General features: G+C 64.7%; 100 protein-coding genes and 1 pseudogene (2 of these 101 cut by a window edge). 53 read left to right on the forward strand and 48 right to left on the reverse strand.

Annotated features, from left to right (window positions below; translation table 11 throughout):
* The 5 genes from ACE04A_RS17815 to garD all read right to left on the reverse strand — a co-directional run.
* On the reverse strand, positions 1-1,045 hold the 5' portion of the coding sequence (locus tag ACE04A_RS17815; protein ID WP_448718924.1) for a Crp/Fnr family transcriptional regulator. The gene continues 86 nt to the left of window position 1, outside the view; 1,045 of the gene's 1,131 nt are visible here — the first part of the coding sequence; it begins with the start codon at positions 1,043-1,045; its stop codon lies off the left edge, out of view.
* Between the two features lie 184 nt (positions 1,046-1,229).
* A complete protein-coding gene (locus tag ACE04A_RS17820; protein ID WP_448718925.1) occupies positions 1,230-2,195 on the reverse strand; it encodes a helix-turn-helix transcriptional regulator in 966 nt (321 codons plus the stop codon).
* Between the two features lie 679 nt (positions 2,196-2,874).
* A complete protein-coding gene (locus ACE04A_RS17825) occupies positions 2,875-3,879 on the reverse strand; it encodes a Bug family tripartite tricarboxylate transporter substrate binding protein (protein WP_100855644.1) in 1,005 nt (334 codons plus the stop codon).
* A 77-nt stretch (positions 3,880-3,956) separates the two neighbouring features.
* Positions 3,957-5,006 (reverse strand): SMP-30/gluconolactonase/LRE family protein, encoded by a 1,050-nt coding sequence (locus ACE04A_RS17830; protein WP_448718926.1) that lies wholly within the window; start codon positions 5,004-5,006, stop codon positions 3,957-3,959.
* Between the two features lie 117 nt (positions 5,007-5,123).
* Positions 5,124-6,698 (reverse strand): galactarate dehydratase, encoded by a 1,575-nt coding sequence (garD, locus tag ACE04A_RS17835; RefSeq protein WP_485820359.1) that lies wholly within the window; start codon positions 6,696-6,698, stop codon positions 5,124-5,126.
* A gap of 260 nt (positions 6,699-6,958) precedes the next feature.
* On the opposite strand from garD, the gene ACE04A_RS17840 reads away from it, so the two are divergent.
* The 4 genes from ACE04A_RS17840 to ACE04A_RS17855 all read left to right on the forward strand — a co-directional run bounded on the left by ACE04A_RS17840 (position 6,959) and on the right by ACE04A_RS17855 (position 12,836).
* A complete protein-coding gene (locus tag ACE04A_RS17840) occupies positions 6,959-8,542 on the forward strand; it encodes an aldehyde dehydrogenase (NADP(+)) (RefSeq protein ID WP_485820360.1) in 1,584 nt (527 codons plus the stop codon).
* 166 nt (positions 8,543-8,708) lie between these two features.
* Complete coding sequence (locus ACE04A_RS17845; protein WP_448719080.1) at positions 8,709-9,287, forward strand: sigma-70 family RNA polymerase sigma factor; 579 nt, start codon at positions 8,709-8,711, stop codon at positions 9,285-9,287.
* Entirely contained in the window at positions 9,284-10,276 is a 993-nt protein-coding gene (locus tag ACE04A_RS17850; RefSeq protein WP_448718928.1) for a FecR family protein, read from the forward strand. The genes ACE04A_RS17845 and ACE04A_RS17850 overlap by 4 nt, the downstream gene beginning before the upstream one ends.
* Before the next feature lie 157 nt (positions 10,277-10,433).
* Positions 10,434-12,836, forward strand: coding sequence for a TonB-dependent siderophore receptor (locus ACE04A_RS17855; protein ID WP_485820361.1), 2,403 nt, complete (start codon positions 10,434-10,436; stop codon positions 12,834-12,836).
* 6 nt (positions 12,837-12,842) lie between these two features.
* Here ACE04A_RS17855 and ACE04A_RS17860 read toward each other — a convergent pair whose 3' ends face one another.
* The 5 genes from ACE04A_RS17860 to ACE04A_RS17880 all read right to left on the reverse strand — a co-directional run bounded on the left by ACE04A_RS17860 (position 12,843) and on the right by ACE04A_RS17880 (position 20,121).
* The gene (locus ACE04A_RS17860) at positions 12,843-13,970 is read right to left on the reverse strand and encodes a hybrid sensor histidine kinase/response regulator (protein WP_447989232.1); all 1,128 of its coding nucleotides are present in this window, start codon (positions 13,968-13,970) and stop codon (positions 12,843-12,845) included.
* Positions 13,971-13,990: 20 nt separating this feature from the next.
* Entirely contained in the window at positions 13,991-14,620 is a 630-nt protein-coding gene (locus ACE04A_RS17865; RefSeq protein WP_447989235.1) for a chemotaxis protein CheB, read from the reverse strand.
* Positions 14,617-15,456 carry a CheR family methyltransferase gene (locus tag ACE04A_RS17870; protein ID WP_279997079.1) on the reverse strand — a complete coding sequence of 280 codons (840 nt, stop codon included), beginning with the start codon at positions 15,454-15,456 and terminating at the stop codon, positions 14,617-14,619. Before ACE04A_RS17870 ends, ACE04A_RS17865 begins: the two co-directional genes overlap by 4 nt.
* 36 nt (positions 15,457-15,492) lie before the next feature.
* Complete coding sequence (locus ACE04A_RS17875) at positions 15,493-18,948, reverse strand: response regulator (protein WP_448718930.1); 3,456 nt, start codon at positions 18,946-18,948, stop codon at positions 15,493-15,495.
* Between the two features lie 189 nt (positions 18,949-19,137).
* Positions 19,138-20,121, reverse strand: a complete 984-nt coding sequence (locus tag ACE04A_RS17880) for a Bug family tripartite tricarboxylate transporter substrate binding protein (RefSeq protein WP_485820362.1) — start codon at positions 20,119-20,121, stop codon at positions 19,138-19,140.
* A 289-nt stretch (positions 20,122-20,410) separates the two neighbouring features.
* On the opposite strand from ACE04A_RS17880, the gene kdgD reads away from it, so the two are divergent.
* The 10 genes from kdgD (at position 20,411) to ACE04A_RS17930 (ending at position 32,680) form a co-directional block, all read left to right on the forward strand.
* Entirely contained in the window at positions 20,411-21,325 is a 915-nt protein-coding gene (gene kdgD, locus ACE04A_RS17885; RefSeq protein ID WP_100855632.1) for a 5-dehydro-4-deoxyglucarate dehydratase, read from the forward strand.
* Between the two features lie 311 nt (positions 21,326-21,636).
* On the forward strand, positions 21,637-22,365 hold the full coding sequence (locus tag ACE04A_RS17890) for a FadR/GntR family transcriptional regulator (RefSeq protein ID WP_259247323.1): 729 nt from the start codon (positions 21,637-21,639) through the stop codon (positions 22,363-22,365).
* Positions 22,366-22,807: 442 nt separating this feature from the next.
* On the forward strand, positions 22,808-23,824 hold the full coding sequence (locus ACE04A_RS17895) for an amino acid ABC transporter substrate-binding protein (RefSeq protein ID WP_050444902.1): 1,017 nt from the start codon (positions 22,808-22,810) through the stop codon (positions 23,822-23,824).
* A 106-nt stretch (positions 23,825-23,930) separates the two neighbouring features.
* On the forward strand, positions 23,931-25,139 hold the full coding sequence (locus tag ACE04A_RS17900; protein WP_100855629.1) for an aminotransferase class I/II-fold pyridoxal phosphate-dependent enzyme: 1,209 nt from the start codon (positions 23,931-23,933) through the stop codon (positions 25,137-25,139).
* A 3-nt stretch (positions 25,140-25,142) separates the two neighbouring features.
* Positions 25,143-26,333 carry an amino acid ABC transporter permease gene (locus tag ACE04A_RS17905; RefSeq protein ID WP_485820363.1) on the forward strand — a complete coding sequence of 397 codons (1,191 nt, stop codon included), beginning with the start codon at positions 25,143-25,145 and terminating at the stop codon, positions 26,331-26,333.
* 1 nt (position 26,334) lies between these two features.
* Positions 26,335-27,438 (forward strand): amino acid ABC transporter permease, encoded by a 1,104-nt coding sequence (locus tag ACE04A_RS17910; protein WP_448718935.1) that lies wholly within the window; start codon positions 26,335-26,337, stop codon positions 27,436-27,438.
* A gap of 41 nt (positions 27,439-27,479) precedes the next feature.
* Entirely contained in the window at positions 27,480-28,220 is a 741-nt protein-coding gene (locus tag ACE04A_RS17915; protein WP_050444906.1) for an amino acid ABC transporter ATP-binding protein, read from the forward strand.
* A gap of 268 nt (positions 28,221-28,488) precedes the next feature.
* Entirely contained in the window at positions 28,489-31,206 is a 2,718-nt protein-coding gene (locus tag ACE04A_RS17920; RefSeq protein ID WP_485820364.1) for a T6SS effector BTH_I2691 family protein, read from the forward strand.
* Entirely contained in the window at positions 31,206-32,324 is a 1,119-nt protein-coding gene (locus ACE04A_RS17925; RefSeq protein ID WP_448718938.1) for a hypothetical protein, read from the forward strand. The genes ACE04A_RS17920 and ACE04A_RS17925 overlap by 1 nt, the downstream gene beginning before the upstream one ends.
* A 98-nt stretch (positions 32,325-32,422) precedes the next feature.
* Complete coding sequence (locus ACE04A_RS17930) at positions 32,423-32,680, forward strand: PAAR domain-containing protein (RefSeq protein WP_279997075.1); 258 nt, start codon at positions 32,423-32,425, stop codon at positions 32,678-32,680.
* A gap of 7 nt (positions 32,681-32,687) precedes the next feature.
* Here ACE04A_RS17930 and ACE04A_RS17935 read toward each other — a convergent pair whose 3' ends face one another.
* Together ACE04A_RS17935 and ACE04A_RS17940 are read right to left on the reverse strand one after the other, a co-directional pair.
* Complete coding sequence (locus ACE04A_RS17935) at positions 32,688-33,776, reverse strand: porin (RefSeq protein WP_485820365.1); 1,089 nt, start codon at positions 33,774-33,776, stop codon at positions 32,688-32,690.
* 8 nt (positions 33,777-33,784) lie between these two features.
* Entirely contained in the window at positions 33,785-34,954 is a 1,170-nt protein-coding gene (locus ACE04A_RS17940) for an acetyltransferase domain-containing protein (RefSeq protein WP_448718940.1), read from the reverse strand.
* A gap of 260 nt (positions 34,955-35,214) precedes the next feature.
* Between ACE04A_RS17940 and ACE04A_RS17945 the strand changes: the two genes are divergently transcribed.
* Positions 35,215-36,147, forward strand: a complete 933-nt coding sequence (locus ACE04A_RS17945; RefSeq protein WP_448718941.1) for a hypothetical protein — start codon at positions 35,215-35,217, stop codon at positions 36,145-36,147.
* Positions 36,148-36,160: 13 nt separating this feature from the next.
* On the opposite strand, the gene ilvA is transcribed toward ACE04A_RS17945, so the two are convergent.
* Both ilvA and ACE04A_RS17955 read right to left on the reverse strand, forming a co-directional pair.
* Entirely contained in the window at positions 36,161-37,726 is a 1,566-nt protein-coding gene (gene ilvA / locus ACE04A_RS17950) for a threonine ammonia-lyase, biosynthetic (protein WP_259247301.1), read from the reverse strand.
* 96 nt (positions 37,727-37,822) lie between these two features.
* The gene (locus tag ACE04A_RS17955; RefSeq protein WP_279997071.1) at positions 37,823-37,957 is read right to left on the reverse strand and encodes a hypothetical protein; all 135 of its coding nucleotides are present in this window, start codon (positions 37,955-37,957) and stop codon (positions 37,823-37,825) included.
* Between the two features lie 313 nt (positions 37,958-38,270).
* Between ACE04A_RS17955 and ACE04A_RS17960 the strand changes: the two genes are divergently transcribed.
* Positions 38,271-40,499, forward strand: a complete 2,229-nt coding sequence (locus ACE04A_RS17960) for an NADP-dependent isocitrate dehydrogenase (protein WP_448718944.1) — start codon at positions 38,271-38,273, stop codon at positions 40,497-40,499.
* A 151-nt stretch (positions 40,500-40,650) separates the two neighbouring features.
* On the opposite strand, the gene ACE04A_RS17965 is transcribed toward ACE04A_RS17960, so the two are convergent.
* The 4 genes from ACE04A_RS17965 to ACE04A_RS17980 form a co-directional block, all read right to left on the reverse strand.
* Positions 40,651-42,210 carry an ArnT family glycosyltransferase gene (locus ACE04A_RS17965; RefSeq protein ID WP_448718946.1) on the reverse strand — a complete coding sequence of 520 codons (1,560 nt, stop codon included), beginning with the start codon at positions 42,208-42,210 and terminating at the stop codon, positions 40,651-40,653.
* A 122-nt stretch (positions 42,211-42,332) separates the two neighbouring features.
* Positions 42,333-43,085, reverse strand: coding sequence for an amino acid ABC transporter ATP-binding protein (locus tag ACE04A_RS17970; protein WP_279997111.1), 753 nt, complete (start codon positions 43,083-43,085; stop codon positions 42,333-42,335).
* 40 nt (positions 43,086-43,125) lie between these two features.
* Positions 43,126-43,779, reverse strand: a complete 654-nt coding sequence (locus tag ACE04A_RS17975; RefSeq protein ID WP_006219374.1) for an amino acid ABC transporter permease — start codon at positions 43,777-43,779, stop codon at positions 43,126-43,128.
* 21 nt (positions 43,780-43,800) lie between these two features.
* Positions 43,801-44,595: an amino acid ABC transporter substrate-binding protein gene (locus ACE04A_RS17980; protein ID WP_448718947.1), complete on the reverse strand. Its 795-nt coding sequence runs from the start codon at positions 44,593-44,595 to the stop codon at positions 43,801-43,803.
* Between the two features lie 101 nt (positions 44,596-44,696).
* Here ACE04A_RS17980 and ACE04A_RS17985 point away from each other — a divergent pair, with 101 nt between their 5' ends.
* The gene (locus ACE04A_RS17985; RefSeq protein ID WP_448718948.1) at positions 44,697-44,849 is read left to right on the forward strand and encodes a hypothetical protein; all 153 of its coding nucleotides are present in this window, start codon (positions 44,697-44,699) and stop codon (positions 44,847-44,849) included.
* Positions 44,846-45,667 carry a redoxin family protein gene (locus tag ACE04A_RS17990; protein ID WP_448718949.1) on the forward strand — a complete coding sequence of 274 codons (822 nt, stop codon included), beginning with the start codon at positions 44,846-44,848 and terminating at the stop codon, positions 45,665-45,667. Before ACE04A_RS17985 ends, ACE04A_RS17990 begins: the two co-directional genes overlap by 4 nt.
* A 34-nt stretch (positions 45,668-45,701) precedes the next feature.
* Here the strand turns inward: ACE04A_RS17990 and ACE04A_RS17995 are convergent, their stop codons facing one another.
* The 4 genes and pseudogenes from ACE04A_RS17995 to ACE04A_RS18010 form a co-directional block, all read right to left on the reverse strand.
* Complete coding sequence (locus ACE04A_RS17995; protein ID WP_448718950.1) at positions 45,702-46,163, reverse strand: zinc ribbon domain-containing protein; 462 nt, start codon at positions 46,161-46,163, stop codon at positions 45,702-45,704.
* Positions 46,160-47,332 (reverse strand): thiolase family protein, encoded by a 1,173-nt coding sequence (locus ACE04A_RS18000; RefSeq protein ID WP_485820366.1) that lies wholly within the window; start codon positions 47,330-47,332, stop codon positions 46,160-46,162. Before ACE04A_RS18000 ends, ACE04A_RS17995 begins: the two co-directional genes overlap by 4 nt.
* Complete coding sequence (locus ACE04A_RS18005; RefSeq protein WP_279997064.1) at positions 47,329-48,642, reverse strand: MFS transporter; 1,314 nt, start codon at positions 48,640-48,642, stop codon at positions 47,329-47,331. Before ACE04A_RS18005 ends, ACE04A_RS18000 begins: the two co-directional genes overlap by 4 nt.
* 36 nt (positions 48,643-48,678) lie before the next feature.
* A pseudogene (locus ACE04A_RS18010) lies at positions 48,679-50,292 on the reverse strand (ATP-dependent acyl-CoA ligase); the annotation flags it as partial.
* Between the two features lie 127 nt (positions 50,293-50,419).
* On the opposite strand from ACE04A_RS18010, the gene ACE04A_RS18015 reads away from it, so the two are divergent.
* Complete coding sequence (locus ACE04A_RS18015) at positions 50,420-51,325, forward strand: LysR family transcriptional regulator (protein WP_259247271.1); 906 nt, start codon at positions 50,420-50,422, stop codon at positions 51,323-51,325.
* 103 nt (positions 51,326-51,428) lie between these two features.
* On the forward strand, positions 51,429-52,322 hold the full coding sequence (locus tag ACE04A_RS18020) for an MBL fold metallo-hydrolase (RefSeq protein ID WP_279997061.1): 894 nt from the start codon (positions 51,429-51,431) through the stop codon (positions 52,320-52,322).
* A 102-nt stretch (positions 52,323-52,424) separates the two neighbouring features.
* Here ACE04A_RS18020 and argC read toward each other — a convergent pair whose 3' ends face one another.
* The gene (argC, locus tag ACE04A_RS18025; protein ID WP_259247267.1) at positions 52,425-53,357 is read right to left on the reverse strand and encodes an N-acetyl-gamma-glutamyl-phosphate reductase; all 933 of its coding nucleotides are present in this window, start codon (positions 53,355-53,357) and stop codon (positions 52,425-52,427) included.
* 162 nt (positions 53,358-53,519) lie between these two features.
* Between argC and ACE04A_RS18030 the strand changes: the two genes are divergently transcribed.
* The 8 genes from ACE04A_RS18030 (at position 53,520) to ACE04A_RS18065 (ending at position 61,748) form a co-directional block, all read left to right on the forward strand.
* Positions 53,520-54,413, forward strand: a complete 894-nt coding sequence (locus ACE04A_RS18030) for a LysR family transcriptional regulator (protein ID WP_259247262.1) — start codon at positions 53,520-53,522, stop codon at positions 54,411-54,413.
* Positions 54,414-54,533: 120 nt separating this feature from the next.
* The gene (locus ACE04A_RS18035) at positions 54,534-54,980 is read left to right on the forward strand and encodes a MarR family winged helix-turn-helix transcriptional regulator (protein WP_485820367.1); all 447 of its coding nucleotides are present in this window, start codon (positions 54,534-54,536) and stop codon (positions 54,978-54,980) included.
* A 93-nt stretch (positions 54,981-55,073) separates the two neighbouring features.
* A complete protein-coding gene (locus ACE04A_RS18040) occupies positions 55,074-56,261 on the forward strand; it encodes an HPP family protein (RefSeq protein WP_485820368.1) in 1,188 nt (395 codons plus the stop codon).
* Between the two features lie 57 nt (positions 56,262-56,318).
* The gene (locus tag ACE04A_RS18045) at positions 56,319-57,755 is read left to right on the forward strand and encodes a sensor histidine kinase (protein ID WP_448718955.1); all 1,437 of its coding nucleotides are present in this window, start codon (positions 56,319-56,321) and stop codon (positions 57,753-57,755) included.
* Positions 57,752-58,381 carry a response regulator transcription factor gene (locus ACE04A_RS18050; protein ID WP_485820369.1) on the forward strand — a complete coding sequence of 210 codons (630 nt, stop codon included), beginning with the start codon at positions 57,752-57,754 and terminating at the stop codon, positions 58,379-58,381. The genes ACE04A_RS18045 and ACE04A_RS18050 overlap by 4 nt, the downstream gene beginning before the upstream one ends.
* Before the next feature lie 120 nt (positions 58,382-58,501).
* Complete coding sequence (locus ACE04A_RS18055; protein WP_438859474.1) at positions 58,502-59,002, forward strand: GlcG/HbpS family heme-binding protein; 501 nt, start codon at positions 58,502-58,504, stop codon at positions 59,000-59,002.
* 97 nt (positions 59,003-59,099) lie between these two features.
* The gene (locus ACE04A_RS18060; RefSeq protein ID WP_448718957.1) at positions 59,100-60,524 is read left to right on the forward strand and encodes a 3-deoxy-D-arabino-heptulosonate 7-phosphate synthase; all 1,425 of its coding nucleotides are present in this window, start codon (positions 59,100-59,102) and stop codon (positions 60,522-60,524) included.
* 75 nt (positions 60,525-60,599) lie between these two features.
* Positions 60,600-61,748 carry a GGDEF domain-containing protein gene (locus ACE04A_RS18065; protein ID WP_485820370.1) on the forward strand — a complete coding sequence of 383 codons (1,149 nt, stop codon included), beginning with the start codon at positions 60,600-60,602 and terminating at the stop codon, positions 61,746-61,748.
* Between the two features lie 103 nt (positions 61,749-61,851).
* Here ACE04A_RS18065 and ACE04A_RS18070 read toward each other — a convergent pair whose 3' ends face one another.
* Positions 61,852-64,062, reverse strand: coding sequence for a rhodanese-like domain-containing protein (locus ACE04A_RS18070; RefSeq protein ID WP_448718959.1), 2,211 nt, complete (start codon positions 64,060-64,062; stop codon positions 61,852-61,854).
* A gap of 195 nt (positions 64,063-64,257) precedes the next feature.
* On the opposite strand from ACE04A_RS18070, the gene ACE04A_RS18075 reads away from it, so the two are divergent.
* From ACE04A_RS18075 to ACE04A_RS18110, 8 genes are all read left to right on the forward strand, one after another.
* Positions 64,258-64,404, forward strand: coding sequence for a hypothetical protein (locus ACE04A_RS18075; RefSeq protein ID WP_279997051.1), 147 nt, complete (start codon positions 64,258-64,260; stop codon positions 64,402-64,404).
* Positions 64,405-64,497: 93 nt separating this feature from the next.
* On the forward strand, positions 64,498-66,312 hold the full coding sequence (locus ACE04A_RS18080) for a Tle4 family T6SS lipase effector (RefSeq protein ID WP_448718960.1): 1,815 nt from the start codon (positions 64,498-64,500) through the stop codon (positions 66,310-66,312).
* Positions 66,309-67,550, forward strand: coding sequence for a T6SS immunity protein Tli4 family protein (locus tag ACE04A_RS18085; RefSeq protein WP_448718961.1), 1,242 nt, complete (start codon positions 66,309-66,311; stop codon positions 67,548-67,550). The genes ACE04A_RS18080 and ACE04A_RS18085 overlap by 4 nt, the downstream gene beginning before the upstream one ends.
* Positions 67,551-67,699: 149 nt before the next feature.
* Entirely contained in the window at positions 67,700-68,578 is an 879-nt protein-coding gene (locus ACE04A_RS18090; protein ID WP_448718962.1) for a type VI secretion system Vgr family protein, read from the forward strand.
* The gene (locus tag ACE04A_RS18095) at positions 68,529-70,340 is read left to right on the forward strand and encodes a type VI secretion system Vgr family protein (RefSeq protein WP_448719081.1); all 1,812 of its coding nucleotides are present in this window, start codon (positions 68,529-68,531) and stop codon (positions 70,338-70,340) included. The genes ACE04A_RS18090 and ACE04A_RS18095 overlap by 50 nt, the downstream gene beginning before the upstream one ends.
* The gene (locus ACE04A_RS18100) at positions 70,340-71,173 is read left to right on the forward strand and encodes a VRR-NUC domain-containing protein (protein ID WP_448718963.1); all 834 of its coding nucleotides are present in this window, start codon (positions 70,340-70,342) and stop codon (positions 71,171-71,173) included. The genes ACE04A_RS18095 and ACE04A_RS18100 overlap by 1 nt, the downstream gene beginning before the upstream one ends.
* Positions 71,170-72,744, forward strand: a complete 1,575-nt coding sequence (locus tag ACE04A_RS18105) for a type VI immunity family protein (RefSeq protein WP_448718964.1) — start codon at positions 71,170-71,172, stop codon at positions 72,742-72,744. The genes ACE04A_RS18100 and ACE04A_RS18105 overlap by 4 nt, the downstream gene beginning before the upstream one ends.
* A gap of 112 nt (positions 72,745-72,856) precedes the next feature.
* Positions 72,857-74,050 (forward strand): type VI immunity family protein, encoded by a 1,194-nt coding sequence (locus tag ACE04A_RS18110; protein ID WP_485820371.1) that lies wholly within the window; start codon positions 72,857-72,859, stop codon positions 74,048-74,050.
* A 71-nt stretch (positions 74,051-74,121) separates the two neighbouring features.
* Here the strand turns inward: ACE04A_RS18110 and ACE04A_RS18115 are convergent, their stop codons facing one another.
* The 13 genes from ACE04A_RS18115 to ACE04A_RS18175 form a co-directional block, all read right to left on the reverse strand.
* Complete coding sequence (locus ACE04A_RS18115) at positions 74,122-75,051, reverse strand: CysB family HTH-type transcriptional regulator (RefSeq protein ID WP_259247226.1); 930 nt, start codon at positions 75,049-75,051, stop codon at positions 74,122-74,124.
* Between the two features lie 9 nt (positions 75,052-75,060).
* Positions 75,061-75,411 (reverse strand): VOC family protein, encoded by a 351-nt coding sequence (locus tag ACE04A_RS18120; protein WP_448718966.1) that lies wholly within the window; start codon positions 75,409-75,411, stop codon positions 75,061-75,063.
* 122 nt (positions 75,412-75,533) lie between these two features.
* A complete protein-coding gene (gene metC, locus ACE04A_RS18125) occupies positions 75,534-76,748 on the reverse strand; it encodes a cystathionine beta-lyase (RefSeq protein WP_448718967.1) in 1,215 nt (404 codons plus the stop codon).
* Positions 76,745-77,581 carry an amino acid ABC transporter ATP-binding protein gene (locus tag ACE04A_RS18130; RefSeq protein WP_448718968.1) on the reverse strand — a complete coding sequence of 279 codons (837 nt, stop codon included), beginning with the start codon at positions 77,579-77,581 and terminating at the stop codon, positions 76,745-76,747. Before ACE04A_RS18130 ends, metC begins: the two co-directional genes overlap by 4 nt.
* A complete protein-coding gene (locus ACE04A_RS18135; protein ID WP_259247218.1) occupies positions 77,568-78,386 on the reverse strand; it encodes an amino acid ABC transporter permease in 819 nt (272 codons plus the stop codon). The genes ACE04A_RS18130 and ACE04A_RS18135 overlap by 14 nt, the downstream gene beginning before the upstream one ends.
* Complete coding sequence (locus tag ACE04A_RS18140; RefSeq protein WP_448718969.1) at positions 78,376-79,113, reverse strand: amino acid ABC transporter permease; 738 nt, start codon at positions 79,111-79,113, stop codon at positions 78,376-78,378. The genes ACE04A_RS18135 and ACE04A_RS18140 overlap by 11 nt, the downstream gene beginning before the upstream one ends.
* Entirely contained in the window at positions 79,110-80,360 is a 1,251-nt protein-coding gene (locus ACE04A_RS18145; protein WP_448718970.1) for an aminotransferase class I/II-fold pyridoxal phosphate-dependent enzyme, read from the reverse strand. Before ACE04A_RS18145 ends, ACE04A_RS18140 begins: the two co-directional genes overlap by 4 nt.
* Positions 80,357-81,232: a transporter substrate-binding domain-containing protein gene (locus tag ACE04A_RS18150; protein ID WP_485820372.1), complete on the reverse strand. Its 876-nt coding sequence runs from the start codon at positions 81,230-81,232 to the stop codon at positions 80,357-80,359. The genes ACE04A_RS18145 and ACE04A_RS18150 overlap by 4 nt, the downstream gene beginning before the upstream one ends.
* Positions 81,233-81,262: 30 nt before the next feature.
* Positions 81,263-82,099 carry a transporter substrate-binding domain-containing protein gene (locus ACE04A_RS18155; RefSeq protein ID WP_485820373.1) on the reverse strand — a complete coding sequence of 279 codons (837 nt, stop codon included), beginning with the start codon at positions 82,097-82,099 and terminating at the stop codon, positions 81,263-81,265.
* A 105-nt stretch (positions 82,100-82,204) separates the two neighbouring features.
* The gene (locus ACE04A_RS18160; RefSeq protein WP_448718973.1) at positions 82,205-83,227 is read right to left on the reverse strand and encodes a Bug family tripartite tricarboxylate transporter substrate binding protein; all 1,023 of its coding nucleotides are present in this window, start codon (positions 83,225-83,227) and stop codon (positions 82,205-82,207) included.
* 156 nt (positions 83,228-83,383) lie between these two features.
* On the reverse strand, positions 83,384-84,061 hold the full coding sequence (locus tag ACE04A_RS18165; RefSeq protein ID WP_279997327.1) for a hypothetical protein: 678 nt from the start codon (positions 84,059-84,061) through the stop codon (positions 83,384-83,386).
* 34 nt (positions 84,062-84,095) lie between these two features.
* Positions 84,096-84,974, reverse strand: coding sequence for a hypothetical protein (locus tag ACE04A_RS18170; RefSeq protein WP_279997326.1), 879 nt, complete (start codon positions 84,972-84,974; stop codon positions 84,096-84,098).
* Positions 84,975-85,063: 89 nt separating this feature from the next.
* Positions 85,064-86,248 (reverse strand): alpha-hydroxy acid oxidase, encoded by a 1,185-nt coding sequence (locus tag ACE04A_RS18175; protein WP_448718974.1) that lies wholly within the window; start codon positions 86,246-86,248, stop codon positions 85,064-85,066.
* A 152-nt stretch (positions 86,249-86,400) separates the two neighbouring features.
* On the opposite strand from ACE04A_RS18175, the gene ACE04A_RS18180 reads away from it, so the two are divergent.
* The 3 genes from ACE04A_RS18180 (at position 86,401) to ACE04A_RS18190 (ending at position 89,552) form a co-directional block, all read left to right on the forward strand.
* Positions 86,401-87,300, forward strand: coding sequence for a LysR family transcriptional regulator (locus ACE04A_RS18180; protein WP_259247196.1), 900 nt, complete (start codon positions 86,401-86,403; stop codon positions 87,298-87,300).
* A 121-nt stretch (positions 87,301-87,421) separates the two neighbouring features.
* On the forward strand, positions 87,422-88,474 hold the full coding sequence (locus tag ACE04A_RS18185; protein ID WP_448718975.1) for a hydroxyacid dehydrogenase: 1,053 nt from the start codon (positions 87,422-87,424) through the stop codon (positions 88,472-88,474).
* Between the two features lie 76 nt (positions 88,475-88,550).
* A complete protein-coding gene (locus tag ACE04A_RS18190) occupies positions 88,551-89,552 on the forward strand; it encodes a Bug family tripartite tricarboxylate transporter substrate binding protein (RefSeq protein ID WP_448718976.1) in 1,002 nt (333 codons plus the stop codon).
* A 78-nt stretch (positions 89,553-89,630) separates the two neighbouring features.
* On the opposite strand, the gene ACE04A_RS18195 is transcribed toward ACE04A_RS18190, so the two are convergent.
* Positions 89,631-90,464, reverse strand: a complete 834-nt coding sequence (locus ACE04A_RS18195; protein ID WP_448718977.1) for a DUF4189 domain-containing protein — start codon at positions 90,462-90,464, stop codon at positions 89,631-89,633.
* 398 nt (positions 90,465-90,862) lie between these two features.
* Between ACE04A_RS18195 and ACE04A_RS18200 the strand changes: the two genes are divergently transcribed.
* The gene (locus tag ACE04A_RS18200; RefSeq protein ID WP_259247191.1) at positions 90,863-91,432 is read left to right on the forward strand and encodes a hypothetical protein; all 570 of its coding nucleotides are present in this window, start codon (positions 90,863-90,865) and stop codon (positions 91,430-91,432) included.
* Between the two features lie 63 nt (positions 91,433-91,495).
* Here the strand turns inward: ACE04A_RS18200 and ACE04A_RS18205 are convergent, their stop codons facing one another.
* Positions 91,496-91,894, reverse strand: coding sequence for a RidA family protein (locus ACE04A_RS18205; protein ID WP_259247189.1), 399 nt, complete (start codon positions 91,892-91,894; stop codon positions 91,496-91,498).
* A gap of 154 nt (positions 91,895-92,048) precedes the next feature.
* On the opposite strand from ACE04A_RS18205, the gene ACE04A_RS18210 reads away from it, so the two are divergent.
* Entirely contained in the window at positions 92,049-92,984 is a 936-nt protein-coding gene (locus ACE04A_RS18210; protein ID WP_448718979.1) for a LysR family transcriptional regulator, read from the forward strand.
* Between the two features lie 25 nt (positions 92,985-93,009).
* Here the strand turns inward: ACE04A_RS18210 and ACE04A_RS18215 are convergent, their stop codons facing one another.
* The gene (locus tag ACE04A_RS18215) at positions 93,010-93,984 is read right to left on the reverse strand and encodes a Bug family tripartite tricarboxylate transporter substrate binding protein (RefSeq protein ID WP_259247185.1); all 975 of its coding nucleotides are present in this window, start codon (positions 93,982-93,984) and stop codon (positions 93,010-93,012) included.
* 38 nt (positions 93,985-94,022) lie between these two features.
* A complete protein-coding gene (locus ACE04A_RS18220; RefSeq protein ID WP_485820374.1) occupies positions 94,023-95,354 on the reverse strand; it encodes an arylsulfatase in 1,332 nt (443 codons plus the stop codon).
* Between the two features lie 97 nt (positions 95,355-95,451).
* On the opposite strand from ACE04A_RS18220, the gene ACE04A_RS18225 reads away from it, so the two are divergent.
* The 6 genes from ACE04A_RS18225 to ACE04A_RS18250 all read left to right on the forward strand — a co-directional run bounded on the left by ACE04A_RS18225 (position 95,452) and on the right by ACE04A_RS18250 (position 102,335).
* On the forward strand, positions 95,452-96,342 hold the full coding sequence (locus tag ACE04A_RS18225) for a LysR family transcriptional regulator (protein WP_448718982.1): 891 nt from the start codon (positions 95,452-95,454) through the stop codon (positions 96,340-96,342).
* Between the two features lie 108 nt (positions 96,343-96,450).
* Positions 96,451-97,416 carry a hypothetical protein gene (locus ACE04A_RS18230; protein WP_448718983.1) on the forward strand — a complete coding sequence of 322 codons (966 nt, stop codon included), beginning with the start codon at positions 96,451-96,453 and terminating at the stop codon, positions 97,414-97,416.
* A gap of 139 nt (positions 97,417-97,555) precedes the next feature.
* Positions 97,556-98,755, forward strand: a complete 1,200-nt coding sequence (locus ACE04A_RS18235) for a TGL-type protein-glutamine gamma-glutamyltransferase (protein ID WP_485820375.1) — start codon at positions 97,556-97,558, stop codon at positions 98,753-98,755.
* Positions 98,756-99,022: 267 nt separating this feature from the next.
* Positions 99,023-100,585 carry a GGDEF domain-containing protein gene (locus tag ACE04A_RS18240; protein WP_485820397.1) on the forward strand — a complete coding sequence of 521 codons (1,563 nt, stop codon included), beginning with the start codon at positions 99,023-99,025 and terminating at the stop codon, positions 100,583-100,585.
* A complete protein-coding gene (locus tag ACE04A_RS18245; protein WP_448718985.1) occupies positions 100,582-101,370 on the forward strand; it encodes a bestrophin-like domain in 789 nt (262 codons plus the stop codon). Before ACE04A_RS18240 ends, ACE04A_RS18245 begins: the two co-directional genes overlap by 4 nt.
* The gene (locus ACE04A_RS18250; RefSeq protein WP_448718986.1) at positions 101,367-102,335 is read left to right on the forward strand and encodes a hypothetical protein; all 969 of its coding nucleotides are present in this window, start codon (positions 101,367-101,369) and stop codon (positions 102,333-102,335) included. The genes ACE04A_RS18245 and ACE04A_RS18250 overlap by 4 nt, the downstream gene beginning before the upstream one ends.
* Positions 102,336-102,341: 6 nt before the next feature.
* On the opposite strand, the gene ACE04A_RS18255 is transcribed toward ACE04A_RS18250, so the two are convergent.
* Complete coding sequence (locus ACE04A_RS18255; protein WP_448718987.1) at positions 102,342-103,241, reverse strand: LysR family transcriptional regulator; 900 nt, start codon at positions 103,239-103,241, stop codon at positions 102,342-102,344.
* Between the two features lie 108 nt (positions 103,242-103,349).
* On the opposite strand from ACE04A_RS18255, the gene ACE04A_RS18260 reads away from it, so the two are divergent.
* Complete coding sequence (locus ACE04A_RS18260; protein WP_279997313.1) at positions 103,350-104,474, forward strand: muconate/chloromuconate family cycloisomerase; 1,125 nt, start codon at positions 103,350-103,352, stop codon at positions 104,472-104,474.
* 153 nt (positions 104,475-104,627) lie between these two features.
* On the forward strand, positions 104,628-105,614 hold the full coding sequence (locus tag ACE04A_RS18265) for a Bug family tripartite tricarboxylate transporter substrate binding protein (protein WP_485820376.1): 987 nt from the start codon (positions 104,628-104,630) through the stop codon (positions 105,612-105,614).
* A gap of 89 nt (positions 105,615-105,703) precedes the next feature.
* On the opposite strand, the gene ACE04A_RS18270 is transcribed toward ACE04A_RS18265, so the two are convergent.
* The 3 genes from ACE04A_RS18270 to araD all read right to left on the reverse strand — a co-directional run bounded on the left by ACE04A_RS18270 (position 105,704) and on the right by araD (position 109,263).
* Positions 105,704-106,690 (reverse strand): Bug family tripartite tricarboxylate transporter substrate binding protein, encoded by a 987-nt coding sequence (locus ACE04A_RS18270; protein WP_448718989.1) that lies wholly within the window; start codon positions 106,688-106,690, stop codon positions 105,704-105,706.
* Between the two features lie 69 nt (positions 106,691-106,759).
* Complete coding sequence (locus ACE04A_RS18275) at positions 106,760-107,470, reverse strand: ribonuclease activity regulator RraA (RefSeq protein WP_100855579.1); 711 nt, start codon at positions 107,468-107,470, stop codon at positions 106,760-106,762.
* Between the two features lie 62 nt (positions 107,471-107,532).
* Entirely contained in the window at positions 107,533-109,263 is a 1,731-nt protein-coding gene (gene araD, locus ACE04A_RS18280) for an L-arabinonate dehydratase (protein ID WP_448718990.1), read from the reverse strand.
* 132 nt (positions 109,264-109,395) lie between these two features.
* Between araD and ACE04A_RS18285 the strand changes: the two genes are divergently transcribed.
* Positions 109,396-110,085 (forward strand): GntR family transcriptional regulator, encoded by a 690-nt coding sequence (locus ACE04A_RS18285; protein ID WP_100855577.1) that lies wholly within the window; start codon positions 109,396-109,398, stop codon positions 110,083-110,085.
* A 60-nt stretch (positions 110,086-110,145) separates the two neighbouring features.
* Here ACE04A_RS18285 and nhaR read toward each other — a convergent pair whose 3' ends face one another.
* On the reverse strand, positions 110,146-111,066 hold the full coding sequence (nhaR, locus tag ACE04A_RS18290; RefSeq protein WP_448718991.1) for a transcriptional activator NhaR: 921 nt from the start codon (positions 111,064-111,066) through the stop codon (positions 110,146-110,148).
* 99 nt (positions 111,067-111,165) lie between these two features.
* Here nhaR and ACE04A_RS18295 point away from each other — a divergent pair, with 99 nt between their 5' ends.
* Positions 111,166-112,173 carry a TerC family protein gene (locus ACE04A_RS18295; RefSeq protein ID WP_448718992.1) on the forward strand — a complete coding sequence of 336 codons (1,008 nt, stop codon included), beginning with the start codon at positions 111,166-111,168 and terminating at the stop codon, positions 112,171-112,173.
* The gene (locus tag ACE04A_RS18300) at positions 112,170-112,589 is read left to right on the forward strand and encodes a universal stress protein (RefSeq protein WP_259247155.1); all 420 of its coding nucleotides are present in this window, start codon (positions 112,170-112,172) and stop codon (positions 112,587-112,589) included. The genes ACE04A_RS18295 and ACE04A_RS18300 overlap by 4 nt, the downstream gene beginning before the upstream one ends.
* An 82-nt stretch (positions 112,590-112,671) precedes the next feature.
* On the opposite strand, the gene ACE04A_RS18305 is transcribed toward ACE04A_RS18300, so the two are convergent.
* Positions 112,672-113,994, reverse strand: coding sequence for a hypothetical protein (locus ACE04A_RS18305; RefSeq protein ID WP_448718993.1), 1,323 nt, complete (start codon positions 113,992-113,994; stop codon positions 112,672-112,674).
* Positions 113,995-114,140: 146 nt separating this feature from the next.
* Here ACE04A_RS18305 and ACE04A_RS18310 point away from each other — a divergent pair, with 146 nt between their 5' ends.
* Positions 114,141-114,599: a surface-adhesin E family protein gene (locus ACE04A_RS18310; protein ID WP_448718994.1), complete on the forward strand. Its 459-nt coding sequence runs from the start codon at positions 114,141-114,143 to the stop codon at positions 114,597-114,599.
* A gap of 6 nt (positions 114,600-114,605) precedes the next feature.
* Here ACE04A_RS18310 and ACE04A_RS18315 read toward each other — a convergent pair whose 3' ends face one another.
* A protein-coding gene (locus tag ACE04A_RS18315; protein ID WP_279997307.1) for an O-acetylhomoserine aminocarboxypropyltransferase/cysteine synthase family protein crosses the window boundary here: on the reverse strand, positions 114,606-115,343 show its 3' portion. 558 nt of this gene lie beyond the right edge of the window; the window shows 738 of its 1,296 coding nt (coding positions 559-1,296); its start codon lies off the right edge, out of view; it ends in the stop codon at positions 114,606-114,608.

Here is a 115,343-nt window from a genome sequence, read left to right on the forward strand (position 1 = left end):
ATCCGGCGCGCACCGCGCCCACCGCGAACACGCCGGGCTGCGAGCTTTCATAGGCGCGCGCCTGCATGGACCCGGCTGCCGCCCGGCCCGTCAGGATGCAGCCCAGGTCATCGGTGTCCAGGCAGCCGTCCAACCACGCCGTGTTGCCCTCGCCGGAGCGGTCTTCCACCAGCCCGGTCGCCACGATCAAGCTGCGCGCCTCGATCATCTGGCCGTCATCAAGCCACACGCGATACGGGTACGAAGTGCTGTCGAATGCCGTGGCCACGCGCACGGGCATCACATGCGAACCGAAGCGACGGCTTTGCGTTTCGGCGCGGCGCAGCAGGCCGCCATCGCACAGGCCGGTGATGGTGCCGGGAAAGCCGGGCAAGGCCTGCGTCCCTGGCGCCTCGGCGCCGCATAAAGAGCCGCCCACCAGCAGGGTGTGCAAGCCTTCAGACGCGGCATAGGCCGCCGCCGCCAGTCCCGCCGGCCCGCCGCCGATCACGGCCAGGTCCAGCACCGGGTCGGCCTGCCCCGCCGCCGCGCCCGAGCGTGGGACAGCACTGCCATCGGCCATGGCACCCCCACGCGAAATGGCGCCGCCATAGGGCCGGCGACGCAAATAGCCAATGCGGCGCAGCATGAAAGCGCGCAGCACAATGTCTGCCAACATAGGCTCGGCAAGCAGCAACTGAGCCAGCCCCGCGCGCGACAGGCACAGCAGCCGGCTGTCGGAATCGGCGCGTGCTGTGACTGCGTTGGGGCGGTCGGTGAACAGGTCCAGGCTGCCGGTGAATTCGCCGTCGCGATGCATCAGCAGGCTGTGCTGGGTGCCGTCGGCTTCGCTTTCCAGCACTTCCACGTACCCATCCAGCACGATATAGAACGCGGCCTCTTCGCTGCCGCTTTGCAGCAGGATGGTGCCGGCCGACGCCCGCACTTCCTCGCCGTAGGGCGCGGCCAGGCGGATCTGGTCGGGGCTCAGCATGGGAAACGCTTGCGCATGCAAGGCCGGCAATTCAGGCGGTTGGCAAGCGGCGTCAACGGGGGGGCGATTCATGGGATTCACTTCCGGGGCAACCGAAGAAAGCGGCAAGGTACAGCGCTAGGCTAGCTTCGGGCTGCCGGACGGTCTTGCGTACTTGGGTGCTGCTTTGTCTGAAAGAGCAGTGATCGTACACCGCGGCTTAAACCCGGGCTTAAACCCCGGTTTAGCCCCCCCGGCTGACACCGCCCCATGCACGCTACGCGTTGACCTTGCGCCAGGCCCCGGGCGATGCGCCCACCACGCTGGTGAACACCCGCGTCAGATGCGCCTGGTCGGCAAAGCCGCACAACAGCGCGATGTCGGTAATGGACCGGCCCGGCATGCGCAGCAGGTCTTGCGCTTTTTGCACGCGCTGCTCCAGCAGCCAACGGTGCGGCGTGGTGCCCACCGTCTGCCGGAACGCCTTGATGAAATAGCTGCGCGACAAGTTGCAGGCCTCGGCGATGTCTGCAATGGACGTGTCCGCGCGCTGGGACGACAGCAGCATGTCCTTGGCCCGGGCTTCCAGCTTGCGCGACAGCACGCGGCTCCCGCCCGAGTCCGTCCAGCCGCTGGTGGCGCCCGCGCCATAGTGCGACAGCAAGTGCGCGCCAAGCGCCAGGCTCAGGTGTTCCACGAACAGGCCGCCCTGCTGCTCCGGCTGCGCCAACACGCTGGCCAGCACGTGAGACATATGTGCCAGCACCGGGTCGCCCTGCCCCGCGCGCGGCAGCAGACTGCTGACGCGCGGGCCGCCGTTCTCGTCGTTGATGCGTTCGATGAAGGCGCGCGACAGCTCGATCAACACGAAGTCGAAACCGCCGTGCAGGTCGGCGCGGTAGTCTTCGTTGAAATCGCGGATATAGACCGACCCGGTGTCGAAATCATGGGTCGATGCATGGTTGCCTTGCAGGATGCGGCGTCGGTGTCCGCCCTGCATGGCCACGCCCACCAGATAGCCCCGGTCGGACGCGGGCGTGGCGACGTGGCCGAAATGTTTGTTGTCGGTGCTTTTGCGATAGAACGTCAGCCCGCCGCCTTCGAAATGCTGGTTCGTGATGAGCTTGCTGGCGGCGCATCCAAGCGCGTCGGTCGCCGCGGCAGGCTTGGGCGGTGGGGCAGGCAATACCGCTGTCTCGGACTCCTGGGCGGGCACTGTCGCTAGGCGTGGGCGGGCAGGCATGTTGATGGATTCCCCAAAATCACGATAGAAGCGGTACGGCCGGAAGATAGCAAACGATGTTGCCTTGCAACAAGCGTCGTCACGGTTTTTTTCAATGCCGTGACCTGCATTGCAGCCGCCCAGCATGTCACGCACATTTCACTGCCGCATGTCACGCACATTTCACTACCGCAATTCCCGCACCTAACGCGGTAACGCCGGCCCCGGCGTCAGCGGTCCCAAGGGCTGCCCACGCTGTGGCATCGGCGGCAGCTTCGGTTGCGCCGGGCCGCTCCACGGCGGCGGGGCGCGGTTTACATTCGCGCCCGATCCCGGCTCCGGGTAGCGCGCGCCACCGCAGGACGTGCCCAGGCAAGGCTGCCCGCTCCGGCCGGGGTCCACCTTCCTGGAACATGATGTCCCCAGGCAGGTATCCGGCAAGGTGCGCGCGGACGCGGGCGGCTCTGGCACGCCGCCGGGCACGCTGTCCCGCGCCAGCGTGGGCCCGGCGAACAGCGCGGCGGAAACAGCCAGCCCGATGGGGGTGACCAGCCCAATGCATCGGGCCAGCCCAAAGGACGCAGCCACCCTCAGGGGGCCAGCCAGGATCAGGGCTTTCATCGCGGCTCCAAGGCAAGACGAACCAGGCACGAGTGTGCGCCCATCGTCCATGCCTCGCAACACGCGCGCCCTGGCCCCGTCAGTCCAGCTTGATGTTGGTGCTTTCCACCACCTTGGCCCAGCGCGCGCGTTCGCTGGCGAAGAACTGCGCCAGTTCGGCCGGGTTGCGCGTCACGATTTCGGCGCCCTGCTCGTTCAATTGCGCCGTCACGTCCGGCTGGGTGACGATCTGCGCCATCAGCATCGCCAGGCGTTGGGCCACCGGGTCGGTCATGGTCGCCGGCGCCATCACGCCCTGCCACGTGCCCGACTCAAAGCCCTTCACGCCTTGTTCCGAAATGGTCGGAATATCCGGCACCAGCTTCATGCGCTCGCCCTTCGAAATCGCCACCGCGCGCAGCTTGCCGGACTTGATGTGCGGCAAGGTCGCCAGCAGCCCGTTCATGATGATCTGGGTCTGCCCGCCGATCGTGTCCGTCACCGCTTGCGAGCCGCCCTTGTACGGCACGTATTCCCATTGCGCGCCCGTGGCCTGCTGCACCGCCACCGCCGCCAGGTGCGGCGCGCTGCCGATTGCCGTCACGGCAAAATTCAGCCGTTCTTTTTTCGACAGCGCCACCAGATCCTGCAAGGTCTTGGCCGGCACGTCGGGGTGCACCGCCAGCACGTGCGGTGAATAGGCCAGCATGCCGACGGCGCGCAAGTCCTTGGACGGATCGAACGACAGCTTGGTGTAAACGGACGGGCTGATCGCCAGGGCGCCCACGTCGCACAGCAGCACGGTATGGCCCTCGGCCGCCTGCTGCACGACCAGCCCCGCGCCCAGGTTGCCGTTGGCGCCGGGCTTGTTCTCGACCACCACGGTCTGCTTGAGCACATCGGACAGGCGCGGGGCCAGGATGCGCGCGATGATGTCCGACGAGCCCCCGGGCGGATACGGCACAACGATGCGCACGGGCCGCGTCGGCCAGTTCGCCGCGCCGCCGCTTGCGCCGGCCCCTGCTTGCTGCGCCCAGGCGGGCACCAAGGGCGACAGGCATAGCGCCGCGGCGCCGCCCAGGAAATGTCTCTTGCTTACGTTCATGCTGTCTCCACACGGGTTGATGTTGTTTTGAGATAAAACCGGCGCGGCGCCCTGCAACGCCTTGCCGCTTGCAAACGTCACACGGCGCCGCGCGTTTCCACGTACAGCGCGTATAGCGAATGGCTGCTGGCCATGAACAGGCGGTTGCGCTTGGCCCCGCCAAAGCACAGGTTGGCGCAACGTTCGGGCAGACGGATATGGCCGATGGGCTTGCCCGCCGGGTTGAACACCATCACACCGTCCAGCTCTTCGGGTTTCGCGCCGGCCGAGCCGTTGCTGCCCCAGCCGCACCACAGGTTGCCGTCTTCATCGCACTTGATGCCGTCGATGGCGCCGGGGCCTTGCGCGTCGATATGCAGGCGCTTGCCCGATAGCGCGCCGTCCGCGCCCACGTCGTAAGCCCACACCACGCGGTTGGGCTGATGGCGCGACTCGACCACATAAAGAATCTTTTCGTCCGGCGAAAAGCACAGGCCGTTGGCCCCGGCCAAGTCACCCAGCGCCTGCGTCACGCGGCCGTCCGACGGGTCGATGCGGTAAACGCCGTGCGGCAGTTCCGGCTTGGCCTTGTCGCCTTCCCAATGCCCGCCGATGCCGAATGGCGGATCGGTGAACCAGATGGCGCCGTTGCGCTGGCAGATGATGTCGTTGGGCGAATTGAAGCGCTTGCCGTCATAGCGGTCGGCCAGCACCGTGATTGAGCCGTCGTATTCGGTGCGCGTGACGCGCCGCGTCAGATGCTCGCAGGTCAGCAGCCGGCCCTGCCGGTCGCGGGCCAGGCCGTTGCTGAAGTTGGCGGGCTTGCGGAACTCGCTGATTTCACCGGTGGTTTCGTCCCAGCGCAGGATGCGGTCGTTGGGAATGTCGGACACCAGCAGATAGCGGCCGTCACCCACCCAGACCGGCCCTTCCAGCCAACGGAAACCCGTGGCCAGTTGCTCGACGGTGCTGCTGTAGATGCGGTACTTGGAAAACTCGGGCTCCAGGATGCGCACGGACGAATCCGGGTAGCGCTGCTGCGGCGTAAAGCTGAACGACTGGGCCTGTGCCAACGTGGCCGGTCCCAGCGCCAATGCGGCGCCCAGCAGTCGGCGGCGGCCGGGCTGGGCCAAGGGGGCATGCTCCATCGGTGTCTCCTCTTGTCGGTGTAATGCGATGGCAATGCGGTCAAGCGGAAGCGCGGCTAGCGGCGGCCCTTGGTAGGCGACGCCCTCCGGCCCTTCGTGGGCGGCGCCCTCGGGCGCTCAGGTCACGGGCCCGGGGTTGAACAGCGCCAGGGCGTTGTGCAGCTTGAGCTTTTCCGCACAGGTCTGCTGGCGGCCGCTGGCCACGTCCAGCATCAGGCGAAACAGCTCCCAACCCACGTCTTCAATAGATGCCTGGCCGGTGGCGATGCGGCCTGCGTTCACGTCCATCAGGTCATGCCAGCGGCGCGCCAGGCTGTCGCGCGTGGCCACCTTGATGACCGGCACCTGCGCCAGACCGTAGGGCGTGCCCCGGCCGGTGGTGAAGATATGCAGGTTCATGCCGGCCGCCAGTTGCAACGTGCCGCAGATGAAATCACTGGCGGGCGTGGCGGCAAAGATCAAGCCCTTTTGCGTGAGGCGGTTACCGGGCGACAGCACGCCATGAATGGGCGACGAGCCCGACTTCACGATCGACCCCATCGCCTTTTCCACAATGTTCGACAAGCCGCCCTTCTTGTTGCCGGGGCTGGTGTTGGCGCTGCGGTCGGCCATGCCGCGTTGCAGGTAATCGTCGTACCAGGCCATTTCGCGGATCAGCGCGTCGGCCACTTCCGGCGTGGCGGCGCGCGCCGTCAACTGATCGATGCCGTCGCGCACTTCGGTATTCTCGGAGAACATCACGGTGCCGCCGGCACGCACCAGCAGGTCGGTGGCGAAGCCCACGGCAGGGTTGGCCGTCACGCCGGAAAAGGCGTCGCTGCCGCCGCATTGCACCCCTACCGTCAGGTCGGACACCGGGCAGGTTTCGCGGCGGCGCGCATTCAGCTTTTGCAGATGGCGTTCGGCCGTGCGCATGATCAGGTCGATCATCGACTGAAAGCCCACGTTTTCTTCGTCTTGCAGCACGATGGTGTCCACCCCTTCGCCGTCTGCGCCCATGCCCTCGCCCGCGCGGATTGGTATGGCGCCCGGCGCCAGCAGCCGTTCCGGTTGCAGCTTTTCGCAACCCAGGCTGACCACCATGGACGTGCCGCCAAAGTTCGGGTTGCGGGCGATGTTGTGCAAGGTGCGGATGGGAATCGCCGCGCCGGGGGCATCAATGGCCACGCCGCAGCCGTAGGTGTGTTCGATGCCAACCACGTCGTCCACGTTGGGATAGCGCGGCAACAGTTCCTGGCGGATGCGCGCCACGGCGTGTTCGACCACGCCCTGCACGCATTGCACCGTGGTGCTGATGGCCAGGATATTGCGCGTGCCCACGGTGCCGTCGGCGTTGCGGTAACCCTCGAACGTGTAGCCTTCCAGCGGCGGCAGCGGCGTGATGCGCGTGCCCACGGGCAGGTCTTCCAAGGTGCGCGCGGTGGGCATGGTGGTGACGCGCTCGTTGATCCAGCTTCCGCGCGGCAGATCCTTGGCGGCAAAGCCGACCACCACGTTGTAGCGCACCACCGGGTCGCCGTCGGCCAGGTCTTGCAAGGCCACCTTGTGCCCTTGCGGCACGGCGTCCACCAATTGCAGGCCATCGGGCAACACCGTGCCGGCGGGCAGCCCCCCTTCATTGGCCACGATCGCCACATTGTCTTGCGGGTGAATCTTGATAAGCACCGGCGTTTGGTCTGCCGCAACCTGCATGAAAAATCCTTTTGCCTTGGGGAGATACGCAGCGATGCACGCGAATCCGCGCATCCGATACGTTATCGTACAACCATGAGAATATCCGCGAAATAGGGGATGAATAAATTTGGGGTTTCCCCTTGTCTACAAGTACATACATAGAGCAATCACCTTGAAATCGAGGTGTTTCGTGTTGTACGATGACTTACATTCAACGCGGCATCTACCGTGCACCTACGCCCCAGACAAGGGGCTGTCTTTTTTTCGGAGAATTCATCATGACCCTGACCGGCCAAATGCTGATCGGCAAAAGCGCCGTCCTGGGCTCGGGCGCGGCGCAACACGCCATCAACCCCGCCACCGGCGAACGCCTGGAGCCCGCCTTCCCCGCAGGCTCGGCGGACGACGTCGCGCGCGCCGCCGAGCTGGCTCGCGCCGCCTTTGACCCCTATCGCGCCGCGCCGCTGGAAACCCGCGCGCAGTTCCTGGAAAGCATCGCCGAGGGCATCCTGGCGCTGGGTGACGCGCTGATTGAACGCACGCACCTGGAAACCGGCCTGCCCGTCGCGCGCCTGCAAGGCGAACGTGGCCGCACCGTGGGCCAGTTGCGCCTGTTCGCCCGCGTGGTGCGCGACGGCTACTTCCTGGACGCCACCATCGACCCCGCGCAACCGGAACGCCAACCGCTGCCGCGCGCCGACCTGCGCCTGGCCAACGTGCCGTTGGGCCCTGTGGCGGTGTTCGGCGCCAGCAACTTCCCGCTGGCCTTCTCGGTGGCGGGCGGTGACACCGCGTCGGCGCTGGCCGCCGGTTGCCCCGTCATCGTCAAGGCGCATAACGCGCACCCGGGCGCCTCTGAAATGGTGGGCCGGGTGATCCAGGCCGCCGTCGCCAAGCACGGTTTGCCCGAAGGCACGTTCTCGTTGCTGTTTGGCGCGGGCAGCGAAATCGGCACCGCCCTGGTGTCGGCTCCGGCCATTGCCGCCGTCGGCTTCACGGGCTCGCGCCGGGGTGGCCTGGCGCTGGTTGCCGCCGCCAATGCCCGCCCGGTGCCGATTCCCGTCTACGCCGAAATGTCCAGCATCAACCCGGTGTTCCTGATGCCGGCCGCCCTGGACGCGCGCGCCGAAGCCATCGCCCGTGGGTTTGTGGATTCGCTGGCCATGGGCGTGGGCCAGTTCTGCACCAACCCCGGCCTGGTCATCGGCTTGGAAGGCCCGGCGCTGGACCGCTTCCGTGAAGCAGCCGCCGAAGCCGTCAAGGCCAAGGGCGCGGCCACCATGCTGACCCCCGGCATCTTTGCCGCCTACCAGGACGGCGCCGACGCGCTGGCCAAGCACGCCAGCGTGGCCACGCTGGGCCGTGGCGAAGCATCCAAGCCGGAAGCCAACGCCGCCGGCGCGGTTGTGTTCGGCACGCAGGCCGACCGCTTCCTGGCGTCGCACGAACTGGAAGCCGAAGTGTTCGGCCCCGCCTCGCTGGGGGGGGCCTGCCGCGACGGGGCCCAGATGACGGCCGTGGCCGAGCACCTGGAAGGCCAGTTGACGGCCACCCTGTTCGTGGACGAGGCCGACGTGGCGCAAGCCCAAGCGCTGCTGCCCGTGCTGGAGCGCAAGGCCGGCCGCATCCTGGCCAACGGCTACCCGACCGGCGTGGAAGTCAGCCACGCCATGGTGCACGGCGGCCCCTTCCCGGCCACGTCGAACCCGGCGTCCACGTCGGTGGGCGCTACCGCGATCCGCCGCTTCCTGCGCCCGGTCTGCTATCAGGACCTGCCCGACGCGCTGCTGCCCGACGGCGTCAAGCGCGCCAACCCGCTGTCGCTCATGCGCATGGTCGATGGGGTGATGACGCCGGCCTGACGCCCCCGCGCCACACTGGTCTTATCCCGGGTTGCCAAGCCCGCGCGCGCCAAGCCATAATCTGCGCTCGTTAAATAATTGATAAGTGTTCGCATTAGCATTAATGCCAGTGCATGGATGCGGACACTTATCGCGAGCGGGCGGGATCTTGAGCGCTGCACCCCCTTTGTCCCAGGACTTTGAACACCTGTACGGCAACCATCACCATTGGTTGCTGGCCTGGGTGAACTGGCGCCTGGGCAACGCGGCCGACGCGGCCGACCTGGCGCACGATGCTTTCGTGCGGCTGCTCACCCGCCCCTGCCACTTCGACACTCCGCAGCAGGCGCGCAGCTATTTGCGCAAGATGGCCAACGGCATGTGCGCGGACCTATGGCGCCGCCGCAGCCTGGAGCAAGCCTGGCTGGACACGCTGGCCAAGCAGCCCGAACCCACCGTGTCGTCCGCCGAGGACCAGGCCATCGTGCTTGAAGCACTGGGCGAAATCGACACCATGCTGCGTGAACTGCCGCCCAAGGTCGCGCATGCATTCGTCATGGCGGTGGCCTGCGAAATGACCGATCAGGAAGTGGCCGACACGCTGAACGTATCCGCCCGCATGGTGCGCAAGTACGTGGCGCGCGCCATGCTGTGCTGCATGAAGCTGGAAGCCAGGCTGGCCGCTGGCTTGAGCGACGACACGACCGACGGCCTGCGCGACCGCCTGGCCGACGACACGACCTCCCCCTCCCCCGCCACGCCATGAGCACCCTGGCCGCGTCCGAACCCGCGCACGACGTCATGGAAGAAGCCGCCGAGTGGTACGCCTTGCTGCGCAGCGGCCAGGCATCCGCCGCCGAGCGGCAGCAATGGCGGCAATGGCTGGACCGGGGCGCCGAGCAGCGGCAGGCCTGGAGCTACGTGGAACGCATCGACCGCCGCTTCACCCCCTTGCAGACCAGCCCCGACCGCAATGCCGCCGTGTCGGCGTTTCACCAATCGATCAGCGCCGCGCCGCGCCGTCGGCGCCAGGTGCTGCTAGGGCTGGGCGCGGCCTTCGGCCTGTCGTGCTTGGGCTGGACCGCATGGCGCCAGACGCCGCTGTCCACGCTGGCCACGCTCTGGGGCACGGACTACCGCGCCGGCGTGGGCGAAACGCGGCAAGTCACGCTGGCCGACGGCACCCGCGTCTGGATCAACGCGCTCAGCGCTTTCAATGTGGCGTACAGCGGCACCCAGCGCCGGCTGCAACTGGTAGCGGGCGAAATCCTGGTGGATACCGGCAAGGATCCGCTGCGCCCCTTTTTCGTGGACACCGGACAAGGCGAGCTGCAAGCCCTGGGCACGCGTTTTTCGGTCAGCGAGGCCGACGCGGACACGCTGGTCACCGTCTATGACGGCGCGGTCCGCGTGACCGCCTTGCGCTCGGGCGCCAGCGAAGTCGTCTCGGCGGGCCGGCAGGCGCGCTTCACCCGCGACACCTTGCAGCCCCTGATGCCGGCCGACCCCGCGCGGGAAAGCTGGCGCCAAGGCTTGCTGCTGGCCGACGGCACGCCCCTGTCGGAAGTCGTCTCCGCGCTACGCCGCTACCATGCCGGGCACCTGGGCCTGGCGCCGCAACTGCGGGATCTGCCCGTGTTTGGCAGCTATCCGCTGAACGACGTGGACCGCGCGCTGAACATGCTGGCCTCGGTGCTGCCCATCCGCCTGCAGCGCACCTTGCCCTGGTGGATCAGTCTTGAACCGCGTGCATAGACAAGAAATTCAAAAAAATCCAAAAATAATCAAAGAAAAATCCGCGCGGCGGTTCCGGGTTTTGAATCCAGGTTCGATTTAGGAAAGTGAGAGCTCCTGCAACGCAGGACATTGCCAACTTCCTTTTCCTTTTTCGCAAGCGCGCACAGGTTCCGTCATGTCCCCTCGTTTTTCCCCCGCCCCCACGCTGGCGCTGGCCCTCGCCCTGTCGGCGATCTGGGCACCGGCCCTGCATGCCCAGCCTGCGGCGGCGGGCGCCGGCCAGGCCAGCGAACTGCTGACGTTCGACATTCCCGCTGCCCCCGTGGGCCAGGTGCTGACCCGCCTGGCCAATGAAACCGGCATCTTGCTGGCCGCGCCGCCTCAACTGCTGGCCGGTCGCCAAAGCAGCGGCGTGCGCGGACGCTATTCCCGCGCCGACGCCCTGAGCCAGGCCCTGGCCGGCACCGGCCTGCGCGCCACGCGCGAGGCGCCCAACCAGTTCCGCCTGTCCGCCATTCCCGACGCGGGCACCGCCACGCTGGCACCCGTCACCGTGACAGCCAGCGCGTTGGGTAGCGGCCTGCCCCCCGCCTACGCGGGCGGCCAGGTGGCCACGGGCGGCCGGGTCGGGCTGCTGGGCAATATGAGCGACATGGACACGCCCTTCAGCGCCACGCAATACACCGCCAAGCTGATCGAAGACCAACAGGCGCAGAACATCGGCGACGTACTGGTCAACGACCCTTCGGTGCGCAACACCTATTCACGCGGCGCGGGGCGTGACGAGTTCAACATCCGCGGCTTCACGCTGTTCAACTACGACGTGTCGTTCAACGGCCTGTACGGCGTGTCGCCGCGCAACGCCAGTTCGCTGATCGGGGTCGAGCGCGTGGAAGTACTGCGTGGCCCCAACGCGCTGCTCAATGGCATGGCGCCTTACGGCTCGGTGGGCGGGGCGATCAACCTGGTGCCCAAGCGCGCCGGTGCCGAACCGCTTAACCGCTACACGCTGAGCTACATCGGCGACTCGCAATTCGGCGCCCACGCCGACCTGGCGCGCCGCTACGGCGACAGCCAGGAATGGGGCGTGCGCCTGAACGTGGCCGGCAGCGGCGGCGACCTGCCCCAGGACGGCGCCAAGGAAACCCTGGGCGCGGTAGCGCTGGGCCTGGACTACCAAGGCGAACGCTTCCGGGTGGAGGGCGACATCAATTATCAAAACCGCAACACCGACGCACGCAGCGGCTTGTTGTTCGCGCCGGCCCCGGGCGTGGACATCGGTTCCGCGCCGGACGCACGCCGCAATTTCTTCCCGTCGTGGACCTACTGGAAAACCAAGGAATGGTCGGGCGCGCTGCGCGCCGAATACGACCTGACGCCGGATTGGACGGTGTATGGCGCAATCGGCGCGCGCAAGCACGACTTTGAAAGCCTGCAAACCAGTTGGCTGATGCTGGACACCAATGGCGACATCGGCGCCGTGCCCGCCCGCCTGAATGAATCGCTGCTGAGCAAGACGGGCGAAGTCGGCCTGCGTGGCCGCTTCAACACGGGCCCGGTCAAGCATGAGCCCTCGATCAGCGCCAGCGCGCTGGACATCGACTATTCGTCGGCGCGCATCCGTTCCAGCACCATCTTTTCAAACCTGTACGACCCGGCCGACCTGCCCAAGCCGAACATCGCGCGGCCGGGCGACCTACCCCGCACCAGCGAGTCGCGTCTGTACAGCGTGGCGCTGGCGGACAAGCTGTCGTTTGCCGATGACCGCGTCCAGATCATTGCGGGCTTCCGCCATCAGCGCATCGAATCGACCAACTTCGATGCCGCCACGGGCCGCACCTCGTCGGAATACAAGAAGTCCGCCGTCACGCCCGCCTTTGCCTTGACGGTGCGCCCCACGCAACGCCTGTCGCTGTACGGCAACTACATCGAAGGGCTGAGCCAGGGCGCCACCGCGCCCGAAGGCGCCGTCAACGCGGGCGAGATGTTCGCCCCGGAAATCGCCAAACAGATCGAAGTGGGCGGCAAGTACGATTTTGGCGACTTCTCCACCACGCTCAGCGCGTTCCAGATCGAAAAGCCCAGCAGCTATCTGGACCCCGCCTCGCTGCGCTACGTGTCCAACGGCCAGCAGCGCAATCGCGGCCTGGAATGGTTGGTGCAAGGCGACGCCGCGCCCGGCGTGCGGCTGCTGGGCGGCGTGGCCTACACCGACGCGCGCCTGACGCGCACGGAAGGCGGCGCCAACGACGGCAACCACGCACCGGCCGTGCCGCGCTTTCAATTCAACGCGGCGGCGGAATGGGACACGCCCTTCCTGCAAGGCCTGACCCTGACCGCGCGCATGCTGCGCACCACCCAGCAGTATGTGGACGTGGGCAACACGCAGACGATCCCGGGGTGGACGCGCTTCGACCTGGGCGCGCGCTATGCGTTCAACGCCAACGGCACGCCGATGGTGGTGCGCGCCACGGTGGAAAACGTGTTCAACAAGAACTACTGGCAGTCCGCCGCGCGCGAAGGCTTGACCGTCGGCGCGCCCCGGACGGTGCTGCTGTCGGTGTCGGCGGAGTTCTGATAACCCCTACGCGGCAACCCCGCGCGGCAGCTCCACGCGAAAGCGCGTGATGCCGTCGCGGGATTCCACGTTGATACGCCCGCCATGGCTCAGCACGATCTGCTGCGCGATGAATAGCCCCAGGCCCAGCCCGTTGTGGCTGTCGGCCCGGCGCTCGCCGCTGCGAAATGGGTTGAACAGGTGCGGCAGCAAGGCCGGGGCGATCGTGCCGCCATTGCTGACGGTCACGGTTACCCGGTCCGCCGCCGCGCCATCGGCCTGCACATGTACGGGCACATCGCGCTCGCCGTGGTGCAAGGCATTGCCGATCAGATTGGCAAACACCTGGCACAGGCGTTCGCCGTCCCACACGCCCGCCATATCGCCCACGCAATCGCAATCAATCTGGCGATCGGGAAAGCCCGTCTGCGCTTCATCCACCGTGCGGCGCACCAGCGTATCCATGCGTTGCTGGGCCGACGCCAGCGTCAGGCCGCCTGTTTGGCGAATGCGCGTCACGTCCAGCAGGTCTTCAATCAGCCGCGCCATGCGCTCACTGCTTTGCAGCATGCGCTGGGCCAGGCCGGCCACGCGCGTCGGGTCGTTCTGCCGCTGCAACAGGGACGCGCCCATGACGATGGACTGCAAGGGCGTGCGCAGGTCATGGCTAAGCACCGCCATGAACATCTCGTTGATGCGCAGGGCTTCGGTGCGCTCTTCCAGCTGCTGCGCCAGCGCGCGCTTGCGCTCGTGCAGTTCAAAGAACACGTTGGCCTTCATGCGCAGCATGTGCGGGTCGATGGGCTTGTACAGAAAGTCCACGGCGCCGCTCTCATAGCCACGGAACTGCCAGTTCTGCTCGCGCGAGCCGGCCGTGATGAAGATCAGCGGAATGTGGCGAGTGCGCTCGCTGCCCCGGATCAGTTCGGCCAGTTCGAAGCCGTTCATGTCGGGCATTTGCACGTCCAGCAGGGCCAGGGCGACGTCGCCATTTTCCAGCAGCAGTTCAAGCGCTTCCGGGCCGGACTGCGCCTTCAGCACCTGGACCCGGCTGCTATCCAGCAGCGCTTCCAGCGCCACCAGGTTTTCGGGCACGTCGTCGACCAGCAGGCATTTGATTCGTTCTTCTTGTGGTTTGGCGGATGTCAGGAACATGGTGTCAAGGCAGTGTTGGGTTACAGCACAGGCTGCGTTGGCAGTTGGGACAGCATGGCGGCGATCTCATCGGGCGTCAGGGCATCGTCCACGGCAAGGCGCGCCAATGCCGCGTTCGGCATGGTGGGCATGGCGGCCGACGACGGCGCTTGCACCACGGTGCGGCCTCCGGCGGCTTGAATCGCCGCCAAGCCTTGCGCGCCGTCCTCGTTCGCGCCGGATAGCAAGATGCCCATCAACCTGTCGCCATAGCAGTCGGCGGCGGATTCAAACAAGACGTCAATCGATGGCCGCGAAAAATACACGGGCGCGCCCACCGACAAGGCCAATCTCGGCCCCTGGTCCACCAGCAAGTGGTAGTCCGGCGGCGCGAAGTACAGATGACCGGGCTGTATCCAGAGCTGATCTTCCGCCTCCAGCACGGGCAAGGCGCAGCGTTCGCGAAAAATATCCACCAGCAGGCTGCGGCGGTCACGTGGCAGATGCAGCACCACGATCACTGCCGCGCACAGCCGCGCGGGCAAGGCCGGCACCAGCGCGTTCAAGGCGTCGATGGCGCCCGACGACCCACCGATGACGATGGCGTCCCACGGGCCTGAAGGCGGCGGAGTGCGTGGCGCGGCGGGTGATGGTGGAGCCTTCGCGCTCATAGCCCCGCCTTCTTGCGGTAAATGCGCTCTTCCAGCACGAAATCGTCGAAATTTTCGGCCTGCGCCGAAAATCGCAGCGACTCGCGCGAGCCCAGGCCCAGAAAGCCCCGATGCACCAGCGCGTCGTGAAACAGCCCCAGCGCGCGGCTTTGCAGGTCGCGCTCAAAATAGATCAGCACATTGCGGCACGAAATCAGGTGCACTTCGGCAAACACGCTGTCGGTGGCCAGGCTGTGATCCGAAAACACCATGTGTTCGCGCAAGCGCTTGTCGAACACCACCCGCCCGTACCGCGCCGTGTAGTGGTCCGACAAGGAAGTGAGGCCGCCGGACCGCGCGTGGTTGCTGCTGAAGGCCGCCACCCGGTCCATGTCGAACACGCCCTGCTCGGCGGCGCGTAGCGCGTGCGGGTTGATGTCGGTGGCGTAGATCAAGGCGCGGTCCAGCAAGCCTTCTTCGGCCAGCAGGATGGCAAGCGAATAGACCTCTTCGCCCGCGCTGCACCCCGCCACCCACACCTTGATGGACGGATAGGTGCGCAAAATGGGAATGACCTCGGTACGCAGGGCCAGGAAATACGCCGGATCGCGAAACATGTCGCTGACCTGCACGGTCAGGAATTGCAGCAGCGCGGTAAATACCGACGGCTCGTGCAGCACGCGGTCTTGCAGTTGCGACAGGGTCTTGCAGCCGAACTGCGTCAGCGCGCTTTGCAGGCGCCGCTTTAGCGAGGCCTGCGCGTATTGCCGAAAGTCATAGTGGTAATGGTGATAGATGGCATCAAGCAGCAGGCGCTGCTCGATATCATCAACACGGGCTTTGGCGGATGCGGGCATGGGGGTGTTCAGCGGAAATCGGCGCGGGCGGCAGCGTTAGCTGCGCATCCAGACGCGCACCAGGGACAGCAGCCGTTCAACGTCCAGCGGCTTGGCGATGTAGTCATTGGCCCCGGCGGCCAGGCATTTTTCCTGGTCGTCCTTCATGGCCTTGGCGGTCAGCGCAATGATCGGCAGGCGGCGCCACTCCGGCCGGTTGCGGATGTGGCGCATCGCGGTGTAGCCGTCCATCTCGGGCATCATGATGTCCATCAGCACCAGGTCAATCGCGGGCACGCCGTCCGTGCCGGCGCGTTCCAGCGCATCCAGCGCCTCGCGGCCATTGCGCGCAATTTCCACCCGCAGGCCGGTGGGTTCCAGGATGCTGGATAGCGCAAACACGTTGCGCACGTCGTCCTCCACCACCAGCACCGTGCGGCCTTCCAGCGCCGAATCGCGGCTGCGCGCCAGTTCCAGCATCTGGCGGTGCTCGGGTGGCAGCTCGGCTTCCACCTGATGCAGGAACAAGGTCACCTCGTCCAGCAAGCGCTCGGGCGAACGCGCGTCCTTGATGATGATGGACTTCGAGAAGCGGCGCAGGTGCTGCTCTTCGTCGCGCGACAAGGCCCGGCCCGTGTAGACGATAACCGGCGGGAACGACACGCTGTCCTGCTCGGCCATCTGCTCAAGTAACTCGTAGCCACTCATGTCAGGCAGGTTTAAGTCCATCACTACGCAATCAAAGGTGTTCTCGCGCAGCAATTCCAGTGCGGCCTCCGCCGTGGCGGCGGGCACGATTTCCACGTCATTGCGCGCCAGCAGTTGGCGCACGCTTTCGCGTTGGCGGTCGTCGTCTTCCACCACCAGCACGCGACGCACATGCTGCGTGAACTTGGCTTCCAGGCGCCGCAAGGCTTCCACCAGTTCTTCGCGCTTGACCGGCTTGAGCGCGTAGCCCACCGCGCCTCGGCCCATGGCTTCCTGCGCATAGTCGGCCACCGACACCACGTGCACGGGAATATGCCGGGTCTGCGGGTTGCGCTTCAGTTGGTCCAGCACGCCCAGGCCGGAAAAGTCGGGCAGGTTCACATCCAGCACGATGGCATTGGGCCGCTTGCGCACCGCCAGGTCCAGACCGTCCGTCGCGGTGTGCGCCAGCAGGCAGCCAAAGCCCATTTCGCGCGCCAGGTCGGAAAGAATGCCGGCAAAGCGCTCGTCGTCTTCAATGACCAGAATGCTGCGATCCGGCTCCGGGCCGTCGCTGGCGGGCGCTTCGGCAGCGGGCGCTTCGGTAGCGGGTCCCCTGGCGGCCACGGCCCGCGCTGGGGCCCCGGGCGCGCGTTGCGCGGGCGCCTCCCAAAAGGCCGGCGGCCGAAACGACGCCGGCGCGCCGCGCGCACCGGCGGCGGGCTGCTGGCTTTCCAGGCGCACCGGCACTTCCAAGGTAAAGACGCTGCCCTGCCCCGGCGTGCTGGTCACCGTCAGCTTGCCGCCCAGCAGTTCGGCCAGATCCCGCGAAATCGACAGCCCCAGCCCCGTGCCGCCGTACTTGCGATGCGTGCTGCCGTCGGCCTGCCGGAAGGCCTCGAAAATCAAATCCTGCTGCTCGGCCGGAACGCCGATGCCGGTGTCGTGCACCGCGAACGCCAGCCGCTCGTGTCCCGGACCGGACACCCGCGACACCCGCATCGTGACCGTGCCGCGCTCGGTGAACTTCAGCGCGTTGGACAACAGGTTCTTCAGCACCTGGCCCAGGCGCTTGGGGTCGGTATGCATGGTGGCGGGCACCGCTTGCTCGATGTCCAGTTCCAGCGCCAGCCCTTTTTCAAGCGCCATCGGCCGCAACGGTTCCAGCAGGCGCTGCAAGGTCGGCGCAATAGGCACCTGTTCGACGTCCATGGTGGCCTGCCCGGCTTCGATCTTGGCCAGATCCAGGATGTCGTTGATCAGCGTCAGCAGGTCGCTGCCGGCCGCGTAAATGGTCTGCGCGTACTTGACCTGCTCGGTGCTGAGGTTGCCCGGCTTGTTGTCCGACAGCAGCTTGGCGAGGATCAGCGTGGAATTCAGGGGCGTGCGCAGTTCGTGGCTCATGTTGGCCAGGAACTCGCTCTTGAATTGGCTGGCCTGCGTCAGTTGGCGCGCCTTGTCGGTCAACGCGTCCTGCACCCGCAGCAACTGTTCGGCCTGCGCTTCCAGGTTGGTATTGGTCTGCTCAAGCTCGGTCTGTTGCAGCTCCATGCGCGCCTGCGATTCCTGCAGGATGCGGCTTTGCTGCTCAAGCTCTTCATTGCTGACGCGCAGTTCTTCCTGCTGCGTCTGTAGTTCTTCGGCCTGGCGTTGGGTTTCTTCCAGCAGCGCCTCCAGGCGCGTACGGTCCTGGCCCGCGCGGATCGCCGACGCCAGCATTTCCGACGCCCCTTCCAGCAGGCTGCGCTCCATGTCTCCCACCGGGTGGTTGAAGCCCAGTTCAATCACGGCATAGACGCGGTTGTTGTGGATGGCGGGCGCCAACATCAGTTCAGCCGGATTGGAACGCCCCACGGCGGACGCCACTTCCAGGTGCCCGGCCGGGACGTTGCGCACATGCAGCAGGCGGCGCGACGTGACTGCCTGGCCCGTCAGCCCTTCAGCGGGCAGGAACTTGCGCGCCAGCCGTTCCGGCGGCAAGGCAAAGCCGCCGAACAACTCCAATTCACCCGTGCCGCGCTCCACCACATAACCCGCGCCCACGTCGGCGTTCAGGTATTCAGCCAGGTAATCCAGCGTGTGCTTGCCGATGTCGTCCAGGCGCTGGTCGCCCTGCAAACGCACGCTAAGGCCCGACAAGCCGGTCGAGACCCAGGACTGGCGCGCCTTGGCTTGATATTCGCGCACGGTCATGCCGGCCGAAATGCCGATCAGCGCCAGCAACAGCAGCGAACCGCCCCACGAGTAATAGGCCGACGTGATGGTGGCGTCGGACCAGGCGTTCTTGCCGGCCGCCAGTTCTTCCATCTGCCGCGTATACAGATCACCCACCAATTCGCGCAGGCGGTCCATCGCCTCTTTGCCGGTGTCGGTGCGGACCACGGCCAGCGCGCCTTCCGCGTCGCCCGCCTTGCGCATATCGATGGTGCTCTGTAGCTCAACCAGCTTCTGCCGGGTGATGCCTTCGATGTCGTTGACGATGCGGCGTTGCGCCGAGTCGTGGTCAGTGGCGGTTCGGATCACCGCCAGCCGCTGCTGAATCAAGGGCAGCGAGCGCAGGTACGGTTCCAGATATGAGACGTCGCCCGTCAGCAGAAAACCACGCTGGCCGATCTCGGCATCCTTGAGCGCTGAATTGAACAGGCTGAGCTGGCGCAAGGTCTCGGTGTTGCGGTCCATCGCCATGACCGCGTCGGACCGGCCGTCGGCCGAGCGCACGTTGACGAAAGCGATCACCAGCGTGGCAAGCGCCGCCGTCAAGAATCCGAGCAACAAAGTCCGGGGAAAGGCAGAGCGGTTGGCGGGCTGCGACGACGATTTCGGCATGTTGGCGGGTGGGGGCTGGGGGTGGGAATTCGCGGCGGGAATTCCGGGTGGGAATTCGCTAAAGGTGAAATCCTACCGGAATTTTTCCCGCCGCCCCGCCTCGCCGCCCGACCGACCCAAGACGTCGCCCGCCGCTTGGTCTTCCGGTGTGGCCCCCAGGGTTTGGGTCCCCGGGTTTGGCCCATCCCTTTACTGGGGCCGCAACTTGCCGTCGGCGATGATCTTCGCCCACTTCGCCTGTTCGCCCGTTTGGAACGCGGTGAACTCGGCGGGCGTGTTTGGCGTATACGCCAGGCCCAGGCCCTTCATCTTCGTGTTCACCTCGGGTTTGGCGATGATGGCTGCGATCGCCTTGTTCAGGCGGTCCACCACCGCCGGCGGCGTATTGGCGGGCGCGTAGATGGCCTGCCAACTGCTGACGTCAAAACCGGCCACGCCCGCTTCCTGCATCGTCGGCACGTCGGGCATGACCTCGGTGCGCTTGGCCGACGTGACGGCCAGCGCGCGCACCTTCCCGCTCTTCACATAAGGCAAGGCCACCAGCGCGGTTTCAAAAGAGCTTGGGATCTGGCCGCCGATCAGGTCCTGGATGGCCGGTGCGCTGCCCCGGTACGGCACGTGCGTGAGATGCGCGCCGGTCAATTGCTTGAACACTTCGCCCGACAGATGCTGCGACGTGCCCTGGCCCGCCGACCCAAAAGCGATGGTGTCCGGGTTGGCCTTGGCCGCCGCCACCACGTCTTGCACCGTCTTATAAGGCTGGTTCGCGCCCACCAGCAGCACGTTCGAGATGCTGCCCAGCAAGATCACCGGCGCAAAGTCGCGGGCGGCGTTGTAGTTGATGCCGGGCAACAGCGCCGGGTTGATCGCGTGCGTGGCAATGGTGCCCAGCAGCAGCGTGTAGCCGTCCGGCTTGGCGCGCGCGACCGCGTCGGCGCCCAGCACGCCGCCCGCCCCCCCCTTGTTTTCCACCAGCACGGTCTGGCTCAGGCTGGCGCCCAGTTCCTGCGCGATCATCCGGCCCAGGATGTCGGACGTGCCACCCGCCGCGAACGGCACCACCAGGGTGATCGGTTTGGCGGCCGGCCAGTCGTCCGCGGCGTGGGCGGCGGTGCCCAGGGTGGTCAAGGCCAGCACGGCCAGGGTGCGGCGGAACAAGGGAAATGCCTTCAAAGTTTGTCTCCTGATGGGACCTGAGGGACAGGTCATCTTTTTCTTGTACGTTGTCGTACAACTTATCGGAAACGGAGAATACTGCGAGGAATATTCGCTTTTCAATCTAGGGAAATTCCGGATTTTCCATGCGTTCGATGTTGCGATTCACCACCGACAATGCGCAAGCGCAAAAGACCTATTGCCTGACGCAAATTCATGTTGTACGATGACCGACATCTCTTCCCGGTAGACGGCCTGACCGTCGCCCAGCTCGCTTTTTCTTACTTACTTTTTATTGGATGACGGCATGACGACTCCCCAGGAACTCAAGGAAATCGTATCGGAAGGCTTGCTCTCCTTCCCCGTGACTGACTTTGACCAGAACGGCGACTTCAACCCCAAGACCTACGCCGCACGCCTGGAATGGCTGGCCCCGTATGGCGCCACCGCGCTGTTCGCCGCCGGCGGTACGGGCGAGTTCTTTTCCTTGGCGCCCCAGGAATATTCAGACGTCGTCCGCACCGCCGTGCAAACCTGCGCCGGCAAAGTGCCCATCCTGGCCGGCGCGGGCGGCCCCACCCGCACCGCCATCGCCTACGCACAAGAAGCCGAGCGCCAGGGCGCCAAGGGCATCCTGCTGCTGCCCCACTACCTGACCGAAGCGTCGCAGGACGGCATCGCCGCCTACGTTGAACAGGTCTGCAAGTCGGTCAAGATCGGTGTCATCGTCTACAACCGCGCGCAGTCGCGCCTGTCGGCCGACAGCCTGGCCCAACTGGCCGAACGCTGCCCCAACCTGGTCGGCTTCAAGGACGGCATTGGCGACATCGAAGCCATGGTCCGCATCCGCCGCAAAATGGGCGACCGCTTTTCGTACCTGGGTGGCCTGCCCACCGCCGAAGTCTATGCCGCCGCCTACCGCGCGCTGGGCGTGCCGGTGTATTCCTCGGCCGTCTTCAACTTCGTGCCCAAGACCGCCATGGAGTTCTACCGCGCCATCGCCGCCGGTGACTCCGACACCACCAACCGCTTGCTGGATGATTTCTTCCTGCCCTACCTGGAAATCCGCAACCGCAAGGCCGGCTACGCCGTCAGCATCGTCAAGGCTGGCGCCAAGCTCGTCGGACATGACGCCGGCCCCGTGCGCGCGCCGCTGACCGATCTGACCGGCGAAGAGCTGGAAATGCTCAACGCGCTGATCAAGAAGCTCGGGCCCCAGTAAACACCAAGGTGAAAAACCAGCCACTGGCTGACAAGAACGCCCTCGGATTCGAGGGCGTTTTTTTTGCTTGCCGTTTTTTGCTTACTCATTGGGCGCAAACCCGCATTGCCGTTTGCCTCGCCTGTATGTTGTCATACAGGATGCTGTTTTTGGATGCTGTCTAGACGGGCGCGCCAGCGCGGCATCACCGCCGGAACCGCGCTTTATCGCCCCGTTGGACGCCCGGCCGCAGTGTCCGAAAGCGTACACTTGCGGCTCCGGACGCGGGCTCATGGCCCGCAACAACTGCCCTACCCCCTATAAGAGAGACGATGGAAACTCCCGCCCGGCCCCGCCAGCGTTCGCGCCTGACAGACGTGGTCATCCAGGAACTGAACAAGCGCCTGGATGCCCGCACCTATCGCGCCGGCGACAAGCTGCCGTCGGAACACGCGCTGTGCGACGAATTCAACGTCAGCCGCACGGTCATCCGCGAAGCGGTCGCGTCGATGCGCCTGAGCGGCCGGCTGGTCAGCAAGCCCGGCATCGGCGTGTTCGTTACCGAAGACCGCGAAAAGCCCATCGACTTCGTGATCGAACCCGCCACCGATCCGCGCTGGGCGCTGCACATCATGGAGCTGCGCGCGGGGCTTGAAGTCGAAGCCTGTGGGCTGGCGGCCGAGCGCCGCAGCGCGTCCGACCTAAGCGGCATCGTCGAAGCGTTCGACGCCTTCAACCGCGCCACGCGCGACATGGAAGCCGCCGTCAAGGCCGACTACGAATTCCACCTGTCCATAGCCAAGGCGTCCAACAACCCGCACTTTCCGGCGCTGCTGCGCGCCGCCGTGCGCGACGTCATGCTGGACTTGAACATCAAGCACGGCGGCAAGACGCCCGAAGAATTGGAAACCTACGAAACCCGCAACGTGCGCGAGCACGAAGCCATCCTGACCGCCATCATGCGCCGCGACCCCGGCGCCGCGCGCGCCGCCATGGCTCGCCATCTGGGCGACAGCATCGCGCGCTACCGCAAACTGCTGTCGCAAGGCCCCGCGCAGTAAGCCGTTTTGCCAGGTGAAACCGTGCCGGTAATGTCACCGCCGGCACGGCAATTACGGGAATCCCCTTACTTGCTAGCTTGTATGACCACTGCCATCATACGTCCTATGACTTAGCGGTCGGGAACGACGCCGGTTTGCCGGCCCTGCCCGCCCCGCCAAGCATGACCCTCGTTATGACCCACGTTGTACAAGTACCGCCGATGAGTCCGATCCTTTCCCTACGCACGACGTTCCAGCGCTACACGACGCGTATCCATCGGCATACCCCCTGACCGCGTAGTCCGGTCACACCGCGCCCGTTCCGGGCCCGCTTCCCTTTCCTCTCCGCTCTCGCGCGCCACCGCCCGGCCCCGGCCGGCGATCGGCTGCGCCTGTACGGACGGTTTCCGCTTTCCCCCGCTTATCCCAAGCGTTTTCGACCCCCTCCCCAGGAGCATTCTCCATGCGTAAGTTTCTGACCACCGCCGTTGCGGCGACTTTGCTGTGCGCCGCCTCTGGCGCGCAAGCCGGCGTGACGTTCGATGCCGTCAAGAAAAAGGGTTTCTTGCAGTGCGGCTTTGCCGGCATCCCCGGCTTCTCGGTGTTGGACAGCAAGGGCGAATGGACGGGCCTGGACGTGGATATGTGCCGCGCCGTGGCCGCCGCCATGTTCGGCGACGCCTCCAAGGTCAAGGGCAATGTGTTGACCGCGCAAGCCAAGTTCACCGCCTTGCAGTCCGGCGAAATCGACATGCTGTCGCGCAACACCACGCAGACGCTGACCCGCGACACCACGTTGGGCCTGATCGGCGTGGGCGTGAACTTCTATGACGCGCAAGGCCTGATCGTCAAGAAATCCATGAACGTGAAAAGCGTCAAGGAACTGGACGGCGCGACGATCTGCGTGCAGCCCGGCACCACCACCGAACTGAACCTGGCCGACTACTTCCGCAGCCGCGGCCTGACGTTCAAGCCGGTGCTGGTCGAGAACTACGACGAAAACTTCCGCCTGCTGGAAACGGGGCGTTGCGACGCCTACACCAACGACAAGTCCAACACCGCCGCCAACATGCGCACCCGCCTGGCCAAGCCGGAAGACTGGGAAATCCTGACGGAAAACCTGTCCAAGGAACCCTTGGGCCCGATGGTCCGCCAAGGCGACGAGCAATGGTTCAACGTGGTGCGCTGGTCGCTGAACGCCATGCTGGAAGCCGAGGAATACGGCATCACGTCCAAGAACGTGGATGACATGTTGAAGAGCACGAACCCCAACGTGCAACGCATCCTGGGCGTGACGCCGGGCATGGGCAAGAACCTGGGGCTGGACGACAAGTGGGCCTACAACATCATCAAGCAGGTGGGCAACTACGGCGAAAGCTATGACCGCGCCATGGGCAAGGACAGCCCGCTGAAGCTGGAACGCGGCCTGAACAAGCAGTGGACCCAGGGCGGCCTGATGTACGGCTGGCCGGTGCGCTAAGCGCCCGCACCCGTGTGCGGCTTCGCCTTCCACGCGAAGCCGCTTTTCTCTTTACCCGCAAGCCCGGCCACCGCACGGCCCCGTTTGCCTCTTTTACGTTGCAACCATGAACAGCATCGTCAACGCCCGCCTGAAACAGATCAAACCCTCGCCCAGCATGGCCGCCAAGATCGTCGTCGACGAATTGCGCCGCCAGGGTCGCGAGATCGCCGACTTCACGCTCGGCGAGCCCGACATGCCCACGCCCGCCCACATCGCGCGCGCTGGCCAGGACGCCATCGCCAGCGGCGACATCCGCTACACCAGCCCGAACGGCACCGTCGGCCTGCGCCGCGCCATCGCCAACAGCCTGGAACTGAGCTTGGGCGTGACCTACGGCATGGACCAGATCACCGTGGGCGCGGGCGCCAAGCAGATCATCGGCGCCGCGCTGACGGCCAGCCTGGAACCCGGCGATGAAGTCATCGTCTGCGCGCCGTACTGGGTCTCGTACCCGGACATGGTGCTGTTAAACGAAGGCAAGCCCGTGGTCGTGACCGGCCCGGAATCGCAAGGTTTCAAGCTGGACGCCGCCACGCTGGAAGCCGCCATCACCCCGCGCACGCGCTGGTTGATCCTGAATTCCCCCAGCAATCCCAGCGGCGCCGTGTACAGCGCCGCGGAACTGCACGCCCTGACCGACGTGTTGCTGCGCCATCCGCAGGTCTGGATTCTTAGCGACGAAATCTATGCGCCCTTTTGCTACAACGGCCAGGCACATGCCTCGCCCGTGCAGGTGGAGCCGCGCTTGATCGAACGCACGCTGATCGTCAACGGCATGTCCAAGTCGTACGCCATGACGGGCTGGCGCGTCGGTTATGGCGCGGGGCCGGCCGACCTGATCAAGGCGATGAGCACCGTCATGTCGCAAAGCACGTCTTGCCCCAGCGCCATCTCGCAAGTGGCCGCGCAAGCCGCCCTGGAAGGCGACCAATCCAGCGTCACCCAGATGGTCGACATCTTCCAAGCCCGCCGCGACCTGATCGTGCGCCGCCTGAACGCCATTCCCGGCATTTCATGCGCGATGCCCGACGGCGCCTTCTATGTGTATGCCAATGTGCAGGGCCTGATCGGCCGCACCGGCCCGGCCGGGGAACTGAAAACCGACCTGGACGTCAGCCTGTTCTTCCTGCGCGAAGCCGGCGTGGCGGTGATTGACGGCGGTTCGTACGGCTTGTCGCCCTACGTGCGTTTCTCGTTCGCGACGTCCACCGAAGTCATCGAACAAGGCATGGACCGCCTGGAAGCGGCCGTCAAAGTCTTGATGGCGGGCTAAGTCGTGGCCAAGAACACCACGCAATCCCCGGGGCCGCGGCCCGCGCACGGGGTGTCCTGGAACGACCCCGCCACGCGAGCGCTGGTCTACCAGGTGCTGGCCCTGACGCTGGTCGGGGCAGGCGTCTGGTTCCTGGTGCACAACACGCTGCACAACCTGTCGATGCGCAACATCGCCACGGGCTTCGGCTTTCTGAACCGCGAAGCGGGCTTTGCCATTGGCGAATCCGTGATCGCCTACGGCCCCGCCGACACCTATGGCCGCGCCATTTCCGTGGGCGTGCTGAACACGCTGCGCGTGGGCCTGCTGGCCTTGGTCGCGGCGACCATCCTGGGCGTCTTCATCGGCGTTGGCCGCTTGTCGAAGAACTGGCTAGTGAAGAAAATCACCTCGGTGTACGTCGAGGTGATGCGCAACGTGCCGCTCTTGTTGCAACTGTTCTTCTGGTATGCGCTGATCACCGAAAACATGCCCGGCCCGCGCCAGGCGCACAACCCCATGCCGGGCGTGTTCATTTCCAACCGAGGCCTGAAAGTGCCCGGGCTGGAAGGCGCGTCGCTGGACTGGGTGCTGGGCGGACTGGCGCTGGCCATCGTCGCCATCCTGTTCCTTGGCCATTGGGGCACGAAGCGCCAGGAAGCCACGGGCCGCGTGTTTCCGCTGGGCCGCGCGGCTATCGGCCTGTTGATCGGCTTGCCGTTCGTGGGCTGGCTGGCCGGCGGCGCATCGCTGACGCTGGACATGCCGGCCTTGAAAGGCTTCAACTTTGTCGGCGGGCTGACGCTGTCGCCGGAGTTTGTCGCCCTGTTCCTGGGCCTGACCGTCTACACCTCGGCGTTCATCGCCGAAGTGGTGCGCTCGGGCATCCAGGCGGTCAACAACGGCCAGTGGGAAGCCGCCGGTTCGCTGGGCCTGCCGCGCGCGAAAGTGCTGCGCCTGGTTGTGCTGCCGCAAGCCTTGCGCGTCATCATCCCGCCCATGACCAGCCAGTACTTGAACCTGCTGAAGAACAGTTCGCTGGCGGTCGCCATCGGCTATCCGGACATCGTCTCGGTGGTGAACACCACGCTGAACCAGACCGGCCAGGCCATTGAGGGCATCCTCATCATCATGGGCGCGTATCTGACGGTCAGCCTGTCGATTTCAATATTCATGAATTGGTACAACAAGCGCATCGCGCTGGTGGAGCGTTGAGATGAGCAGCACTACGCACTCCTTCACCGAAGCCCTGCCCCCGCCCAGCACCCAGGTGGGCGCGTGGGCATGGGTACGGTCCCGCCTGTTTTCGTCGCCGCTGAATATTCTGATCACGGTGCTGCTGGCGTGGTTTCTCTTGATTTCGTTGCCGGCGCTGGTGGAATGGGCTTTCCTGAAAGCCAACTTCACCGCGACCGACGCCACGGAATGCCGCGCGTCGGTCGGCGGCGCGTGCTGGGCGTTCATCGTTGAAAAGCACCGGCTGATCCTGTTCGGCACCTATCCTTTCGATGAACAATGGCGGCCACTGATCGCGACGCTGCTCCTGGTCGGCGTCATCGCGTGCAGCGGCATGCGACGCTTCTGGAACGGCAAGCTGGCCGTCATCTGGGTCGTGGGCCTGACGGCGGTTGCGCTGCTGATGTGGGGCGGCGTGTTCGGGCTGACGTACGTCGAGAACTCGCGCTGGGGCGGCCTGCCGCTGACTTTGATATTGGCCACGTTCGGCATTGCCTTCGCCTTCCCCATCGGCGTAATGCTGGCGTTGGGCCGGCGTTCGAAAATGCCCGCCATCAAGGCGCTGTGCGTCGTGTACATCGAGCTGATCCGTGGCGTGCCGCTGATCAGCCTGTTGTTCATGTCGTCGGTGATGCTGCCCTTGTTCCTGCCCGAAGGCTTCACCATCGACAAGCTGCTGCGGGCGCAGATCGCCATCATCCTGTTCGCCGCGGCCTATATCGCCGAAACGGTGCGCGGCGGCTTGCAGGCGATTCCGAAAGGCCAGTATGAAGGCGCGGATTCGCTGGGTCTGAATTACTGGCAACAGATGCGCAAGATCATCCTGCCGCAAGCGCTGAAGATTGTGATACCGCCCTTGGTCGGCATTTTCATCAGCCTGTTCAAGGACACGTCGCTGGTTGTCATCATCGGCATTTTCGATTTGACGCTGGCCGCCAAGGCAGCCTTGTCCGACGCGGCATGGCGGGGCTTCGGGGTGGAGGCCTATCTCTTCATCTCGCTGATCTACTTCGTCTTTTGCTATTCCATGTCCAAATACAGTCAGGCGCTAGAAAAGCGCCTGGCCACCGGGCACGCGCGCTGATTGCGCCGCGACCCAACCGGTAAACCTTACGGAGACCCAGCATGTCGGATTCCATTATTCGATTGCACGGCGTGAACAAGTGGTACGGCCAGTTCCACGTGCTGCGCAACATCAACCTGGACGTGGCGCCCGGCGAGCGCATCGTGGTGTGCGGCCCGTCCGGCTCGGGCAAGTCCACGATGATCCGCTGCATCAATCGGCTGGAAGAACACCAGCAAGGGCAGATCATCGTCGACGGCACCGAGCTCACCAACGACCTCAAGCACATCGAGACCATCCGCCGCGAAGTCGGCATGGTGTTCCAGCACTTCAACCTGTTCCCGCACCTGACCGTGCTGGAAAACCTGACGCTGGGACCCATGTGGGTACTGAAACAGCCACGCGCGCAGGCCGAAGCCACGGCGATGAAGTACCTGGAACGCGTACGCATTCCCGATCAGGCCAGGAAATTTCCCGGCCAGTTGTCGGGCGGCCAGCAGCAGCGCGTGGCGATTGCGCGGTCTTTGTGCATGAACCCGAAGGTCATGCTGTTTGACGAACCCACGTCCGCGCTGGACCCGGAAATGGTCAAGGAAGTGCTGGACGTGATGGTGACGCTGGCCCAGGAAAGCGGCATGACGATGATCTGCGTGACCCACGAAATGGGCTTCGCGCGCAAAGTCGCCAATCGCGTGATCTTCATGGACCGCGGAGAGATCATCGAACAGAACGACCCCGACGCATTCTTCGACAACCCGCAAAACGAACGGACCAAGCTGTTCCTGAGCCAGATCCTGCATTAAGCCGCGCGGCTTCATCTGCGTGAATGGCGTCGGTGCTGGATAAACGTGAAATGCCGTCCTGAAGGACGGCATTTTTTTGGGCGGGGGTTTGGCGGTCGGTGAATTGGGTGATGGGCAGATGATGGGTAGGCGATGGGCAGGTGGTGAGGAATAGAGAACGGGATGACGGGCGGCGCGATTTCGTAACCGTCCTATAGAAACGGGCAGACAAGAAGCGGAATATGGCGGGTTTCACGCCTTCCTGGTGGTCCCTTACTCGCCGCAAGCCATGACGATCGAACCCAGTTTGGAATCGCTGCTGCCCCAAATCCTGCGCATCGCCGACAGAACCCGTTGCGACGCCGGCCCCAGCCCCGTGGTCGCGTGCAAGAGCGAAGTCGCCATCCTGCCCCTGCGCTACGCCGTCCTGACCGACGCCGGCGCCGGCCTGGACGTCTTGGCGCCCGCGCTACCGCCTCACCTTGCCACCGAACTGCCGCCGCTACAGGGCGAGCACGCGCGCTATGCCGTACGCACGATACGCAGGGGTTATCTCTACCTGTTCACGAAACGCTTCCGGAACGACTGGTCCTGCGAAAGCGCCTACCGCACCTATGACAGCGGCCTGCTGAAGCGTGTTTTTCCGTATGCCCCCCAGCGCTTCGAACGCGAGCCACTCCACGCACAGCGTGCCAGTGTTCACGATCTGCACGGTCCGGCCGAGAGCGGCCCGGGTGGCTGGACCCTTTGCCTGAAATCTCCTGAAGACATCGAAGAACTTCGCGCCCTGTTCACGCCCGACCCCTTGACGACACGCATGCTGGACTTGATATCCAGCTTCAGTCCGCTGCGCAATCAACTGCAAGCGTTCGATATCCGCAGATTGATGATGTCGTGCTCGCGGGCAACCGACGTGCTGGATCCCAGCATCATCAATGACACGTTGGCCGACGCCATCGCGCAAGACCAGCCGAACACCGCGCCAGTTCTGGCAAGCCAGTTGTATTCCAATCCTGAAAACCGCTACGCGCGCAACGTTGTCGCCCTGGACCTAAAGGAAAGCGCGCGCCGTGCTCGTGGCTTTGGGATCGTGCTGCATGACGCCATCGGGATCACCCAGCAGCTCAATAGCTGGCGCAACGACGCCTATGAAGCAGTGCAGCGGTACTTGGATAAGAAGGACGACAAAGGCATCGAGAACCAGCGCAAGGTCTTGGTTGCGCAGGCGTTTATCGACGTCAAGCAGCAGTTCGAATCCCGCTCGGCCGCGCTGGAAGCCCAGCACTACATCGATATCGAGCGCGCCCGAGTCTATGACCCGGGCATGGCGGCGGGCCGCAACTGGATCTTGAACGACGACGAGCGCGAACGCTGGGACAACGAAGCAGACCAGTACATCACTCAGTTCGAAGACACCCTGCGCGCCAAGATGCAGGCGAAGCTGGATAGCGGTGAGTACCGGCGTAGATTCGACAGCAAATACCTGTCGCCTGCAAACCCTGGAAAAGCGGTGCGCGTGGCGGACATGGACGTGGAGTTGAAGACCTTCGACGCCGTGTCGGCGACCGCTGAAGCCGTCGGCGCCAAGCGCGCCAAGAATCACGAACGATGGCTCGCCAGCGAGCAACTGCTGACCGCGCTGGACGTCTACGACGACAGGGATCTGGCCAGCGGCTGGCGCTTCGCGGGCCAGACAGGCTTGTGCGTGTTGGGCGCGGATGGGTGCAAAAGTACGGCGGATCTGATCGAAAAGTGGTGGACCGGCAGCCCAACCGAACGCGCCAACTTGGCGATGCGCGGCTTTGCACTGAATCAAACAGAGATTCAAGCGGAATTGCAGCGGACGCTGGAAGAAGCGCGCGGTCAAGGTCAAAGCCAAGCGCACAACCCCGTCCTATCCAACGACAGGATGATCCAGCAAGTTCAGGCGGGGTTCGTCGCGGCTCAACACCTGGCCGATCTATTCGACAAAGCGAATGGCTTATTTGAGGCATTGGCCGCCACCGGCGAAACGAATCTGGCGGGCGGCGCTTTGGCCTGGTATTCCAGCCTGGGCCGCCAATCCCTGCGCTACGGCTCGACCGGCAAGGAATGGTATTTCCATAACATCACCCGAAGCTGGCTGGCCGCCAGCGTCAGCAAGCGCGCCACGGATATGCGCATCGACGAACTGACCAAGCTGGGAAGAAGCGCGGATCCCAAGCAGTTGCGCGCGCAAATTGGCAGGAACACCCGATTCGCACTTGCCACTGAACTGGTGGACGCCCATCGCAGCGACTTTTACCAGCTACGCGCCAGCAGTTGGTTGTTGTTTTTTGAAGCGGCCTTGATTGGCTTGCGGGTGCGGGACATGCCGAACGACGAACGCGGCGTGGGGGAGTTGATCGCCCATGGCTTGCTTGCGGGCGCTGCCGGGACGGAGATATTGGCGGCGGGGACGGAGTTGGTGCTGGGCCATTACAGCGCGGCCAGCGTGACTGGACGGGGCGCGACGATTTTTCAGGGGCAGTTGAAACTGGTCGGTGGCGCGTTGGCGGCGGTGGGTGGTGTGGTGTTGATGGGGTATGACTGGAAGGACGCAGGCAAATCACGGCAAGAAGGAAATAAAAGGTTGACGTCTGCGTACTACCTCAGATTTGCTGCGGCCTTTGCGATGGTCGGCAGTCAATCCAGCATTGCTTTCGCCGCCGCCGGCCCGATGCTGAAGATCCTGGCAGAGCGGCGCGGAAAATCATACGCACTGACCTCGCTCCTGCTCATGACGGCAAGGGCGTCCTCATTCCTGGGAAGAGCCGCCATCCTCGCAATGTTGCGTAGCCTGCTTCTGCGCAGCACGTTGATCGGAATTGCGGCCACCGTGGCTATAGCGATCTTTGATGACGACGCGCTAGCAAAATGGTGCAAACGCTCTACCTATCGCGGCATCGACTACCAAGGCAATAGCCCGCACAAGGAACTGGAAAATGAGCTGGCCGACTTGTACAGCGCCTTGCTGGAGATAATCTGATGTACCTGATGGAGTGGATTGTTTGGCTTTCCGTCATCAAATCCGATGCCTGGCTACAGGAACAGGCAGACGAGAATCCGAACGATCTTGCCAGCAAGCCTTTGGAGCCAGTCTATGAGGATCTACTCGTCGCGGAATATGCGCGATTGCGCGCCGCGCGATCTGACCACGCCGAATCCAGGGGACCGGTATACGCCTGCGACAACACCATCCTCGAAATGCGTTGCGGCGCTATGGAAGAAAAGCGGGGTTTCATCACACTAATCTCAGCATTCTTCTCTCTGCCGACGATCGCCGGCATCGACCTCATGTGCTTGTCTTTTTCGCTATCGACGTGGGAAACCTGGGATTACGACGACACGATACTTCTGATCATTTTATTGATCGGTAGCCTCGGTGCACCCTACGTCTACTTCAAATACCTCTTCCGCTTCACCCGCCTGGAATCCTTCACGTCCCGCCACCTTCTTATCCGATTCAACCGCATCACCCGCCAGGTCTATCTGCACCGCCCAGCCAGTTGCGGCGGTATCGCCGTGCTGCCTTGGGACGACATCCATCACGATACCGTCCCCGGCGTGAACCTCGTCGTCGGTTGGTACCCGCCCTACTCTCCGCTTCCGTTTCCCAACATGGTCTTCGTCGGCAAGAAAAGCGTCAGCGAATTCGAAATGAAAGCCGAATGGGAATACATCCGGCGCTACATGGATGAAGGCGGTCTGGACGCGGTGGCCCCACCGCGTCTCAGTTCGCACCTGCCCCTGCCTTGGCCGGCGTTTGCGGCGCAGTTCGAGGCGCTGGGTCCGTACCTGCGTCACAGCGGCCCGTTGACGTGGCTCGGAATGCTATTGATATCTCCCGCCCTGGTGGTTATCGGGCTGGGGCATTGGGTGTCGCTTTTATTGTGCTGGCGCCCGCGTTGGCCAAGGATCATTCGGGAAGCCGGGTTGCCCGGCAAGCCGACGCCGCCGTTGACCACTATCGAAGACTACCCACCGGAGGTTCGTGCGGCGCTGCTGGAAAACGCGCATCGATGGGTGGTGCGGCCGGGTTCGCCGCCCGTGCGACCAAAGCGATTCAACACAAGACTGCGATGGCGAGCCCAAAAGAAGGCCTGACCTTCACTTGTTGGCTTCACCTATTGGCTTTCCCCCCTCGATGCGCCACCACATCTCGGCACCATTCCCCGAATTTGCCCCCACCCCAAGGAGACCCCATGATTCCCATCGCCCTCGTCGGCCACGCGCATGACTGCCCCATCCATGGCCCCGGCACCATCGTCAGCGGCGCGTCCACCGCAGCCATCAACGGCCGCCCCATTGCCCGGGTTGGCGATCGCATCAGTTGCGGGGCGGTCATCGTCAGTGGTTCGGCGGTAGCCAACATTGAAGGTCAGCCGGTGGCACGACAGGGAGATTCCACCAGCCATGGCGGCACGCTGATCGAGGGCGATGGCAACTGGTTGTCGGCCTAGCCTGGCCTTAAAACCGATGCCGCATGCCCGCCGTGTACTGCGTTTCATGCCAAGACGGGTCCGACCAGGCGCCGCGCATGTAGCCAAGCACGGCGTACAGGTTGGTGCGCTTGGACAGGTCATGCACATACCCCACCGAGTAGATCTGCTGCGTGTGCGTGGCGCCATCGCGGGCCAGTGCGCCACCGCCCGGCAAGCTGCCTTGCCAGGATGCCATGACGGTGCTGGCGCCCGTGCGCCAGGTGGCGCCCGCCATCACGCCATGCACGGTGCTGCCGGGAAAGTACACGCGCTGCCCTGGCGATTGCACAGCGGGAATCGTCGAGCCATTGCGCATGATGGACCCGGCCGCGTACAGCGTGAAGGCGCCCAGGGTGGCGCGGCCCGCCAGCGTGTACGCAATCGGTTGGCGCGTGCCGCCGGCCTGCGCCATGGCGGCGGACTGCACCGTGCCGTCGGCCCAGCGCGCGCCTTCGACCGTGGCCGTGACCGCGTAGCTGGGCTGTTCATAGACCAGCGCCGCGCTGTAGAGCTTGTTGGTCGACGAGGTCTTGAAGCCGCCGCCGCCGTCGTAGTCCAGGCTGATGTCCGCGCCTGCGCGCCAACCGCCCACCGACGGGCTCCACAGTGCCACGGTGTTGTCGGCGCGGTTGGCGTTGTAGGGCAGCAGCGCCGTCTGCGCGCCCATGATCAGGTAGGACGCCAGAAAGGCGTCATAGTCCGCCAACGTTGCCGACGACACCGAGGTCTGGCGGCCCAGCCGAAGATCGCCCCAATCCCCCGACACGCCCACCCAGGCTGCGCGCCCGAACAGGCGGCCGCCTTGGGCCGACTTGCCGTTGTTGGCCACGACGCCGCTTTCCAGTTGAAGGTTGGCGCGCATGCCATTGCCCAGGGGCTCGCTGCCGCGCAAGCCCCAGCGCGAGCCCGACTGCACGCCCGACTGCATGTTCAAGGCCGTGCCGCGGTCCTGCGTCGAAAAGCCCGCCAGGCTCAGGTCGATCACGCCATATAGGGTGACGGGGCTTTGCTGTGCGTCAGCCACGCAAGGCGCCAACAAGGTCGCGGCGCCGACGGCCACATCACGTATACGCATCGCCGCGTTCACAGGTACTTGAGCCAGGCGATATCGCGGCGCGCCGCCTTCAAGCGACCAAACCAACGCACCGGCCAATACAGCGCCACCGCCAGCAGCACCGAAATCAGCCACACGCCGGCCATGCTGTCCACGCCAAAGAACTTGCCCTGGTTCAAGCCCCAGACACCCTCGCCCGCCAGATACAAGGCTTTCAGCACGTACAGATGCAGCAGGTAGAAGAACATTGGCGCCGCGCCAAACACGCACAGCACGCCCACCCATGCCGCCGACTGCGCGCGCTCAATCAGCACCAGCAGGCACAGGCCCAAGCCCAGCGTCAGCAGCAGGAACATCAAGGACGGCGGGTACTTGGTGATGTTCACGAAGCTCATCACGGTATGCAGCAGGTCGGCCTGCACGGCCCATTGCTGGGCTTGGCCATAGCCATTGACCGCCCGCAGCACCACGAAGCCGATCAAGGCCGCGATACCGGCCGTGAACAGCCAGCGCTGCCTTGCCGCCGCCGGCACCTTGGCCTGGAACCACGGGCCCACCGCGTAGCCCAGCGCGATCACGCCGATCCAGGGCAGCAAGGGATACGAGGTGCGCAGGCGCAAGGCCTCGCCCACATTGATCCAGCCCCGGTCATGCAGCACGGCCCACGGCACATGCATGAACTCGCCGACCGCGAAGTGCACGCCGTCCAGCGCGTTGTGGCCCGCCACCAGCACCACGCCCACCGCCACCAAGGCCGCGCGCGGCAACCACAGCAGCGCGGCCAGGGCCAGCATGCTCAGGCCGATCACCCAGATCACTTGCAGGTAGACGACCGACGGCGGGAACTGGAACGTCCAGGCGAAGTTGACTACCAGCACTTCCAGCAGCACCAGGAACAGGCCACGCTTGGCCAGGAACGCGGCCGTGGCGCCCCGGTTGCCGGCCTTGGCGCCGTATAGCCAGGCGGATACGCCCGTCAGCAAGACGAACACCGGCGCGCACAGGTGCGCCAGCAAGCGCGAGAAAAACAAGAACGGGTCGGTGGCCGCCGCGTCCATCGGGTCACTGACCTGATGATGCAGAAAGAAGGTCTCGCGCACATGGTCAAGCAACATGATGACGATGACCAGGCCGCGCAACGCGTCGATGGAACGCAGGCGCGGGGTGGCGGCGGGTGAAGCAAAAGGCTGGGAAGGCATGGATACGGCTGCGGCCGGGCGATCCGGCTATTCGGAAAGGAGAAATGGGCCGTGAGTGTAATGTAATAACATTCTTAATTTCAACTGAAACATGGGGAACCAAGACAGGGACGACGCGCACACACGATCAGCGAACGCGCATTCCGAAGATCCGCAACCCGGATGACCGGCAAGGCGGACAGCCCTGGGCGCGATCCAAGGCGGTATATATTCACCCCGGTAACGCCTCACCATGCACGCCATCCCAGGGAGTCCGCCGAATGACGAGAAGCCGCATCATGGCGTTTTTTCTCAGCTTGCTAGCCGCGCCCGCGGGCGCCTCCGTGATCTACGACAACCACGGCCTCGTCGTCGAAGTCACCACCAGCGGCCGCCAGGACTGGAACACCGGTCAGCGCCAGAACACCCGGGGCACCACCATTTCGTTCCAGGGCAACAAGCTCTGCGGCAAGGACGTAGGCAAACTGCTCTACCCCGACGGCCGCAACATGGCCGCCCACGCCTTCTTCTGCGCCGCCAGCGCGCGTGCGCTGGAGACCGACGCCGTGCTGGCCTACTTCACCAGCTCCAGCGCCGACCCCGCGCTGGCCCACTTGCAAGTGGTCAACGGCGCGTTGCGCGTGAACCGGCTGATGCTGTCCAACCAAGCCGACCGCGACAAACCCAGCGGCACGCGCTTTGAAGACGCGCGGCTACCGGGCTGGACCCGCGTGGAAACCGCCTGGGCCGAAACGGTGATGATCCGCCACGCGCCGCTCAAGGCGCAGAACCTGGGCGCGGGCAAGCTGCTGGACGTGGATGGCGACGTGGCCTATCTGGCGATTCCGCCCGGCCGCGATGTGGTGGTGGTGCAGCCCGCCACGCGCGTCAAGGATGCGCAGGGCGACATGCGGATCGTGCCGGAAGTGGTCAAGTTCGTGGACGCGCCACTGGCGTTTCGCGCGGTGCGCTTGAGCGACGGCCGGGAACTGGCGCGCCTGGATTTCAAGGACACATGCCTGACGTTACCCGCCATTGAATTCAACCGGCCCGATCCGCTGTATCCGTCGTCGGCCAAGCGCGACGTGCTCTTTGACGACGTGCCCGCCTGGCGCGGCGCCACGCTGCAACTGACGCAGACCCCGGGCCGCGCCACCTTGCAGCTCAAGCCCGGCGTGGCACTGCCTACCAAGGCTAACTGCAAGCGAGGCTGAGCCCGCTGCCTGCTCAAATCAGAAACTGGCGATACGCCTCGTTGTCGGTTTCCTCAAAATGCGCGTAGCCCAGTTGCAGCAGGAACGCATCCAAGGCCGCGCTATCCGCCAAGGGCGCCTGGATGCCCACCAGCGCCGAACTGAAGTCCGCGCCCTGGTTGCGGTAGTGGAACAGGCTGATGTTCCAGTTGGGCGCCATCTCCGACAGGAACTTCATCAGCGCGCCGGGGCGTTCCGGAAACTCGAAGCGAAACAGCCGTTCGCCGCCCGCCAACGGTGAACGCCCGCCCACCATGTAGCGGATGTGCTGCTTGGACACCTCGTTGTGCGTCAGGTCGCTGACCGAAAAGCCCTGCTCTTGCAGCGCCGCCATGATGTCGCCGGCATCGCCGCGCCGCGCAATCTGCATGCTGACGAAGATGTGCGCGGTGTGCGCGTCGGCAATGCGGTAGTTGAATTCCGTCACGCTGCGCTGCCCGATCACGCGGCAGAAGCGGCGAAAGCTACCGCGTTCCTCGGGTACGGTCACGGCGAACACCGCTTCGCGCGCCTCGCCCACTTCGGCCCGGTCGGCCACGAAACGCAGGCGGTCGAAATTCATGTTGGCGCCCGACGTGATGGCCACCATCGACAAGCCTTGCGCGTTTTCGCGTTCGACGTACTGCTTAAGACCCGCCACCGCCAGCGCGCCCGCGGGTTCCAGCACGCTGCGCGTATCCAGGAACACGTCCTTGATGGCCGCGCACACAGCGTCGGTGTCGACCAGGATGATCTCGTCCAGATACTCGCGGCACAGGCGGAAGGTTTCCTCGCCCACCAGCTTGACCGCCGTACCGTCCGAAAACAGCCCCACTTCGGCCAGGCTGACCCGTTGGCCGGCCTTGATGGACTGCGCCATCGCGCAGGAATCCACGGTCTGCACGCCAATCACCTTGACCGACGGGTCCACCGCTTTCACATAGGCCGACACGCCGGCCGCCAGGCTGCCGCCGCCGATCGGCACGAACACCGCATGCAGCGGCCCGGCATGCTGGCGCAGGATCTCCATGCCCACGGTGCCCTGGCCCGCAATGACGTAGGGATCGTCAAACGCGGGCACGAAGGTCAGGTCCTGCTGTTGCGCCAGCGTCTGCGCATGCGCATAGGCATCGCTGTAGGAATCGCCCGCCTGCACCACGGTGACGGTCGGACCGCCGTGGGCGCGCACCGCGTCCACCTTCACTTGCGGCGCGGTCTGCGGCACCACGATGATGGCGCGCACGCCCAGGCGGGCAGCGGAAATGGCCACGCCTTGCGCGTGGTTGCCGGCCGACGCGGTGATCACGCCCCGGTCCAGCGCGGCTTGCGGCGTATTGCGCATCTTGTTGTAGGCGCCGCGCACCTTGAAGGAGAACACGGGCTGGTTGTCTTCACGCTTCAGGTAGACGGTGTTGTTCAACCGCGCCGACAAGCCGCGCGCCAGATCCAGTTCGGTTTCACGGGCAATGTCGTAGATCCGGGCGCTAAGGATCTGACGCAGGTACGCCATGGGCGAGGCGTTGCCGTGCTGGAATGCGGTGTCTGTCGTAGCGGTTTGCATGGGGGATTTCTCTGCTTTGGGAAGACTTGCCCGGCAGAGGCGGCCACAAAAAACCCGCCTCGTGGGGCGGGTGGCTGTGACTGTTGCGGTCGCGCGCTAACCCACCATTTTCGGAATGATGGTAATAATCAGCGCAATGCGGACGGCGACGAAATTCATGGCGCAGAGCTTGCGCGCGTCGCGGAAATTTGTCAAATCGCGCGGCCGCCGGGCTGCGGAATTGTTGGCCAATTCGGTTTCTCAAACCCATATCGAAGCCGTATTGCTGCGATATCGAGTCCATAACGCAGGCTTTATCGGTGATTTCCCTGCGCGTCAAGCGTGTCGCGGTATTACAATACCGCCTTCGTGGCAGCCGTACCTTCCAGGATGGCCGGGCAACCGGGCATCAAATAAAGGACGGGCGCTGCCAAGTTGAGTAGATCCGGAGCCTGCCCCGCATCTGCCCATACGAACCCACTCTCGACAACATCTACCGGCGTACGCCGCTTAGCATGTTCGGGTTTGCGCCGAAAGCGCTATGCGCCGAACAGATTCAAGGATCATGTCTCTTACTCCGAAGATTATCTATACCCTCACCGATGAAGCGCCGGCGCTTGCAACCCGTTCGTTGCTGCCCATCGTTCAGGCATTCGCCAAGCCCGCGGGCATCACGGTCGAGACGCGCGACATCTCCCTGGCCGGCCGCATCATCGCCCTCTTCCCCGATTACCTGGAAGACGGCCAGAAGCTGTCCGACGCCCTGGCTGAACTGGGCGCGCTGGCGGTCAAGCCCGAAGCCAACATCATCAAGCTGCCGAACATCAGCGCCTCGATGCCCCAACTGAAGGCGGCCATCAAGGAACTGCAAGAGCAAGGCTACAAGCTGCCCGACTACCCGGACGCCCCCGCCAACGACACCGAGCGCGACGTCAAGTCCCGCTACGACAAGGTCAAGGGCAGCGCCGTGAACCCGGTCCTGCGCGAAGGCAACTCCGACCGCCGCGCGCCGCTGTCGGTGAAGAACTACGCCCGCAAGCACCCGCACAAGATGGGCGCCTGGTCGGCTGATTCGAAGTCGCACGTGGCCCACATGTCCGATGGCGATTTCTACGGCACCGAGAAGTCAGCGCTGATCGCCGACGCCGGCGAGGTCAAGATCGAACTGACCGCCGCTGACGGCACGAAGACGGTCCTGAAGGAAAAGACCCCGGTCAAGGCCGGCGAGATCATCGACGCCGCCGTGCTGTCGACCGCCAAGCTGAAGTCCTTCCTGCAAGCCCAGATCGACGACGCCAAGACCACCGGCGTGCTGTTCTCGGTGCACCTGAAGGCCACGATGATGAAGGTGTCCGACCCGGTCATCTTCGGCCACGTGGTGTCCGTGTTCTACAAGGACGTGCTGGCCAAGCACGCCGCCGTGCTCAAGCAAGCCGGCTTCGACCCCAACAACGGCATTGGCGACCTGTACGCCAAGATCCAATCGTTGCCGGCCGACCAGCAAGCCGCCATCACGGCCGACATCGACGCCGCCTACAAGACCCTGCCGCAACTGGCGATGGTGAATTCCGACAAGGGCATCACCAACCTGCATGTGCCCAGCGACGTTATCGTCGATGCGTCCATGCCCGCCATGATCCGCGACTCGGGCAAGATGTGGAACGCCGAAGGCAATCTGCAAGACACCAAGGCCGTCATTCCGGACCGCAGCTACGCGGGCGTCTACCAGGCCGTCATCGACGACTGCAAGAAGAACGGCGCCTTCAATCCGGTCACGATGGGCAGCGTGCCCAACGTCGGCCTGATGGCGCAAGCCGCCGAAGAATACGGTTCGCACAACAAGACCTTCGTCGTCCCGGCATCGGGCACCGTGCGCGTTACCGACGCGTCGGGCAAGGTCCTGCTGGAACAAGCCGTGGAAGCGGGCGACCTCTGGCGCATGTGCCAGACCAAGGACGCCGCCATCCAGGATTGGGTCAAGCTGGCCGTCAATCGCGCCCGCGCCAGCAAGACGCCCGCCGTCTTCTGGCTGGACGAAAAGCGCGCCCACGACGCCCAGATCATCGCCAAGGTCAAGCAGTACCTGAACGACCACGACACCAGCGGCCTGGACCTGCGCATCATGGATCCGGTTGAAGCGACCAAGTTCTCGGTCAAGCGCATCCGCGAAGGCCTGGACACCATCTCGGTCACCGGCAACGTGCTGCGCGACTACCTGACCGACCTGTTCCCCATCATGGAACTGGGCACCAGTGCCAAGATGCTGTCGATCGTTCCGCTGGTTGCCGGTGGCGGCCTGTTCGAAACGGGCGCGGGCGGCTCGGCCCCCAAGCACGTGCAGCAGTTCCTGGAAGAAGGCTTCCTGCGCTGGGATTCGCTGGGCGAATTCATGGCGCTGGCCGAATCCCTGGACCACCTGGGCCGCACGTACAAGAACCCGACCGCCCAGATCCTGGCCAAGACGCTGGATCAGGCAACCGCCAAGTTCCTGGACGAAAACAAGTCGCCGGACCGCAAGGTCGGTGGCCTGGACAACCGTGGCAGCCACTTCTACCTGGCCATGTACTGGGCCCAGGCCGTGGCCGCGCAAACCGACGACCGCGCCCTGGCCGCGCAGTTCGCCGGCGCGGCGGGCGCGTTTGCTGAAAACGAAGCCAAGATCGTTGAAGAGCTGAAGGCCGCGCAAGGCAAGCCGGTGGATATCGGCGGCTACTACCAGCCGAACGAAGCACTGGCCAGCCAGGCCATGCGCCCCAGCGCCACGCTGAACCAGGTGCTGGCCTCGATCGGCTAAGCGTCAATGCTTGGCGGCGCCAGCCGCCGGCACAAAAAAGCCGGCAGCCTTTGAAGGGCTGCCGGCTTTTTTTTATTGCTGATAGGCGGTGTCGACAGTCGGTGTCGGCAATCGGTGCCGCCTATCCGTGCCGATAATCGAGCACTGCAGCTTAGCGCGTGCCGCCGCACATCCGTTGACGGAAAGCGGTATCAACATCCAGCCGCCATACCGCGCGGGTGGCGCCCGGCAGGCGCGGCGCCACGCCATTGATCGCGGGGTAGCGCCCGGCGTCATCGTCGCGGCCCCAGATCCAGAAGCGCGTACCGTCGGCCGACGCGCAAAGCCGCGCGGTCAAATCTTCGTTTTGAATCAATACCCGTTTACCGGCGGCGGGGTCGAACTTGGCCGCGTCGTACAGTTCCTTGCGCCAGTTGTCGCGCGTGGGAACCTCGGGGTCGTTCCAGTTGTCGACGATCCAGGCGGGCGCGGACGCCTGCGTGTAGAACCCCAGATCGAAGGGCAAGGCATGCAGCGCGACCTGCGTGTCTTGCGGCCGCATGTCGCCACGCAGGTCCGTCATGGTCGGGCCGGCGCTGCCGCGCGGGTTGAATGACGCTGCGATGATTGCGCCCAGGCAGATGACGGCCGCCAGCACGATGGCAATGCTTGCGCCCCGCCGCTTGCCCGCGGCCCAGGCGGGCGCGATACGCTCACTGATCAGGAACGCCAGCGGCGGAAACACCGGCAGCACATAACCGATCAGCTTCGATTGCGGGATGGAAAAGAACACCATCACCACCGCGATCCAGATCGCCATCAACCGGCGCAGCCCCTGCGGATCGGCATCGCGCCAGAACGCGCGAGTAAAAATCGCTGCGCCCCAGATTGACCACGGCAAGGCCAACCCCACCACGATCGGCACATAGAACCAGAACGGCTGCGCGTTGTTGAAGCCGCTTTGCGCGAAACGTTCAAAGTGCTGATAGACGAAGAAGTAATGGTAGAAGCCGGGAAACTTCATCTGCATCAACGCAAACCAGGGCACGGCGACCACAGCGAACGCCAGCAAGGCCGGCAACCAAAGCAAAGCCCGCATGCCACGCCAATCGCGCCGCAGCAGCAGCCAGGCCAGCACAATGGCGCCGGGCAAGGCCAAACCGATCAACCCCTTTGCCAACACGGCCAGCGCGGCCAATACACCGGTTGCGATCGACATGGCGCGATGCGGCCTGCCCTGCTCGCGGCGCAGCGCGGTGTCAGCGGCGGCCAGGATGCACAGCGTGATCATGCTGGCCACCAGCATGTCCATGTTGGCGAATTGCGCGGCGCCAAAGAACAAAGGCGTCAGGCCCAGCACCACAACCGCCCAACGCGCCTGCGCCGCATCGCGATAGCGCGCCACAAACGCATACAGCCCCGCCCCCGCGCTCCACGCGCCCAGCAACGAAGGCAGGCGCGCGCTGAATTCGTGCACGCCAAAGAGCGCGTAGCTGATCTGCGCCAGCCAGTAATACAGCGGCGGCTTGTGAAAGTACGGCATGCCGTCCAGCAGCGGCACCATGGGCGAATGGCTGCGCAGCATTTCCCAAGCCACCCCGGCGTAGCGGCCTTCGTCGGGCAGGGTCAGCCAGCGCGCCCAGGCCAGGGCCGCCAGCCACACGGCCAGGCACAGCAATACCAGCCAGCCGGGGAAGGCCCGGCGCGCAAAAAAAGGAAACCGAAGGGGCATGGAATGTCAGGCGGAGAGGAATTAAAACAACGTTGTGCCCGCCATTATGGAAACCGGCGCGTCAATTTCTCATGAAATTACGCGCCGGCCTGGCCCTCTTTTGCCCTATTTCCGCAGCGGCCTTAAAGCATGTGCGCCAGGAATTCCCGGGTGCGCGCCTGCTGCGGCGCACGGAAGAAGTCCGCCGACGGCGCTTCCTCGACGATGCGGCCTTCGTCCATGAAGATGACGCGATGCGCCACTTCGCGCGCGAAGCCCATTTCGTGCGTGACGACCAGCATGGTCATGCGTTCGTCGGCCAACTGCTTCATGGTGCGCAGCACTTCGCCCGTCAGCTCGGGGTCCAGCGCGGAGGTGGGCTCGTCGAACAGCATGATGTCGGGCTCCATCGCCAACGCGCGGGCAATCGCCACGCGCTGCTTCTGGCCGCCCGACAGGCGCGTGGGATAGTTGTCGCGCTTGTTCAGCAGGCCAACCTTGCGCAGCAGTTCTTCCGCCTTGGGGATGATCTGCGCCTTGGACATGCCCTTGACGGTGATCGGCGCTTCAATGATGTTCTGCAGCACCGTCATGTGCGGGAACAGGTTGAACGACTGAAACACCATGCCCATCTTGCGGCAAATGCGGCGCACGTCGCCATCGCTGGCGTAGTGGCTGCGGCCGTCGTCACCGGCGCGCGCCATCATTTCACCTTCGACTTCGATACTGCCTTCATCGATGGTTTCAAGGTGGTTCAGGCAACGCAGGAACGTGCTCTTGCCCGAGCCGGACGGGCCAATCACCGCCACCACTTCGCCCTGTTCGAGCGTCAGCGACACCTTGTCCAGCACGCGGTTCGCGCCGAACGACTTGCTGATGGCGCTGGCCTGGATCATGACGGGACGGCCCGCCGGCGCGGCGGCGGCTGCCGGCGGATTATTGGTCATATTTGGCATAGCGCTTTTCCATGTGCTGGAAGAACCACGTCAGGACAAGCGTCATGAGCAGATAAAAGGCCGCGGCCACCAGGAACGGCGTGGTGGTGAAATCACGCTGCACGATGCCGCGCGCGGTGCGCAGGATGTCGTTCAGCGCCAGCACGTAGATCAGAGACGTGTCCTTGACCAGCGTGATGGTTTCGTTGCTCATCGGCGGCAGCACCCGTTGCACCATCTGCGGCAGGACGATGCGGCGCAGCGTTTGCAGATAGGTCATGCCCAGCACCTTGCTGCCTTCGTACTGGCCACGGTCCACCGACTGGATGCCCGCGCGGAAGATCTCGGCGAAATACGCCGCGTAGTTCAGCGCGAAGGCCACCACGGCCGCCGGAAAGTCCGGCAGCCGCACGCCCACCACCGGCACGAACGGCAGCGCGAAGTAGATGAACAGCATCTGCAGCATGAGCGGCGTGCCGCGCATAAGCCAGATATAGCCGTTGACCAGGTTGCTGAGCAGCGGCCACTTGGAAATGCGCGCCAGCGCCAGCACCAGGCCCAGGGGCACTGCCAGGGCCAGCGTGATGAAGAACAGCGTCAAGGTCACTTTCGCGCCTTCCGCCATCGGCCCCAACAGAGAGAGTACGTAGTCCATTGAAGAAAGTTCGCGCGCCGCTTACTTGATGATGTTGGCGCCGAACCACTGGGTGGCGATGCGCCCGGCGGTACCGTCCTGCTTCATCGAATCCAGCGTCTTGTCCAACTGGCCCAGCAATTCGGTGTCGTCCTTGCGCACGCCCACGCCGTAGTCTTCGGTGCCGAAGTTCTCTTCCAGCACGCGGTATTCGCCCGCGCGCTTGCTGATCAGGTAGCGGCCCACCACTTCGTCCACCACAATCGCGTCCAGGCGGCCGGCGGCCAGGTCCATCAGCGCGGTGACGTTGTCGCCGAACTTCTTCACTTCCTTGATCTGGGCGGCCACGGGGTCACGGGCGATGGCGTCGGTGGCGCTGCTGCCGTCCTGGGCGCCGACGGTCTTGCCGGCCAGGTCGTTCTTGACCTTCACGGGCGAGGCGGTGCCCACGATGATGATCTGGTGGTTGGCCATGTAGGGCGCGGTGAAGCTGATGTTCTTCTTGCGCTCTTCAGTGATGGTCAGGCCGTTCCAGAGGACGTCGACGCGCTTGCCGTTGAGTTCGGCTTCCTTGGCGCTCCAGTCGATAGGCTTGAATTCCACTTCCATGCCCAGGCGCTTGCTGGCTTCCTTGGCCATGTCGATGTCGAAACCGACGATCTGGTTGCTGGCGTCGCGAAAGCCCATGGGCGGGAAGTTGTCATCCAGGCCCACCACCACCTTCCTGGCGGCGGCCGGCTCCTGGGCGCCAGCGGTCGGCTTGGCGTCGTCGCTGGGGCCGCAGGCGGTCAGCAACGTGGTCGCGGACACGAGGAAAACAGCAGTCAGTTTTTTCATGGTGATGGGTGCGCGAGGCAGAAGAATGGAATGCAGGAAAACAATGCAAAAAGGGCTGGATAGCCAGCCGCGAGCCGCCATTTTAGCGTTACTGCAAGACCGTGCTGGAAAGCGACCTGGCCCTGGCTGCGCGCCATGCTAGGCTTGCCTGCTTCATCCGGGAAGCAAACATGGAATTCAACATCAAGGACGGCGTGAAAGCCCACACCAAGCCGGCGCAGGCACGCACCGCCATGGCCGAGGGTGGGAAATGAGCCCCGCCATTCGTATCGGCCCGCTGGTATTTCCCACTGAATTGGCGATTTTGATTGCCGCCGCCCTGGTCGGCGTGTTGGCGGCGCGCCTGTTGAACCGCCAGCGCGAAGACGCGGCCCGCCTGAGCACGGTGTTGTGGCGGGCGCTGGTCATCGGCTTGCTGGCCGCGCGCGTCGCCTTTGTCTGGCAATACCGCGACCACTACCTGCCCGACCCGATCAAGATGCTGGACCTGCGCGACGGCGGCTGGATCGGGCTGGCCGGGCTGGCCGCTGCCTGGGTCTATGCGATTGCCGTCGTGATCCGGCACCGCGCCCCGCGCGTGGCCTTGCTGGGCGCCTTGGCACTGGCCAGCGCCGCGTGGCTGGGCGGCGGACGCTGGCTGGCGTCCACGCCGCAGCCGCAGCCCGAACTGGCTGCCTTGGCGGTACAGAACGTGGACGGCGCGCCCGCCGCGCTATCCCTCTTTCAGGGCAAGCCCACCGTCATCAACCTGTGGGCAAGCTGGTGCCCGCCGTGCCGCCGCGAAATGCCGGCGTTTGCCGCCGTGCAGGCCGCCAATCCGGACGTCAACTTCGTCTTCCTGAACCAGGCGGAAGCGCCAGGCGACGTGACGAAATTCCTGGACGAGCACGCGCCCGGCTTGCGGAACGTACTGATCGACCCGGCCGGCGAGGCGTCGCGCAAATTCAGCAATCGCGGCCTGCCCGCCACCTTGTTCCTGGACGCCCAGGGCCGCTTGGTGGACCTGCGCGTGGGCGAATTGTCCACCGCGTCGTTGGCGCAACGGTTGGAATCGATCCGCGCGGCGCAGTGACGCGGCTGGGCGGTGTCGGGTTCGGCGTCGAAGGTCAGGCTTTAGGCTCCGGCTTCAAAGCGCAGGCTTCAGGGTCGGCTTGACGGGTCTGGTCCGGCAGCGGCTCCGCCCACGGCAGCGCGCGGCCCGACACCTGTCGCTGGAACAGACACAAGCGCTGGCCGATATGCGAAGGCGGCGCTTGCAGCCGCACCACCAGCACCGGCCCCACTGGCACTGCGCGTACCGTCGCGATGATGACCGGCCCCGAGTCAGCGAGGCCAGGGGAACGGGGGGGATTTGGTGAGTCAGATCCGGAATCCGGCTGCACCGCCCTGCCCTTATCCGGCATCACCGTCCAGGCCAGCAGTTCGCCTTCGTCCACGGCAACTGGCCGCGACTCATCATGTCCGCAAGCCGGGCACCACAGCCGGGCGGGATAGACGCGATGGCCACAGGCGCGGCATTCATCCACGCGGCATTGATCCTCGCGGTGTTCATCCGCATGCAGACTCATGATTCCTCCCGGCGCAGCACGGCCGCGTTGGCGCACATGCCGTAGCGCAGTTGCACCATGCCGTAGCCGGTGACGACGCCATGCCGCGGGCCTGGCAATTGGCGCGCGCCCGCCTGGCCCAACAGTTGTCGCGCCACCTCGACCAGCCCGTGCATGCCGCCCGCCGTACCCGCCTGGCCCGCCGACAATTGGCCGCCCGCCGTATTCACGGGCAGCGCGCGCGTGGCGATGCGGCGTGCGATGAAGCCCGGCAGGTCGTCCGTACCGGCAAAGCCCAGGTCGTGCAATTGCGCCAGCGCCATCGCCGGATAGTCGTCGTACACGCTGACCACATCCATGTCTTCCGGCCCCACGGCCGCCCCGCGCCATAGGCCTTCGGCGAATTCAGCAATGCCGGTCTGCAAGCCGTCGCCTTCCTGCTGGTCCTGGTTGTAGCGCGCGCCGCTGGCCAGCAGCCGCACATGCACGCCCGTCGGTCGCGCTTGCAGCACCAGCGCGCTGGCCCCGCTGACAACGGGCACGCAGTCCAGCCGGCCCAGCGGCGGCGCCACCATTGGCGCTTCCAGGTATTGCGCCAAGGTCAACGGCTGGCGATAGGCCGCGTTGGGGTTATCGGCCGCCCAGCCGCGCTGCGCCACACACAAGGCGCCGTAATCTTCACGGCGCAGCCCCGTTTGCGCCATCTGCCTCTGGGTCAGCATGGCAAACAGCGGGTTGGGCCCGTCGCTACCCAGCGGGCTTAGATATTCCTGCGCGCTGCGGTTGTAGCCGCGCACCAATCCGGCAAAATCCGCGCCCGTGAAATGGTCGCCCGACACCAACACAATGGTTTGCGCCTGCCCCGCTTCCAGCGCCAGCCAGGCTTGGCGCAACAGGTTGATGGCGCTGCCGCCGCCCAGTTCATCTTGCATGCACCAGTTCAGCCGCAAGCCCAGCCGCCAGGCCAGGTCGATGGCGCGGTCGGGGCGCAGCGTGAACGACGCCACGCCCAGCCCGTCTACCTGCGCGGGTGCAATACCCGCCTGACGCAGCGCCTGGCCGACGGCTTGCGCCATCAAGCCCGCCGTCGTGCAGGTGGGCTCGGGATGGCGCAACGCGGGGGTTTCGCCTACCGCGACGATGCCGGGGCCGGGGTCGGGTCCGAGGCTGGCAGACCGGGCCTGGCTCATTCCGTGTCCTGCCTGGGCGGGTTGCGGGTCAACAGCAAGGTCACCACCGTAATCGCCGCCATGCCCACCAGGAACCAGGCCACCGGCGTGGCCGATTCATACTTGCGCAGCAGCGCCATGGCGATCAAGGGCGACAGGCCGCCCGCGAACACCGACGCCAGCTCGTGGCCCAACGCCAGGCCCGTGTAGCGGACTTCGGCCGGAAACAGTTCGGCAAAGTACGCGGGCTGGGTCCCGATCATGGCGGCGTGGCACACCGTGTTGCCCAGGAAGAAGGCCAGGAAGATCCAGAGCGGCTCTTTCGTCTGCACCATCCAGAAGAACGGGAACGCCACCAGCACCAGGCCCACCGAACCAATCAGGTACACCGCGCGCCGCCCGATGCGGTCAGACAAATGGCCAAACCACACCAGCGTGCCCAGCTCGATGAACATGGACACCAGCACGCCGCCCAGCATCACGTCGTTGGGGATGCCCAGGAACTTGCCGTAGGCCAGCGCAAAGGCCAGGAAGATGTACGAACCGCCGTTCTCGGCCACGCGCAAGCCCATCGCGGTCAACACTTGGCGCGGGTAGCGGCGAAACACTTCCACGGCCGGCATGCCGCGCTTGGCCGTCTTCTTGGCCTGCACGAATTCTTCGCTTTCCGGGATGTGCTTGCGGATGTACAGCCCCACGCCAAAGATCAGCACGCTGAACAGGAATGGCAGGCGCCAGCCCCAGCTCATGAAGGCGTCCTGCGGCAATTGCTGCGCCAGCATGAATACGCCGGACGACAGCACGAAGCCGCCCGCCACGCCCAGTTGGCTGAACGACGAGAAGTAGCCGCGCCGCTTGCCACCGACGGCCTCGCTGATCAGCAGCACGCCGCCGCCCCATTCACCGCCCGCCGCCGCGCCCTGCAAGACGCGCAGCACCACCATCGCCACCGGCGCCCAAAAGCCGATCTGCTCGTAAGTGGGAAGCAGGCCAATCAGGAAAGTGGCCGCGCCCATCAGGCCCAGCGTCCACTCCAGCGCCAGCTTGCGGCCGTAGCGGTCGCCGATGTGGCCGAAGATCACGCCGCCCAGCGGCCGTGCCAGAAAGCCCACCGCGAACCCCGCGAAAGCGCCCATGGTGCCCAGCAGCGGGTCCGTGCCCTTGGGAAAAAACAGGTCGCCAAATACCAGCGCGGCCGCCGTGCCATAGATGAAAAAGTCGTACCACTCCATGGCGTTGCCCGCGACCGAGGCCGTCACCACGCGCCGGGTGCGCTTTCTCTTTGCTTCGTCTTCGGCGGACAACGCCGCCCCCTTGTATGCCATCGTCATTGCCGCCCCTTGGATTTTTAGTGGATCAACGGCGCCTCAGCGCGCCACGCGATAGCCGGCGGCGTCCCGGTCCCAGGTGTCGCCGGTGATACCTTCTTCCCGCAAGCGGAACTTGCGGACCTTGCCGTTTTCGGTGCGCGGCAGATCGTCCAGCACGCGCAGGTAGCGCGGCACGGCGAAATACGGCATGCGAGGCTGGCAGAAATCAAGCAGGGCTTCGGGCGTGGGCGCGTGCCCCGCCTTGTAGACCAACGCGGCCATCACTTCGTCTTCGGCCAGTTCGGAACGCACCGCATAGACGGCCACGGTGGCCACGGCCGGATGCGCTTGCAGCACCTGTTCCACTTCATAGGACGAGATGTTCTCGCCTCGGCGGCGGATGGCGTCTTTCAGGCGGTCCAGGAATCGGAAATAGCCGTCGGCGTCGCGCACCACGCGGTCGCCCGTGTGGAACCACAGGTTGCGCCAGGCCTCAACCGTCTTGTCGGCCATGCCGAAGTAGCCCGTGGCAATGGCAAACGGCCGCGTGGCGCGCAGCAGCAGTTCGCCCGGCTCGCCATCGGGCACCGGCGCGTCGTGTTCGTCGGCCACGATGGCGTCAAACTCCGGCGCCACGCGGCCCATCGTGCCCGGCCGCTGCTCGGAAAGCGTGCCGCCCAGGGCGAAATTGGTTTCGGTCGAGCCGTAGCCTTCCAGCAGCGCCATGCCGGTGCGTTCGGCGAACACGCCATGGAAGCGTTCCGGCACCCCGGGCGCCAAAGCGATGCGGGTGCGGTGGCCGCGTTCGGACGGCCGGGCCTCTTGCGCCAGCAGCATCGGCACCATGGCGCCCAGCAGATAGGTAACGGTGGCGTTCGTGGCTTGCAGGCGGTCGAAGTAGCGGCTTGCCGAAAAGCGCTCGTCGCAAATGATGGACGCCCCGGTCACCAGCGCCTGGAAGCAGGCGTTCAGTGCGTTGGTATGGAACAGCGGCAAGCTGGTGTAGAGCACATCGGCATCTGAAATTTCCAGGTTGCGCGCGGCGATCTTGCCCCACCAATAGAACTGCGCGTGGGGGCAGCACACGCCCTTGGACGGGCCGGAGGTGCCCGAGGTATAGAGAATGGCCAGCATGTCGCCGGGCTGGATGTCGGCGGCGGGCAACGGCGGTGTGGCGGCGAGGGATTCCGACGGCGCCAGGGTGGCGGGCGCGGGCAACGCGTGGGCAGCATCGATCTCGTCAAGCAGCCAGATCGCGCGCAAGGCCAATGGGCCATCATCGTCCGCCGTGTCGGCCACGGATGCCAGGCCCGCCAGCGCCGGACAGGAGGCCGCATCCGCCACCAGCAACACGCAGCCGCTATTGGCCAGGATGTGCCGCAGTTGCATGCCGCGCGACGCGGTGTTGATGGGCACCACCACCGCGCCCAGCCAGCCACAGCCCAGCACGATCGACAGAAATTCCTGGCGGTTGCCGGCCATGAGCCCCACCCGATCGCCCCGCGCCACGCCCGCCGACGCCAACCGCGCGGCCCAGCTTGCCGCGTGGGCCGGCGCATCGCAGAACCGCAGCGAGCCGCCCGGGGCCTGCACCCACAAGCGCTCGCCCTGGCGCGCGGCCTGTTCCACCAACAACGACGGTAATGTCAACGCATGCATGACGACGCTTTCCCCGGTTGTTCTGCCGCTACCCTGCCGGTCAGCGGCCTTAGTGAAATTAGTCTAGGAATCAACTATTTATGTGTCAAATTTATGGCTATTATTTATCTTATAAATAGGACTGATATCAAAGGCATGCGTGGACTTCGATCTGAATCTCATGCGGGTTTTCCTGACCGTGCTGCATGAACGCAGCGTCACCCGCGCGGCGCAACGGCTGAACTTGACGCAGCCCGCCGTCAGCTACGCGCTGGGCCGCCTGCGGGAACAATTCGACGACCCGCTCTTCGTGCGTACCGCCACCGGCATGCAGCCCACGCCGGTGGCCTTTGCGCTGGCCGACCCCATCGAACGCGGCATGAACAGCTTTGCGGAAGCAGTCAGCCTGCGCCAGCAATTCGCCCCGGCCACCAGCACCCGCCGCTTTCGCCTGTCGATGTCCGACATCGGCGAAATGGTGTTCCTGCCGCCGCTGATGGAGCGCGTGCATGCGCTGGCGCCGCGCTTGCAGGTGGAAGTGCTGGAAGTTGCGCTGGAGCAATTGCCGCAAGCGCTGAAAGAGGGCGAGGTCGACCTGGCCATCGGCAACCTGGCCGGACTGGGCCGCCATACCTGCCACGCCGATCTGTTCAGCGAGCGCTATGCCTGCATGGGCCGGCGCGGGCACCCGGTGCTGTCGGCAGGGCTGACGCGCGGCCAGTTCAAGCGCCTGGACCACATTCTGGTGGCCTCGCGCGCCAGCGCACACCGATTGCTGAACGACGTCTTGAGCGAAGCCGGCCTGCATCGGCAGCCCTACCTGACGCTGCCGCATTTTTCGGCCGCCGCCGAAATTGTCCGCCGCACCGACCTGACGGTCACGTTGCCCTACCGCGCGGCCATCTGGTTCAACCGCGACCACGCTTTTGACATCCGCCCACTGCCGATCGCCCTGCCACCGCTAAGCGTGACCGTGCACTGGCACGCGCGCTTTGAAAGCGATCCGGGCACGATGTGGCTGCGGCGCCAGGTCGAGGCAACCCTGGCGGATCCGAACCCGGCATGATTTGATCGAAATGCGCAACAGACTCTGGCAAAGACAGGGATAGATCGGCGCGAATGCCGCTACTAGACTGGCGTCCTTACCCCTCCACTCACGAGCCGCCGCCATGTCTTCCTTCCCCACCTTTCGCCGCCTGCTGCAAAGCGCGGCGCTGACCTTGTTGATCAGCCCTGCCTATGTTGCCCACGCCGCCGGCACCGATCTGCAACTGACCCATTTCAACCCCGGCAACGACGGCATCTTCCAAGTGTCTTCCGTGCTGGTCAGCGGCCAGCGCGAAGCCATCCTGATCGATGCGCAGTTTGGTAAATCACAAGCCGAAAAAGTGGTGAAAATGGTGCGCGACAGCGGCAAGACGCTGACCACGATCTACATCAGCCACGGCGACCCCGACTTCTACTTCGGCCTGGACACCGTGGTGGCCGCCTTCCCGAATGCGCGCGTCGTCGCCACCGAACCAACGGTGCAGCACATCAAGGAAACGGTGGACGGCAAGCTGGCGTTCTGGGGCCCCAAACTGGGCGCGGATGCGCCGTCCCGGGCCGTGATTCCGCAGGTGCTGAAAGGCAGCACATTGACGCTGGAAGGCCAGGCGCTGGAAATCACCGGCCTGGACGGCCCGCAACCCGATCGCAGCTTTGTGTGGATTCCGTCGTTGAAGGCCGTGGTGGGTGGCGTCGTGGTGTTCGGCAACCTGCATGTGTGGATGGCCGATACGCAGACGCCGCAATCGCACAAGGATTGGCTGGCCACCTTGGCGCGCATTGAAGCGCTGAAGCCGGTGACGGTCATTCCGGGCCACTACGCACCGGGCGCACCGTTGACGCTGGAATCCGTCCGCTACACGCAGGGCTACATCCGCGCCTTTGACACGCAAACCGCCAAGGCCGCCGACAGCGCCGCGCTGATCGCCGCCATGAAGGCGCAGTACCCGCAAGCGGGCGCCGCCGCGTCCTTGGAGTTGAGCGCCAAGGTCGCCAAGGGCGAAATGAAGTGGTAGGGCAATGCAGGGGGACGATAAACGCGTGATGCCCTGAACAGCGATGGCGCCCCGCTTCCAGCGAGGCGCCATCGCCTTATGCCATCACCTTATGCCATCCCCTTATGCCATCGCGGCCAGCATCAAGTCCAGGTTCTGCACGGCCGCGCCGGACGCACCCTTGCCCAGGTTGTCGAACACCGCGGTCAGCAACACCTGGCCGTGTTGTTCGTTGCCGTAGACCGCCAAGCGCAGGTCATTGGTACCGTTGAGCACCTGCGGATCCAGATGCGTGTGGCTGGCGGCTTCCTGGCGCGGCACCACCTGCACATGCGTGGTGTCCACGTAGTGCTGGTGCAGGCAAGCATGCAATTGTTCGCTGTTTACGCCAGCCGGCAGCAAGCGCGTCTGCAACGGAATCGTCAGCACGATGCCCTGGCGAAACGCGCCGTAGGCCGGCACGAACACCGGGCGCTGCGTCAGCCCCGCATGCGCTTCGATCTCGGGGGTGTGCTTGTGCGCCAGGCCCAAGCCGTACAACTGGAACGCCGGCCCTTGCACGCCGCCCGCCCCTTCATAGGCATCCACGCTGGCGCGGCCGCCGCCCGAATAGCCCGACACCGCATGCACGACCATCGGATAGTCGGCGGGCACCAGCCCCGCCTGGATCAAGGGGCGCAGCAAGGCGATGGCGCCCGTGGGGTAGCAGCCGGGGTTGCTGACCCGCTTGGCCTGCGCGATCACGTCGGCCTGCCCCGCGCTCATCTCCGGAAACCCGTACACCCAACCCGGCGTGGTGCGATGCGCCGAACTGGCGTCGATGATGCGCACCGCCGGGTTCACCACCGACGCCGCCGCCTGGCGCGCCGGCTCGTCCGGCAAGCACAGGATGGCCACGTCACTGGCGTTGATGGCGTCGGCACGGCGTTGCGGATCCTTGCGTTCGGCCTCGGGCAGCGTCAGCAGGCGCAGGTCGGTACGGCCGTTCAGACGTTCATGAATCTGCAGGCCGGTGGTGCCTTGGTCGCCGTCGATAAAGACTAGGGGGTGGGTCATGGCTGCTCCGTCGAGGGAGGGGTTGATCAGGGATGAGGGTTTAGGGGTTGAGGCCGCAGAGTTAGCAGCGGTTACGTTCAAGCCGTATCTTCGGCCTGGCTCGTCGATAAGAAAAGTCGAATATCATGACCGTTCAATTCATGTTTACTGAACGTCAACCCCATGCGTGAAATCAGCCTGGATCGCCTGCGCACCCTGGTCGCCATTGCCGACCTGGGCTCATTCGCCGAGGCCGCCCGCGCGCTGCATCTGGCGCCGCCCACCGTCAGCCTGCACGTGGCCGATCTGGAAGCCCGCATCGGCGCGCCGCTTTTGACGCGCAAGCGCGGCCAGGTCCGGCCCACCACCATTGGCGACACGCTGCTGGAACGCGCGCGCCGGCTGCTGGCCGAAGCCGACCAGGCGCTGGACGATGTGCAAAGGCAGGTGCAGGGCTTATCCGGCCGCGTGCGCCTGGGCGCCTCCACCGGCGCCATTGCGCATCTGCTGCCCAGCGCCTTGGAAACACTGGGCCGCCATCACCCCGGTATCGACGTGCAGGTGGCGGTGCTGACCTCTCAGGAAACCTTGCAGCGCTTGAACGACGGCACGTTGGACGTGGGGCTGGTGGCGCTGCCGCAGCCGCCTATCGATGGCCTCGTCATCAAGCCCTGGCGGCGCGATCCGGTCATGGCCTTTCTGCCGGCAAGCTGGCAGGCGCCCGCCCGCGTCACACCCGCCTGGCTGGCGGACCGTGCGCTGATCCTGAACGACGCCACCACGCGGCTGTCGCGCCAGACCGGCGAATGGTTCGCCGCCGCCGGACTGAACCCGCGCCCCCGCATCCAGCTCAATTACAACGACGCCATCAAAAGCCTGGTGGCCGCCGGCTACGGCGCGACCCTGCTGCCGCACGAAGCCACCGCGCCCCAAGCCGACCCGCGCATCATCATGCGGCCGTTGCGCCCGGCGTTGTGGCGGCCGCTAGGCATCGCGCACCGCGCGGAAAAAGTGGAACGCGCCACCCAACACGTGCTGGACGTGCTGTGGCAATTGCGAGCGACGCAGGGTGCCTGAATGCGGCGGATGAATGTGGCCCTGAAAGCGGTAACGAAAACGGCAATGAAGCGTACTAACGGTACTGAACGGCACTACGGCACGGCACGTATCCACGCGTCGTCATATTAGAATTCGTCTGTGAAAACGACTCTGTCCCCCACTCCCCTGTCGCCCGCCGACTACGAACTGCTGGCTGACTTCCGCTATGCGCTGCGCACCTTCGCGGCCTTCAGCGAGGGCGCGGCCGGCGCCTTGGCGCTGACCCCGCAGCAGCATCAAACCCTGCTGGCCATCAAAGGCACCCGCAAAATCCCGACCGACCGTCGTGGGCTGTACGTAGGCGAAATCGCCGATCGACTGTTGATCCGCCCGCATACGGCCGCCGAATTGGTCAACCGCCTGGCCCGGCTGGACCTGGTCAGCCGCGCGGCCGCTCCCGAGGACGGCCGTCGCGTTGAAGTCGTGCTGACGCCAAAGGCCGACAGGGTATTGGAAAGCCTGTCCACCGCGCACCTGGAAGAATTGCGCGCCATGCGTCCCTTGTTGGGCCGCTTGCTGGCGCGCATCGGCGACGACGCGACCTGAGCGCTTCGGTGCATAAGCACATAAGCGGGCGCTAAGCCGCCGCGTGATAAATTGTCGCCCCACGACATATTGCTTGCACGCGAGGAGAGGGTTTTGGGGGTGGCATTCAAGCGCTGGCTGAGCGCGTTCGCGCCAGCGCCGGTAGGCGTCAACGGGCGCGAAAAAATCCTTGGCGTGCTCGGCGCGCTGCTGGGGCTGTTCTGCACGGAATGGGTAGGCCGGCACGCACTGGGCGCGGCCAGCCCCTGGTTCATCGCGCCCATGGGTGCGTCGGCTGTGCTGCTGTTTGCCGCGCCCGCCAGCCCGCTGGCACAACCCTGGTCCATCGTGGCGGGCAACGTGGTGTCGGCGCTGATCGGCGTGTTCTGCGCCCAGATGATTCCGCTGCCCGGCTTGGCTGCGGCCGTCGCGGCAGCCCTGGCCATCGGCGCCATGTTCAGCCTGCGCTGCCTGCATCCCCCCGGCGGAGCGGTGGCCTTGACCGCGGTGCTGGGCGGGCCGTCCGTAGCCAGCCTGGGCTATGGCTTCGCGCTGTGGCCGGTGGGTCTGAATTCCTTGATCCTGCTGTGCATTGCCGTGGCCTTCAACGGCGCTCTGAAACGCAATTACCCCCGCCGCCATGCCGACCCGGCACAGGGACATCACACCCGCGACGCCGCGCCCAGCACCCGCCTGGGCTTCAGCCGGGCCGACCTGGACGATGCCCTGGCGCAACGCGGCGAGCTCCTGGACATCAGCAAGGAAGACCTGGAAGACATCGTACTGGCCGCCGAACTGCGCGCCAGCGTGCGCCGGTTTGGCGAGGTGTCGTGCGCCGACGTCATGTCGCGCGATGTCGTCACCGTGCAGGAACACGAGCCCCTGGACCACGCCGTGCGCCTGTTCGACAAGCACCGGCTGCAAGCCTTGGCGGTGGTTGACGCGAACGGTCGTTATGCCGGCATGGTGTCGCAGGCCGACGTGCTGGCGCGCAAGGCCCGGCCGCTTGCCGGCACGCCGGATGACGCCGCGCCGCCGCGCCAGCGGGTTTCCGACTGCCTGCGTAGCGAAGTGCCCTTCGTCACACCGGACCTGCCAGTCATCGAACTGGCCCGGCCCATGTCTGACGCCCTGCATTGCGTGCCCGTGCTGGACGCCTCGCGCACCCTGGTCGGGCTGATCACGCAGTCGGACCTGGTGGCCGCGCTGTACCAGATGACGGTGTCGGCCAATTCACAGGCTAATTCGCAAGCCGATCCGCAAGCCGATCCGGCCGGCCAGGCCTCCCCGCGCGCCGCGTGACGCCTCCGTAGCCCTACGGATTCCGGGGCGCAACGGCCGCAGGGCATAATTTCACCCGTGAATCCCCTATCGCGCACGCGCGCCCTCCTCTGCTGGCTGGTCTTGTTCTTTCTGGGCGCCGCCTGGATCGCCCGCCAGGAATACCTGGACCTGCACGACCGCTTCTTCCAGGCCACCAGCATCGCGCAGCGCATGTTGAGCCAGAAGACGGTGCAGCACGAGGCCGTGCTGGCCACGCTGACCGCGCTGTCGCATCCGCCCACACCCGAACGCTTGTATCCCAGCCTGCACCCGGCCATGCCGCAACTGTTGGGGCTGGGGTACCTGGCCGATGGCGCCTGGGCGGGCAGCGTGCCCCCGCCGTCGGCCTTGTCCGCCACCGTGGCGCGCGCCCGCGAAGCGGGACGCCCGGTGACGCTGCCGGTGGACGAAGCGCGCTACTGGCTGGTTGCGCCCTCCAGTTGGAGCCTGCTGCTGGACGCCCGCCAACTGGTGCCCGAGGCGGACTTTCCCCCGGGCCTGGGCAACCTGAGCCTGATGTTGAACGGCAAGCCGCTGGCGCTGCTGTCCAAGCAGCCAGACGATGCGTGGGGGCTGACGATGACCCTGCAAAAGCCGCTGGGTGCGGCCAGCCAGGCCTTCCCGATGCGCAGTATCCGCACGCTGACCCCCGGCTTCTGGCCATGGAAAGCCTGGCTCTTCTGGGCCGTGGCCAGCGCCCTGTTGGTGGCCGCCGCCGCCGCGTGGCAGCGCTCGCGCGCCGAGGCGCACCGGCAACAGGAACAGGCCCGCCTGGCCACCATGGCGCGCCTGGGCACGCTGGGCGAAATGGCGGCGGGCATCGCGCATGAACTGAACCAGCCCCTGACCGCCATCCTGGCCCAGACCCGCGCTGCCCAGCGCCTGCTGGACGACGAGGACGAACGCCCCGCCGTGCGCCACGCGCTCTTGGCCAGCGCTGAACAGGCCAAGCGCGCCGCCGACATCATCAGCCGCATGCGCGCGCTGGTACAGCCGCGTTCCCCCGCCCGGCGCGAAACGCTGGACCCGGACGCGCTGGTGGCTTCGCTACTTTTTCTGCGCGAGGCCGAACTGGCCCGGCTAGGCATCCGCCTGGCCTGGAACAACGCCAGCCCCGGCGCGCGGCCGCTGGGAGACCGCGTGGCGCTGGAACAGATCCTGCACAACCTGGTGCAAAACGCCGCCGACGCCCTGGCCGGCACCAACGGCACGCGGCTGATCCAACTGGAAGGCCGCGCCGACGGCGACGAATACCGGTTTACCGTCAGCGACACCGGCCCCGGCATCGCCGCCGACGCGCTGCCCCGCCTGTTCGCCCCGTTCTACACCACCCGCGAGCAAGGCATGGGGCTGGGGCTGGCCTTGTGCGAAACATTGGCCGGATCCATGGACGGCCGCATCGCGGCACGCAATCTCAAGCCCTCGGGCGCTTGTTTCACCGTAAGCCTGCCGCGCTCGGAGGCTCCCGCATGAACACCCCGGACGCGCGCACGCCCGACCATTCCCCGCTGGTGTACCTGGTGGACGACGACGACGCCGTGCGCGATGCGCTGGCCCTGCTGCTGCGTAGCGTGGGCCTGCGCAGCGTGGGCTTTGGCGATCCGCAGGCCTTTCTGGCGCAACTGAACGCCGGCGCCATCGGCTGCGTCGTGCTGGACATCCGCATGCCCGGCATCAGCGGGCTGGATGTGCTTGGCCGTTTGGCCGCGCAGTGCGACCTGCCGGTCGTCATGCTGACGGGCCATGCCAACGTGGACCTGTGCCGCCGCGCCGTCAAGGGCGGCGCCATGGAATTCCTGCAAAAGCCCGTGGATGACGACGTGTTCCTGGACGCCGTTCAGGCCGCCGTGCGCACCCACATCGCCAGCCGCGAAAAACTGGCCGTGACCCAGGCCGCCGCCGACCGGCTGGCGCGCCTGTCCGGACGCGAACACGAGGTGCTGGCGCGCATCGTGCAAGGCATGAGCAACAAGGAAATCGCGCGCGAATTCGACCTGTCGCCACGCACCGTTGAAACGTATCGGGCCAACGTCTTCGCCAAGCTGGAAGCCGACTCGCTGGCGCAACTGATCCGCCAATACGCCACCCTGCTCGACTAGCCCGCCGCCCTGCCCTCCGTAACGCTACGGAGGCACGCGAGTAGTCGGGCGTATACCGCCCGCCGCGCGTTTTGGACACACTGACTGCTCCTGATGACACCCACAAAAAGGATGCAGACCATGACGCGTACTACCCTTGCCACCCTCTTCTCCTCGCTGGCCGCCACGCTGGCTTTCTCCGCCGCCACCCACGCCGCCGTGCTGACGGAAACCAACCTGTCGATGGCCGATGCGCAAACGCTCGCCACCGCCACCGTTGCCGCTTGCCAGGCCAAGGGCTACAACGTCAGCGCATCCGTGGTGGACCGCGCCGGCCTGCTCAAGGCCTTCGCCCGTGCCGACAACGCCGGCCCGCACACCATCGAAGCCAGCCGCGCCAAGGCCTTTACCGCCGTGTCCGCCAAGACGCCCACGCTGACCATGATGGAGAACGCGCAGAAGAATCCGGGCGCCGCCAACCTGACCGACATTCCGGGCTTCCTGCTCTTGGGCGGCGGCGTGCCGGTCAAGGCGGGCGACAAGGTCATCGGCGCCATCGGCGTGGCCGGCGCGCCCGGTGGCCACCTGGACGCCCAGTGCGCCGACACGGTGCTGCAAGACAACGCAGCAATGTTCAAGTAAGAACGCTGCGGGGGCCAGGGGGCATGCCGGGATTGGCGCCCACGCCGGCAACAGGCTAGGCTTACGGCGCCACAGTCTGAATAAGCCGGTACCCACCATGCCCCTGCCGCCGCGCCCCGCCCTGCTGGACGAAACGCTACGCATCGTCGCCCGCCGCTATCGCGTGCCGGACACCCCCGAAGCCGCGCTGGAAGCGGCCCCTACCCCCACCCGCCGCCATTGCACCAGCACGCTTGCCGTGGCCATTGATCAGGCGCGGCGGGCGCTGGCCCGTTCAGATTCGCCGCCCGCCACGGTCAAGCAGACGTTCATCGACGCGCTGGCGCAGCTGATCGGCGAAGCCATGCGTGAGAATCAGGGGGACCCCGCCATCCAGGCCATGGTCCTGCGCCACCAAGCCGTGCAGGTACGCGAATACGCCTCGTTGGCGGCTGGCGCCGAGCCCGACCGGCGTGACGTCGTGGCGGCCGTCAACGCCATTGCCCACCCGGCCAAGCTGCAACGCATGCCGCCCGGCGCGCAGCGCGATGCCCTGGCCGCGTTGCAAGCCGCCGTGTCGGCATCGGCGTGGGCGACGCTGTCCGATGCCGTCGAACGGATCAACGCCATACCCGACGCCGCCGGCGATTCCGCCATGGCGCGCAGCCTGGCCCGGCTGCGCGACGGTTCCGCCCTGGAACGCCTGTCCCGCTTGGACGCCTTAGCCTGCGACCCGCTGGTGCAGCGGTATCAAGCGCTTTGGAACCGCAATGGTCCCCGCTCCGGCACACCTGGCGCGGTCGCGCGAGGGCTCGCCGCGCAACAACGCGGCGCCGCCGTCGAGGCACAGGCGGCGCAAGCACTGCAAGCCCTGGCGCGCCGCCTCAATACCGAAGCGTCGCTGGGCACGACATCGGAGCCCGACGCCTACCGGGTGGTGACCTCGATGCACGTGCCGTCCGAACTGCCCGGCTCGGCTGACCGGGCCAAGAGCGAGTGGGACGCCGCCCTGCTGCGTCGCGCCGGCCCGCCCGACGCTGACCCCGTCTGGGACGTTTGCCTGCTGGTCGAGGCCAAGGCGTCGGTGGACGCGGCCAGTACCGACTTCCCCCGCTTGCTGCGCGGCGTGCAACGGCTGGCGCAGGCGGACGCCGGCGTCGTCTACCCGTTTCTGTCGCATCAAGGCACCGTGGCGCTGAGCGGCGCATCCTTAAGCGCCTTGCCCACACCAGGCCCCGACCTGGCGGGCGCCGTGCTCTATTGCTGTGACGCGCCCGCCGACGAACCCGTCGACGTGCCGCGCTTGCTGAACGCCGCTTGCCGCATGCAATTGCTGTCCGCGCCGGCCAGCGTGGCCTACGCCAGCCAGCTGGCGCGGGGCGAACCCGCCGACGCGCAAGCGCTGGAGACCGTTTGGCACGGATTGCTGACGTCTGCGCAATGGGCCGGCGTGCTGAATCAGTACCCGCTGCTGCATCAGGTGCGCGCGCTGATGGTGCACACAGACGACCTGTTTGCAGCCACGCAACACGCCCGCCTGTAACAGATAACGGGGCAGTTTTCCCCGTAAAATCCCGCTGTCGGCAACACGTGTCGGCGCCACGCTGATACCGCCGGGATGCACGTCGATCTCTACACCCTTTACCTACTCGTCATCGGGACGCTGCTTGCCAGCGCCGGGATGCTCTATTGGGAATACCGGACCAATACCCGGCGCGGCAAGGAACTGGGACTGCTGGCCGTGGGCTTCACCACCATCGCCACCGGCTGTACCGTGGTGCTGTTGCGCAGCCACCTGCCCGCGGCGCTCGGCCCTGGGCTAAGCAACTTCATCATCCTTAGCGGCTATCTGCTGGTTCTGCACGGCGTCGCGGCCTTCAACGGCAAGCAGTATCGCTGGACCTCGGCGGCGTTGCTGGCCATGACGGCCGTGCTGTGGACAGCGGCCGGCACGCGCTGGCAAGGCATCATGTGGAGCTACATCAGCGCGGCGCCCATTGCCGCCGTGGCGGCCCGGCCCGCCTGGGAAATGTGGCGCTGCACGCCACTGAAGCCGCTGGCGCCTCGGCGCTTCGTCGTCGCCATCACCGGCATCCATGCCTTGTTCTACGCCTTCCGGGCCTTGATCCTGCCCTGGCTGGTGGGCGTATACGGTCCCTCGGTCCAACTGGCATCCAGCAACATCACCATGTACGAAGGCGTGCTGTATTCGGTATTGCTGCCGATGGCGCTGCTCAAGCTGGTACGCGAAGAAGCGCATGGCCAGTTGTTGCGTGAATCGCAAACCGACTACCTGACGCGCCTGGGCAACCGCCGCTGGTTTTTCGAGGAAGGCACGCGCCTGTTGCACGCCCATGCGAACCATGGCCCGGTGGCGGTGCTGGCGTTTGACCTTGACCACTTCAAGTCCATCAACGACCAACACGGGCATCAGGCGGGCGATCTGGTGCTCAAGGCGTTTGCCGACATCGCGCAGAATGTGGCCGGGCCGAGCGTGTTGTTGGCCCGTATCGGCGGCGAAGAGTGCGCCGCGCTGCTCACGGGCGACGAGGCGCGGCGCGCGCAGGCGCTGGGCGAAGCCGTCGCGCAACGCTTTGCCGACACGGTTTCCGAACAGGTGGATCGCAGCGCCATCCGCGCCACGGTCAGCATCGGGCTGGCCCGGTTTGACCACAACGCGCCGCCGCTGGCCGATAGCCTGGCGGCCGCTGACCGCGCCTTGTACCGCGCAAAATCGCTGGGTGGAAACCGGTTGGAATTGGCCTGACAGCCCCAAGCGCGGCAGACCAAAAGCGCCGCAGACCTGGAATGGGTACGCCCCGCTGCCTCCCTCGCGCGCGTTAGCGGGGCGTACCTCGTACCTCGTGCCGTTATTGCGGCGCCGGGATAAGGCGAATTTGCTCGCCACCGTCGCGCTTCAGTTGCGCAACCAACCCCAGTTCCCAGTCCAGGTATTCCCGAAATCCTTCATCACGCGCCGCCAAATCATCAAACAGATAGGGGCTGATGCTTTGATCGTCGTCGCTGGTCAATACGCCTGACGCGCCGGTATCCAGATCCAGGCCAGCGTCTTTCCACGCCCGCGTTCCGCCCAACAGAACCTGCACCCGCCGAACGCCGCGCCAGGCCAGTTCAGCGGCCACAACACCGGCCAGCACCCCGTCGGAAGACGTCAGCACCACGCTGCGGCCCTCGTCGGACGGCAGGAATTCCGTCAGCCGGTCAGGCGCCGCGAAGCGTGCGTGCGGCACATGTCCACGCTCATAGGCCACGCGCGACTCCACGTCGAACACGACGGCCTGGCCCGCGTCCAGCGCCGCGCGCAGTGCCAAGGGCCGCACGCGGGCGACGTCCGGCCGATGGCGCAACACGCGACGCGGCTCGGGACCGCTTTGCAAAGGCGCGAACGCCGCGGGCTGATACAGATAGACCTCCACGGCCCCCAACTGCGCCAGCCAGGCCCCAGTGGTCAGCGCGCGCACGCCATCCCAATCCGCCAACACCACGCGGGCACGCCGGGTCGCCACATACTCGTCCGTGGCCTGCACCAACTGGCCGCCCGGCGCCCAGCGCCACCCTTCCAGGTGGCCACCTTCATATTCCTCGCGGGTGCGTACATCAAACTTGTACAGCGTGCGCGTGCCCTGCTCCGCCTCGAACGCCTGCAAGGTCGCCGCGTCCACATAGCCGATACCGGCGCGCTGCGCCACATCACGCGCCTGTTGCCGCGCCACGCTCAAAGTCGCATCGCCCGGTTCGGGCAACGCCGCCTTGCGGCCGTAGGCCAGTTCGCGTCCGGACAGCAGCCATTGCATGGTCCCGTTACGCAGCGACGCCACCCGGTTGGGAATCCCTGCGTCGATCAAGGTCTGCGCGCCCACGATGCTGCGCGTACGGCCCGCGCAATTGACCACCACGAACGTGTTCGGGTCCGGCGCCAGCTCGCGGATGCGATAGACGAGTTCGGCACCCGGCAGGCTGTGCGAGAACGGCAGCGTGAAGTGGTGGAATTCTTCGGGCGTGCGGCTATCCACCACCACGATGTCGTCACCGCGCGCAACGCGCTCATGCAACTCGTCCACGTCGATCCACGGCGTGTGCTTTTCGTGTTCGATGACTTCACCAAACGCCTTGCTGGGCACGTTGGTTCCCGAAAACACCTCCAAGCCCGCGCGCACCCATCCGTCGGTTCCACCTTCCAGGACCGTCACATCGGTCCAACCCAGCCGGGTCAGCTTCGCAGCCGCCTGGTGCGCCAACGACTCATCGTCGTCCACCAGCACAATGCGCGTGTCGCGGCGCGGCACCAGGCGATCGGCCAACAGCTCAAGCCGCCATAGCGGCGCGGGCACGGCAGCCAGTAAATGGCAACGGGCATAGCGGCCCGCCTCGCGCACGTCCAGCACGGCAATCTCGTCATCGCCGCGCAGCGCGTCCTGCAAGGCGCTGGCCGACACGCGCGCATGGTAGATGGCGGCTGGCGGCGAAAACCTGCGGTAGGTGCCGCCCGCGGTGCTTTCGAACACCACGCGGCCATGCAGGCGATCCAGCGCCAAGCCATAAAAGTGCAGATGCGCGCCCGCTTCGTCACCCACCAATTCAATGGTGTGCACGTCATCGGGCCCCAGCACGATGGACGCGCCCGGCCCCACATCCACGCGGCGCACGTGCGTCAGCGTGTCGCGCAAGGGGTCTTCGGTAGCCGCGCGGGAATACACCTCGTTGCGTTCGGTGCCGTGAACCCCGGCGATGATCGCCCAGGTGGTGTGATCATGCGGCGGCTGCGCCTTGCCGGGTCCGCCCAGCGATAAATACAACGCATAGCCGCCGTCGATATCTTCGGCCAAGCGGTACAGCGAAGCAGGACGCTCCGGCACCAGGGCGAACGCCTCGGCGGGAAACAGGTCGCGGCGCAGGCCCAGCGCCTCGAGCAACGCCGCCACCTGAGCCAGCGCTTGCGGCGTGGCATGCGCCGCGTCGGGCACCCATTTTCGAACCTGGGCGATAAAGCCGCGCACGGCCTCGGCGCGTTCGCTGTGCTTGGCGACGGCCTGCGGGGCCGATTGGATAGATTGACTCATGGAATGACCTGGGCTTTCAGAGAGAAGAAGGCTCAGGCTACGTGGAGGCTTCATGCCGGACAACGTAGAAATGCGTCTATGGATATGCGGACAGTGGTGGCGGCTACCCCGAAAAATCAGAGGAGTTCTATAGACGCGCGCGTGATCCATTGCGCAATATCGTCGGTCAACCTGCGTTATCCAGGAGGACCGAACGTGTTGTCTCACAAGCAAGACCACCGCTTCGCCTTCACCCAAGCCGACACCGGCTATCGTCGCACGCGCTACCGGCTGGTCGTCGTAGAACCCTCCCTGGCCCGGGCCGCGCTGTGTTCCGACTGGCGCATCTACCAGCACCTTTGAGCACCTGCCGCACGAATACTGCGAGGAATTTCGGACCATGCAAAAAGACATGCGCATGGATGGCGTTTATATCGAATGGATGGGCGATAAGAAATGACTGATATCAAACCCGAGAAAGACCCGCCCACCGAGCGCGTGGCGCCGTTTCACTACGACGCCCGGGGTCAACAGTGCTTCACCTGGACGCTGACGGATTGCAAGATCACCGACCCAGTTCAACTTCGTATCGGGCCGGATCTGATCCTGCCGGTGATATTTATTCCTGGGGTGATGGGGACTAACTTGAGGTCGGTTTCAGAACCGGGCGGTGACCAGCCAGAATCTGTCTGGCGGCTTGATAACGGCTTCGCCGGAATTCCGACGCACTTGCTGAGCCAATGGATGAATCAAAGCGCGGGAATCCGGCAAACCGTTTTGCACCCTGACCGCGTAGAAGTCGATGACCAGGGCGCGGTCCCCGACGTTCCGCTAGGAATGGTGCAGGAGAACGGACAACTACTACCCGCCGCCCGCAAAGCCGCCCTTGGGGAGCGCTATCGGGAACGAGGTTGGGGAGAGGTTGGGCAAACGAGCTACGAACGCTTCCTGCGGTGGTTGGAGCATGTCCTGAACTCCCCCACCGTTCCTCGCCACGAAAACTATGCGCTTGAATTGGACGACAGGCATTGGGAGGATCCGAAAGCAACGTATCGGCGCCTTCAGCCAGGCGTGGATGTCTTTATGCCGGGGTTGAACGGGCTGGATCGAAACGGAAGCGATGAAGGCGTCAAACCGTTAACCACGGACGATCTGCTGGCCGGCGCACGGTTCAATATGCCGGTGCATGCGTTTGGGTATAACTGGCTTGAATCTAATGCAGAGTCCGCTGAGAAGCTACGGCAACGGATTGAAACTCTGCTAGACCAGTATGGCGATCGCTGCACACAGGTCCTATTGGTGACCCATTCGATGGGCGGCCTTATTGCCAGACAGTGCGCGACCCTGCCCGGCATGGAGGCCGCAATCTGCGGAATCATTCACGGCGTCATGCCGACCAACGGCGCGCCGGTAGCCTACAGGCGTTGCAAAGTCGGCATGCGGGATGAGGACTACGGAACCTCGCTTGTGATCGGCGGCAGCGGGCAGGAAGTGACGGCAGTTTTTGCCCAATCGCCTGGTGCGTTGCAATTGCTGCCGACGCGGCGCTATTCACCGGGATGGCTGAAGCTCTTACGCGAAGAACAATCGCGCACTGTTCCCGCCATGTCGGCAGTTCCGTCCCCTTCGCAATGCCCGTATGAAACGATCTATCTCGAAAGAAGCCGATGGTGGGGGTTGATCAGAGAAGAATGGCTGGCGCCCAAAGGCGGGACTGCCATCGAATGGAAAGACTACAAACAAGCGATTGGAAGCGCGCGAGAATTCCACGAAGTACTCGGCACCTATTTCCATCCAAAGACCTACGTCTTCTATGGGGCGGATACCAAATTCGCGAGCTTCGAATCCATTCGATGGACGATACGCCCGGGGTTGCGCCGAGCACACACCACACAGCCACCTTTCTCGATCGAAGCCCTTCTCGAGGCCCGAAACTCGGATATTCAGCACGATGGTCGCACGCCGCTTTATGCAAGAGGACAAAGCCGCGTGGCGTCTCCCTCGCTACGGTATGTCGATGGCACTTCCCCGCCGGAAAAACTGCAATACAGCGATTGGGAGCTGCACTGCGAAATGCAGGACGGCATTGGGGACGGCACGGTCCCCATCAGTTCAGGCCGCGCACCGCTTGACCAGGCCAAGCGCGGCCAAGTCAAAGAACAACTCGGAATGCGCGGGTTTGAACATGAAGGTCCTTTCCGAAATGAACTGGTCCAACTGATCACGCTGCAGTGGATCCTGAAACTAGCGGCCCAGGCGAGGAAGTCATGATAAAGACGCGCGTTGTTACCGCCGCAATTGCGCTTACTGCCCTCGTAGGCGGCAGCATCCTGCTCCTACAGCACAAGGACATCCCAGTGACTAACACAACCACGGACATCCGCACCTGGGCATTCGGCCGACACTTGATTGATTTGCCCTCGGACTGGTTTTACAGCACCGGCAGCTACGTCACGTTGTATTACGGATTGGATACCGATTTCACGACCGTCGAAGTCAAGGTGTTAGGGATGGATGTCTCTCCTGGCCGTTACGCGGACGCAGTAAACGATAGATCGTCGCAGATTCAGCAAGTCGCTCACGATTCAGGCGGCTCTATGTTGCTCGCTCAGATAAAGCCGGATCCAACACATACCTTGCTGCGCTTTTTTCGCAACCGCCAGCAGAAAAACTATCACACCCATGAGCTGCATCTTCTTGTCGATGACGTCTACGTCCTCATCAAAGCTCAGTCGTACGAAAACGTCATCGCCCCAGTCGAAGCCCGCATCCAAGCCTTGGCCAAGACCATCTCCAAGATCACCGACCCGCAGAGCGCCGGACCAGGCTTTGGGCTTGGTCCCGTCATCATCCGCGAGCATCACGACCAGGAAATCGGCATGCTGAGGTTTCGGGCGCCGGCCTCGAACATCGTGCTTGATGCACGCATCAACGCCATCCAGCCACAGGAGTATCTCAACATGAAGGAGCAGGAGAAGCGATTTTTGGCGGGGACTCGCTACAACGTCTTACGCTCGGGCACGCCAACGTTCGCCGGCATGGCCGGTGAGCAAAGCGGTATCAGCTACCGCAACGTGGACCACCATGCCTTCCTGTTCGTTGCGCAGAGTTATCGCGACGACCCAGGCTTTACTCGGCCCGGCATCAATCTACGCCTGCGAGGGGGTGGAGTCATGATGAAGGCCTTCGATCCCGCCAACCCGCTCGACCTTGTCCGTTGGTCCCTTCCCCGCTTCGTACCCGACAAGCACGCCATTCCCCTCTGGAAACGTCCACCTGCGCCACCCCGCGTTGACGCGGCCTTGTCCGACAGGGAAGCCGGCAAGATCTGGGACGCCATCTTGTCTTCCGTGCGCCTGCGTTACCGTGCCGTCGCACCCAAGCCGCCCACGGCGTTTGATCAGGTAGGCAACCCCGAGAAAGCTGCTGCCGATAAGAAGGCGCTGGACGATTTTCTCAGTACCGATGAAAACGGAATGCCCTGGACGCCGCCGGACTCCGGAATTTGAAAGGTGCCATGGTTCGCGCCTTGGCAACATCCATGCCCTTGGGTGTTCCCCTGGCCGGCACAGTTTCATAGTCGTCCTATAGACGGCGCCATTTGTCGATGTGCAAGATGTTTGGATCCACCTTGCGCACCGCCAGAAGGAGTACTGCCGTGCCTCGTCTGTCCGACTTGCGCTTCACCTTCATCCCCGCCAGTGGCGTGGAATTTGATGTCATTGAATTCACGCTGGACGAAGCCCTGTCCGAGACCTATCGGCTGTGCATCGAACTGTCCAGCGTCGACCCCGCCATTGATTTCGGTACGCTGCTGGATCAGCCCGCGCTCTTTACCATCTGGCGCGGCGACCAGGCAGTGCGCCATGTACACGGCATCGTCACCGAGTTCGTCCAAGCCGACACCGGCTTTCGTCGCACGCGCTATCGGGTGGTCGTGGAACCGTCCTTGGCCCGTGCCGCGCTGTGCTCCGACTGGCGTATCTACCAGCACCTGTCAGTACCCGAGATCCTGGCCGACGTCATCAAGCGCCAAGGCATCACCGACTACGAGCAGGTCACTACTTTTGAGCACCTGCCGCGCGAATACTGCGTGCAAGCCGGCGACACCAACTTGGCGTTTCTGGACAGGCTAGCGGCCGAAGAAGGCTACTTCTACCGCTACGCGCATTCGGAACACGGACACCGCCTGATCCACGGCGACCGCATCTACATCCACGGCGAGATCGAAGGCGGGCCCGTGGTCTACAACCCCATGCCGGGTGGAGATCAAGCAGAACCCGCGCTGCATCGCTTTGCCTACGCCGAGCGCATCCGCACCGCCGTGCAGACTCAGCGGGACTACACCTACACCCATCCGCGTTATAGCCAGGAACATTCCCCGGTCGCCACCGATCTTGCGCACCAAGGCGCGCACTACGAACGCTACGACTACCCCGGCCGCTACAAGCGCGACGAAGCCGGCAAGCCTTTTCACTCAAGCCCGCCTGCTCGGCCGCCGCCGCGATGCGCGCGTGGCGTTTGTCGAAGGCGATGACGCGCGTTTGATCCCGGGCGTGGCCTTCGACCTCGCCGGCCACCCGCGCGAAGATTGGAACCAAGGCTGGCGCCCCGTGCGCATGCGCCACCATGGCGTACACCACACGAGTCAAGAAGAAGACGCGGCGGGTTCCGAACAAGGCACGCGCTACCACTACACCGCCGAACTCGTGCCCGACAAAGTCGACTGGAAGCCCGAGCCCCAACCCAAACCTCGCCTTGACGGCCCACAGATGGCCACCGTGGTTGGCCCGCCCAATGAAGAGATCTATTGCGACGCCTGGGGCCGCGTCAAGGTGCAGTTTCCCTGGGACCGGCTGGGTCGCAACGATGAACACAGCTCCTGCTGGATCCGCGTGTCGCAGAACTGGGCCGGTGCGCTATGGGGGCATATGGCGATACCGCGCATCGGCCAAGAAGTCATCGTGCAATTCGCGAATGGCGATCCAGACCAACCAATAGTCATCGGGAGAACGTTCCGCGCTACCAACCTGCCGCCGTATGAACTGCCGCGCCACAACATCCTGAACACCATCAAAAGCAAGGAGCACAAGGGCAACCGCGCCAATGAACTGCGCCTGGACGACACGTCTGCGCAGATCAGCGCGGCCTTGATGAGCGAGCACGGCGATACGCAGTTGCACCTGGGGTACTTGACGCATCCCCGTCCAGGCGGCGGAGAGCCACGCGGCGAAGGGTTTGAACTCCGCACCGATGAACACGGCGCATTGCGAGCGGCCAAGGGATTGTTGTTGAGCACCGAGGCGCAGTTGAACGCCAAGGGCGGGCAATTGGACCGATCCGATATCGTTGCCGCCCTGGAATCCGCATTGGAACTGGCTCGTAACCTTGGCGACTATGCAGGCACCCACGAAGGCATAACCCACGACGCGCAGCCCCAGCAGTCATTGACCGAAGCGGTACGCGACTTGGGCCACGATGCCAACAACCAGTCTGCCGGCACCGGCCAAGGCGATGCCGGCGCGATCGGTCTAAGCGCGCCAGCCGGCATCGCCGCCGCCACCCCCGCCAGCATCGTGATGACGGCAGGCGCCAATATCGACACCATCGCCCAGCAACACCAGCAGATCAGCGCGGGCGAAAAGGTAGTCATCAACGCAGGCGGCGACCTGGGTTTGTTCTCACAAAGCGGCGCCATGCGCCACATCGCCCACCAAGGCGAACTGCTGCTGCAAGCGCAACACAACGCCATCCGCATCCAGGCCGACCAAAGCGCCGAAATCACCTCCAGCAAACAGCATGTATTGGTGGCCGCAGACAAGCACATCACGTTGCTCTGCGGCGGGGCGTACATCAAGATCGCCGACGGGAATATTGAACTGGGCATGCCGGGCACGTTCTCGGTCAAGGCCACATCCCATGACTTCTCGGGCCCCACCGGCCGCACCGCGGCACTGCCCATCTTCAGATCGCCTGACGTCGCTGCCGGCGACCATGCAGGCCGGTTCCGCATGAAGAAGACCGACGACCGCCTGTTTGAGCGCTATCGATACCGGATCATGGCAGGCGCGACGCTGCTGCTGGAAGGCACGACCACCAACAACGGTGAAACGGAATATCTCGACACGCCGCGCAGGCGCGATGTGCAGACTTACAAAACCATCATGCGCGAGGATCAGAAGATACCGGACAACCCAAGCGAGCTTGCGGCGCGGGTGGACGAGATCAATCCCCATTACTCGGAACACGGGCCGATGGACGAGGCCTTTCTTGATTCCCACTTTGAAGGAGACGCGTAATGGCCGCTCCCGCCGCAGCCGCCGCGCTGGTCTGGGGCTATCGGGCCTATCGCGCCTACGCCGCCCATGAAGCCGCCCAAACCGCCATCGAAACAGCCGAAACCCTGGCCCAAATAAGCCAGCGGAAAAAGGAAGTCCAAGCCCTTCTGAAAGACATCATCGAAGGCATGAAGAAAGAGATCGACATCAAAAGCTCGACCTTCGTACGCACCGGCGGCAACAGCACCGTATCGCGTGGGCGCAAGGAAAACGTGACGTACCAGCAGTACATCGAACGCAAGATTCCATTTCGCCCCGTCATCAGTACGGTGTGCCAATGGGCGCTGAAGTCGCCACTAAAAGTCCCCAGGCGCATCCGCAAGAAGATTCCCGGTGAAGTCATCGAAACGACGATCGATATCGCGTTGAAGCAGACCACCGCGTCCCTGGTGTTTGAAGTGGTGGACGACTTGTTGGCGTGGCAGAGCCCGTTGAAGGCAGAGCCGAACTACGACGGCACCTCCAACAAGCCGATGCTGGGAGATCCCTCCACAAGACCGAAGCGCATCAGTGAGTTCTTCCCTTTTTGGCCTCGGCCTAAAGGGAGCCTGGCACCTGATCTGGTCATTGTGGAGTATCGGCAGCAGCCGTTTGACGTTGGGAACGTGTTCGCGGCGGTGGAAATCAAGTTTCCGAATGATTGGGTGAAACGGGATCAGCTCGAGGACTACGTCATATTAATGGGTGAAGACAACAAAAAAGTAGCGCTACTTCGCGTCCCGGAAGATTGCACGGGATTCAAACCTTCCACTGTGAAACCGGGCCAAGGAGGCTCACCAAGGAAAACGAAATGAGCACAAGCGAGAGGCTGTTGGACGATGACGACGTTTCCAGCATGGTGACCGACCTGAAGCGGTGGCCCAATACCGCCGTCGATCTCGGCGCGTTCGAACTTGCTGTCACGCCGTATCTGACCTTCTACTTCACCTACGATCCCGAGCATTTGCTTCGGACAACACTGGATATGATCGAGATCCACGAAGCCTTCGAAACGCTTCTTGGCCGCCCCTACACCGTTGCAACGCACCCCACCTCTGAACGTCCTCATCCCTATGGCTCCAAGAGGCTGGGAGATATACGCGAATGGGCGCGCAAAGTCCGTCCCGACAAATCGTTCACGGTCGGCTTTACTGATGAAAAGAACTCGCAAAGCACTCCTACGCATGCCGCCTACCTTTGGAGAAAGCGGCACTACACCGCGGAATGCAATTTCTCTTCTATTCAGTTCTATTACCGTTGGCAATGGTGGCTGGACAACAAGGATGCGTGGCGAAAATTCGTTCTGGACACCATCGGCCGTCTGGAGCCGGCGCAGGTGTATAGCGGCTTTGCCTGGGGCACGCCATTGGCATTCGGCATGCAGTCAGAGATTGCGGTTTGGCACCGAGCTCTCGCGCCGCACTTCTATGGCTTGGACACCGATGACACTTTCAGCATGGCGTTCACGCCCGAGCTGCCCTCCGGCATCCGTCCTCCCACCTGGGGCTTCTTCCTATCCGACTCCTGGCGTGAAAAGCTGGCTATCACCCGCGACGACGTCGCCGCCCACCTTGCCGACCCGCGCATCCGCATCGACACCCTTAGCTGCGGGCAATGGATCGAACTTGGCCCGCAAGCCGAACTCTATCCCGTCGAAGACGGTGTTCCCGAGCTTCCCGCCCTGCTCAACCGCCTGCTGCGCCGCATTCGCCATCCACAATTGGATCTGGTCGGTTCTGGCGAATGGGACGGCGACCCAAATGAACGCTTCGATCGCCGCGATACGCAGCGCTGGCTGGCGCGGTTTGACGACGACAGTGATTGGCCAACACCCGAGATCCGTGGCCGCACACCAGGGGCAGCGCCAAGTGAACCGACTGCCACGCACGTCGTCGTAGGCGAGGAAATCCCGTCGGATGGCTGGTGGTACACCTTGGCCAAAACCGGCTCACGCCGTTACTTCAACGCAGGCGAGCTCGCCCCACCGATACACCAAGACCCGTCGCGTGGCCGCGTCATCTGGCAGCGCGACATTGATCAAAGCGCCCCCGAACCGGAACCGGCCCGCCGCGCCGAAACGGGCCAGCTTGCACCGCGCGCTGGGCAGTGGCGAGGCGACGACAAGGGCGAAGTGTTGTGCGTGGTCGCGATGCATGAGGTCCTGCCGGCGTACAAGGGTGAAGCGATCACCTGGCACTGGATGCACGAGGCCGCCCCAAGCGCTAGCGCCGGTGCCCGCGTGCGCTCGGGACAACCCTGCCCATACCCAGGAAGCTGGACGTGCGAAGAGATTCCCACAGGCCCCCAAACATTCGCCTACCAAGTGCCCATGCCCCGGGTGAATGATCAGGACGTGACCTGGGTGTTGGTCACTTTCCTGCGTTAGGAGGAAGAAATGGCCGCTCCCGCCCGGCCAATCCAAGAAAGAAGTCCAAGCCCTTCTGAAAGACATCATCGAAGGCGAGTGGAAAAGCGGGTCATTCACCAAGGGGAAGAAAATGAGCAATACCCATCCATTGATCAACGATCGCGATCTGACGGGCATGATCAACGACCTGAAAAATTGGCCGAATACCGCCATTGATAACGGGTCTTTCGAGCTGTCGATTAGCCCATTTCTCACCTTCTACTTCAACTATGACCCCGTCCATTACCTGCGTACCACGCTGGATATGATCGACGTACACGACGCATTCGAAAAACTCCTGGGCCGTCCTTACACGATAGCCACACATCCACGTTCCGAAAGACCCCATCGCTACGGCTCGGTTCGTTTGGGCGATCTTCACGAATGGGCACGAAACATCCCAGTCGAAAAAGCCTTTACCGTTAAATTTACCGACCAGGAAAACCACCAGATCTCACCAACGAATGCGGCCTATTTGTGGCGAGAACCCACCATCGGCGAACAAGCCCAGTATTACTCGTCCATACAGTTCTACTTTCGCTGGAGTTGGTGGCTCGACAACAAGGAAGCATGGCGGCAATTTGTCCTCGACTCTATCGCTTACCTGATGCCTGCGCAGGTGTATAGCGGCTTTGCCATGGCCAACCCACTGGAATTCGGCATGAGGTCCGAGGTTGCGGCTTGGGACCGAGCGCTAACACCATACTTCTACGGAATGGACACCGACTATCCATTCGGCATGGACATTCCCGCCCAATTGGGCTCCGGCATCCGCCCTCCCACCTGGGGCTTTTTCCTGTCCGACACCTGGCGCGAGAAGCTCGCTATCACCCGCGACGACGTCGTTGCCCACCTGGCCGACCCGCGCATCCGCATCGACACCCTTAGCTGCGGGCAATGGATCGAACTTGGCCCGCAACCCGAACTCTATCCCGTCGAAGACGGTGTTCCCGAGCTTCCCACCCTGCTCAACCGCATGCTTCGCCGCATTCGCCATCCGCAATTGGACCTGGTCGGTTCTGGCGAATGGGATGGCGACCCAAATGAACGCTTCGACCGCCGCGATACGCAGCGCTGGCTGGCCCGGTTCGATGACGACAGTGATTGGCCTACGCCAGAGATTCGAGGCCGCACGCCCGGCGGCACACCCACAGAACCCAAGCCCACGCATGTCGTCACCCAAGCGTCGGCGCGCGTGTGCGCTCGGGAGAACCCTGCCCGTACCCAGGCTCGTGGACTTGCCAAGAACTTCCCACAGGTCCGCAGACCTTCGCCTACCAAGTGACGATGCCCCAGGTGAATGGGCAGGACGTGACGTGGGTGTTGGTCACGTACTTGCGTTAGGCCAGCCGTAGATCAGCCCACGCCCTTCAGTTCCGTCTCCACCACGTCGCGCGTCAATGTCGGTACGAACATCTCTATGAAATGAAACGCGTAGCCGCGCAACCACGCACCACGGCGGATGGCCAGGCGGGTCAGGTTGATCTCGAACAGGTGGCGCGCATCAATGGCGCTCAGGCGCGTGTCGCGCTCGGGGTCCCAGGCCACGGCGGCGACGATACCCACGCCTAGTTCAAGCTCGACGTAGGTCTTGATGACGTCGGCGTCCATGGCGGTCATGACGATGTCCGGCGTGATGCCGGCCCGGGCGAACGCCTCATCGATATGCGCGCGGCCCGTGTAGCCCCTGCCGTAGGTGATGATGGGATACCGCGACAATTTCGACAGGCTAACGCCTTCGTGCATGCCCTCCAGCGGATGCCCGCGCGGCACGATGATGCTGTGACTCCATCGGTAGCAAGGCAGGTTCACCAGGCCCGGATAGTCCGCCACGGCTTCGGTCGCCACGCCGATGTCGGCCTCGCCCTCCAGCAGCATTTCGGACACCTGCTTGGGCGAGCCTTGGTGCAGATGCAGCACCACGTCCGGATAGCGCTGGCGGAACTCCTTGATGACGGGCGGCAAGGCGTAGCGCGCCTGGGAATGCGTGGCCGCGATAGACAGCACCCCCTGGCGGCTGTCGGCGTACTCGGCGCCCGCATGCCGGATGTTGTCGGCGCATTGCAGTATCTGTTCCACCAGCGGCAGAATCAGTTCACCCGGCGGCGTCAGGCCGATCAGGCGCTTGCCCGAGCGTACGAAGATGTCCACGCCCACCTCTTCCTCCAGTTCGCGGATCTGGCGGCTGACACCGGGTTGCGACGTATGCAGGCTTTCTGAGACGTCCGTCAGGTTGAAATCCTGTCGCACGGCTTCGCGCACGGAACGCAGTTGTTGGAAATTCATCGAGCGCCTTCAGCCCAGAAAGGCCAGTTGGTTGCCGGACGGATCCTTGACGTACATGACGCGCGGCGACGCATCGGGCAAAGAACAGACCGGATAGTGCCCGGCTTGACGCAGGCGCGTCAGAATCTCGTCGTAGGCGGGTGTCTTGATGGCCAAGTAATCAGGTTTGACACCCCGGTTGACTTCATCCACGGGCGATAGCGACAAGGTCGCTTCCCCCAAGGCAAACAGCAGGCGCTTGTCATCGGCGCCGGGCACTTCGTCCAGGCCGATGACGCGTTGATAGAAGTCACGCACCGCGTCGGCCTGGCGCGACAGAAAGGAAAGCTGCACCGAGTCGATCGAAAGCAATAAAGTCATGTCCTGCCACCCGCCGTGGAACAGGGCAAATTCTAGTGCCGATGACTCACTGCAAACAAAGAGGTTGTAATTGCTTCTACATAGCCAGAAACCCTAAAGCGCGCGGCTTATTTGCATATGCTTCAGGCGCTGCGACGCAAGGCATCGCGCGTGGCGGCGAAGGCGTTTTCAAGGTCGTCGATCAGGTCTTGCGGATGCTCCAGGCCGATATGCAAACGCACCACTGATTGCTGGCCAGGACCTTGCCGCCAGATGCTATGTTCCGCCAGGCGTTCAGGCGCTGCCTCAAGCGCCAGGCTTTCGTAGCCGCCCCAGGATGCGCCGATTGAAAAGTAGCGCAGCGCGTCAATGAAACGCGATGCCGCCGTCGGGTCCGGATTGTCGAACGCGAAAGACACCAAGCCGCTTGCGCCACTGAAATCGCGCCGCCATAGCGCATGGCCGGGGTCTAGCTCCAGCGCGGGATGGAAGACGCGCGCCACATCCGCGTGCCGCGCCAGATAACGCGCCACGGCAAGCGCGTTTTCTTGATGGCGCGCCAGGCGCACGTCCAGCGTGCGCAGGCCGCGCAACGTCAGATAGGCGTCGTCCGCGCCCACCGACAAGCCTAGCGCGTCATAGGTCTGGCCGATCTTTTGCGCAAGCGCCGCGCTGTCCACCGTTACCACGCCCATCATCACATCCGAATGGCCCGCCAAGTACTTGGTTGCGGCCTGGATCGAGATGTTCGCGCCCAGCGCCAAGGGCTGGTAGTACAGGCCGCCGCTCCAGGTGTTGTCGGCGGCTACCAATACACCGTGGCGGCGCGCCGTTGCCGCAAGCGCGGGAAGATCCAGCACTTCGAACAGCAAGGAACTGGGCGATTCCAGGTACAGCAGGCGCGTGTTCGGCCGGATCAGGCGCTCCAGCGCGTCCCGCGCCGGCGAGAAGTATTCCACCTCGATGCCATAGCGCCGCAGCAAGGACTTGTCGACCTTGCGTACCGGGGAATACACGCTGTCGGCCACAAGCGCGTGATCGCCCGGCCCTAGCGTGGCCAGCAGCACCAGCGTGATCGCCGCCAGGCCCGACGGCGCCAACACGGTCCGATAGCCGCCTTCCAGCGACGTGACGGCGGCCTCCAGCGCCTGGTGCGTGTCCAGGCCATGCCGGCCATACGTGGCGACACGGTCGCCCGAGGCGCGCAAGGTGTTCAGGGCGGCCTGTGTGGCGGTGTCGGCAAAGCGCACGGTACTGGTGCGCACGACCGGCACGTTCACCGGCCCGGCGCCGTTTTTCAATTCGGGCGACCCGGCGTGTACCAAGCGGGTCTGCACATGGGTGTGGTCGAGGCTCATGCGTACACCTCCTGGCTGGCGAACGGCGCCGCAACGGGCTCCGGCGCGGCTGCGCGCGCCGATCGGCGTGCGAGTGATGCGCCGGAGGACCGTTGCAGAAACGCGCGGGTGCGCGGGCTGTGTGGCGCGTCGAAGATGCGCGACGGCGGGCCGGCCTCGACGATGCGGCCGGCCTCGGTGAAGTACACCGTATCGCTCACTTCCTCGGCAAAGCGCATTTCATGCGTGACCAACATGCACGTCAGGCCGTCCTGGACCAGGTCGCGGATCACCGTCAGCACTTCCCCCACCATCTCGGGGTCCAGCGCGGACGTCACTTCGTCGAACAGGATCAGTTCCGGCTGCAAGGCCAAGGCGCGCGCAATCGCCACGCGCTGCTGCTGGCCGCCCGACAGTTCGCCGGGATAGGCGCGTTCCTTGTGCTCCATCCTGACCTTGGCCAACAGCTCGCGCGCACGCGCCTCGGCCTGCGCGCGCGGCTGCCCGCCCACCTTCACCGGCGAGATCACCAGGTTCTCCAGCACGGTCAAGTGCGGGAACAGGTTGTATTGCTGAAACACGAAGCCCACGCGCTTTCTTAGCGCGATGAAGTCGGACTCGGTCTTCAAGCCGTCCACGCGCACACCGCCCACCTCGATGACGCCGCGCTGCGGACGCAGCAGCCCGGTAATGCATCGCAAAATGGTCGACTTGCCCGACCCGGATGGGCCGATGATCGACACCGCCTGCCCCTGCCGGACTTCCACGTCGATGCCCTTGAGCACCTCGGTCTTGCCAAACGCCAGATGCACATCGCGCAGGCTGACCAGGGGATTGATTTCATGTGTTGTCATAGCGTCGTTCCAGATACCGCGTCCAACGCGCGATGGGATAGCAATAGGCGAAGAAAAGCGCCAATAGCGTGAAATAGACAAGGATGGTGAAGTCGCTGCTGGCGACGGTGTTGCTGGCCACGGTGGCGGTGTCGACAAGATCGTGCACGCCAACCAGCGAGGCCAAGGAGGTGCTCATCGTGATGCTGGCCGTCAGGTTCATCCAGGACGGCAACATCCGCCGAACGCATTGCGGCAACACGATCATGCGAAATATCTGCGTGCGCCTGAAGGCCAGCGATTGCGCCGCTTCCCACTGGGCGCTGGGTATCGACTGGATCGCGCCACGGAAGATCTCGGCCACATTGGCGCTGGCGGGCAACCCCAGACCGATCACCACCTTGATCCAATCCGGAAACGGCACGTACCAGCCCGCCACGTTGACTTCAAACGGGAACACGTAGGTCGTGAAGTACACCAGCACCAAAATCGGCGCATTGCGAAACAACAGCACATAGGCACGCGCCACGCGGCGCAGCAAGGCCGAGGGCGACAGCGCCACCGCGCCCACCACCAGCCCTACCACCGTGCCCAACGCCATCGCCAGCACGCTGATCTGGATATTCATGCCCAGCCCGCGCAGCAAGGCCGGAGCCCAGTGCCACAAGGCCAGGACGGCGGCCGGCGTCGTGCCCGTGGCGGCCCACGCCACGCCCAAGGCCACCAGCGCCAGCAGCAGCACAAACCACGGATCGCGCAGCAAGGCAGGCAGCACGCCGCCGGAGGGCCGGGCCGCAGTTCCATTCAAGGCAAGATCATTGGCCATAGCCGGGCATCCTCAAACGGTCTTCCAGCCAGCGTCCCGCCACGCTGACCAGCCAGGTCAGCAAGCCGAAGTACAGCAGGATCAACAGCAGCAATTCCAATACGTTGTCCCGGTGCGACCAGATCATGATGGATTCATACGTCACGTCGCCCACCGCGATGGCCGAAGCGATGGCGGTCATCTTCACCAGGTCCACCAGGTTGTTGACCAGCGCGGGCAAGGCAAAGCGCACGGCCAGCGGCAACTGCACCTGCGTCAGGATCTGACCCCGTGAGAACGCCAACGAACGCGCCGCTTCCATCGTCACCGACGGCACGGCCTCGATACCGGCGCGCAAGGCCTCCGCGTGAAACACGCCCTTGTGCAGCGCCACCACGATGACCACCCAGGCGAACGGTGTGATGGGATTGCCGCCACCCAGTTTTTGCGTGATCAGCATGTTCAGCACCAGGAACGCGCAGTACAACTGCACCAGAGTCGGCGTGTTGCGGGTGACTTCAACAAAGGCTTGCAATGGCCGTGCCAGCCACGGGCGGTTGCTGGTCAGCGCGGCCGCGATCAGCACGCCGAACAGCAGGCTGACCGGGATGGTCCATGCGCACAGTTGCAGCGTCACCAGCAGGCCGTGGCCAAACGCCGACAACTCGGCCGGATCCTGCACGAAGCTGTAGTTCAGGCCCAAGGGGCGGAAGGCATCCACCCAGGCCTGCAATAACGTAGCAGTCATGCGGCGGCCTCCCAGGCAGGCGCCAACTCCAATGCCGCGACCGCCCTGCCGATGCGGTCGACGGCCTGGTCGATGTGCGCGTCGGATGCGGCAAACGACAGTCGCAGATACGGCGAAAGGCCATATGCGGCGCCGCGCACCACCGCCACGCCTTCCGACTCCAGCAACCAGTCCACCACGTCGCCGTCATGCGCGATGCGCCGGCCATCCGGGCGCACCGCCCCGATCAAGCCCGCCACGCCGATCCACGCAAAGAACGCCCCTTGCGGCGCATACGCCTGCAAGCCGGGGACGGCACGCAATCCGTCCACCACGCGCCGCGCGCGCCGTGCATACGCCAGCCTGGCGGTTTGGACGAAGTCGTCCGCCACGCCCTCCAACGCCGCCAGCGCCGCCGCTTGCCCCAGTGAACTTGGCCCCGATGACACCTGGGATTGCACTGCCTCCAGCGCCTGAATCAACGGCTGCGGCCCGATGCCCCAACCGATGCGCCACCCTGTCATGGCATAGGTCTTGGACACGCCGTTGACCACCAGCGTGCGCACCGCAAGCTCGGGCGCCACGCGCAGCAGCGGCGTGGGCTTCTGGTTGAACCAGATCTCTTCGTACATCTCGTCCCACAGCACCAGCACGTGCGGCGCGTCACGCAGCACCGCCGCCAGCGCCTGCAATTCGTCGACGGAATAGACCGCACCCGAGGGGTTGCCCGGCGAGTTCAGGATCAGCCACTTGGTGCGCGGCGTGATCGCCTGACGCAAGGTCGATGCCGTCAGTTTGAAGCCGTCTTCCGCCCGCGTCTGCACGACGACGGGCTGGCCACCGTTGATACGCACCGCGTCGGGAAATGTGGGCCAGTACGGGGCGGGCACGATCACCTCGTCGCCCTCATCCAGCGTGGCATTGAGCGCCAGGTAGATGACCTGTTTGCCGCCATTGGAAATGATGACGTTGGACGCATCCGTGGCAAGGCCGCTGCGCGACCCGAAGCCGCGCGCCACCGCCTGCCGCAGCGCCGCCGTGCCGGCCGTGGGCGTGTACTTGGTGTGGCCCCGTTCCAGCGCGGCGACGGCCGCGTCCTTGATGGCCGCCGGCGTGTCGAAGTCTGGCTCGCCCGAGGTCAGCACCAGGATGGAACGGCCCTCGGCCGCCAAGCGCGCCGCACGCGCGCCGGCAGCGGCAATGGGCGACAACTCGGCGCCACGGGCGCGGCGCGACAGCACGTCGGGAAACAGATTCAACGCTGTCATGGCCGGCTCCCGGCTTCGGGCGGTGCGCTATCGAACTTGCCGGCCCGCGCCTGGGCGGTGACCTGCTTCAAGTAATCGGCCGGCACGCCATGGCGTTCGGCTTCTTGCACCAGCAGGCCCGTCGTCAGCCAGTCGCGGATGACGCCGTCGACAAACGCGCGCGTGTCCGCTTCGTTGCGGCGCGTCCAGATCACCGTGGGCGACGGAATCAACTGATCTGGCGTGGCCAGCTCGAAGTCGCTCCATTGCGCGCCGTTTGGTCCATGCAGCGTTTCATACAGCGCGGGCTGAATGTGCACCGACGCATCGCAACTGCCGCCCTTGAGCGCCAGCAACGACTCGGGAATATTGCGCAAGCCCTTGACCACCGCGCCGTAGGTATCCTGCAAGGGCTTGGCGAAGTTGCTGCCTTGCGACACGCATGCCACCTTGCCCTTCAGGTCTTCCCACCGCTTGATGCCACTGCTTTTCGACACCATGGCCGCGCCGCCCACCAGGTTGTAGGGAGTGGGCGCGTAGCTGAGGATCTGGCTGCGCTCCTGGGTCCACTGAATATTGGCAATCAACAGATCCACCTTGCCGGCCTGCAAGAACTGCACGCGCGTGGCGGCGGTGACCGGCACGGTCTCAAGGCTGACGCCCAAGCGCTTGGCGATGTCCGCGCCCAGCTCCGTCTGAAAGCCGCCGACCTTGCCGGTGGCCGGGTCCAGCACACCAAACGGCGGACTGGCGCCGTCCACGCCGACGATGATTCTGCCGCGCTGCTTGATCTTGTCCAGGGTCGCGTCCGCATGCGCGACGCCGGGGGCCGACAAGGCCGCCACCACCGCCCAGGCCAACGCCGCACCCGTCTTCTTGCTGAATAGCTTCATCTTTTCCATCCGATCCGGGTTGGGGCGCGCTTAGCTGCCCTGCTTGTATTTGGCGTGCAGTTCTTGCAACAGCGGCTGCGCGGGTTCGATGCCCAGGCGCTTTTCGGTGGCAATCAGCCAGCCCGAGCGGTGCCAGTCCTGCACGATCTTGTCGACGGCGGCGATGGTGTCGGTCTCGCCCTTGCGGGTCCAGACGACCGAGTTCGCGGGCAACACGTCGGTGGCGATAGGCGCGTGGTAATCGGCCCATTCCGGGTTGTTGCGCAGCAAGGGGTGGATCAAGGTGGAATCGTGCACGGCCGCCACGCATTGCCCGCCACGCAGCGCCAACAGCGAGTCCGACGAACTCTTGAAACCCTTGACCACGGCGCCGTAGTCGGACGACAGCGGCTTGGCGTAGCTGCTGCCTTGCGACACGCACACCGTCTTGCCGCGCAGGTCTTCCCACTTGTTGATGCCGCTGCCCTTCAAGGTCGCGGCCGCGCCACCCACGCGGAAGAACGGCGTGGGCGCATAGCCCAGGATGTCGGCGCGTTCCTGATTCAGTTCCATGGACGCGATCAACAGGTCCACCTTGCCCGAAATCAAAAACTGCGTGCGCGTCGCGGTTTGCACTTGCACCAGTTCCGCCTTCACGCCCAGGCCCTTGGCCACTTCACGTGCCAGCTCGGGGTTCCAGCCCACCAGTTGCTGCGTGGCGGGGTCCAGCGATCCGAACACACCGCCATTGGCCAGCACGCCGATGGTCACCGTGCCCCGCTGCCGGATCTTGTCCAGCGTGGCGTCGGCGTGGGCCGCGCCGGCCGCCAGAGTCAGCGCCAGCGTGAATGCCATGCGGGCCGCGCCCGTTGTCTTGCTGATTGCCATGTTGTTGTCTTGTCGATTGAAGTGAACGAAGGTCCATGCTGCGGGCGCCACGCCGGCAAGACAAAGAAGACTTTCAGATATCAATATGCGACGGGCGGCGGCGCCCTACTTCAGCTTCACGTCGGCCGATGCAATCACGCGGCGATAGGTCGCGATGTCATCGCGCACCGTCTGGTCCACCGCTTCGGGCGAGGTCGCCGCAATGGTGAAGCCCAGGTTCTCCAGCAACGCCGCCGTCTCGGGCTCGCGCAGCACGGCCACCACGTCATGGTTGATGCGGTCCACGATGGCGCGCGGCGTCGAGGCAGGTACAGACAGACCCTGCCAGCTTTCCACCACGTAATCGGACAAGCCCGCCTCTTGCAGGGTAGGCACGTCGGGCAGCGCCTTGGAGCGGTACGGCGTGGTGACCGCCAGCGCCACCAGCTTGCCGTTGCGCACGTTTTCCGTGGCCGCCGCCAAGGTGATCAACATGGCGTCCACGTGGCCCCCCAGCACATCCAGCATGGCGGGTCCACCGCCTGGATACGGAATTTGATTGGTCCTGGCGCCGATGCGTTCGTTCAAAAGCTCGACTGCCAGATGCTGCAAGCTGCCCGTGCCACCCGGCAGCGCCAGCGAGACCTCGCCCGGCTTCTGTTTCACCAGCGCCGCGAACTCGGCAAAGGTCTTCACGCCCAGGCCGGGGCGCACGACAAGCAATTGCGGGTTCACCACGGCCTTGGTTACCCCTTGCAGGTCCTTGACCGGATCGTAGGGCAGCTTGCCGGGCTGCAACGCGTTCAACGACAGCGCATCGCCGCCCAGCAGCAAGGTGTAGCCATCGCCACGCGCATGCGCGACCGCCGCATTGCCAATGCTGCTGCTGGCGCCAGGCTGGTTCTCGACCACCACGCTTTGGCGCCATTTTTCGCTGAGCTTCTGCGCGATGGTGCGCGCCAGCTTGTCGCCGCTGCCGCCTGCCGCCATCGGCACCACGATCTTGACGGGCCGGTTCGGATAGCGGTTGGCGTCTTCGCCCGGCATCGGCGCCGACCCCGCAAAGTTGCTGAACAAGCCCGCGCCCACGATGACGCCGGCCAGCAGGCCCAGGCCCGCACGCCAGGCTGATTTGCGATGAATGCTCATGTACCGCCCCTGTGTGATTGAAAAAATCAGGATAGGGGCGGCGTAGGCGCGCAACAAATACCGATACGCAATGTGAAAATAGCCGTGCCGCGCGCGCGAGCGCTCACGGATGTCGATGCAGAAAATCACGGGCGGCGTGCGCTACGCCGCGTTCAGCTACTTGGCCAGCATCGACTCAACATCCGCGCCAAACGCGCAATAGCCCGGGTAGCCCGGTCGCGCATCGCAGGCCATCAGGCAGCCGGGCTTGCCGTTCGCGAAGCTCGCCGACACCGACATGCCGAAGCCGTAGGTGGGTGTCGTGACGTCGAACGCGCTTTCGCACACGGCCTTCGCGCTGTAGGCAAACGTCATGCCCTCGCGCCGGCCATTGATGGCGAACGACACCTGGAAACTGTTGTAGCTGTTCCAACCTGCGCGCGGCAGCACCACAAAGCGGTAATGCCGGGCATCGCGGCGCTCACCGAATATTTTCAGTTTCGCCGAGGTGGTGCGGGTGGTGGGCGATGGGTACGGCAGCGCGAGCAAGGCACGCGGGTCGCCCAACACGCCCAGGTCCATGCCCAGGCCTTTTTGATAGAACGGCACGTCCAGGCTGGGATAGCCGGAATACTCCACGCGCCGGGGCGGCCCGTTGTAGGTGTTGGTTTCGGGTTCGAAGTCGGGTGCGCGCGCGAACGCAACGTCCAGCGTCAGGACCACGTCCGTCGGTTTGGCGTCTTCGGTGCGGACATGTTCTTCAAAGATCTCGGCACTGCCCGCGCATCCCGCCAGCAGCGCCAGCAAACCAAACGTCGTCAGGCGCCGGATGGACGGCATCAATGAATTCGACATCAACGAATTCGGCATCAACAAAGTCGACCTCACCTTACCGCTCCTGCGCCGTGGCAACCGGCAACGCCGCCGACTTCAGGCCATAACCATTGAACTGCCATCCGTTCTTGCCTTCTTGCCACTGAAAATTCTTGTTGATCCATTCTGCCTTCAAGTTGCGGTACAGACGGCGCTGGTCGATCCGCTTGCCGGCGTCCAGCGCCTTTCTGGCGGCCTGCGAGCTTTCATCCCATAGGCCGCTGAAAGCCTTGGTTTGCATGGCTTTGGTGAACGGCACGGTGGCATAGGGGCCATCGTCCAAGCGGCCAAGCCGGATCTCGTTGTCCAGCAAGAGTGCGCCGTGCCGGTTGTCCGGCGACACCGATACCAACTGGGGAATGGAATGCAGTTTTTCCTTCGGGCGCTGATGTTCAAACCACAGCACCTGGCCCGTCGATGTCACCAGAGCCCGCGAGCCCGCCGTGAACAGCAGCAGGTCCTTGCGGCCGGGTTGTGCCACGCCCATGTCGGGGTCGTGCATGTCGACGGTAGGGCTCAATACGCGTGCAAGCGGCGTGCCGTTTTGCACCGCGATCAGTATTGTGCCGACACCCATGAAGTCGTTCGACACTGCCACCAGCATCGGCTGGCCGCCTTGTGTAGGCCCCAGCGCCCGCACGTGGATGAACTCCACGGCATTCAAGGGCCGATAGGGCTTGCCGCGAAATAGGATGGCTCGCAGCTGGGAACGCGGATAGCCTTGCAGCGCGAAGTCGCCACCAATGGGCTCGACGGTCTTCGCGTAGGCGTTTTCAGACGCGGCGGGCTGCGCGCGGGTGATGGCGGGTATCGAAACGAGCAGTGCCAGCGCAAGGCATAGGCAAGATCGCTTGCTTGGGCTGGAAAAAAGAGTGGCGCTGGATAGTTGCGGCAAGGCGGTTCGCGGAGGGTGCTTTGGACAAAGCGGTGCCGGCATTCTAGGGCATGCCAGACCTTGCCTTGCCATGTCTGACCTTTCCTGACCTAGCCCTGCTGTGCGCCATCCCCCACCGACGCCACGCGCACCACAGCGTCCGCGTTGACTTGCGCCACATCCACTATGCCCAGCAGGCCCATATTGCGCCTGACTTCTTCCACGATCAGGCTGATGGCATGCGCCACGCCGCGCTGCCCGGCCACCGTCGCCGCGTAGTTGAACGGGCGGCCCACGAACACGCAGCGCGCGCCCAGCGCCATGGCCTTGAGCACGTCAGACCCGCGCCGCACGCCGCTGTCCAGCATCACGTCCATGGCACCGGCCGCGTCAACGATGGCCGGCAGCGCTTGCAGGGGCGACAGGCTGCCGTCCAGTTGCCGCCCGCCGTGGTTCGACACGATGATGCCGTCCATGCCCTGCGCACGCGCGGTGCGCGCATCGTCGGGATGCAGAATGCCCTTGATCACCATCTGCCCTTGCCAGCGGCGGCGGATGGCGGCCACGTGCCGCCAATTCAGATGGCCGCGGTCGGAAAAATCGCGCAGCACGTTAGCCGACAGAATCGGCGCGCCGCGCGTGGCGTAGTTGTTCTCGAAGTGCGGCATGCCATGGCGCCACAGCGTGCGCAGGAACGTGCCGAACAGCCAGCGCGGATGCGTCAGCCCTTGCCAGGCCAGGCCCACGCTGGGCCGCAGCGGCGTTGAAAACCCCGCCCGCACGTTGTTCTCGCGGTTGGCGGCAACGGGCGTGTCCACCGTCAGCACCAAGGTCGTCACGCCGGCTGCCGCCACGCGGTCTATCAAGGCCGCGATCTGCGCGTCGTCGCCCGGCAGGTAGGCCTGAAACCAAGTGCCTGGCGCGGCCTGCATTACCTCCTCCAGCCGGATCAACGACGACCCGCTCATGATGCAGGGCACGTTCGCCTCAGCGGCGGCGCGCGCCAGCACGACGTCGCCACGATAGCTGGACAGCGCCGAGATTCCCATGGGCGCCACGCCCACCGGCGCGGCGTACTCGCGGCCCAGTACCGTGGTGCGCGTGCTGCGTTGCGATACGTCCACCAGCACCTTGGGCCGAAAGCCGTACTGCGCAAAGGCCTGCCGGTTGCCGCGTTCGGATTGCCCGTCTTCCACCGCGCCGGACACATAGGCGTAGATGGGCTTGGGCAGGCGTCGTTTCGCCGCGGCTTCGAAGTCATGCAGGCTGAGTATGTGGCGCAGGGGGTCGAACATGGGTGGCTCCTCGCGATCGGTCCGCACAGGCGGCCGCGCTGTTGTCTTGGGCAATGGCGGACGACTATAGGCGCGTGGGCGTTTTGAATAAAGTGACTTTATCGATATTGCTTATTACACTTTTCTTCGCTCTCGATTCTTCCTGCACCGCCATGACGCTTAAGCAACTTGAAGCCTTTTACTGGGCCGCCACCTGCAAGAACTTCGCCATTGCCGCCAACCGGCTGAATATCTCGGTGTCGTCGCTGTCCAAGCGCATCGGCGAACTTGAAGCGTCCATCGGCGCCGACCTGTTCAGCCGCAGCGCGCGCAGCGCCACACTGACGGCGCTGGGCGAACAACTGGTGCCACACGCCAAGGACTTGCTGCGCAACGCCGATCAATTCATGCAGCAGGCCAGCAGCAACCTGACGTTCTCCGGCCGCTGCCGTTTCGGGGCGGGAGAACTCACGTCAATCACGTGGATGCCGCGCCTGATCGAAGAGATTCAGCGCGCGCACCCCAACCTGCTGGTCGAGCCCTATGTGGGCGTGGGCGAATTGGTGGAGCGCGGACTGGAGGAAGGCGACCTGGATTTTGCGGTGATCGCCGGGCCGTCGTCGCGGGCGTCCATTGCCTCACATTTGATCGGCAGCGCGGAGTTTGAATGGGTGGCATCGCGGCGCGCGGTGCCCGACCCCACGGCGCTAACCCCTGCCGACCTGCCCGGCCTGACCTTGATTACCCAACCCCAAAGCTCCGGCGTGATCCGCATGCTGGACGACTGGCTGACCGAACAGGGCATCTCGCCGGGCCGCATGCAGTGCTGCAATAGCTGGGGCGCCATTGCGGGCATGTTGCGCCAAGGCCTGGGGCTGGGTTTCCTGCCCACCGCCTGGGCGCGCATCCTGATCCAGCGCGGCGACCTGCATCCGCTGCCCGGCCTGCCGCCCTTGCGGCCCCTGCCCTACACCTTTCAATGGCGGCGCGACGACACGCGGCCCATGCTGGTCAGCCTGCGCGCGCTGGCGCAGGACACGCTGGAATTCGACGCGCCGGCAAGCATGGTCTAGCGCGGGCACTGTTTCCAAAAAGTCGCCCTTGAATAAGAAAATTATTCGCTTTATATCCTATTTCAGCCCGAGTAGAGTCGCTTCAAACAAAGATTGAAGACCTATACGGAGACTGGGCGACATGCCGGATCTTGCTACTGCTTCGCAGAATTTCCCTAAACGCCTGTGCCGCCTGGACCTGTGGCTGAACCCCGTGTTCGACCAGATCATCGGCGCGCAACCCGACATTGCCTTGTCGGTGCTGCCCGCGCGTGGCGACGACGCCCGCACGCTGGCCGGCCTGAAGACGGCCCACGCCTACCATGTGTCGGCCGCCAAAGACGAACTGCCGCGCCAGTGGTTCGTGAACGCCGAACTGATTGCCCAGTGCCCGGACCTGATGTGCGTGTCGTCCGGCGGCGCGGGCTATGACACGGTGGACGTGCCCGCCTGCACGGCGGCCGGCATCGCCGTCGTGAACCAGGCGGGCGGCAACGCCGCGTCGGTGGCCGAACACACGTACGCGCTGCTGCTGGCGGTGCAGCGCCGCGTGGTGGAATCGCATCAACGCCTGCGCCACGACACGGGCTTCACGCGCGAAGACCTGATGGGCCACGAGATCCACGGCACCGTCATCGGGCTGGTGGGCATCGGCCAGATCGGTTCGCGCGTGGCCCGCATTGCGCAAGGCTTCGGCATGCGCGTGATTGCGCATGACCCGCTGCTGGACGCCGATACCATCCGCGCTCGCGGCGCGGAACCGGTGTCCTTATCCGACCTGCTGGCGCAAGCCGACGTGGTGTCCTTGCATTGCCCCTTGGACCATTCGACGCGCGGCATGATCGACGCGCGCGCGTTCGCCGCCATGAAGCCGGACGCGGTTTTCTTGTCGACCGCGCGTGGCGGCATCCATGACGAGGCGGCGCTGTACGACGCCTTGCGCGGCGGCCATCTGCGCGGCGCCGGCCTGGATGTCTGGCAACAGGAACCACCCCCGCGCGACACGCCGTTGCTGGCCCTGCCCAATGTGGTGGCCACCTTTCATACGGCGGGCGTCACGCACGAAGCCCGCCGCAATGTGGCGCAGTCGTCGGCCCAACAGTTGATGGCCATGCTGCGCGCTGAACGGCCGCCGCAACTGGTCAATCCGGAAGTCTGGCCGGCCACGCAAGCCCGACTGGCGAAATTGCAGTAACACGGTGCCGCCCTTGCGCGGCAACCGAACACACAGTGCGGCATGAAGCCGCCGACCCATCCCCCGAGGAGACAACATGCAACACCCCCCCATCAAGCGCCGCACCCTGCGCGCGCTGGCCGCGTCCATCGCGCTGCTGTCCGGCGCCACGCTGTTCGCCGGTGGCGCGCAAGCGGCCGGCTACCCGGAACACCCCATCAACCTGATCGTGTCGTACGGCCCTGGCGGCGGCACCGATCTGGTGGCGCGCATGATGGCGCCTTTCTTGCAAAAGTACCTGGGTAACGACGCCCGCATCGTGGTGTTGAACCGCCCCGGCGCGGGTGGAGCCATCGGCTTCACGGAACTGGCCCGCGCGCAACCCGACGGCTACACCATCGGCTTCATCAACACGCCCAATCTGTTGACCATTCCGATCGAGCGCAAGTCCGCCTTCACCTGGCAAAGCTATGACCTGCTGGGCAATCTGATTGACGACCCGGGCGCGTTCACCGTGCGCAACGACAACGAATTGAAGACGCTGGCGGACCTGTCTGCCTACGCCAAGAAGAATCCAGGCAAGGCCACCGTGGGCACCACCGGCACCGGCTCCGACGACCATCTGGCCATGCTGCGTTTTGAACGCGCGTCGGGCACCAAGCTCAGCCACATTCCGTACAAGGGCGCGGGCGAAGTGCGCGGCGCCTTGGCCAGCGGCGAAATCACCATCGGCGCCATCAACGTGGGCGAAGCGCTGCAATACCAGAAAGGCGGCACGCCGCTGCGCTTCCTGGGGCAGATGGGCAAAACGCGCTCGGCGGCTCTGCCTGACGTGCCCACCTTCAAGGAACAGGGTTACGACTTTGAATTGGCGTCGCTGCGCGGCCTGGCCGCGCCCAAGGGCTTGCCCGCCGACGTACGCGCAAAGCTGGTGGATGCCGTGAAGCGCACAGTCGACGACCCGGCCTTCCAAGCCAAGGCGAACGAGATGTTCGCCCCGCTGCGCTATCTGCCGCCCGCCGACTATGCTCGTGAATTGGCCAATGGCGAGGCCGAATTCCAGAAGCTGTGGAAGGAAGCGCCCTGGCTGGACAAGTAATGCGAAAGTAAAGCGCCAGAACCGTACAGGGCCTGGTTGGTCGCGCCTGATTCGTAGCGCGCTACAACTGACGACGGCTTACTTCGGCTTGACGTCTTCGCCGGGGTAACCGTCGATGTAGGCCCGACCCGAGCAACGCAGCATGGCCACGCAAGCCGGTGCGCCGGTCTTGGTGGTGCACACCGAGCGCGCTTCCTCGCGCGCGGCCACGGGGTCGGGGTTCAACGCGGTGAAGCGCGTGCCCCGGCCTTCGCTGCCCTTCACCCAGGCCATGCCGACGCAAGTGTCTTTGTAGGTCAGGACCTTGCGGCAGTCCTTGCAGTCTTCCCACTTCAGCAGCGACGAGATGGCGTCGTCTTCCTTGGGATAGCCATCGGAATACAGCAGGCCGCCGTCAGCGTTTTCCGCCAGGGCGCCCCAGTACTCGCGGTCATTCAACTTGGCGGACAAGGCCTCCACCTCGGCCGGCTTGGCGCGCTTGGCGGCTTGCAGATCGGCGGCGCTATAGCCCGGGCCGACGCAGAATGGCAGGGTCATCAAGCGGCACTTGCCATCGGGGCTGCCGGCCGTGCAGCGGCGCATGGCCTTCTTGGCGGCCAGTTCGGGGGCCACGCTGTTGCCCGGAAACAGGTCCTGCCGCGAGTTGCGTGCATAGGCCATGCAACTGTCCGAGAACCAGCCCAGCTTCTTGCATTCCTTGCCGCCCTGGCGGCGACACTCGGCCAGGCTCGCGGCCTCGGCGTCTTTCTGCGATGCCTCGGGCATCACCCAATAGGTCTTGTCGTGATTGCCGTCGGTGGCGATGCCGCCGAATTGCTTGTCGGCATAGGCGGGGCTGGCGGCCAGGCCGGCCAGCAAGGCAATCGCGGCGAAGGCGGCGCGGATCAGGGGGTGAAAGCGAGCAGGCATCATCGTCGGGGTCTGGATGGATGTAGCGGGAAATGGATCGTGCGGGTTGGGACGCGGCCGGGGGACGCTCCCAGGACGCTCCGGGGTCCTTCTGGGAGGTTCGGCCCAGCCGCGCTGCACGACAAGCGGGGACGATCTTAGCAAAGAGCCCCCCTGCTCCGTCCCCTGCATTTATGCCCGCCCGGGCATATTGAGTAACAAATTTCACATGCCGTGATAAGAATGCTGGCCCCGTTTTCCGGTAAAAATGTCGGACTTTTCTTAAGCGCATCGCCAGCCGGGACGCGCGTTGCGTGGCGAAAGCCGTGCACCCCTGGCAGCCCTGCCTGTCACGAAAAGAAACAAACACGCCGCGCCCCGGATGCCGCACGCCCCCTGCCACGGAACATCGACCTCACACCATGACGTTGCCCTTACACGCCCCGAACCGCCGCAAGCCGCTGCTGTTGCCGGCCGCCCTGATCGCCGCCGCGATTGGCCTGACGGGCTGCGCCCCGATGCCCGACGGGGGCAGCTCCGCGCTGCCGTCGCTGGGCAATGTGTTCAAGTCGGGGCTGTCGTTTTCACCTAGCGTGAACGTGGCGAAGAACATGGAAGGCCGCTCCATCAACGACGCCATCGCCGCCTTGGGAGAACCATCCAAGAAGCGCGCGGTGGGCAACACGATGGAACTGGAATGGTCGGACTACCAGGCCGCGCCTTATTCGGAATGGGTCACCACCGGCACCAGCCAGCAAGTGGTGGGCATGATTCCGGCCACCAGAACCTCTGCCGCCACGCCGGTATTTCAGACCAATAGCACCGGGCACTATCAGAACCGTACGCGCGTGTACGAGTGCATGGTGCTGATGCGCATGGAAAACAGCGTCATCACCAGCACCAACGTGGAAGGCAACGTGTGCCCCGAATTCATTGCCGCCCTGCGCAAATGGTCGGGCGAAGCCGAAGCCAACAACTACGTGGTGAAGTAAGCGCGGGGCGACTACGCAGCGGACGGCTGCATGCCGGGCCAACATGCGCCCGGCGTGCAGCCATCAGGCAGTCTCGGGCAGCTTCGCGATCACCTTGATTTCAAAGTCGAACCCGCTCAGCCACGTGACACCCACTGCGGTAAGCGAGGGATACGGCGCGGCGCCCCAATATTCGGGCACCACCTGCCAGATCTGCTCGAACTTAGATGCGGGGTCGACCATGAAAACCGTCGCGTCCACCACATCGTCAAAGGTGCAGCCCGCCGCTTTAAGAATGGCGTTCAGGTTGTCGAAGGCCAGCCGCACTTGCGCTTGAAGATCGGGTTCGGGCGACCCGTCTTCGCGGCTGCCGACCTGGCCCGATACGAACAGGAATCCGTCAGACCGGATGGCGGGAGAATAGCGGTGGCGCTCATAAAGCGCGTGGCGGCCGGCGGGAAAAACAACGTCTCGTGTCGTCATGGATAACTCCTTCAGTGGGCCGTCGTCAGGAAGAAACGCGGCCCGTCGTTAGCGATGACTCCACTGTAAAGACGGGCTGCCCGCCGATAAACGCGCAAGCCTGTCCATCACTGTTTGTAGAATCCAAACACTCATCAAGCCCGCCGGAGCCCCCATGGACCGATTCGATGCGATGCAGGCGTTTGCCCGCGTGGTGGAAGCAGGCAGCTTCACCAAGGCCGCAGAAACCCTGCACATGAGCAAGACCACCGTGACGCAGCTGGTGCAGCAACTCGAAGCGCGGCTGCGCGTCCGGCTGTTGAATCGCACCACGCGCCAGGTGAACGTCACCGCCGACGGCGCGGCCTATTACGAGCGAGTGTTGAAGCTGCTGGCCGACATGGACGACGCCGAAACCAGCTTGTCAGCCGCATCGACGTCACCACGGGGCCGCTTGCGGATCGACGTGCCCAGCCCCTTGGCGCGCATGGTCCTGATACCGGCGCTGCCCGCCTTCCACGCGCAATATCCCGACATCCAACTGGACATGGGCGCAAGTGACCGCATCGTGGACCTCATCGCGGAAAACGTGGACTGCGTGGTGCGCGGCGGTGAATTGACCGACCTGTCCTTGATGGCGCGCCGCGTGGGCGACCTGCAACTGGGCGTCTACGCCGCGCCCAGCTATCTGGCGCGCGCCGGCCATCCCGCGCATCCGCGCGAGCTGGAAGACACGCACCACCGCATCGTGGGCTACCTGTGGCAGCGGCTGGGCAAGGCCTTCCCCTATGCCATGCAGCGTGGCGACGAAAGCGTGCACGTGCATGGGCGCTACGTGCTGGCGGTGGATGATGGCAACGCCTATCTGGCGGCGGGGCTGGCCGGGCTGGGCGTGTTGTGGCTGCCGGAATACATGGCCCAACCGCACTTGGCCACGTGCGAACTACAGCCGCTGTTCCAGGACTGGCGGCTGGAGCCCATGCCGCTGACCATCGCCTTTCCCCCGAACCGGCATGTGAGCACCAAGCTGCGGGTGTTCATCGATTGGGTGGTGGCGCTGATGGGGCAGTACGCCCCGCTTGCCGAGCAGCCGCCGACGCGCCCAACCTGAGCGCCCCTGCTGAGCCACCGCTTTTTCAGTTCGCCAACTTGATGGCGCCGCTATCCAGCAGCTTTTGCCATTTGGCGGTGTCGTCCGCAATGAAGTGCTGCAAGTCGGAACGCGAGCCGCCGGCTGCGACCATGCCCGCGTTGTCGACCGCCGCTTGAAACGCGGGTGACTGCACGGTTTTCTGCAAGGCCGCGTTCAACTGCTCAAGCACGGTGGCATCAATCCCTGGCGAAGCCGCCACTGAAAACCACTGGCTGGCGTCGTAGTCGGGAAAGCCGGATTCGGCCACGGTGGGCACGTCGGGCAAGGCATCCAGCCGCTTCTTGGTGGTGACCGCATAGGCCTTGAGCGTGCCAGCCTTGATCTGCGGCAACACGGGTGACGACCCCAGAATGGCCAAGGGAATCTGGCCGCCCGCCACGTCCGACACCGCCTGCCCGCCCCCCTTGTAAGGCACGTGCACAATGCGCGTGCCGGCAACCTGGTTCAGCAGTTCGCCCGCCAGATGTTGCGATGTGCCGTTGCCGGAGCTGCCGTAGCTCCAGGTATCCGGATGCTTGCGCGCGTCCGCCAGCACGTCCGCCAACTTCGGCAAGGCCTGCTTGGCCGGGCCCACGATCACCATCGGCCCCTGCGCCATCAGCATGACCGGCGCCAGTTCCTTGCCGATGGCCGGTTGCGGCGTCGGATAGATCAGCGGCCCCGGCACCGTAATCAGGTAGCCATCGCTGGCCTTGCTGCGCGCCACCATCTGCAGCGCGATCGCGCCCGACGCGCCCGGCTTGTTCTCGACCACCACGTTCAAGCCCGTGCGCTGCGCCAGATCCTGCGCGGCCACGCGCGTCAGCACGTCGGCGGAACCGCCAGGCACGAAGCCTACGATCCAGTTGATTTGTTTGCCTGGCCAGGCCAGCGGCGGCTCGGCCTGGGATGCAACCGGCAAGACAAGCGCAACGCCCAGGCCCAGCCCGGCAATACTGCGACGAACAACGGTTTTCATGATTTCCCCTTGTGCTTGGCGCCGTCTGCGCGGGCCGTTCAATCCCGGTCTGGCCGACCGGGCGTGGTGTTTGGATGTTCGGCGCAAGACTGATTGAAGGCTTGCACCATCTTCAGCATGGGGCCGAGCACCCAGGTATTGAAAATCAAGATATCGCTTTCTTCCTTGGGGTCCTGTTTCAGGTTGAAGAGGTACGGCGATTCCAGCTTGCCCTTGCCCTCGTTCACCTCGGGTTCCCAGTAGAAATGCAGCTTCCAGTCGCGCCATTTCAAGGCGCGCAGTTCGTTCTTGATGTAGAACAGAAAACCCTCGCGCGCCGAATTCGGACGCTCGCCGGTAAAGAAATCGGTCTGGTCGATGCCGTCGATCGGCCGGTCTTGCGGCACGCTGGCCCCACCGATATGCGACAGCGTGGTGTACAGATCGGTCACGTGGACGATCTCGTTGGACACTTGGCCCGGCTTGACCTTGCCCGGCCAACGAATGATGAACGGCACGCGCAGGCTGCCTTCCATGGCCGTGTGATACGTGCCGCTCCAGGGGCCCGCCGTACCGCGATAGGGCTTGCGGAATTCCGGGCCGTTGTCGCTGCAGAAGATGAATACGGTGTTGTCGCGCAGGCCCAGCTTATCGACTTCGGCCACGATCTGACCCACGCGGTGATCCATTTCCACCATGGAATCCGCAAAGTCGCCCGCGCCGGTGCGCCCGGCGAAATCGGGGTGCGGCAGCGTGGGAAAGTGCAGATGCACCAACGGCAGATACAAGAAAAAGGGCCGCCCGCCGCGCGTCTGCTCGCGCATGAAGGTCTGTGCGTGCTGCACCAGTTCGGCGTCGATGCCGCGTCGGCTGTCCAGGTCGTACAGCTTCACGTTGGTCGACGGCTGCCCCGCGCGGCCTTCCATGATGTAAGGCATGTCCGCCACGCTGGGATCAAAGCCGATCGACGACGTGAACTGGCTTTCGTCGGTGGTGCGCGGAATGCCGTACCAATGATCAAAGCCGCGATCGGACGGGTAGCGTCCGGGGATATCGCCCAAATGCCATTTGCCGTAATGCGCCGTGGCATAGCCCTGCCCCGACAGCTGCTGCGCCAGCGTGATCTCGTCGCGCGTCAGCCCTTGCGGCAGACCCGGCGGCACCGATTGCAGGCAGCCGGTGCGGATCGGATGCCGGCCGCTCATGAGCGCCGAGCGGGTCGGCACGCAGTCGCTTTCCACATTGAAGTTCTGCAGCAGCAGGCCTTCGGTGGCAAGCCGGTCGATGTTGGGCGTGGGCGCGCCGCGCAGCGCCCCGCCACCATAGCAGCCGAGTTCGCCCCAGCCCAGGTTGTCGGCAACGATCAAGACGATATTGGGGCGATTCGACATCTGCGCTGACCTCTATGAGCATGGGGAATGTCCGAATTCTAGGCGCGCGCCCGCAGCGTAATATTCCCAAAAGTGCTATTTGGAATTCCTGCCGTTCATGAATCTATCCCTGCGCGACATCGAATATTTTCTGGCTGCCGTTGAGCACGGCCATCTGGAACGGGCAGCGGCGGCCTGCGGCGTGAGCCAGCCCGCGCTGTCCAAATCCCTGCGGCGCCTGGAAGCCGACACCGGGTTGGCCTTGATGCTGCGGCACGGACGCGGCCTGACGCTCAGTTCCGAAGGCATGGTGTTCTTGCAGCACGCCAAGCGGCTCTGGGCGGAATACCGCGACGCGGTGCGCCATGCGATGGAGCTGCGGGTGGGTGAAGCCGGGCTGTTGCGCGTTGGCGCCACCGGCGCCACGGTGGACAGCGTGGTGATGCCCGTGCTGGACCGTTTGCTGCCCCGCCGCCCCGCGCTGCGCATCCAGCTGACGCAGGGGCTGTCCGATGATCTGAATGCGCAGGTGGAAAGCGGCAAGCTCGACCTTGCCGTCACGCCCGTCTATGCCGATGGCCCCGCCACCCTGCGCCACGAAATCATGTTCGATGATGCGTTGTGCGTGGCGGCCAGCCGGCGCCATCCGCTGGCCACGAAGGCGCGCGTGGCGCTGCGAGACCTAAGCGGCCAACGCTGGATTCTGCCGCGCCCCACCTCCGTGGCCCGCCTGCTGCTGGATGCCCGCTTCGCGGAAGCGGGCCTGGGCCTGCCGATGGCGGCGCTTGAGGTCGAGCATTTTTCCGAAGGCTCGCTGCGGCTACTGGCCGGCTCCGACCTGCTGGCGGTATTACCCCAAAGCGCACTGTCCACCAACGCCGACGTCACGGCGCTGCCGGTAGCGCTCGGGCCACCGCTACGCCGCAACATCGCGCTGATCTCGCGGCGCGGCACCCTGTGGTCGCCGCTGATGAAGGAATTCCGTGAAGCGGTGTTGGCGGGTGCATAGCGAGCCCTGGTAACGGCGCTGTAACCCATGAAATATTGTGAAGCCCCTTGGTACACACGCGCCCTTATACTCGCGACCGCACAGAAACCACAGAACAATGCGACCTCTATGACCTCCTCCCTGAAGGCTGCCCCAACCCTTCGCGCCACCTTGGCCGGCCTGCTTGCCGTAGCGTTTGCCGCCCTGGCCACGCCGCCCGCCGCCGCCACTTCTGACGCCACTACTGCCCCCGCCTCTGCCGCCGCCTCCGCCGCCGCTTCCGAGGCGCCCGGCACGATCTCCCGGCAAGCCGCGTCGGCCGTCGAGCCGCCCGATGCACCCACGGTAATGGCCACCATCTTTGATATCGACGGCAAGGGCGAGACGACATACGAAGTCGACAATGGCCGCATCGCCACGTACTGGTTCGGCCATGCCTTCGAGTCCGAAGGCACGCACTATTACACCGGCTTCGCGTGGGAAACCGCGCCCCGGTACGCCAAGCCGGCCGGAAGTCCAACCAACACCCAAGCTGAAACCGAAGAAGAGCCCGGACCCGGCACGCGGGTCAACCTGGCCGAAGCCACTTTCGTCCTGACCGACCCCGCCTCCGACAAGCCCTGGAAATTCCGCGGCATGGAGCCCACCATCGGCGAGTTCGGCGCCTACGAACGCGGCGAAGACGTCGACACCCGCCGCAAGCCGCTGGAACACCGCACCCCCGCCGGCAAGCTGTTGCTGGCCGTGCCGACCACCAGCTTTGACAACGGCATCACCAGCGACGGCTACGCCCTGCTGGTCTTCAACCCCGAACGCTTGAAGAACGATATCGACGGCCACGTCTGGACTTATGTGGGCGGCGTGCTGACCGGCGAAGACAACAGCGCGGCCTGCGCCGACGGCGACGTCATGCCCTGCACGTCCAGCAAGGGCGAACTGGTTTTTTCCCAGGACGGCAGGCAAGACATGCCCACCGTGACCGTCAAACCCAGCGGCACCACGATTTCCGGGCCGAACAAGACGCGCCAGCTAGGCGCGGCCGACGTCACCGCCTATGTTTTTGACGCCGCCACCAAGGCCTACGTAACCAAGTAAGCAAAAACAGGCCGACCGCGTGCCGGCATCGCTACGGCGCAACAGGGGCACGACCAAACCGCTTGCGTACAGGTGCTATTAAGGCCGTCTGCCTACAATTTCCGCATGGATGTTGTTCCACTCTTCGGCTTGGATTTTCATGCGGCTTTTTGAGCAAGCTTTGGTTCCCCCGCCTCGGGGCGGGATACGCATCGAGTCTTCCGACTCACCCCACTCCCCCAACGCTCTTTACGCAAGCCAAGCACGGCATGAGCTGGACGAGTTCCTGGCGCGGGCCGGCCTGCGCCCGGCGGCTATCTGCTGCGGCCTGACCGGCGCCACGGCCGGGGCCCACGCCTGGTTGCAGGCCGCGTTTGCCCAGGCATTCCTGCCGCAACATGACACCACCGGGCTTGCGCAAAAGCTCGGCTTGCGAACCGAGACCCACACCGCTGACCTGGACCGCGAAATCCTGCTGGCGATGCTGGCCAGCCCGGTGGCGTTCACGTTTCCCAATGTGGCCGAGCTGGCATCGGCGGTGCGCATTCGGCGCTACATCGTGCAGGCCGCCCGCAAGACGGCGCTGGCCTTTGACACCGAGCATGCCGAACGGCCCGAGGATCACTGGACTTACGACGAAGCGCGCGGCTTCACCATCCTGCCCGGCCGCTCGCTGATCGAAGGCTTGCGCAAGGCAACGCAACCCGAGGCGTCGGGGCAGTTGTATGCGTTCTCGTGCTATCGCGCGACGGAGTACGTGACGGTGCTAGGCATCGCGCAGGAGCTGCAACACGCCAACCCGGATCTGGGGCGCCGCCTTCAACGCCAATGGGAAACCCGCGCGGTAATGTCCGGCCGCTTTCACGAAGCCTTCCTGCACGAATACGGTTCCATGGACGTGCCCCTGCCTCAACGCTTTTACGTGCCGGGCGACCGGCTGTGGTTCCGCAACCCGGACGCCGTGTCTTCCGACGTGGAAGGCTATGAGGGCTCATGGGTGTTCTACCTGGGCAATGGCCAGTTCAATAATTTTTGGGAACACGGAGAACCCTACACGTTGACGTCAAAATGCGTGGAGATATTCCATTGGCGTCATGGCGTGCGCACCGACGCGACCGGCAAGCGTTATATGGACGAACACATCGTCCGCGATCGCGTACGCCAAACCTTGGCGGACCCCGCCGCCACCGCCGCCGTGCTGGCGCGCATGGCGCGTATTCGCGATCCGCAAGGAATATATGCAGAAGGCGGTTGCATCGATGCAACGCGCGAACGGGTGCGTTGGGTGCATGCGGAGCACACGGACATGGCGCTGCCAGACTGCGCAGAGCCCGGTACGGAGTGGTCCGTCGCGGCCTGAGCCGCGAATACGCCGCGCCAGAACTCCCCGCATGCGGGGAAAAAAGCAGACCACCGCAGAGCGAAAACCTAGAAAAAATAAAAAGAGTTCTGTATTCTGATTTTCGCGGCGGTCACCTAGCCGCATGCCTCAATACCCACCTGGTGTGGGCGGGCGCGTTACCGTCCCGGTGCGCCTTGCCATGCCAGGCATGCCTGCCCTATCCGGCGTTGCGACCGCAAGTCAACACGGCTCATCGACATGGCGACAAAAAGGAAAGTGAGCTTGGTGGCCGTGCTGATCACGCTGGCCGTGCTTAGCGTGGCGATCGGGTTCGCCAACGCGCTGTACGCGGGCTACCAGGTGCAGAAAGCCCAGGCGGTGCGCAATACGCTGGAAGCCAATCGGGCCTACGCCCAGAAGCTTTCTGAAGTCATCACGCTGTACATCTCGGCGGTGCATCGCCAGCTTGATGCCAGCGCTGCACAATTTTCCGGTGCTCCACTTCCAGAAGCGGAGCTGGCTTCCGAACTGTCGCGCCTGGCGGCAAGAATCGAGGGCGTATCCGCCGTGCTGCTGGCCGACCGCGAAGGCGCCATCACGGCACGAGCGTCTGATGCCCCCCATTGGCTGGGCGCCATTCCTACCCTGACTGCATTGCGCGTGGCCGAACGCCGGATCGGCGAATGGGTCCGGCCCTGCTGCCAGCCCGAAGGCTCGCCCGCCACGTTGACGCTGGTAAATCCCCTGCCCAACGGCGCGCTCGCCGCCGTGGTCGTGCTGGAACGCGGCAGCCAGATCGACAAGCTGATCGGCGAACATCCCTATGCCGACGGCACCGCCGTCTACCTGGTGAACCGCGACGGCCAGGCGCTGTACCGGCACGGCGCCAGCGGCACGTCCGCCGCGCTACCCGACCTGATATCGGACGGCTCGCCGGCGATGGCCACGCCCGGCTCGGCCCAGGTGCAAGACGCCGCGGGCCACGTCATGCTGACCGGCTACGCCCCGCTGGGCAAAGGCATCTGGGCGGTCGTCGTCCAGCGTCCGCTGGACCATGCGCTGTCTCCCCTGAACGCGCTGCTGCGCGAGGCCTTGCTATTCGCCATCCCGGCCGTGCTGCTGACCTTGATGCTTGTCAGCGCCCTGGCCTACGCCATCGCCCGCCCGCTTGCCCGCCTGACGCACGCCTTGGCCAACGCAGACGCGGCAAGCCCCCAAGACCAACAGGCCAGCGGGCTGCGCACCTGGTACGTGGAAGCGGACGAACTGCGCGAGGCCTTGACGACAAGGCTGGCGCGGCACCGCCATGAAGTCGGCCGGCTGAATGTGGAATCCATGACCGACCCGATGACCGGCTTGATGAACCGCCGCGCCATGCGCCAGCGGCTGGATGAACTGGTGGCTGCCCGCACGGCATTCGCCGTCATCGCTCTGGACGTGGATCATTTCAAGCACATCAACGACACCCATGGACATCCGGTGGGCGACAAGGTGCTGATCGCCCTGGCCGATACGCTAAGCCGCAGCGTGCGTCAGCAAGATCGACCCTTTCGCGTGGGCGGCGAGGAATTCGTGGTGATCGTCCCGGCCGCGTCCGATGACGCGGCGCTTGCCACGGCCGAACGTATCCGCGCGGGCGTCTCGCAAACCGCCATGCCGCCCGGCGTGGGCACGGTCACGGTATCCGTCGGGGTGGCCTTGTGGCCGCAAGACGCCGCGCTGCCGCAGGCCGTGGTCAAAGGCGCCGACCTGGCGCTCTACGCCTCCAAACAGAACGGACGCAACCGCGTCACGCGCTGGAACAAGCAAGCCCTATCAACCATGTCCGAAGGCAAGGTGGCAACGTGAATTATTCATTGATTCTGGCGCTGTGCGCCGCCGCGTTCTTTCTGCTTTTGCTTGGCGCGATCCGGTTCGGACGCTATCTGGGCCACCGCCACCAGGCGGACGAAAATGGCCGCGCGGGCTCGGCGGCCATCGAGGCGTCGGTCTTCGCCCTGCTTGGCTTGCTGATCGCCTTTACGTTTTCCGGCGCCGCGCAGCGCATGGGCGAACGCCGCAACCTGCTGGTGCAGGAAGTGAATGCCATCGGTACCGCCTGGCTGCGCATCGATATGCTGAATGCGGCCGATCAGCCCGCCCTGCGCGATCAGTTCCGGCTGTACGTTGACGAACGCATCAACTACTACCGCCATGTGGCGGACCTGGACCGGCGCGACGCCATCGCGGCCAAAGCATCGACCCTGCAAAACGAGATCTGGAAAGGATCGATGCTGGCGGCCAGGAACGCCGTGCCGCCGTTCGCGGCGTCTTACATCGGCGCCGTGAACGATATGTTTGACGCATCCACGTCCCAGACCGTTGCGCAGAAGGTGCACCCACCGGCCATGACCTACGTGTTCCTGTGCTTTCTGGCGCTGGTCTGCGCCTGCCTGATCGGGCTGAACCTGGCGACCGCGCGCCGCGACACGCTGTTCCACCAGATCATCTATGCGCTGGTCATGACGGCAGCGCTGTACATCATCATCGACTTCGAGTTTCCGCGTATCGGCGCCATCCGCATCGACCAGAGCGACACGCTGCTGATGGCCCAGCGGGAAGCGATGGGCACACTGTCCGGAGCCCTCAAATGACACTGGCGCCGCGCGCGACAGCCTGGGTGTCGGCCTATGTCGTTGCCGCACTGACCTGCGCCTTCGGGCCGGACGCCGGCGCGCAAACGCTGCGACTCAGCAAGGACGATCTGCAAAAGCGCGCCAACGGGGTGCTGGCGCTGATGTCGTTTTCCATCGTGCCGGACATCACGACCAGTTCGCTTTCCATCGGCAGCGGTGGCGGTTCCACTTCTGGGTCCACCGAATTCTTCATGACGCAGTTGGGCGGCGGCGACACCATTTCGGATTCGGTGCCTATCTACCTGGAAGGGGTGCTGGCCGGCAGCCGGTACGACCCCACCTTCGTGGCGACCCAGGGCGCCGAAACCCGCAGCATTCCCACCAAATGGAACAGCCTGTCGGCCACCGGCGGCATCGGCTGGGACTTCAAGCTGACTGACGAGCTGAAGCTGCGTCCCATCTTCAACGTGGCGCTGGGCAACGTCACCAGCGACCTGCGCGCCGCAAGCTGGTATGTGGGGCGGCAGACCGGCACCGACGTCGACTTCCTGGACCGCGGGTCCTTGAACGCCTACGGCCTGGGCGGTTCGCTGATGCTGGACTACGAGCACTACCGGCCCGGCTACGAAGTGGACGTGGAACTGCGCTATTCGGATATCCGCCTGAAAAGCTTCTCCAGCTCGGCCGCGGTGCAGGGCAACGCCACCGCGCAATCGGCCAACCTCTGGGCGCGCTACCGGGCGCCCACGGGGATCGTGCTGCTGCAACGGCCGCTGCGCTATGTGTTGGAACTGACGCATTCGGAATTCCTGGGCGACCAGCGCGGCGTGCTGGGCTTTGACCGCCTGACGTCCGTGGGCGCGGGCCTGGAACTGGACTCCAGCGCCTACGACGTCATCATCACGCGCACGCGGCTGGTGGGCCGGTATGTCTTCGGCACCAATGTGTCGGGGTTTTCGGTGGGGTTGGCGGTCAGCTTCTGAAACGGTTCAGGCGGGCGGTTCGCCGCGTGACGCCAAGGTTTGCGCCAGGCCCAACGCGCGGGCCAAAAATTCCGACCCATCGTCCTTGCGGTAGCTGGCAATCACCGGCGACACAAAACCATCGCCTTCGATCCGCACATGCACCACGTCCTGACGCTGCAAGCGCTGCACGGATGCCGGCACCACCGTCACGCCCAAGCCCGCCGCCACCAGGCCAATCGCCGTTTGCAGTTCATTGGCATCTTGCACCACTTGCAACGAATAACCGGCCGCGCGGAACAGCCCCAGCACGTGGTCCGCGAAGTTCGGTCGGGGCCGCGCCGGATACAGCACAAAGGGCTCTTGCGCCAGGCGCTCCACCGACACACTCGGCGCGCCCGCCAAGGGGTGATGCAAGGGCACGGCGGCCACCAGGGCTTCCGTCATCAGCACCTGCCGTTCAATGGCCGGGTCGTCCAGCAGAATCCGGCCGATACCCAGATCAATGCGCCCGGCCTTCAGCGCTTCCAACTGCGGCAGGGTGGTCATTTCCATCAGGCCCACTTCCACCTGGGGGTCGGCGCTGCGTAGTTGCCGGATCAGTTCGGGCACGAAGCCGTACAGCGTCGACGGCACGAACCCGATGCCGAACCAGCGGCGCTGGGTCTGCCCCAACCTGCGCGTGCCTTCCAGCACCTCTTCCAGCCGCGCCGTCAGCAGGCGCGATTGCTCCAATAGAAAGCGCCCGGCCTCGGTCAGGCGCAGCGCACGGGTGGTGCGTTCAAACAGCAGCACGCCCAGCTCGTCCTCAAGCTGGCGTATCTGGCGGCTGAGCGGGGGCTGGGCGATGTGCAAGCGGGCGGCGGCGCGCGTGAAACTGCCCTCTTCCGCCACGGCCTGAAAATACCGCAGGTGCCTGAGTTCCATGGCTGACCTAGACCTGAAAGGTATTAATCGAAACCCATATGGTCTTGGACGCGATCGGAAAGCGCAAGCCATACTGCGATCAATCGCTCAACCCTTGGCATTAAAAGTATGAATCCGGCAAGCATTCTTTCGGTCCAGGCCATTCTGGTGGACCTGCCCACCATCCGCGCCCATCAACTGGCCATGGCGGTCATGCAGCGCCAGACGCTGGTGATTGTGCGGCTGACTTGCAGCGACGGCATCGAAGGCATCGGCGAGGCCACCACCATCGGTGGCCTGTCCTACGGAGAAGAAAGCCCCGAAGGCATCAAGCTGGCCATCGATACCTACCTGGCGCCCGCGCTGGTGGGCGGCGACGCCACCAACATCCACGCCGCCATGCAGCGGCTGGACAAGGTGGCGCGCGGCAATCGCTTTGCCAAGTCGGCGCTGGAAACCGCGCTGCTGGACGCGCAAGGCAAACGCTTGAACGTGCCGGTATCCACCCTGCTGGGCGGCGCCGTACGCAAGCGCATGCCCGTGCTGTGGACCCTGGCCAGCGGCGACACCGCGCGCGATATCGAAGAAGCCGAGTCGCTGCTGCAAAGCCGCCGCCACAACACCTTCAAGCTGAAGGTGGGACGCCGCGCCGTGTCTGAAGACGTGGCGCATGTGTCGCGCATCAAGCAGGCGCTGGGCGACCGCGCCCGCGTTACCGTGGATGTGAACCAGGCTTGGAACGAAGCCGATGCGGCCGGCGCCATTGCCCGGCTGGAAGCCGCGGGCGTGGACCTGATCGAACAACCCATTCCGCGCGCCAACCTGGCCGGCATGGCGCGGCTGGCGGCGCGCTTCGTGGTGCCCATCATGGCGGACGAAGCGGTGAATGGCCCCGAAGATGCGCTGGACATCGCGCGCCAGGGCGCGGCCGATGTGCTGGCCTTGAAGATCGCCAAGTCCGGCGGCCTGTATGAAATGCTGCGCACGGCGGCCGTGGGCGACGCGGCCGGCATGTCGCTGTATGGCGGCACCATGCTGGAAGGCTCGGTGGGGTCGGTGGCGTCGGCGCACGGTTTTGCCTGCCTGCCGCGCCTGTCGTGGGGCACGGAACTGTTTGGCCCCCTGCTGCTGAAGGACGACATCGTGGCGAACCCGCCGCGCTACGCCGACTTTGAACTGGAATTGCCCGACGGCCCCGGTCTGGGGTTGACGTTGGACGAAGACAAACTCAAGTTCTATCGTCGCGACCGCTAAGCGCGGCTGCTGACCACGATCGAACACGATCAACCACCACCGAACACTGACGAACGCCAAGCACCGTTAACGGATAACGCTTTCATACCCGGCAAGACGGGCCCGCGCCGCCAAGAGCGCGCCCACCCACTATCAAGCACCACGGAGACAACCATGCGCCTGCGCCATGTGATCAAACCCTTTGCCCGCGCCATTTTGGCCCTGTCGCTACTCGGCGGCGCGTCCGCCGCGCTGGCCGATAGCTATCCCGACCGCCCGGTCAAGTGGGTAGTGCCCTTCCCCCCCGGCGGCGCCATGGACAGCATCGCCCGCACGTTGAGCGAATCCATGAGCAAGCAGCTCAACACCTCGTTCATCGTGGAAAACCGCGCGGGTGCGGGCGGCAACATCGGCGCGGCCAGCGTGGCGCGCTCCAAGCCCGACGGCTACACGATCCTGATCGTGGCCAACGGCATGGCCGTGAACCCGGCCTTGTACGCCGCCCTGAACTACGACCCCATCAAGGACTTCGCCCCGATCTCGTTGCTGGCAGTGGTGCCCAACGTGCTGGTCACCAACCCCCAGCGCACCGGCGCCACCAGCGTGGCGGACGTCATTGCCAAGGCGAAGGCCCAGCCCAATCACTACACCTACGCCTCGGCGGGGGTTGGCACGTCCATCCATCTGGCGGGCGAATTGTTCGTGTCAATGACGGGCGTCGAGATGCTGCACGTGCCCTACAAAGGCAGCGGCCCGGCCGTGGCCGACCTCTTGGGCGGACAGGTGGACTACATGTTCGACAGCATCACGTCGGCCAAGCCGCACATTGCCACCGGTAAGCTGCGCGCGCTGGGCGTGACCACCGCCAAGCGCTCCGCCGCCCTGCCCGACGTGCCCACCATGCAGGAAGCCGGCGTGGCGGGCTACGAACTGATGCCCTGGTTTGCCGCCTTCGCCCCCGCCGGCACGCCGCCGGAAGTGGTGGCCAAGCTGAATGAAGCCATGCGCGTCGCGCTGGCCGAGCCCAAGGTCCGCGCCACCCTGGATTCGATCGGCGCGGAATCCATCGGTGGCTCGCCCGACGCGCTGCGCGATCACCTGGCCAAGGAAACGGCGCAGTGGAAGACGCTGGTGAAGGAACGGAACATCAAGGTCAATTAACACCTGGCCTCACGTAAAAACGCCCACGTCGCACTTGCGTGCACGTGGGCGTTTTGCCATGCCTTAAGCAGAAGTCATGCCACCGGGAATTACTCCACCGTCGCCCCAGACTTTTTCACCACTTCCGCCCAGCGCGGAATTTCGGTGGCCATCAGCGCGCGCAGTTGGTCGGGCGTGCTGCCCACGAGTTCCATGCCCATGGTCTTGCCCAGCTTCTCCTGCACGTCCGGCTCTTTCAGGATGATGGCGATTTCCGCCGCCAGCTTGTCCAGGATGGGCTTGGGCGTGCCCTTGGGCGCGTAGACGGCCTGCCACGACGCCATCTGGAAGCCCGGCACACCAGCTTCCTGCATGGTGGGTACGTCGGGCGCCAGCGCGATGCGGTCCTTGGTGGTGACGGCCAGCAGTTTCAGCTTGCCGGTTTGCAGCAGCGGCAGCGCGGCCGTCATCTGGTCGAACATGAAGGTCACCGCGCCGGACGACACGTCCACCATCGCGGGCGGCGTGCCCTTGTACGGCACGTGCGTGAGCGGCACGCCGATCATGCTGGAAAACAATTCACCGGCCAGGTGCGTGGACGTGCCCGCGCCAGACGACGCGAAGGTGCGTTTGTTGGGGTCGCGCTTGAGCAGCGCAATCAAATCCGCCACCGAATTCACGCCCAGGTTCGGGTCCACCAGCAGCACGTTGGGCAGGTAGGCAATCAGCGACACCGGCTCGAAATCCTTGACCGGGTCGTACTTCAGGTTCTTGTACAGGCTGGCGTTGATGGCGTGCGTGCTGATGGTGCCGCCAAACAGCGTGTAGCCGTCGGGCGCGGCCTTGGCCACGTAGGTGGCGCCGATGCCGCCGGCCGCGCCGGGCTTGTTTTCAACGATGACGTTCTGGTGCAGGCGGTCGCCCAGCTTCTGGGCCAGCACGCGGCCGACCACGTCGGTGGAACCGCCCACGGTGAACGGCACCACATAGGAAATGGGCTTTTGCGCGGGCCAGTCGGCGGCGCTGGCGGGCGTGGCCAGCGCGCACAGGGTGGCGGCCAGCAGCGCGCCCAACGCGCTGCGTCGTTGCGTATTCATGGATTGTCTCCTGCCTTGATTTATTGACTTATAGGTATGGAACGCCGGCCGGGCGGCCGGCGGCAAAGCTCAACGGCCTTGTTCTTTGCGCCAGGCGGCGAATTTGTCTTTGGTGCCCGGGTCGGTGGGCGGATACAGGCCCAGGATGGACGCGCCCTGCTGCACCTGGCTGGTCACGAAGTCTTCGAATGCGGTCATCTCCACCGCTTCAATCGAGATCTCGTCGGCCAGATGCGCCGGAATCACCACCACGCCTTCACGGTCGCCCACGACGATGTCGCCGGGCCACACCGCCACGTCGCCGCAGCCGATGGGTTCGTTGATATCCAGCGCCTGATGCAAGGTCAGGTTGGTGGGGGCCGACGGGCGCTGATGATAGGCAGCGAAGCCGAGTTCAGCGATTTCCGGGGAATCGCGAAAGCCGCCGTCGGTGACCACGCCCGCCACGCCGCGCTTCATCAGGCGCGTGATCAGGATGGAACCGGCGGACGCGGCGCGCGCGTCCTTGCGGCTGTCCATGACCAGCACCGCGCCTTCCGGGCAGGTCTCGACGGCCACACGCTGCGGGTGCGAGCGGTCTTCAAACACCTTGATGGTGTTCAGGTCTTCGCGGGCCGGGATGTAGCGCAGGGTGAACGCCGGGCCGACCATATTGGGCAGGTTGGCGTTCAGCGGACGCACGTCCTGGATGAACTGGTTGCGCAGGCCGCGTTTGAACAAGGCGGTGCACAGGGTGGCCGTGCTGATGCCTGACAGGCGGGCACGGGTTTCGGGATTCATTTGGGACACGATGGCTCCGGGCAATAGGCAAGGAACAAGAAATAAGAAATAAGAAACCAGGCTTAGAAAATCTCGGGCTCGGGCACGGGTGCGCCGAACTCGGTTTCCAGGAAATCGAAATCGCAGCCGTCGTTGGCTTGCAGGATGTGCTTGGAATACATCCAGCCGTAGCCGCGCTCGTAGCGCTTGGGCGGCGGCGTCCAGGCGGCGCGGCGAGCGGAGAGCTCTTCGTCGCTGATGTTCAGGTGGATGCTGCGGGCCGGCACGTCGACCGTGATCAGGTCGCCCGTCTTCACGAACGCCAGCGGTCCGCCCACATACGATTCGGGCGCGGCATGCAGAATGCAGGCGCCGTAGCTGGTGCCGCTCATGCGGGCGTCCGACAGGCGCAGCATGTCGCGCACGCCCTGCTTCACCAGCTTGGTCGGAATGGGCAGCATGCCCCATTCAGGCATGCCGGGGCCGCCTTGCGGGCCGGCGTTGCGCAGGATCATGATGTGTTCCGGGGTGACGTCCAGGTTTTCGTCATCCACCGCGGCCTTCATGCTGGGGTAGTCGTCGAACACCAGCGCCGGGCCGGTGTGCTGCAAGAACTGCGGCGCGCAGGCGCTGGGCTTGATGACGCAACCGTCCGGCGCGATATTGCCGCGCAGCACGGCCAGCGCGCCTTCGTCGTAGATGGCGGTGTCCAGCTTGCGGATCACGTCGTCGTTATAGACCTCGGCGCCGGCGATGTTTTCGCCCAGCGTCTTGCCGGTCACGGTCATGGCCGACAGGTCCAGGTGGCCTTCCAGGCGCGTCATCAGCGCCGGCAAGCCGCCCGCGTAATAGAAGTCTTCCATCAGATAGGTGTCACCGCTGGGCCGGATGTTCGCAATGACCGGCACCTTGCGGCTGGCGGCATCAAAATCTTCCAGGCCCACGGCATGGCCGGCGCGGCGCGACATGGCCACCAGGTGAATGATGGCGTTGGTGGAACAGCCCATGGCCATGGCCACGTTGATGGCGTTCTTGAACGAAGCCATGCTCAGGATGCGCTTTGGGGTCAGGTCGTCCCAGACCATTTCCACCACGCGGCGACCGCATTCGGCGGACATGCGCATGTGGCCGACGTCGGCAGCCGGTATCGAGGAGGCGCCCGGCAGCGTCATGCCGATGGATTCGGCGATGGCGGTCATGGTGCTGGCCGTGCCCATCGTCATGCAGGTGCCGTAGCTGCGGGCAATGCCCCCTTCCACTTCGGTCCATTGTTCCTGGGTGATCTTGCCGGCGCGGCGCTCGTCCCAGAGCTTCCAGGCATCAGAGCCCGAGCCCAGGATCTTGCCCTTCCAGTTGCCGCGCAGCATGGGGCCGGCGGGCACGTACACGCACGGCAGTCCGGCGCTGATAGCGCCCATGAGCAGGCCCGGCGTGGTCTTGTCGCAACCGCCCATCAGCACCGCGCCATCCACCGGATGGCTGCGCAGCAGCTCTTCGGTTTCCATGGCCAGGAAGTTGCGATAGAGCATGGTGGTGGGTTTCACGAACGATTCCGACACCGAAATCGCCGGCAACTCCACCGGAAACCCGCCCGCCTGGAACACGCCGCGCTTCACGTCTTCCACGCGCTGCTTGAAGTGGCTGTGACAGGGGTTCAGGTCAGACCAGGTGTTGATGATGGCGATGATCGGCCGGCCGACCCAATCGTCCGGGGCATAGCCCATTTGCATCATGCGAGACCGATGGCCGAACGAACGCAGGTCATCCTTGGCCATCCAGGCGGCGCTGCGCAGACTTTCGTAGGTACGTTTCATAGGGGTATGGGGGAATTGGGAGCAATGACAGGGTGGAATGGAGCCATTTAAACACTAATACATTAGTGCGTCAGCTAGGTGAAAACCCGCTACACTGCGGGCTTTCCTACCGTACTCCCGTCAGGCCCCCTGATGCAAAGCCCCAAGCTCAGACTGGACCGCTCGCGCCACGCCGCGCCCCAGGTCTTCGAACATCTACGCGAACAGATCGTGTCGCTGGAACTCGCGCCCGGCGCCCCGCTGTCGCGCGTGACGCTGGCTGAAAGCTATGGCCTGAGCCAAACCCCCATCCGAGACGCGCTGATGCGGCTGGCCGAAGAGGCGCTGGTCGAGATCTACCCCCAGCACACCACGGTGGTCAGCCGCATCGACATTCCTGCCGCGCGCCAAGCGCACTTTCTGCGGCAATCGCTGGAGCTGGAAATCGTGCACTTGCTGGCGCAGCAGTCCGACGCGGCCTTGCACAAGCGCCTGCAAACCAGCATCGACCTGCAACGCATCAGCCACGCCAATGGCGAATACCAGCAGTTCATCGACGCCGACCAGGCCTTTCACCGCGACATGCACATTGCCGCGGGCGTGACCAGCCTATGGGAGCTTGAGCAGCGCTACAGCGGCCATCTGGACCGCCTGCGCCGGCTGCATCTGCCCGAAGCCGGCAAGGCCGAACGCATCATGGACGACCATCAACGCTTGCTGGATGCGATCCGGGCGCAAGAGCCCGCGCGGGCGCAGCAGGTGCTGCGTGAACATTTATCCGGCACCCTGAGCCAGGTGGCCGAGATCTGCAAACGCTATCCCGACTACGTGTTGGCCGCCTGACCCGCCGGCGCCCACGCGCCGGCGTTTGCCTACGTGCAGGCGCTTACCACGCACCGGCCCTTATCCACGCCCCGGCGTTGACGCGCCGAAGATGTCTTCCTGCGCCGCCTTGCTAAGCGCAATGATGGCCGGGTGCTGCAACTGCCTTTCGGTGGTCAGCGCGTAAAGCTGTTCCTTGACGGCGCGGGCGCTGCCGATGGAGCGCACCCGGTACTGCTTGACCAGAAAGGCGGCCGTGGCGGTCGGCGCGGCGAACAGGCCGACCCCGGTTTGGCCGAAGGCATTCAGCAAGGCGCTGTCATCGAATTCGCCGACGATGCGCGGGCGGATATTGTGTTCGTCAAACCATTGCAGCAGCCGCAGGCGAATCGCCGCGTCTTCGCCCGGCAACAGGAAAGGCGCCTGGTCCAACATCTTGGGAAAGCGGCCCGGCAACTGTTCCAGCAAGGCGGGCGCGCCAAAGAACGTCAGGCTGCTTTCGCCCAGCAGATGGCTGAAACCGCGCACGTTCAGATGACTCGGCATCGGGCGATCGGCAATCACCATGTCGTAGCGGTGCACCGCCAGGTCCGCCAGCAGAAAGGCCAACCGCCCTTCACGGCAGATCAGCCGAACGTTCTCTTCCAACTGCAACACCGGCTCGATCATCCGGTACACCAGCGATTTCGGTACGCCTTCGGCAATGCCCAGCCTGAAATCCAGCGTTTGCCGCGCGGGGCGGTTACGCAGATCGTCCAGCAATTCGTCGCCCAGGGTGAAGATGCGGTCCGCGTATTGCAGCGTTCGGCGGCCGATGTCCGTGAGTTCAAGCCCCCGCCCCACCCGTCGGAACAGCGCGGACCCCAGCGCGGATTCCAAATCTTGCAATTGGCCACTGATCGATTGAGGCGTGCGCTGCAATTGCTGTGCCGCGCGGGCAATGCTGCCGGCCTTGGCGACCACCCAGAAATAGCGCAGATGTTTGTAGTTGAGAGTGGCCATGGCGATCATTCCAAAAAATCTGACTATGGGTTCATGTTATGCGAATTGTCCGAAGAATAGAGGCGCTCTAGACTGGCCTCGTATTCGTGGAGGCGACGTATGAGCCAGGTTGAAACCTTTGCCACCCTGCCGATGTGGGTGGGGTTCATCGTTTTCGTGATGGCCGTGCTGGCGCTTGATCTGTATGCGCTGGGCGGCCGCCAGGCGCACCGCGTGTCGTCTCGGGAAGCGCTGTGCTGGGTGCTTGCCTGGTCGTCGTTGGCGACGCTGTTCGGCCTGCTGATGTGGTGGTTTCTGGACGCCAGCATGAGCCGCGCGGTGGCCAATCAAAAGACGCTGGAATTCTTCACCGGCTATCTCATCGAACTGTCCCTGTCTGCGGACAACATGTTCGTGTTTTCCCTGATCTTCACCTACTTCGCCGTGCCCGCCGAATTGCAACGGCGGGTGTTGCTATATGGCGTGCTTGGCGCCATCTTCATGCGCATCGGGATGATACTTGCGGGTGTGTGGCTGCTGACCCAGTTCGTGTGGATGTTCTATGTGCTGGGCGCCTTCCTGGTGCTGAGCGGCGCCAGAATGCTGGCCGTGGCCGGCCGTCAGCCCGATATCGCCCAGAACCCCTTGGTGCGGTTCTTGCGGGCCACCATGCGGATCACCAAGGACTATCACGGCCAGGCCTTCTTTGTGCGAATCGACGGGCTGCGCTACGCGACCCCAATGTTCGTGGTGTTGCTGATGATTGAAGCCACCGACGTGGTCTTCGCGGTGGACAGCATTCCCGCCATCTTCGCGATCACCACCGACCCCTACATCGTTTTCACATCCAATATCTTCGCCATCATGGGCTTGCGGGCGCTGTACTTCCTGCTGGCCGACATGGTGGACCGCTTCCATTACCTGAAGTACGGCTTGGCGGTGGTACTGATGATCATCGGCGCCAAGATGCTGGCGGCACAGTGGATGCACGTGCCGGTGCATTGGTCGCTAGGCATTATCGGGCTGGTTCTGGCGGCCTCCATTGGCGCCAGCCTGGCCTGGCCAAAGCGGAAGGCCACCGCCAACCGCAACGACGTGAAGAAGCCCCAAACCGGAGAGCAGCCATGAACACGATCATTCTTGCCACCGACGGATCGACGTATAGCGATGAGGCGGCGCGCTACCTGGTCGCCACCCCATTGCTGAACCGCGATTTTGTCGTGCATGTGGTGCATTGCGAGCCCGAGGTCCGGGGGGATGTCGTGTCATTCATCGGCAAGGACGAAGTCGATGCCTGGCACCACGAGGAAAGCGACAAGGCGATGCGCTCGGTGGCGGACATCCTGCGCCACGGCAACGTGAACTTCGAATGCCACGAGATGACCGGCTTCACGCCCGGAAAAATCGTCGACTACGCAACGCGGGTCAAGGCCACCGCCATCGTGCTGGGTTCCCATCACCGCAGCCCGCTGATGAACGCGTTGATGGGGTCCGTCAGCAGCCGGATCATCGCGCACGCGCCCTGCCCGGTGCTGGTGGTCTGACGCAGGCAACAGGGCGGCATACACGGCGGCGTCCGCTGGCGCTACATGTTTGCGCATCACATTGGTGCTGCATGATCGCGCTTCAGTCCAGCGGATACCGCCGTATCACCGTCTTGCCGTCGCGCTCGGCCAGCGACAGCAGGCCGTCACCCGTCGCGTCCAGGCCCAGCAGGCCGATCTCCACGTCCTGCGGTATCTGAAACGGGCGCCACGTCTTGCCCTGGTCGCGCGTGTAGAAATAGGTCTTGGTGTATTCGTTGAACGAAAACAGATGGTCGGCGTAGGTCTTGATGACCCACGCATTCGGCCCGAACCAGGCATCGTCGATCCAGCTAGGCTTGCCCTGCACCGTCGGCGAGGCCGCGCGCCGATGCCAGGTTTGCTCGGCCTTGTCCAGTTGGTAGATGGCATCGCCCCAGGTCTCGAACACGGCCTGGTCGCGCGTGACGCTGGACTCGGCCGCCTGTGCCGGCACCGGCGGCACGTCTTGCGTGATGCGGAACGCGGGCGATGCCCCACTTTGCAGCTCGACTTCAAAACGCCGCGTTTCCAAGACCTGGTTCTTGGCCGAGGCATCCAGGCTGATCCGCGTGCGCCAGCTCCACCCCACGGCGCGGTGCTCGTCCAGCGGATATAGCGACCAGTCGTAGGCTAGTTGGTCTTCCGCGCCCGCGCCGCCGGCCTTGGCCAGGCTATCGCGAAACCCGCGCTCGAACGCCGGCGCATCCGGCCAGACCTGCTCATCCAGCAAAGTGGCTGACCAATGGCGCGCGCCGTCCTGGCTGACCATCAGGCGTTGACGCCCGTCATGCCGTTCCAGGGCAATCACGCGGTCCGACGTCAGGAACACCGTGTGCCGCAGCGGCGGGCCCAGCACCACGTCGGGCGCCAGCGCCCAGGTCTTGCCCAGGTCGTTGGACTGCAAAATTTCCCAGGTGCCGGGCAGCTCGTCCGGGTCGGCGCGGCGTTCAGCGGCGGTAATCAGGTACAACTCGCGCCCTAGCGGCGAGCCGATCAGGCTGACGCCCGCATCCCCGCTGATCGAACCCAGCAAGGTAAACGCGCCCGTGCCGTGGCCGCCGTAAATCAGGTTGCGCGTGTCGGCCACCAGCCAGGGGTTGGGCTGGCGTGCGCTCAAGGCGGGCACCAGCGCGTCCAGCATGGGGGCCGTGTCCAGCGCCGCCATGTCCTGGGCTGACACCAGGCGCTGCCCGATCAGCAACTGCCGTTCGCCGTAGCGTTGCAGCGCCACCCGGGACGACGACGCCAGCGCCGGGCCATTGAGTTCGCCGATGATTTCGCTGCGCGCCAGCGGCTGGCCCAGCGGAACCAGTTGGTAGATGCCATACCCGATCACCCCCGCGACGGCAATCGCAACACCGCTGGCTAGCAGTCTAAGGTTCATGGAGGAAGGGCTTTTGATGCGCGTGCACCCGCCGTTTGGCGGGTATCTTTTAAAGGGAATGGGCGAAACTATAGCGTGTTGGCCGACGTTCTCTATACTGGCGTGACATACTCTTACGCTGCACCGGCCACCCACGGAACCCCGACATGATCGCAAGGCACGCACTGCTTACCATCGCCCTGGCACTGCTCGGGGCCGCCGCCTGCGTGCCGTCGGTGCAGGCGGCTCCGCCCGATGTCTTGTGGACCCCGCTAGACCCCCAATCCATGCCCGGCGTGTTCTATGACAGCGCGTCAATTGCGCGCCTAACCGAAAAGCCCATGGTCATGACCGTGACGGTCGCATGGTTTTATGCACAGCACCGGGTGTCTGAAACCACGGGCCAAAGCTATGGATCGGTTGCGCAGCCCATCACCTTGAACTGCACCGCCGATACCTATACGGTCACTGAAACCCGGCACTACGCCGGCAACAACGCCACCGGCGCCTTGGTGGAATCCATTCCAGTGGCGGGCATACACAATGCCCCCGTCGCGCGGGACCCCGTTCAGCGCAAGCTGCGCGCCGTGGTCTGCCCCGCGCCGGGTAAGAACGCCAGAAAATAAGCCCGGTCAGACTTGCGCCAGCGCCTGCTCCAGGTCGGCGATCAGGTCATCAATGTGCTCAATGCCGATCGACAAGCGCACGGTCTCTTCGCGCACACCGGCCTTTTGCAGCTCTTCCGGATTCAGTTGGCGGTGCGTGGTGGACGCCGGGTGCGTCGCCAGCGACTTCGAATCCCCAATGTTGACCAGGCGTGTGAACAGTTGCAGCGCATCCTGGAAGCGCGCGCCGGCATCGCGGCCGCCCTTCACGCCAAAGGTGAACAAGCCCGGCACCTTGCCGCCCAGGTACTTCTGCGCCAGGGCGTGATCGGGGTGGTCCGGCAGGCCGGCGTAGTTTACCCATTCCACCTTCGGGTGTTCGCGCAGGAAGTTCGCGACCTTCACCGCGTTTTCAACAATGCGGTCCACGCGCAGCGCCAGCGTTTCGATGCCTTGCAGAATCTGGAACGAGTTGAACGGTGAAATCGCCGCGCCCGTATTGCGCAGCGGCACGACGCGCGCACGGCCAATGTAGGCGGCCGCGCCGAAGGCTTCGGTGTAGACCACGCCGTGGTAGCTGATGTCCGGCTCGTTCAGGCGCTTGAAGCGGGCCTTGTGCTCGGCCCACGGGAACTTGCCCGAATCAATGATGGCGCCGCCCAGGCTGGTGCCGTGTCCGCCCAGGTACTTGGTCAGCGACTGCACCACGATGTCCGCGCCGTGCTCAATGGGGCGCAGCAGGTACGGCGACGGCACGGTGTTGTC

This window comes from Achromobacter colocynthidis, from assembly GCF_057334535.1.

Bases quoted from the DNA above. Each gene is read 5' to 3' on its own strand.
- ACE04A_RS18165 (WP_279997327.1), bottom strand. From the start codon at position 84,061: ATGTCGAATTCATTGATGCCGTCCATCCGGCGCCTGACGACGTTTGGT.
- ACE04A_RS18175 (WP_448718974.1), bottom strand. From the start codon at position 86,248: ATGTTCGACCCCCTGCGCCACATACTCAGCCTGCATGACTTCGAAGCC.
- ACE04A_RS17975 (WP_006219374.1), bottom strand. From the start codon at position 43,779: ATGGACTACGTACTCTCTCTGTTGGGGCCGATGGCGGAAGGCGCGAAA.
- ACE04A_RS18145 (WP_448718970.1), bottom strand. From the start codon at position 80,360: ATGACAGCGTTGAATCTGTTTCCCGACGTGCTGTCGCGCCGCGCCCGT.
- ACE04A_RS17965 (WP_448718946.1), bottom strand. From the start codon at position 42,210: ATGCCCCTTCGGTTTCCTTTTTTTGCGCGCCGGGCCTTCCCCGGCTGG.
- ACE04A_RS17970 (WP_279997111.1), bottom strand. From the start codon at position 43,085: ATGATCCAGGCCAGCGCCATCAGCAAGTCGTTCGGCGCGAACCGCGTG.
- ACE04A_RS18120 (WP_448718966.1), bottom strand. From the start codon at position 75,411: ATGACTTTATTGCTTTCGATCGACTCGGTGCAGCTTTCCTTTCTGTCG.
- ACE04A_RS17825 (WP_100855644.1), bottom strand. From the start codon at position 3,879: ATGAACGTAAGCAAGAGACATTTCCTGGGCGGCGCCGCGGCGCTATGC.
- ACE04A_RS17910 (WP_448718935.1), top strand. From the start codon at position 26,335: ATGAGCAGCACTACGCACTCCTTCACCGAAGCCCTGCCCCCGCCCAGC.
- ACE04A_RS18115 (WP_259247226.1), bottom strand. From the start codon at position 75,051: ATGAATTTCCAACAACTGCGTTCCGTGCGCGAAGCCGTGCGACAGGAT.
- ACE04A_RS17875 (WP_448718930.1), bottom strand. From the start codon at position 18,948: ATGCCGAAATCGTCGTCGCAGCCCGCCAACCGCTCTGCCTTTCCCCGG.
- ACE04A_RS18300 (WP_259247155.1), top strand. From the start codon at position 112,170: ATGAACACGATCATTCTTGCCACCGACGGATCGACGTATAGCGATGAG.
- ACE04A_RS17930 (WP_279997075.1), top strand. From the start codon at position 32,423: ATGATTCCCATCGCCCTCGTCGGCCACGCGCATGACTGCCCCATCCAT.
- ACE04A_RS17820 (WP_448718925.1), bottom strand. From the start codon at position 2,195: ATGCCTGCCCGCCCACGCCTAGCGACAGTGCCCGCCCAGGAGTCCGAG.
- ACE04A_RS17890 (WP_259247323.1), top strand. From the start codon at position 21,637: ATGGAAACTCCCGCCCGGCCCCGCCAGCGTTCGCGCCTGACAGACGTG.
- ACE04A_RS18105 (WP_448718964.1), top strand. From the start codon at position 71,170: ATGAGCACAAGCGAGAGGCTGTTGGACGATGACGACGTTTCCAGCATG.
- ACE04A_RS18285 (WP_100855577.1), top strand. From the start codon at position 109,396: ATGCAAAGCCCCAAGCTCAGACTGGACCGCTCGCGCCACGCCGCGCCC.
- ACE04A_RS18080 (WP_448718960.1), top strand. From the start codon at position 64,498: ATGACTGATATCAAACCCGAGAAAGACCCGCCCACCGAGCGCGTGGCG.
- ilvA (WP_259247301.1), bottom strand. From the start codon at position 37,726: ATGCAAACCGCTACGACAGACACCGCATTCCAGCACGGCAACGCCTCG.
- ACE04A_RS17990 (WP_448718949.1), top strand. From the start codon at position 44,846: ATGAGCCCCGCCATTCGTATCGGCCCGCTGGTATTTCCCACTGAATTG.
- ACE04A_RS18130 (WP_448718968.1), bottom strand. From the start codon at position 77,581: ATGACAACACATGAAATCAATCCCCTGGTCAGCCTGCGCGATGTGCAT.
- ACE04A_RS17940 (WP_448718940.1), bottom strand. From the start codon at position 34,954: ATGCCTTCCCAGCCTTTTGCTTCACCCGCCGCCACCCCGCGCCTGCGT.
- ACE04A_RS18150 (WP_485820372.1), bottom strand. From the start codon at position 81,232: ATGAAGCTATTCAGCAAGAAGACGGGTGCGGCGTTGGCCTGGGCGGTG.
- ACE04A_RS17850 (WP_448718928.1), top strand. From the start codon at position 9,284: ATGAGCACCCTGGCCGCGTCCGAACCCGCGCACGACGTCATGGAAGAA.
- ACE04A_RS17840 (WP_485820360.1), top strand. From the start codon at position 6,959: ATGACCCTGACCGGCCAAATGCTGATCGGCAAAAGCGCCGTCCTGGGC.
- ACE04A_RS18275 (WP_100855579.1), bottom strand. From the start codon at position 107,470: ATGAATCCCGAAACCCGTGCCCGCCTGTCAGGCATCAGCACGGCCACC.
- ACE04A_RS17870 (WP_279997079.1), bottom strand. From the start codon at position 15,456: ATGCCCGCATCCGCCAAAGCCCGTGTTGATGATATCGAGCAGCGCCTG.
- ACE04A_RS18220 (WP_485820374.1), bottom strand. From the start codon at position 95,354: ATGTCGAATCGCCCCAATATCGTCTTGATCGTTGCCGACAACCTGGGC.
- ACE04A_RS17865 (WP_447989235.1), bottom strand. From the start codon at position 14,620: ATGAGCGCGAAGGCTCCACCATCACCCGCCGCGCCACGCACTCCGCCG.
- ACE04A_RS18190 (WP_448718976.1), top strand. From the start codon at position 88,551: ATGCAACACCCCCCCATCAAGCGCCGCACCCTGCGCGCGCTGGCCGCG.
- ACE04A_RS17900 (WP_100855629.1), top strand. From the start codon at position 23,931: ATGAACAGCATCGTCAACGCCCGCCTGAAACAGATCAAACCCTCGCCC.
- ACE04A_RS18000 (WP_485820366.1), bottom strand. From the start codon at position 47,332: ATGAGCCAGGCCCGGTCTGCCAGCCTCGGACCCGACCCCGGCCCCGGC.
- ACE04A_RS17860 (WP_447989232.1), bottom strand. From the start codon at position 13,970: ATGTTCCTGACATCCGCCAAACCACAAGAAGAACGAATCAAATGCCTG.
- ACE04A_RS17945 (WP_448718941.1), top strand. From the start codon at position 35,215: ATGACGAGAAGCCGCATCATGGCGTTTTTTCTCAGCTTGCTAGCCGCG.
- ACE04A_RS18055 (WP_438859474.1), top strand. From the start codon at position 58,502: ATGACGCGTACTACCCTTGCCACCCTCTTCTCCTCGCTGGCCGCCACG.
- ACE04A_RS18005 (WP_279997064.1), bottom strand. From the start codon at position 48,642: ATGACGATGGCATACAAGGGGGCGGCGTTGTCCGCCGAAGACGAAGCA.
- ACE04A_RS18100 (WP_448718963.1), top strand. From the start codon at position 70,340: ATGGCCGCTCCCGCCGCAGCCGCCGCGCTGGTCTGGGGCTATCGGGCC.
- ACE04A_RS18050 (WP_485820369.1), top strand. From the start codon at position 57,752: ATGAACACCCCGGACGCGCGCACGCCCGACCATTCCCCGCTGGTGTAC.
- ACE04A_RS18265 (WP_485820376.1), top strand. From the start codon at position 104,628: ATGCGCCTGCGCCATGTGATCAAACCCTTTGCCCGCGCCATTTTGGCC.
- ACE04A_RS18255 (WP_448718987.1), bottom strand. From the start codon at position 103,241: ATGGAACTCAGGCACCTGCGGTATTTTCAGGCCGTGGCGGAAGAGGGC.
- ACE04A_RS17980 (WP_448718947.1), bottom strand. From the start codon at position 44,595: ATGAAAAAACTGACTGCTGTTTTCCTCGTGTCCGCGACCACGTTGCTG.
- kdgD (WP_100855632.1), top strand. From the start codon at position 20,411: ATGACGACTCCCCAGGAACTCAAGGAAATCGTATCGGAAGGCTTGCTC.
- ACE04A_RS18270 (WP_448718989.1), bottom strand. From the start codon at position 106,690: ATGAATACGCAACGACGCAGCGCGTTGGGCGCGCTGCTGGCCGCCACC.
- metC (WP_448718967.1), bottom strand. From the start codon at position 76,748: ATGAGCCTCGACCACACCCATGTGCAGACCCGCTTGGTACACGCCGGG.
- ACE04A_RS18180 (WP_259247196.1), top strand. From the start codon at position 86,401: ATGACGCTTAAGCAACTTGAAGCCTTTTACTGGGCCGCCACCTGCAAG.
- ACE04A_RS18065 (WP_485820370.1), top strand. From the start codon at position 60,600: ATGCACGTCGATCTCTACACCCTTTACCTACTCGTCATCGGGACGCTG.
- ACE04A_RS17830 (WP_448718926.1), bottom strand. From the start codon at position 5,006: ATGGAGCATGCCCCCTTGGCCCAGCCCGGCCGCCGCCGACTGCTGGGC.
- ACE04A_RS18085 (WP_448718961.1), top strand. From the start codon at position 66,309: ATGATAAAGACGCGCGTTGTTACCGCCGCAATTGCGCTTACTGCCCTC.
- ACE04A_RS18160 (WP_448718973.1), bottom strand. From the start codon at position 83,227: ATGAGCATTCATCGCAAATCAGCCTGGCGTGCGGGCCTGGGCCTGCTG.
- ACE04A_RS17895 (WP_050444902.1), top strand. From the start codon at position 22,808: ATGCGTAAGTTTCTGACCACCGCCGTTGCGGCGACTTTGCTGTGCGCC.
- ACE04A_RS18225 (WP_448718982.1), top strand. From the start codon at position 95,452: ATGAATCTATCCCTGCGCGACATCGAATATTTTCTGGCTGCCGTTGAG.
- ACE04A_RS17960 (WP_448718944.1), top strand. From the start codon at position 38,271: ATGTCTCTTACTCCGAAGATTATCTATACCCTCACCGATGAAGCGCCG.
- ACE04A_RS18250 (WP_448718986.1), top strand. From the start codon at position 101,367: ATGACACTGGCGCCGCGCGCGACAGCCTGGGTGTCGGCCTATGTCGTT.
- ACE04A_RS18020 (WP_279997061.1), top strand. From the start codon at position 51,429: ATGTCTTCCTTCCCCACCTTTCGCCGCCTGCTGCAAAGCGCGGCGCTG.
- ACE04A_RS18235 (WP_485820375.1), top strand. From the start codon at position 97,556: ATGCGGCTTTTTGAGCAAGCTTTGGTTCCCCCGCCTCGGGGCGGGATA.
- ACE04A_RS18195 (WP_448718977.1), bottom strand. From the start codon at position 90,464: ATGATGCCTGCTCGCTTTCACCCCCTGATCCGCGCCGCCTTCGCCGCG.
- ACE04A_RS18135 (WP_259247218.1), bottom strand. From the start codon at position 78,386: ATGGCCAATGATCTTGCCTTGAATGGAACTGCGGCCCGGCCCTCCGGC.
- argC (WP_259247267.1), bottom strand. From the start codon at position 53,357: ATGACCCACCCCCTAGTCTTTATCGACGGCGACCAAGGCACCACCGGC.
- ACE04A_RS18060 (WP_448718957.1), top strand. From the start codon at position 59,100: ATGCCCCTGCCGCCGCGCCCCGCCCTGCTGGACGAAACGCTACGCATC.
- ACE04A_RS17855 (WP_485820361.1), top strand. From the start codon at position 10,434: ATGTCCCCTCGTTTTTCCCCCGCCCCCACGCTGGCGCTGGCCCTCGCC.
- ACE04A_RS17995 (WP_448718950.1), bottom strand. From the start codon at position 46,163: ATGAGTCTGCATGCGGATGAACACCGCGAGGATCAATGCCGCGTGGAT.
- ACE04A_RS18070 (WP_448718959.1), bottom strand. From the start codon at position 64,062: ATGAGTCAATCTATCCAATCGGCCCCGCAGGCCGTCGCCAAGCACAGC.
- ACE04A_RS17925 (WP_448718938.1), top strand. From the start codon at position 31,206: ATGTACCTGATGGAGTGGATTGTTTGGCTTTCCGTCATCAAATCCGAT.
- ACE04A_RS18185 (WP_448718975.1), top strand. From the start codon at position 87,422: ATGCCGGATCTTGCTACTGCTTCGCAGAATTTCCCTAAACGCCTGTGC.
- ACE04A_RS18140 (WP_448718969.1), bottom strand. From the start codon at position 79,113: ATGACTGCTACGTTATTGCAGGCCTGGGTGGATGCCTTCCGCCCCTTG.
- ACE04A_RS17935 (WP_485820365.1), bottom strand. From the start codon at position 33,776: ATGCGTATACGTGATGTGGCCGTCGGCGCCGCGACCTTGTTGGCGCCT.
- ACE04A_RS18295 (WP_448718992.1), top strand. From the start codon at position 111,166: ATGAGCCAGGTTGAAACCTTTGCCACCCTGCCGATGTGGGTGGGGTTC.
- ACE04A_RS18205 (WP_259247189.1), bottom strand. From the start codon at position 91,894: ATGACGACACGAGACGTTGTTTTTCCCGCCGGCCGCCACGCGCTTTAT.
- ACE04A_RS18155 (WP_485820373.1), bottom strand. From the start codon at position 82,099: ATGGCAATCAGCAAGACAACGGGCGCGGCCCGCATGGCATTCACGCTG.
- ACE04A_RS18305 (WP_448718993.1), bottom strand. From the start codon at position 113,994: ATGAACCTTAGACTGCTAGCCAGCGGTGTTGCGATTGCCGTCGCGGGG.
- ACE04A_RS18110 (WP_485820371.1), top strand. From the start codon at position 72,857: ATGAGCAATACCCATCCATTGATCAACGATCGCGATCTGACGGGCATG.
- ACE04A_RS18260 (WP_279997313.1), top strand. From the start codon at position 103,350: ATGAATCCGGCAAGCATTCTTTCGGTCCAGGCCATTCTGGTGGACCTG.
- ACE04A_RS18215 (WP_259247185.1), bottom strand. From the start codon at position 93,984: ATGAAAACCGTTGTTCGTCGCAGTATTGCCGGGCTGGGCCTGGGCGTT.
- ACE04A_RS17915 (WP_050444906.1), top strand. From the start codon at position 27,480: ATGTCGGATTCCATTATTCGATTGCACGGCGTGAACAAGTGGTACGGC.
- araD (WP_448718990.1), bottom strand. From the start codon at position 109,263: ATGAAACGTACCTACGAAAGTCTGCGCAGCGCCGCCTGGATGGCCAAG.
- ACE04A_RS18310 (WP_448718994.1), top strand. From the start codon at position 114,141: ATGATCGCAAGGCACGCACTGCTTACCATCGCCCTGGCACTGCTCGGG.
- ACE04A_RS18200 (WP_259247191.1), top strand. From the start codon at position 90,863: ATGACGTTGCCCTTACACGCCCCGAACCGCCGCAAGCCGCTGCTGTTG.
- ACE04A_RS17920 (WP_485820364.1), top strand. From the start codon at position 28,489: ATGACGATCGAACCCAGTTTGGAATCGCTGCTGCCCCAAATCCTGCGC.
- ACE04A_RS18210 (WP_448718979.1), top strand. From the start codon at position 92,049: ATGGACCGATTCGATGCGATGCAGGCGTTTGCCCGCGTGGTGGAAGCA.
- ACE04A_RS18230 (WP_448718983.1), top strand. From the start codon at position 96,451: ATGACCTCCTCCCTGAAGGCTGCCCCAACCCTTCGCGCCACCTTGGCC.
- garD (WP_485820359.1), bottom strand. From the start codon at position 6,698: ATGCAGGTTGCGGCAGACCAAACGCCGGTGCTTATCAAGATTCACCCG.
- nhaR (WP_448718991.1), bottom strand. From the start codon at position 111,066: ATGGCCACTCTCAACTACAAACATCTGCGCTATTTCTGGGTGGTCGCC.
- ACE04A_RS18030 (WP_259247262.1), top strand. From the start codon at position 53,520: ATGCGTGAAATCAGCCTGGATCGCCTGCGCACCCTGGTCGCCATTGCC.